This is a genomic window from Pseudarthrobacter sp. GQ63 (genome assembly GCF_059758765.1).
In genome coordinates this window covers 113,547-224,913 of sequence record NZ_JCAXEF010000001.1, presented here as the reverse complement: position 1 = coordinate 224,913, position 111,367 = coordinate 113,547, and the positions used below count along the sequence as shown (strand labels likewise).

General features: G+C 66.6%; 108 protein-coding genes, 1 tRNA gene and 1 pseudogene (2 of these 110 only partly in view). 44 read left to right on the top strand and 66 right to left on the bottom strand.

The window, feature by feature from the left end:
• Positions 1-1,352 carry the 5' portion of an AMP-binding protein gene (locus AC6CHP_RS01115; protein ID WP_498227855.1) on the bottom strand. The gene continues 325 nt to the left of window position 1, outside the view, so 1,352 of the gene's 1,677 nt are visible here — the first part of the coding sequence; its start codon is at positions 1,350-1,352; the stop codon falls past the left edge of the window.
• Positions 1,353-1,456: 104 nt separating this feature from the next.
• On the opposite strand from AC6CHP_RS01115, the gene AC6CHP_RS01110 reads away from it, so the two are divergent.
• The gene (locus tag AC6CHP_RS01110; protein WP_066278079.1) at positions 1,457-1,735 is read left to right on the top strand and encodes a putative quinol monooxygenase; all 279 of its coding nucleotides are present in this window, start codon (positions 1,457-1,459) and stop codon (positions 1,733-1,735) included.
• A 58-nt stretch (positions 1,736-1,793) separates the two neighbouring features.
• Here AC6CHP_RS01110 and AC6CHP_RS01105 read toward each other — a convergent pair whose 3' ends face one another.
• Complete coding sequence (locus tag AC6CHP_RS01105) at positions 1,794-2,219, bottom strand: thioredoxin family protein (protein WP_104184401.1); 426 nt, start codon at positions 2,217-2,219, stop codon at positions 1,794-1,796.
• Positions 2,220-2,376: 157 nt separating this feature from the next.
• On the opposite strand from AC6CHP_RS01105, the gene AC6CHP_RS01100 reads away from it, so the two are divergent.
• Together AC6CHP_RS01100 and AC6CHP_RS01095 are read left to right on the top strand one after the other, a co-directional pair.
• Positions 2,377-3,300 carry an ABC transporter ATP-binding protein gene (locus AC6CHP_RS01100; protein WP_498227852.1) on the top strand — a complete coding sequence of 308 codons (924 nt, stop codon included), beginning with the start codon at positions 2,377-2,379 and terminating at the stop codon, positions 3,298-3,300.
• On the top strand, positions 3,297-4,094 hold the full coding sequence (locus AC6CHP_RS01095; protein WP_498227850.1) for an efflux permease Rv1217c-related protein: 798 nt from the start codon (positions 3,297-3,299) through the stop codon (positions 4,092-4,094). Before AC6CHP_RS01100 ends, AC6CHP_RS01095 begins: the two co-directional genes overlap by 4 nt.
• 4 nt (positions 4,095-4,098) lie before the next feature.
• On the opposite strand, the gene AC6CHP_RS01090 is transcribed toward AC6CHP_RS01095, so the two are convergent.
• The gene (locus tag AC6CHP_RS01090; protein ID WP_498227848.1) at positions 4,099-4,647 is read right to left on the bottom strand and encodes an acyl-CoA thioesterase; all 549 of its coding nucleotides are present in this window, start codon (positions 4,645-4,647) and stop codon (positions 4,099-4,101) included.
• A gap of 69 nt (positions 4,648-4,716) precedes the next feature.
• On the opposite strand from AC6CHP_RS01090, the gene AC6CHP_RS01085 reads away from it, so the two are divergent.
• A complete protein-coding gene (locus AC6CHP_RS01085; protein WP_188727302.1) occupies positions 4,717-5,448 on the top strand; it encodes a potassium channel family protein in 732 nt (243 codons plus the stop codon).
• A 369-nt stretch (positions 5,449-5,817) separates the two neighbouring features.
• Positions 5,818-6,819 (top strand): LysM peptidoglycan-binding domain-containing protein, encoded by a 1,002-nt coding sequence (locus tag AC6CHP_RS01080; RefSeq protein ID WP_498227846.1) that lies wholly within the window; start codon positions 5,818-5,820, stop codon positions 6,817-6,819.
• A 198-nt stretch (positions 6,820-7,017) separates the two neighbouring features.
• On the opposite strand, the gene AC6CHP_RS01075 is transcribed toward AC6CHP_RS01080, so the two are convergent.
• The 3 genes and pseudogenes from AC6CHP_RS01075 to AC6CHP_RS01065 all read right to left on the bottom strand — a co-directional run bounded on the left by AC6CHP_RS01075 (position 7,018) and on the right by AC6CHP_RS01065 (position 8,242).
• Positions 7,018-7,449 (bottom strand): CBS domain-containing protein, encoded by a 432-nt coding sequence (locus tag AC6CHP_RS01075; RefSeq protein ID WP_188727298.1) that lies wholly within the window; start codon positions 7,447-7,449, stop codon positions 7,018-7,020.
• A 287-nt stretch (positions 7,450-7,736) separates the two neighbouring features.
• Positions 7,737-7,818: transfer RNA gene (locus AC6CHP_RS01070), tRNA-Tyr, on the bottom strand.
• Between the two features lie 168 nt (positions 7,819-7,986).
• Positions 7,987-8,242, bottom strand: a pseudogene (locus AC6CHP_RS01065) (hypothetical protein).
• A gap of 196 nt (positions 8,243-8,438) precedes the next feature.
• Between AC6CHP_RS01065 and AC6CHP_RS01060 the strand changes: the two are divergent.
• Positions 8,439-8,930, top strand: a complete 492-nt coding sequence (locus AC6CHP_RS01060; RefSeq protein WP_104184409.1) for a YajQ family cyclic di-GMP-binding protein — start codon at positions 8,439-8,441, stop codon at positions 8,928-8,930.
• A 48-nt stretch (positions 8,931-8,978) separates the two neighbouring features.
• Here the strand turns inward: AC6CHP_RS01060 and htpX are convergent, their stop codons facing one another.
• The gene (htpX, locus tag AC6CHP_RS01055) at positions 8,979-9,845 is read right to left on the bottom strand and encodes a zinc metalloprotease HtpX (protein WP_188727294.1); all 867 of its coding nucleotides are present in this window, start codon (positions 9,843-9,845) and stop codon (positions 8,979-8,981) included.
• 32 nt (positions 9,846-9,877) lie between these two features.
• Positions 9,878-11,149, bottom strand: coding sequence for an MFS transporter (locus AC6CHP_RS01050; RefSeq protein ID WP_188727292.1), 1,272 nt, complete (start codon positions 11,147-11,149; stop codon positions 9,878-9,880).
• 95 nt (positions 11,150-11,244) lie between these two features.
• On the opposite strand from AC6CHP_RS01050, the gene AC6CHP_RS01045 reads away from it, so the two are divergent.
• The 3 genes from AC6CHP_RS01045 (at position 11,245) to AC6CHP_RS01035 (ending at position 14,021) form a co-directional block, all read left to right on the top strand.
• On the top strand, positions 11,245-11,730 hold the full coding sequence (locus AC6CHP_RS01045; RefSeq protein ID WP_498227845.1) for a Fur family transcriptional regulator: 486 nt from the start codon (positions 11,245-11,247) through the stop codon (positions 11,728-11,730).
• Positions 11,731-11,746: 16 nt separating this feature from the next.
• A complete protein-coding gene (locus AC6CHP_RS01040) occupies positions 11,747-13,243 on the top strand; it encodes a catalase (RefSeq protein ID WP_188727288.1) in 1,497 nt (498 codons plus the stop codon).
• Positions 13,244-13,385: 142 nt separating this feature from the next.
• Positions 13,386-14,021: a DUF2461 domain-containing protein gene (locus AC6CHP_RS01035; RefSeq protein ID WP_498227842.1), complete on the top strand. Its 636-nt coding sequence runs from the start codon at positions 13,386-13,388 to the stop codon at positions 14,019-14,021.
• A gap of 26 nt (positions 14,022-14,047) precedes the next feature.
• On the opposite strand, the gene AC6CHP_RS01030 is transcribed toward AC6CHP_RS01035, so the two are convergent.
• From AC6CHP_RS01030 to AC6CHP_RS00975, 12 genes are all read right to left on the bottom strand, one after another.
• A complete protein-coding gene (locus AC6CHP_RS01030) occupies positions 14,048-14,893 on the bottom strand; it encodes an ABC transporter ATP-binding protein (protein ID WP_104184414.1) in 846 nt (281 codons plus the stop codon).
• Positions 14,883-15,656, bottom strand: a complete 774-nt coding sequence (locus AC6CHP_RS01025; protein ID WP_188727285.1) for an ABC transporter permease — start codon at positions 15,654-15,656, stop codon at positions 14,883-14,885. Before AC6CHP_RS01025 ends, AC6CHP_RS01030 begins: the two co-directional genes overlap by 11 nt.
• On the bottom strand, positions 15,653-16,495 hold the full coding sequence (locus AC6CHP_RS01020) for an ABC transporter permease (RefSeq protein ID WP_377194109.1): 843 nt from the start codon (positions 16,493-16,495) through the stop codon (positions 15,653-15,655). The genes AC6CHP_RS01025 and AC6CHP_RS01020 overlap by 4 nt, the downstream gene beginning before the upstream one ends.
• The gene (locus tag AC6CHP_RS01015; RefSeq protein WP_498227839.1) at positions 16,492-17,478 is read right to left on the bottom strand and encodes an ABC transporter substrate-binding protein; all 987 of its coding nucleotides are present in this window, start codon (positions 17,476-17,478) and stop codon (positions 16,492-16,494) included. The genes AC6CHP_RS01020 and AC6CHP_RS01015 overlap by 4 nt, the downstream gene beginning before the upstream one ends.
• 220 nt (positions 17,479-17,698) lie before the next feature.
• Positions 17,699-18,304, bottom strand: a complete 606-nt coding sequence (locus AC6CHP_RS01010) for a TetR/AcrR family transcriptional regulator (protein WP_104184418.1) — start codon at positions 18,302-18,304, stop codon at positions 17,699-17,701.
• Positions 18,305-18,393: 89 nt separating this feature from the next.
• Positions 18,394-19,938 (bottom strand): amino acid permease, encoded by a 1,545-nt coding sequence (locus tag AC6CHP_RS01005; RefSeq protein WP_188727278.1) that lies wholly within the window; start codon positions 19,936-19,938, stop codon positions 18,394-18,396.
• Positions 19,939-20,114: 176 nt separating this feature from the next.
• The gene (locus AC6CHP_RS01000) at positions 20,115-20,519 is read right to left on the bottom strand and encodes a DUF779 domain-containing protein (RefSeq protein WP_498227836.1); all 405 of its coding nucleotides are present in this window, start codon (positions 20,517-20,519) and stop codon (positions 20,115-20,117) included.
• On the bottom strand, positions 20,519-21,541 hold the full coding sequence (gene adhP / locus AC6CHP_RS00995; RefSeq protein WP_188727274.1) for an alcohol dehydrogenase AdhP: 1,023 nt from the start codon (positions 21,539-21,541) through the stop codon (positions 20,519-20,521). Before adhP ends, AC6CHP_RS01000 begins: the two co-directional genes overlap by 1 nt.
• A 56-nt stretch (positions 21,542-21,597) precedes the next feature.
• The gene (exaC, locus tag AC6CHP_RS00990; protein ID WP_498227834.1) at positions 21,598-23,121 is read right to left on the bottom strand and encodes an acetaldehyde dehydrogenase ExaC; all 1,524 of its coding nucleotides are present in this window, start codon (positions 23,119-23,121) and stop codon (positions 21,598-21,600) included.
• A gap of 149 nt (positions 23,122-23,270) precedes the next feature.
• Positions 23,271-24,626, bottom strand: a complete 1,356-nt coding sequence (locus tag AC6CHP_RS00985; RefSeq protein ID WP_188727270.1) for a helix-turn-helix domain-containing protein — start codon at positions 24,624-24,626, stop codon at positions 23,271-23,273.
• Between the two features lie 126 nt (positions 24,627-24,752).
• Complete coding sequence (locus AC6CHP_RS00980; RefSeq protein ID WP_427115868.1) at positions 24,753-26,210, bottom strand: FAD-dependent oxidoreductase; 1,458 nt, start codon at positions 26,208-26,210, stop codon at positions 24,753-24,755.
• 53 nt (positions 26,211-26,263) lie between these two features.
• On the bottom strand, positions 26,264-27,262 hold the full coding sequence (locus AC6CHP_RS00975; protein ID WP_498227831.1) for a DNA topoisomerase IB: 999 nt from the start codon (positions 27,260-27,262) through the stop codon (positions 26,264-26,266).
• Between the two features lie 105 nt (positions 27,263-27,367).
• Here AC6CHP_RS00975 and rarD point away from each other — a divergent pair, with 105 nt between their 5' ends.
• Complete coding sequence (rarD, locus tag AC6CHP_RS00970) at positions 27,368-28,399, top strand: EamA family transporter RarD (protein ID WP_498227830.1); 1,032 nt, start codon at positions 27,368-27,370, stop codon at positions 28,397-28,399.
• Positions 28,396-29,541, top strand: a complete 1,146-nt coding sequence (locus tag AC6CHP_RS00965; RefSeq protein WP_498227828.1) for a phytase — start codon at positions 28,396-28,398, stop codon at positions 29,539-29,541. The genes rarD and AC6CHP_RS00965 overlap by 4 nt, the downstream gene beginning before the upstream one ends.
• 130 nt (positions 29,542-29,671) lie before the next feature.
• On the opposite strand, the gene gabT is transcribed toward AC6CHP_RS00965, so the two are convergent.
• Both gabT and AC6CHP_RS00955 read right to left on the bottom strand, forming a co-directional pair.
• A complete protein-coding gene (gabT, locus tag AC6CHP_RS00960) occupies positions 29,672-31,042 on the bottom strand; it encodes a 4-aminobutyrate--2-oxoglutarate transaminase (protein WP_188727263.1) in 1,371 nt (456 codons plus the stop codon).
• Between the two features lie 55 nt (positions 31,043-31,097).
• The gene (locus AC6CHP_RS00955) at positions 31,098-32,528 is read right to left on the bottom strand and encodes a gamma-aminobutyraldehyde dehydrogenase (RefSeq protein ID WP_498227826.1); all 1,431 of its coding nucleotides are present in this window, start codon (positions 32,526-32,528) and stop codon (positions 31,098-31,100) included.
• 168 nt (positions 32,529-32,696) lie between these two features.
• Between AC6CHP_RS00955 and AC6CHP_RS00950 the strand changes: the two genes are divergently transcribed.
• The gene (locus tag AC6CHP_RS00950; RefSeq protein WP_498227824.1) at positions 32,697-34,133 is read left to right on the top strand and encodes a PucR family transcriptional regulator; all 1,437 of its coding nucleotides are present in this window, start codon (positions 32,697-32,699) and stop codon (positions 34,131-34,133) included.
• A gap of 12 nt (positions 34,134-34,145) precedes the next feature.
• On the opposite strand, the gene AC6CHP_RS00945 is transcribed toward AC6CHP_RS00950, so the two are convergent.
• Positions 34,146-35,738: a CYTH and CHAD domain-containing protein gene (locus tag AC6CHP_RS00945; RefSeq protein WP_498227822.1), complete on the bottom strand. Its 1,593-nt coding sequence runs from the start codon at positions 35,736-35,738 to the stop codon at positions 34,146-34,148.
• A gap of 143 nt (positions 35,739-35,881) precedes the next feature.
• On the opposite strand from AC6CHP_RS00945, the gene AC6CHP_RS00940 reads away from it, so the two are divergent.
• The 3 genes from AC6CHP_RS00940 (at position 35,882) to AC6CHP_RS00930 (ending at position 39,228) form a co-directional block, all read left to right on the top strand.
• A complete protein-coding gene (locus AC6CHP_RS00940; protein WP_498227820.1) occupies positions 35,882-37,192 on the top strand; it encodes an MFS transporter in 1,311 nt (436 codons plus the stop codon).
• Between the two features lie 5 nt (positions 37,193-37,197).
• A complete protein-coding gene (locus AC6CHP_RS00935; RefSeq protein ID WP_191034771.1) occupies positions 37,198-37,878 on the top strand; it encodes a FadR/GntR family transcriptional regulator in 681 nt (226 codons plus the stop codon).
• 117 nt (positions 37,879-37,995) lie between these two features.
• Positions 37,996-39,228: an AI-2E family transporter gene (locus tag AC6CHP_RS00930; RefSeq protein WP_498227818.1), complete on the top strand. Its 1,233-nt coding sequence runs from the start codon at positions 37,996-37,998 to the stop codon at positions 39,226-39,228.
• Positions 39,229-39,327: 99 nt separating this feature from the next.
• Here AC6CHP_RS00930 and AC6CHP_RS00925 read toward each other — a convergent pair whose 3' ends face one another.
• On the bottom strand, positions 39,328-39,864 hold the full coding sequence (locus AC6CHP_RS00925; RefSeq protein ID WP_188727251.1) for a hypothetical protein: 537 nt from the start codon (positions 39,862-39,864) through the stop codon (positions 39,328-39,330).
• A gap of 153 nt (positions 39,865-40,017) precedes the next feature.
• Between AC6CHP_RS00925 and AC6CHP_RS00920 the strand changes: the two genes are divergently transcribed.
• From AC6CHP_RS00920 to AC6CHP_RS00910, 3 genes are read left to right on the top strand one after another with little or no spacing between them, the layout of a single operon-like run.
• Positions 40,018-40,308 (top strand): hypothetical protein, encoded by a 291-nt coding sequence (locus AC6CHP_RS00920; protein WP_188727249.1) that lies wholly within the window; start codon positions 40,018-40,020, stop codon positions 40,306-40,308.
• 3 nt (positions 40,309-40,311) lie between these two features.
• Positions 40,312-41,139, top strand: coding sequence for a DUF1206 domain-containing protein (locus AC6CHP_RS00915; RefSeq protein WP_188727246.1), 828 nt, complete (start codon positions 40,312-40,314; stop codon positions 41,137-41,139).
• 30 nt (positions 41,140-41,169) lie between these two features.
• Positions 41,170-42,423 carry an SRPBCC family protein gene (locus tag AC6CHP_RS00910; protein ID WP_498227815.1) on the top strand — a complete coding sequence of 418 codons (1,254 nt, stop codon included), beginning with the start codon at positions 41,170-41,172 and terminating at the stop codon, positions 42,421-42,423.
• Positions 42,424-42,543: 120 nt separating this feature from the next.
• Here the strand turns inward: AC6CHP_RS00910 and AC6CHP_RS00905 are convergent, their stop codons facing one another.
• The 7 genes from AC6CHP_RS00905 to AC6CHP_RS00875 all read right to left on the bottom strand — a co-directional run bounded on the left by AC6CHP_RS00905 (position 42,544) and on the right by AC6CHP_RS00875 (position 50,332).
• Positions 42,544-44,010, bottom strand: a complete 1,467-nt coding sequence (locus AC6CHP_RS00905) for an FAD-dependent oxidoreductase (RefSeq protein WP_498227813.1) — start codon at positions 44,008-44,010, stop codon at positions 42,544-42,546.
• Positions 44,011-44,109: 99 nt separating this feature from the next.
• Positions 44,110-45,381: a uroporphyrinogen-III C-methyltransferase gene (gene cobA, locus AC6CHP_RS00900; protein WP_188727241.1), complete on the bottom strand. Its 1,272-nt coding sequence runs from the start codon at positions 45,379-45,381 to the stop codon at positions 44,110-44,112.
• Between the two features lie 181 nt (positions 45,382-45,562).
• Positions 45,563-46,012, bottom strand: coding sequence for an SRPBCC family protein (locus tag AC6CHP_RS00895; RefSeq protein ID WP_498227810.1), 450 nt, complete (start codon positions 46,010-46,012; stop codon positions 45,563-45,565).
• Between the two features lie 101 nt (positions 46,013-46,113).
• The gene (locus tag AC6CHP_RS00890) at positions 46,114-47,061 is read right to left on the bottom strand and encodes an ABC transporter permease (RefSeq protein WP_188727237.1); all 948 of its coding nucleotides are present in this window, start codon (positions 47,059-47,061) and stop codon (positions 46,114-46,116) included.
• Positions 47,051-47,776: an ABC transporter ATP-binding protein gene (locus AC6CHP_RS00885; RefSeq protein ID WP_104184437.1), complete on the bottom strand. Its 726-nt coding sequence runs from the start codon at positions 47,774-47,776 to the stop codon at positions 47,051-47,053. Before AC6CHP_RS00885 ends, AC6CHP_RS00890 begins: the two co-directional genes overlap by 11 nt.
• A 27-nt stretch (positions 47,777-47,803) precedes the next feature.
• Positions 47,804-48,958, bottom strand: coding sequence for an ABC transporter substrate-binding protein (locus tag AC6CHP_RS00880; RefSeq protein WP_498228291.1), 1,155 nt, complete (start codon positions 48,956-48,958; stop codon positions 47,804-47,806).
• Positions 48,959-49,165: 207 nt separating this feature from the next.
• Positions 49,166-50,332: an RtcB family protein gene (locus AC6CHP_RS00875; protein ID WP_498227808.1), complete on the bottom strand. Its 1,167-nt coding sequence runs from the start codon at positions 50,330-50,332 to the stop codon at positions 49,166-49,168.
• 97 nt (positions 50,333-50,429) lie between these two features.
• Between AC6CHP_RS00875 and AC6CHP_RS00870 the strand changes: the two genes are divergently transcribed.
• A complete protein-coding gene (locus AC6CHP_RS00870; protein ID WP_498227806.1) occupies positions 50,430-50,861 on the top strand; it encodes an SRPBCC family protein in 432 nt (143 codons plus the stop codon).
• A 12-nt stretch (positions 50,862-50,873) separates the two neighbouring features.
• Here AC6CHP_RS00870 and AC6CHP_RS00865 read toward each other — a convergent pair whose 3' ends face one another.
• The 6 genes from AC6CHP_RS00865 to AC6CHP_RS00840 form a co-directional block, all read right to left on the bottom strand.
• Positions 50,874-51,653: a hypothetical protein gene (locus AC6CHP_RS00865; RefSeq protein WP_498227805.1), complete on the bottom strand. Its 780-nt coding sequence runs from the start codon at positions 51,651-51,653 to the stop codon at positions 50,874-50,876.
• A 241-nt stretch (positions 51,654-51,894) separates the two neighbouring features.
• Positions 51,895-53,301 (bottom strand): sulfate adenylyltransferase subunit 1, encoded by a 1,407-nt coding sequence (locus tag AC6CHP_RS00860; RefSeq protein WP_498227803.1) that lies wholly within the window; start codon positions 53,299-53,301, stop codon positions 51,895-51,897.
• Positions 53,301-54,248 carry a sulfate adenylyltransferase subunit CysD gene (gene cysD, locus AC6CHP_RS00855; RefSeq protein ID WP_066278202.1) on the bottom strand — a complete coding sequence of 316 codons (948 nt, stop codon included), beginning with the start codon at positions 54,246-54,248 and terminating at the stop codon, positions 53,301-53,303. The genes AC6CHP_RS00860 and cysD overlap by 1 nt, the downstream gene beginning before the upstream one ends.
• Positions 54,245-55,036 (bottom strand): phosphoadenylyl-sulfate reductase, encoded by a 792-nt coding sequence (locus AC6CHP_RS00850; RefSeq protein ID WP_498227800.1) that lies wholly within the window; start codon positions 55,034-55,036, stop codon positions 54,245-54,247. Before AC6CHP_RS00850 ends, cysD begins: the two co-directional genes overlap by 4 nt.
• Complete coding sequence (locus AC6CHP_RS00845; protein WP_251425173.1) at positions 55,033-56,778, bottom strand: nitrite/sulfite reductase; 1,746 nt, start codon at positions 56,776-56,778, stop codon at positions 55,033-55,035. Before AC6CHP_RS00845 ends, AC6CHP_RS00850 begins: the two co-directional genes overlap by 4 nt.
• Before the next feature lie 54 nt (positions 56,779-56,832).
• Positions 56,833-57,702 carry a sirohydrochlorin chelatase gene (locus tag AC6CHP_RS00840; RefSeq protein WP_498227798.1) on the bottom strand — a complete coding sequence of 290 codons (870 nt, stop codon included), beginning with the start codon at positions 57,700-57,702 and terminating at the stop codon, positions 56,833-56,835.
• A 61-nt stretch (positions 57,703-57,763) separates the two neighbouring features.
• Here AC6CHP_RS00840 and AC6CHP_RS00835 point away from each other — a divergent pair, with 61 nt between their 5' ends.
• Positions 57,764-58,420 carry a trimeric intracellular cation channel family protein gene (locus AC6CHP_RS00835; RefSeq protein ID WP_188727224.1) on the top strand — a complete coding sequence of 219 codons (657 nt, stop codon included), beginning with the start codon at positions 57,764-57,766 and terminating at the stop codon, positions 58,418-58,420.
• A gap of 63 nt (positions 58,421-58,483) precedes the next feature.
• Entirely contained in the window at positions 58,484-58,909 is a 426-nt protein-coding gene (locus AC6CHP_RS00830; protein ID WP_066278208.1) for a hypothetical protein, read from the top strand.
• 138 nt (positions 58,910-59,047) lie between these two features.
• Here the strand turns inward: AC6CHP_RS00830 and AC6CHP_RS00825 are convergent, their stop codons facing one another.
• From AC6CHP_RS00825 to AC6CHP_RS00810, 4 genes are all read right to left on the bottom strand, one after another.
• On the bottom strand, positions 59,048-59,833 hold the full coding sequence (locus tag AC6CHP_RS00825; protein ID WP_498227796.1) for an endonuclease domain-containing protein: 786 nt from the start codon (positions 59,831-59,833) through the stop codon (positions 59,048-59,050).
• Between the two features lie 446 nt (positions 59,834-60,279).
• Positions 60,280-61,380, bottom strand: coding sequence for a polyprenyl synthetase family protein (locus tag AC6CHP_RS00820; RefSeq protein ID WP_188727221.1), 1,101 nt, complete (start codon positions 61,378-61,380; stop codon positions 60,280-60,282).
• The gene (locus tag AC6CHP_RS00815) at positions 61,377-62,708 is read right to left on the bottom strand and encodes a geranylgeranyl reductase family protein (protein WP_498227794.1); all 1,332 of its coding nucleotides are present in this window, start codon (positions 62,706-62,708) and stop codon (positions 61,377-61,379) included. The genes AC6CHP_RS00820 and AC6CHP_RS00815 overlap by 4 nt, the downstream gene beginning before the upstream one ends.
• 3 nt (positions 62,709-62,711) lie before the next feature.
• Complete coding sequence (locus AC6CHP_RS00810; protein WP_251425281.1) at positions 62,712-63,488, bottom strand: demethylmenaquinone methyltransferase; 777 nt, start codon at positions 63,486-63,488, stop codon at positions 62,712-62,714.
• 115 nt (positions 63,489-63,603) lie between these two features.
• Between AC6CHP_RS00810 and AC6CHP_RS00805 the strand changes: the two genes are divergently transcribed.
• From AC6CHP_RS00805 to AC6CHP_RS00785, 5 genes are all read left to right on the top strand, one after another.
• On the top strand, positions 63,604-65,007 hold the full coding sequence (locus AC6CHP_RS00805; RefSeq protein ID WP_188727216.1) for an isochorismate synthase: 1,404 nt from the start codon (positions 63,604-63,606) through the stop codon (positions 65,005-65,007).
• A 181-nt stretch (positions 65,008-65,188) separates the two neighbouring features.
• On the top strand, positions 65,189-65,989 hold the full coding sequence (locus tag AC6CHP_RS00800) for an ABC transporter substrate-binding protein (protein WP_188727214.1): 801 nt from the start codon (positions 65,189-65,191) through the stop codon (positions 65,987-65,989).
• Positions 65,990-66,139: 150 nt separating this feature from the next.
• Positions 66,140-66,931 carry an amino acid ABC transporter permease gene (locus AC6CHP_RS00795; RefSeq protein WP_104184452.1) on the top strand — a complete coding sequence of 264 codons (792 nt, stop codon included), beginning with the start codon at positions 66,140-66,142 and terminating at the stop codon, positions 66,929-66,931.
• 12 nt (positions 66,932-66,943) lie between these two features.
• On the top strand, positions 66,944-67,747 hold the full coding sequence (locus tag AC6CHP_RS00790; RefSeq protein ID WP_104184453.1) for an amino acid ABC transporter ATP-binding protein: 804 nt from the start codon (positions 66,944-66,946) through the stop codon (positions 67,745-67,747).
• Positions 67,748-67,996: 249 nt separating this feature from the next.
• The gene (locus AC6CHP_RS00785) at positions 67,997-69,229 is read left to right on the top strand and encodes an aminotransferase class I/II-fold pyridoxal phosphate-dependent enzyme (protein WP_188727212.1); all 1,233 of its coding nucleotides are present in this window, start codon (positions 67,997-67,999) and stop codon (positions 69,227-69,229) included.
• 35 nt (positions 69,230-69,264) lie between these two features.
• Here AC6CHP_RS00785 and AC6CHP_RS00780 read toward each other — a convergent pair whose 3' ends face one another.
• Positions 69,265-69,807 carry a YceI family protein gene (locus AC6CHP_RS00780; protein WP_188727210.1) on the bottom strand — a complete coding sequence of 181 codons (543 nt, stop codon included), beginning with the start codon at positions 69,805-69,807 and terminating at the stop codon, positions 69,265-69,267.
• 117 nt (positions 69,808-69,924) lie between these two features.
• Here AC6CHP_RS00780 and AC6CHP_RS00775 point away from each other — a divergent pair, with 117 nt between their 5' ends.
• Complete coding sequence (locus AC6CHP_RS00775) at positions 69,925-70,392, top strand: MarR family winged helix-turn-helix transcriptional regulator (protein WP_188727208.1); 468 nt, start codon at positions 69,925-69,927, stop codon at positions 70,390-70,392.
• Here AC6CHP_RS00775 and menD read toward each other — a convergent pair.
• The 3 genes from menD to AC6CHP_RS00760 form a co-directional block, all read right to left on the bottom strand.
• Positions 70,389-72,191, bottom strand: coding sequence for a 2-succinyl-5-enolpyruvyl-6-hydroxy-3-cyclohexene-1-carboxylic-acid synthase (gene menD, locus AC6CHP_RS00770; protein WP_498227790.1), 1,803 nt, complete (start codon positions 72,189-72,191; stop codon positions 70,389-70,391). The two genes, AC6CHP_RS00775 and menD, sit on opposite strands and share 4 nt — an antisense overlap.
• A 210-nt stretch (positions 72,192-72,401) precedes the next feature.
• A complete protein-coding gene (locus tag AC6CHP_RS00765) occupies positions 72,402-74,477 on the bottom strand; it encodes a PhoX family protein (protein ID WP_427115833.1) in 2,076 nt (691 codons plus the stop codon).
• 252 nt (positions 74,478-74,729) lie between these two features.
• The gene (locus tag AC6CHP_RS00760) at positions 74,730-75,731 is read right to left on the bottom strand and encodes an o-succinylbenzoate synthase (protein ID WP_498227787.1); all 1,002 of its coding nucleotides are present in this window, start codon (positions 75,729-75,731) and stop codon (positions 74,730-74,732) included.
• A gap of 149 nt (positions 75,732-75,880) precedes the next feature.
• Between AC6CHP_RS00760 and AC6CHP_RS00755 the strand changes: the two genes are divergently transcribed.
• The 3 genes from AC6CHP_RS00755 (at position 75,881) to AC6CHP_RS00745 (ending at position 77,711) form a co-directional block, all read left to right on the top strand.
• Entirely contained in the window at positions 75,881-76,234 is a 354-nt protein-coding gene (locus tag AC6CHP_RS00755) for an ArsR/SmtB family transcription factor (protein WP_377194051.1), read from the top strand.
• Entirely contained in the window at positions 76,231-76,731 is a 501-nt protein-coding gene (locus AC6CHP_RS00750; RefSeq protein ID WP_498227785.1) for an SRPBCC family protein, read from the top strand. The genes AC6CHP_RS00755 and AC6CHP_RS00750 overlap by 4 nt, the downstream gene beginning before the upstream one ends.
• Positions 76,732-76,805: 74 nt before the next feature.
• A complete protein-coding gene (locus AC6CHP_RS00745) occupies positions 76,806-77,711 on the top strand; it encodes a phosphatase PAP2 family protein (protein WP_188727196.1) in 906 nt (301 codons plus the stop codon).
• A gap of 340 nt (positions 77,712-78,051) precedes the next feature.
• On the opposite strand, the gene AC6CHP_RS00740 is transcribed toward AC6CHP_RS00745, so the two are convergent.
• From AC6CHP_RS00740 to AC6CHP_RS00695, 10 genes are all read right to left on the bottom strand, one after another.
• Entirely contained in the window at positions 78,052-78,744 is a 693-nt protein-coding gene (locus tag AC6CHP_RS00740; protein WP_427115828.1) for a class I SAM-dependent methyltransferase, read from the bottom strand.
• Positions 78,745-78,749: 5 nt separating this feature from the next.
• Positions 78,750-79,181 (bottom strand): DUF302 domain-containing protein, encoded by a 432-nt coding sequence (locus tag AC6CHP_RS00735; protein ID WP_498227782.1) that lies wholly within the window; start codon positions 79,179-79,181, stop codon positions 78,750-78,752.
• A 105-nt stretch (positions 79,182-79,286) separates the two neighbouring features.
• A complete protein-coding gene (locus tag AC6CHP_RS00730) occupies positions 79,287-79,772 on the bottom strand; it encodes a hypothetical protein (RefSeq protein WP_498227780.1) in 486 nt (161 codons plus the stop codon).
• Positions 79,772-80,416 carry a signal peptidase I gene (locus tag AC6CHP_RS00725; RefSeq protein ID WP_498227778.1) on the bottom strand — a complete coding sequence of 215 codons (645 nt, stop codon included), beginning with the start codon at positions 80,414-80,416 and terminating at the stop codon, positions 79,772-79,774. Before AC6CHP_RS00725 ends, AC6CHP_RS00730 begins: the two co-directional genes overlap by 1 nt.
• Complete coding sequence (locus AC6CHP_RS00720; protein WP_498227776.1) at positions 80,406-81,014, bottom strand: hypothetical protein; 609 nt, start codon at positions 81,012-81,014, stop codon at positions 80,406-80,408. The genes AC6CHP_RS00725 and AC6CHP_RS00720 overlap by 11 nt, the downstream gene beginning before the upstream one ends.
• Before the next feature lie 67 nt (positions 81,015-81,081).
• Positions 81,082-81,645 (bottom strand): alternate-type signal peptide domain-containing protein, encoded by a 564-nt coding sequence (locus AC6CHP_RS00715; RefSeq protein ID WP_498227774.1) that lies wholly within the window; start codon positions 81,643-81,645, stop codon positions 81,082-81,084.
• A gap of 220 nt (positions 81,646-81,865) precedes the next feature.
• The gene (locus AC6CHP_RS00710; RefSeq protein ID WP_427115824.1) at positions 81,866-82,738 is read right to left on the bottom strand and encodes an LssY C-terminal domain-containing protein; all 873 of its coding nucleotides are present in this window, start codon (positions 82,736-82,738) and stop codon (positions 81,866-81,868) included.
• A gap of 128 nt (positions 82,739-82,866) precedes the next feature.
• Positions 82,867-83,571: an esterase/lipase family protein gene (locus tag AC6CHP_RS00705; protein WP_188727183.1), complete on the bottom strand. Its 705-nt coding sequence runs from the start codon at positions 83,569-83,571 to the stop codon at positions 82,867-82,869.
• Positions 83,572-83,586: 15 nt separating this feature from the next.
• Positions 83,587-84,804, bottom strand: a complete 1,218-nt coding sequence (locus tag AC6CHP_RS00700) for an MFS transporter (RefSeq protein ID WP_188727181.1) — start codon at positions 84,802-84,804, stop codon at positions 83,587-83,589.
• 70 nt (positions 84,805-84,874) lie between these two features.
• Complete coding sequence (locus tag AC6CHP_RS00695; protein WP_498227772.1) at positions 84,875-85,309, bottom strand: hypothetical protein; 435 nt, start codon at positions 85,307-85,309, stop codon at positions 84,875-84,877.
• A gap of 197 nt (positions 85,310-85,506) precedes the next feature.
• On the opposite strand from AC6CHP_RS00695, the gene AC6CHP_RS00690 reads away from it, so the two are divergent.
• Positions 85,507-85,851: a hypothetical protein gene (locus tag AC6CHP_RS00690; RefSeq protein WP_104184467.1), complete on the top strand. Its 345-nt coding sequence runs from the start codon at positions 85,507-85,509 to the stop codon at positions 85,849-85,851.
• Here the strand turns inward: AC6CHP_RS00690 and AC6CHP_RS00685 are convergent.
• Both AC6CHP_RS00685 and AC6CHP_RS00680 read right to left on the bottom strand, forming a co-directional pair.
• On the bottom strand, positions 85,773-87,584 hold the full coding sequence (locus tag AC6CHP_RS00685; protein ID WP_498227771.1) for a hypothetical protein: 1,812 nt from the start codon (positions 87,582-87,584) through the stop codon (positions 85,773-85,775). The genes AC6CHP_RS00690 and AC6CHP_RS00685 overlap by 79 nt on opposite strands.
• Positions 87,569-87,736 carry a hypothetical protein gene (locus AC6CHP_RS00680; protein ID WP_498227770.1) on the bottom strand — a complete coding sequence of 56 codons (168 nt, stop codon included), beginning with the start codon at positions 87,734-87,736 and terminating at the stop codon, positions 87,569-87,571. The genes AC6CHP_RS00685 and AC6CHP_RS00680 overlap by 16 nt, the downstream gene beginning before the upstream one ends.
• A gap of 93 nt (positions 87,737-87,829) precedes the next feature.
• Here AC6CHP_RS00680 and AC6CHP_RS00675 point away from each other — a divergent pair, with 93 nt between their 5' ends.
• From AC6CHP_RS00675 to AC6CHP_RS00665, 3 genes are all read left to right on the top strand, one after another.
• Complete coding sequence (locus tag AC6CHP_RS00675) at positions 87,830-88,246, top strand: hypothetical protein (RefSeq protein ID WP_308421942.1); 417 nt, start codon at positions 87,830-87,832, stop codon at positions 88,244-88,246.
• 155 nt (positions 88,247-88,401) lie between these two features.
• On the top strand, positions 88,402-88,671 hold the full coding sequence (locus tag AC6CHP_RS00670; RefSeq protein WP_498227768.1) for an ArsR/SmtB family transcription factor: 270 nt from the start codon (positions 88,402-88,404) through the stop codon (positions 88,669-88,671).
• On the top strand, positions 88,668-89,420 hold the full coding sequence (locus AC6CHP_RS00665) for a cation efflux transmembrane domain-containing protein (RefSeq protein ID WP_498227766.1): 753 nt from the start codon (positions 88,668-88,670) through the stop codon (positions 89,418-89,420). The genes AC6CHP_RS00670 and AC6CHP_RS00665 overlap by 4 nt, the downstream gene beginning before the upstream one ends.
• Positions 89,421-89,770: 350 nt before the next feature.
• Here the strand turns inward: AC6CHP_RS00665 and AC6CHP_RS00660 are convergent, their stop codons facing one another.
• The 4 genes from AC6CHP_RS00660 to AC6CHP_RS00645 all read right to left on the bottom strand — a co-directional run bounded on the left by AC6CHP_RS00660 (position 89,771) and on the right by AC6CHP_RS00645 (position 91,926).
• On the bottom strand, positions 89,771-89,983 hold the full coding sequence (locus AC6CHP_RS00660; protein WP_188727175.1) for a helix-turn-helix domain-containing protein: 213 nt from the start codon (positions 89,981-89,983) through the stop codon (positions 89,771-89,773).
• Positions 89,983-90,462, bottom strand: coding sequence for a DUF2975 domain-containing protein (locus AC6CHP_RS00655; protein ID WP_104184473.1), 480 nt, complete (start codon positions 90,460-90,462; stop codon positions 89,983-89,985). Before AC6CHP_RS00655 ends, AC6CHP_RS00660 begins: the two co-directional genes overlap by 1 nt.
• Positions 90,463-90,539: 77 nt before the next feature.
• Positions 90,540-91,730, bottom strand: a complete 1,191-nt coding sequence (locus tag AC6CHP_RS00650; RefSeq protein WP_498227764.1) for a type II toxin-antitoxin system HipA family toxin — start codon at positions 91,728-91,730, stop codon at positions 90,540-90,542.
• Positions 91,723-91,926 carry a helix-turn-helix transcriptional regulator gene (locus tag AC6CHP_RS00645; protein ID WP_104184475.1) on the bottom strand — a complete coding sequence of 68 codons (204 nt, stop codon included), beginning with the start codon at positions 91,924-91,926 and terminating at the stop codon, positions 91,723-91,725. Before AC6CHP_RS00645 ends, AC6CHP_RS00650 begins: the two co-directional genes overlap by 8 nt.
• A 515-nt stretch (positions 91,927-92,441) precedes the next feature.
• On the opposite strand from AC6CHP_RS00645, the gene AC6CHP_RS00640 reads away from it, so the two are divergent.
• From AC6CHP_RS00640 to AC6CHP_RS00625, 4 genes are read left to right on the top strand one after another with little or no spacing between them, the layout of a single operon-like run.
• Entirely contained in the window at positions 92,442-93,377 is a 936-nt protein-coding gene (locus AC6CHP_RS00640) for an ABC transporter ATP-binding protein (protein WP_498227762.1), read from the top strand.
• Positions 93,378-93,382: 5 nt separating this feature from the next.
• Positions 93,383-94,636, top strand: coding sequence for an ABC transporter permease (locus AC6CHP_RS00635; protein ID WP_427115813.1), 1,254 nt, complete (start codon positions 93,383-93,385; stop codon positions 94,634-94,636).
• Between the two features lie 34 nt (positions 94,637-94,670).
• Positions 94,671-95,441 (top strand): SDR family oxidoreductase, encoded by a 771-nt coding sequence (locus AC6CHP_RS00630; RefSeq protein ID WP_498227760.1) that lies wholly within the window; start codon positions 94,671-94,673, stop codon positions 95,439-95,441.
• A gap of 43 nt (positions 95,442-95,484) precedes the next feature.
• Entirely contained in the window at positions 95,485-97,149 is a 1,665-nt protein-coding gene (locus AC6CHP_RS00625) for a sensor histidine kinase (protein WP_188727163.1), read from the top strand.
• A gap of 59 nt (positions 97,150-97,208) precedes the next feature.
• Here the strand turns inward: AC6CHP_RS00625 and AC6CHP_RS00620 are convergent, their stop codons facing one another.
• On the bottom strand, positions 97,209-97,448 hold the full coding sequence (locus tag AC6CHP_RS00620; RefSeq protein ID WP_188727161.1) for a hypothetical protein: 240 nt from the start codon (positions 97,446-97,448) through the stop codon (positions 97,209-97,211).
• Between the two features lie 234 nt (positions 97,449-97,682).
• On the opposite strand from AC6CHP_RS00620, the gene AC6CHP_RS00615 reads away from it, so the two are divergent.
• Entirely contained in the window at positions 97,683-98,096 is a 414-nt protein-coding gene (locus AC6CHP_RS00615; RefSeq protein WP_498227757.1) for a hypothetical protein, read from the top strand.
• 23 nt (positions 98,097-98,119) lie between these two features.
• Here AC6CHP_RS00615 and AC6CHP_RS00610 read toward each other — a convergent pair whose 3' ends face one another.
• Together AC6CHP_RS00610 and AC6CHP_RS00605 are read right to left on the bottom strand one after the other, a co-directional pair.
• A complete protein-coding gene (locus tag AC6CHP_RS00610; protein WP_498227755.1) occupies positions 98,120-98,911 on the bottom strand; it encodes a TIM barrel protein in 792 nt (263 codons plus the stop codon).
• On the bottom strand, positions 98,908-100,029 hold the full coding sequence (locus AC6CHP_RS00605; protein ID WP_498227753.1) for a Gfo/Idh/MocA family oxidoreductase: 1,122 nt from the start codon (positions 100,027-100,029) through the stop codon (positions 98,908-98,910). The genes AC6CHP_RS00610 and AC6CHP_RS00605 overlap by 4 nt, the downstream gene beginning before the upstream one ends.
• Before the next feature lie 106 nt (positions 100,030-100,135).
• Here AC6CHP_RS00605 and AC6CHP_RS00600 point away from each other — a divergent pair, with 106 nt between their 5' ends.
• From AC6CHP_RS00600 to AC6CHP_RS00590, 3 genes are all read left to right on the top strand, one after another.
• On the top strand, positions 100,136-101,146 hold the full coding sequence (locus AC6CHP_RS00600) for a LacI family DNA-binding transcriptional regulator (protein WP_498227751.1): 1,011 nt from the start codon (positions 100,136-100,138) through the stop codon (positions 101,144-101,146).
• A 149-nt stretch (positions 101,147-101,295) separates the two neighbouring features.
• Positions 101,296-102,558 carry a glycoside hydrolase family 26 protein gene (locus tag AC6CHP_RS00595; RefSeq protein WP_498227749.1) on the top strand — a complete coding sequence of 421 codons (1,263 nt, stop codon included), beginning with the start codon at positions 101,296-101,298 and terminating at the stop codon, positions 102,556-102,558.
• Between the two features lie 137 nt (positions 102,559-102,695).
• A complete protein-coding gene (locus tag AC6CHP_RS00590; protein ID WP_498227748.1) occupies positions 102,696-103,442 on the top strand; it encodes an ANTAR domain-containing protein in 747 nt (248 codons plus the stop codon).
• Between the two features lies 1 nt (position 103,443).
• Here the strand turns inward: AC6CHP_RS00590 and AC6CHP_RS00585 are convergent, their stop codons facing one another.
• Entirely contained in the window at positions 103,444-105,138 is a 1,695-nt protein-coding gene (locus tag AC6CHP_RS00585) for a S8 family peptidase (RefSeq protein ID WP_498227747.1), read from the bottom strand.
• Between the two features lie 630 nt (positions 105,139-105,768).
• On the opposite strand from AC6CHP_RS00585, the gene AC6CHP_RS00580 reads away from it, so the two are divergent.
• Both AC6CHP_RS00580 and AC6CHP_RS00575 read left to right on the top strand, forming a co-directional pair.
• Positions 105,769-107,730, top strand: coding sequence for an S-layer homology domain-containing protein (locus AC6CHP_RS00580; protein WP_498227746.1), 1,962 nt, complete (start codon positions 105,769-105,771; stop codon positions 107,728-107,730).
• Between the two features lie 202 nt (positions 107,731-107,932).
• Positions 107,933-110,470, top strand: a complete 2,538-nt coding sequence (locus AC6CHP_RS00575) for a polysaccharide pyruvyl transferase family protein (protein WP_498227745.1) — start codon at positions 107,933-107,935, stop codon at positions 110,468-110,470.
• Between the two features lie 17 nt (positions 110,471-110,487).
• Here the strand turns inward: AC6CHP_RS00575 and AC6CHP_RS00570 are convergent, their stop codons facing one another.
• Positions 110,488-111,367, bottom strand: partial view of a S8 family peptidase gene (locus tag AC6CHP_RS00570; protein WP_498227744.1) — the end only. Its footprint extends 1,148 nt past the window's final position; only the last 880 of its 2,028 coding nucleotides appear in the window; the start codon falls outside the window, past its right edge — the gene reads right to left on this strand; it ends in the stop codon at positions 110,488-110,490.

Sequence of the window (111,367 nt, the reverse complement as noted above, 5' to 3'; positions counted from 1 at the left end):
ATCCTGCCCTCGATGACGACGTACCCGTCGTCGTCCATCCGGGCAAGGTCGCCGGTATGCATCCAGCCCTCGGCATCGATGGCCTCGGCGGTCTTGTCCGGCTGGTTCCAGTACCCCTCCATCACGGCATATCCCCGGGTGCAGAGCTCCCCGATCCGGCCACGCTCCAGCACTTCCCCCGATCCGGGATCGATGATCCTGCTTTCCAGGTGGGGCATGGTGCGTCCCACCGTCTCGGTGCGCTGCCGCAGGCTGTCCCCCAGCCGGGTCATGGTGGACACCGGCGACGTTTCGGTCATGCCGTAGCAGATGGCCACATCCACCATGTTCATCTCCGACATCACCCGGTTCATCACCTCGACGGGGCACAGCGAGCCGGCCATGACACCCGTGCGCAGGGTGGACAGGTCGTAGGAAGCAAAGTCCGGCAGCGCCAGCTCGGCGATGAACATGGTGGGCACCCCGTACAGGGAGGTCCCGCCGAAATCCTGGACGGCCTCCAAGGCGGCGGCCGCACTGAAGCCGCGGCTCGGGATGATGGTGGCAGCGCCGTGGCTGAGGGCGTTCAGGTTACCGATCACCATCCCGAAGCAGTGGTAAAACGGCACCGGGATCACCACCCTGTCGTGCTCTGTGTACCCAAGCAGTTCGCCGATCGAGAACCCGTTGTTGAGGATGTTGTGGTGCGTGAGCGTTGCCCCTTTGGGGAAGCCCGTGGTCCCGGAGGTGTATTGCAGGTTGATGGGATCGTGCGGGTCAAGTTCATCCATCCGGGCCTGCAGTCCGGCATGGCCGACGTCGTCCGCCCGCCGAAGCAGCTCGGCGTACGTCAGCTCCGCATCACCGAGGGGGACGCCGGCGTCGAACCCGTCCTCCGCGGGCGCGGGCAGGAAGACCAGCTCGCGCAGGTCCGGGCACTCCGCGAGCGCTTTCCGGGCCATCCCCACGTAGTCGCTGTTCGTATCCGACGGGGCAGTGACCAGCATCCGCATGCCGTTCTGCCGCACCACGAATTCCAGTTCGTGGCTGCGGTAGGCAGGGTTGACGTTGACCAGGATGGCCCCGGCCTTGGCGGTGGCGTACTGGAGGAGGGTCCATTCGGCGCAGTTGGGACTCCAGATTCCCACCCGGTCACCCTTGGCGACGCCCAGGGCGAGGAGCGCACGCGCGAGCCGGTCGACGTCGTCGTTCATCTTGGTGTAACTCCAGCGGCGGGCGTCGGCGCCCGGAACAGGTGCCGCCTCGATCAGCGCGTCGTGGAAGGGAAAACGGGCCGCCACCCGCTCAAAGTTCCGGCCGATGGTTTCATGGAGCAGCGGGACGTCAGTGTCCCCGGCTGTGTAGGCGCGCATGCTGGCACGCTACCAAGTGGCTTCCGGCAATGAAAGCACCAGCGGAAGCGGTGTCCGGCGCAACAGAACGAAAGCCGTCCGCAGGTGCCGGTATTGTGAAATCCATGACTTCTCCCATTGACCTGCAGGCAACGTTCATCCCCAACGACGGCGAGTTCCACCGCGTCAAGCTGGCCCTCGAAATCGCCATCGACGAGGTGGTGAATGAGCCCGGCTGCATCCGGTACGAGCTGACGGAAGCCACCGAGGAGAAGCTGGTCCTGACGGAGCAGTGGGCGTCGGAGGAGGACCTGGCCAAGCACTCCAAGGGCATCGCCGTGCAGGACCTGAACGAATCACTGAGCGCGCTCCTGGCCGAGCCCGTCAAGGTGGAGCGGATCTAACGGCATTAACCAAAAATGCGGGACCTCCCAGTGGGAGGTCCCGCATTTTGTCTAAGTCCTAGGCGTCCGGGATCTGCGTGCCGTCCTGCGGACCGGCCGGCTTGCCGGCGGCGGCAGCAGCCTCTTCACGCTGGCGCGCCACGTGGGCGTGGACTTCCTCCATGTCCAGGGCCTTCACGGCGTCCACCACCTGTTCGAGCTGCTGGGCGTTCAGCGCGCCGGGCTGCGAGAACACCAGCACCTTTTCACGGAAGGCCATCAGGGTGGGGATGGACGAAATGCCTGCCTCGGCGGCGAGCTGCTGCTCCGCCTCGGTGTCCACCTTGGTGAAGAGGACATCCGGGTGCTTCTCCGACACGGCCGAGTACGTGGGACCGAACTGCTTGCAGGGCCCGCACCATTCCGCCCAGAAATCCACCAGGACAATGTCGTTGCCTTCAATGGTGGATGCGAACTGTTCACCTGTGATGTCAAGGGTAGCCATGTGTCAACGGTACGCGCCGCTCCCCCGGCCTGTCCCGCCCGCGGCCCCTTGTTCGCTCCCCGCGTCATCGGGAATAACACGGGCAACCGCAATGTACAGGGCGGCCGGCGGCGCCTAGTCTGGGGTCATCGCCGCGCGTGCGCACCCAGGAGGTCTGATGGCAACCGCTATCTCAGCGAAGTCCCTCACCAAGAAATTCGGGCGCCGCGAAGTGCTCCACGGCGTGGATTTCGAGGTGGAGGCCGGCTCCGTCTTTGGTGTGATCGGCCCGAACGGTGCCGGAAAGACCACCACCATGCGCTGCCTGCTGGACATCATCCGCCCCACCAGCGGGACCATCCGGGTGCTGGGGACCGACCCGCGGGCAGGTGGTCCGGAACTGCGGCGCCGCATCGGTTACCTTCCCGGGGAGCTGTTCCTGGCCGGCCGGGTAACGGGGCGCACCCTGCTGGCCCACTATGAGGCAATCAGCGGGCCGGTGCCGCCGGGCCGGGTGGACCAGCTGGCGGAGCGGCTGGGTCTGGACCTCACCCGCCATATCCGCAAGCTGTCTAGGGGCAACAAGCAGAAACTGGGCCTGGTGCAGGCGTTCATGCACCAGCCCGAGCTCCTGGTCCTCGATGAGCCCACCAGCGGCCTGGACCCCCTGGTCCAGCAGGAGTTCCACGCCATGGTGCGCGAGGCAAGGCACCGCGGCCAGACCATCTTCCTCAGCTCGCACGTCCTGAGCGAGGTCCAGCAGACAGCGGACACGGTGGCCATCCTCCGGGACGGCAGGATCATCGCCGTCGAATCAGTCAGCGGCCTCCGCGAAGGTGCCGTGCGCCGCGTCCGCTTCACCACGTCCGGCATAGCCGCGCACGACGCCGTTGCGCTGCTCAGTGGCGTGCCCGGCGTCGGACACGTGGAGGTGCTGGAGGCCGACGGCACGGCGACGCTGTCCGCCACCATTGGCGGGGACATCCAGCCGCTGGTGAGGATGCTGGCTTCCCTCCGGCTGACTGACCTCGTCCTGGAGGAACCGGACCTGGAGGAGGCAGTGCTGACGATGTATGCCGCCCCGCAGGAGGAGGCACGATGACAACTCTTCCATTGTTCCGCCGGGCCTTCTTTGACACGTGGCGCTCCACCCTGGGCTGGGCGCTGGGCCTGGCCGCCGCGATCTTCCTCTACCTGCCCTTGTACCCGTCCATCGGGGGCAGCGCGCAGATGCAGGACATGATCGATGCCCTCCCTCCGGAGATGACCAAGGCGCTGAACTATGACCAGATTGCCACCGGTCCGGGCTACACGCAGGCCACGCTGTTCGGGCTCCTCGGCTTCCTCCTGATGACCATCGCATCCGTCTCCTGGGGCGCCGCGGCCGTGGGCGGGGACGAGGAGTCGGGCCAGCTGGAACTGACCCTGGCGCACGGGGTGCGCAGGGTGCAGGTGGTGCTGGAACGGGCCCTTGCCCTGCTGCTGCGTGTGGTACTGCTCGCAGCTGTGGTCTGCGCCCTGGTGTGGCTGCTGAACGGGCCGGCGCAACTGGGCATTGAGCTTGGCAACCTGCTGGGCGCCACGGTGCTGTTCGCCGGGCTGGCACTGCTGAGCGGAACAACTGCCCTCTGTGTTGGCGCTGTCACCGGCCGCCGTACGCACGGGCTGGCAGCCGGCGCCGCCGTCGGGGTGCTCGGGTACGTGTTCAACGCGGTGGGACGGCAAAGCAAGGACGTGGAGTGGCTGCTGAACCTCAGCCCCTACCACTGGGCCTACGGAAACTCACCGGTGGCGAACGGGGCGGACTGGCCGGCAGCGGCATGGCTGTGGGCCATCTCGGCCGCGCTGGTGGTACTCGCCGGCGTCGCCCTGGAGCGGCGGGACGTGGGCGCGTAGGCCACTACGCTTTCCAGCTGTGCGGTGCTGGTGTCCGGCTCCCGGGCAGCGTGCTGGACGCCCGCCATTCGTGGATCCAGTCGGGAAGCTCCAGGTCCGCGGGCGGTTCGCCGAACTCCTTCAGGATGTCCGCCTGGCTGACGGGCCGCCCCTTGTGGACCAGCCGGGTGGCGATGTACGCGCGGGCGTACACCTCGCCGTCCGCCACCATGCGCTGTTCAAAAAAGATGGCTTTGGCATCCAGCCCGATGATGCGGGTCTCGATGGTGTAGTGCTGCCACAGCTGGAGGGACTTCCGGAAGGCGATGGTCTCCGCCGCCACCACCGGGCCCCAGCCGCGCCGTCGCATCCGCTTCCAGACTCCGCTGCGCACCATCAGGTCGAACCGGCCCAGGTCCATGAGGGACAGGTACATGCCGTTGTTCACGTGCATGGCTATGTCGATGTCCGTGGGCAGGACCCGCAGCGGCAGTGAGGAACTGTCCCAGACGGTCAGGGGCGGGCGGCGCGACGAACGGACCAGCATCAGCAGGGTTCTTAGGAGGAGGTGCATCCCCCAATGCTACCCGCCAGTAACATTGCGTTCGCAGCGCACCATGGCGCTGCCAGTAGGATTTCGTGCATGACGCAACAACGCTACCGGGACCTGGCGGACTGGCCGCTCACGGTGACGGCGCTCGTCTTCCTGGGGGCCTACGCGTGGCAGGTGATTGGCCGGATCGAAGGCAGTGCAGCCCTCCTCCTAGAGGCTGTCATGTGGGCCACCTGGGGCATCTTTGCCGTGGATTACCTGGCCAACCTGTGGCTGGCAGCCAACCGCGGTAGCTGGTTTGTCCGGAACCTGCACGAGCTGGTGATTGTGGCGCTGCCGTTCTTCCGGCCGCTGCGCCTCCTGCGGCTCGTGACACTGTTGTCCGTGCTGCACCGGACACTGGGCGACACCCTGAGGGGCCGGGTGGTGACCTATGTGGTGGGCTCGGCCACCATGCTGGTGTTTGTGGGCGCCCTGGCGGTCCTGGACGTGGAGCAGTCGGCCCCGGACGCGAAGATCGTCACCTTTGGCGATGCCTTGTGGTGGGCCATGACCACCATCACCACCGTGGGTTACGGCGACATGTACCCGGTGACGCCGATCGGGCGGATGGTTGCCGCTGCCCTGATGATGAGCGGCATTGCCGTGCTGGGTGTGGTCACGGCGTCCATCGCCTCCTGGCTGGTCCAGCGGGTGGAGGATACAGCTGAGGCAGTCTCCGAGGCCGAGGAACCGGTCCGTGCGGAAGTGGCGGACCTCGCGGCCGAAATTGCCGCGCTGCGGCGTGAGATCGCTGCCCTCCAGGAACGGCGCACACCATAGCCCATGGCTGTCCGGAAAACACTGCTGCCCGGCAAGTACCGGGGCTTCGGCGTTTGAGTAGCATGTTCCCCGCCACCAAGTACCGCACTCAAATATTCGGGTATTTCCTACTGGTGCCGCCTGCGGTGCGCCCTTCCTAGACTCGGGATTCCTAGGACCGAACACAGTGCCGGCGGTCCCCCGGAATTGCTTCCCGGGGTCCCGCCCCTCGCGGAGCCTCCGTATTTTCTGGGTATGCGGATGCCTCCATCCCGCGCCTTTCCTGCGGCCCCGCATCAACGGAGGCTGCCGGCGCGTTCCCCTCGATCCGTCCCGCCCGCCGAAGCGCACGTCTCCGGCCCGGCTGGACCGAGCCTGGACGGGCTACCCATGAACCAGCCATACCTTTCCACCCCCGAAGGTCCCAGCAGGAGCTTCGCCACGGATGAACCCCGCACCGAGATCACCACTGGACGGCCGGCCATCAGCAACAGGCTGTGGGCCGGCATGGCAACGGCCGCCGTGGTGGCGGCCGTGGGCGTCGGCGCCCTGGCGGCGCCTCCCGTGTCAGTGGACCAGGGCACGACGACGGTGGGCCAAGTTGCCGAGGCCGCGTTGCCGGAAGCGCCCAACGCCGCAGCAGCCGCCGAAGCCCCGCCCGCGGCCGTGGCCGCCGCCGAGGCTGTTTCTGAGGCTCCCGCCCCCGCGGCGGCGGCCGAACCGGCGCCACCGCCTGCGCCGGAGCCAGCACCTGCGCCTGCTCCTGCTCCTGAACCCGAACCTGCTCCGGCGGGTGACCCAAACCTGTACACCGTGGTTCCGGGCGATACGGTCGGAGCCATTGCCGCCAGGCACGGCGTGGACATGAATGCCATGCTCGCAGCGAACGGACTGGGCCACTACAGCATCATCGTTCCGGGCCAGACGCTGGTGCTGACCGGACCGCCCGTTGCGGTCGCTTCAGCTGCGCCCGCCCCTGCGCCGGCACCGGCACCGGCGCCCGCGGCCGCCGCACCCGCAGCAGCTCCCGCCCCTGCCCCGGCCTTCGTCCCGGCCGCCCCGGCCATCCGCACCATCTACGTGGCCGGCGCCGGCGGGCAGTCCATGGTGGACGCCTGCATCGGGCCCATCCACTACACGCCCAACGACGGCTACTCGCTCTTTATCACTGAGCACGACTTCTGTGGCGGCTGGGCCCGGTTCTCCGGCATAGGCGTAGGGGAAACCGTCAGCATCCCGGGCTACGGAACCTATACCGTCTCAGCACGGGGACAGGTGCCCAACCCGGGTACCACCAACGACGTCCTTGCTGTCTTCGGCGGCTTCCCCCGGGCGATCCTCCAGACCTGCATCCCCGGCACCAGCCAGATGCTTCTGATTGCGCTGAACTGATTTGCACTGAACTGACGGGAATGCCTCACTGGCACCCTGGCCCGTGCGGTTGAAGATCCCCAATTTTCCCAAGCTTGTCCGCGGTTCCTAGCCTTGACGGCGGGGAGCCGCGGGCAAGGCCATGGCCGGACACAAAGAAACGCCACGGAGGGGACCCCGTGGCGTTGGTAGCGGGAAACCCTGACGGGGAGATCCCACCTATGCGTTCATCCGTTTGCGCTCCGAGATGTGCTCCACGAGCTCACCCACGCGCTGCTCGGAGTAGTTCCGGGCAATGTCGCCCTGGCTGATGATGCCCACCAGCTTGTGGTCGGCGATCACCGGGAGCCGGCGGACCTGGTGGGTTTCCATCATCTCGATCGCCTCGTCAACGTTCGCGTCCGCGTCGACCCAGTGCGGCCTGCCCGAGGCGAGGTCGCGGGCCATCATTTCGCGGGGATCGCGTCCTGCTGCCACGCACTTGAGCACGATGTCGCGGTCGGTGATCATGCCCTTCAGCTTGCCGTCGTCACCGCAGATGGGCAGCGACCCGCAGTCAAGGTCCATCATCATCTTGGCGGCATCCACCAGGGACTGGTTTTCCTTAATACACTGCGCGTCCGTCGTCATGAACTCACGTACGGCACTCATTGGTCCTCCTTCATCGATGGGGATATCGACGCAGGGTACCGGGGCACATGCGCCGATGCTGCCAGCCTACGCCGGGCCCCTGCTGATGTCGACGGCGGTTTTCCACGGTTCCGGAAGGGGACTTCCGCCCCCGGCGCCGGCTCGTTTCCCGGCTTCCCGGCCTTCCTCGCGGCCCAGGACCTTCCATGGGCTGGACTCGCGAACAAGGCCGTGACTCAGGCGCTGGATCCGGCGGCGGGCACAAAAAAGCCTCCGGAACCATTCGGTTCCGAAGGCTTTTCCTTGGGTGGCAGATGAGGGATTCGAACCCCCGTAGGCGTTGCCAGCTGATTTACAGTCAGCCCCCTTTGGCCGCTCGGGTAATCTGCCGAACTTCAAAAGAAGTACCCGCCGATGCAGTCTGCGAACCGTCCGTTTCCGGGCCGTTCCGCTTCCAGTAACCGCGGGCAAGACAACTTTACAGAACTTCCGCCGAAGAATCGAATCGGGCCGCGGAGGCCTCCAAAACCCTTGCAATACCAGGGGAAAGGGACGGAATCAGGCCCCGCCCAGGATCCGGCCGGCGAGGCGCGCTTCGAACTTCAGGGCCTGCTCCTCCGTGATCTGGTTCAGCTGGACAGCCCTGAGCAGATCCTCATGGACGCCTTTCCATCCGGGCTGAAGCGTCCGGCACGGGACTGAAGACGATGGCCGCAGCAACTGCCGCGGCCGCAACGGAACTGGCGGCCCCTGCAACCGCTCCGGCTGCTGCTGTGGTGGTTCGCGTGGCGTACCGGACGGCCTTGCGGTGCATGGTGTTCCCTTCGTGCAACTTCCCAACTCCTTCAACTCTGCGGCGGCCTCCTTCGTTCCCTCCGGGTGTCCGCTGAGAGGGAACTGTGAACCCGGCTTCCCCACGCTCCCCCACCAACACCGGCATCCGTATTAGGCTTTTAGGCAGCGATCAAGCCCTGTCCGCGCACAGGGTTCCCACCGGCACAAGGAGAGTCATGGCAGGCGAGTCAACGTTCGACGTCGTAAGCAAAGTGGACAAGCAGGAAGTGGCCAACGCGCTGAACCAGGCACAGAAGGAACTGGCCCAGCGCTACGACTTCAAGGGCGTGGGAGCCGAGGTGGACTTCAGCGGCGACAAGATCCTGATGAAGGCCAACTCGGAGGAACGCGTACTGGCGGTGCTGGACGTCCTCCAGTCCAAGCTGATCCGCCGCGGCATCTCGCTGAAGTCCCTGGACACCGGCGAACCGTACGCCTCCGGCAAGGAGTTCCGGCTCGAGGCCTCCATCAAGGAGGGAATCGCGCAGGACCTGGCGAAGAAAATCAACAAGCTCATCCGCGACGAGGCCCCCAAGTCCGTCAAGTCCCAGATCCAGGGCGACGAACTGCGCGTGACGTCAAAGTCCCGTGACGACCTGCAGGCAACCATGGCCCTGCTGAAGGACTTCGACGAAGCCGACCTGCAGTTTGTGAACTTCCGCAGCTAGTCCTTGCCGTCGGTTTTCGACGGCAGGATCCAGGCCGCCAGCCGTACGTCAGGCTGGCGGCCGGCCCGCCATCCGCTCCAGCCGCGCAATCCGGTCCCGCATGGGCGGATGGGTAGCGAACAGTTTGTTCATCGCCCCGCCGCGGAACGGATTGGCGATCATCAGGTGCGAGGCGTTCACAAGGCGCTGGTCCTGGGGCAGCGGGGCGATACTGACGCCGCGCTCGATCTTGCCCAGGGCTGAGGCGAGGGCCAATGGATCGCCGGTCAGCTGCGAACCGTCCTCGTCGGCGTCGTACTCCCGGGTCCGGGAAATAGCGAGCTGGATCAGGGAGGCCGCGAAGGGGGCCAGCAGCGCCATGGCGATCATGGCCAGCGGATTCGCATTGCGCCGGTCGCCGCCGAAGAAGAGGAGCATCTGCCCTACCGAAGTGATCACGCCGGCCACGGCGGCCGCCACCGACGAGGTGAGGATGTCCCGGTTGTAGACGTGCATCAGCTCGTGTCCCAGGACCCCGCGAAGTTCCCGGGCGTCCAGCAGCTGCAGGATGCCCTGGGTTACGCAGACCGCGGCATTGCGCGGATTCCGGCCGGTGGCGAAGGCGTTGGGGTTCATGGTGGGCGAAAGATAGATGCGCGGCATGGGCTGGTTGGCCCGGGCCGACAGCTCGCGGACCATCTGGTAGAGCTGCGGGGCCTGCGCCTCGGCCACGGGAATGGCCTGCATGGACCGGATGGCGATCTTGTCGCTGTTCCAGTATCCGTAGGCGGTGGTAAACACCCCCACCAGGGCCATAATCCAGATGGGCGCGGAGCTGCGGGTGCTGGTGCCGATTACCGCCCCGAGTCCGAGGAGCACCGCCCACAGCACCCCGAAGAGCGCCGCCGTCTTGAGGCCGTTGTGATGTTTGTGCACGTCTCCTCCTTACTCACTAAGGAAACGGCTGTCTAGGGAACAGGGTTCCGGGCGTCGTATTCCCTGAAGCCGGGCTGCAACTTTGCGGCCGCCCACGCGCCGGCGACGCAGAGGAAGCCGCCAATCAGCAGGACCCAGCCCTCTGCCACGACTTTAGTTGCGCCGCCTGCCAGGAGGTCACCGATCCTGGGGCCACCCGCCACCACCACGATGAACACACCCTGGAGGCGCCCGCGGAGGTGGTCCGGCGTTGCTGCCTGCAGGATGGTGTGGCGGAAGACGCCGCTGATGGAATCGGCAATCCCGGCCAGCGCGCAGCACAGTGCCGCAGGCAGCAGCCACGGCGTCACCGCCCCGTCCGGCGCGCGCCCGGCCAGCAGCACCACCAGCCCGAACCCGGCAATTGAGGCGCCCCACCCCATCACCGAGAAGACCACGGCGCTCCCCTGCCGGCGGACATTCCCGAGCGGTCCGGAGAACAGCCCGGCCAGGAAGGCGCCGATGGCGGTGGAGGCGAGGAGGATGCCCACGGTGGCCTCGCCGCCGCCGATCATGACCGCGCCGATGGCCGGCATGAGCGCCCGCGGCTGGGCCAGGATCATGGCGATCAGGTCAATGACGAAGGTCATGCGCAGGTTGGGCCGGGTGCCCAGGAAGCGGAAGCCCTCGACGACGGAGCGGAGCCCTGGCCGGCGCGGAGTTCCCGACGGCGGGAGGGGCGGCAACCGGTACACCGCCCACAGCACGAATGCGAAGCTGATGAAGTCGAGCGTGTAGGTCCAGGCGAACCCGATCCAGGCGACCAGCACGCCGGCCAGCAGGGGACCTGCCGTCATGGCAAGGCCGAAGGACATCATGCTGAGCGCGTTGGCTGCGGGCAGGAGTTCCTTGCGGACCAGCATGGGGAGGATGGCGCTGCGGGCCGGCTGGTTGATGGCCTGGGCTCCGCTCTGCGCCGCCACCAACAGGTACAGGAGCCACACATTATCCAGCTGCAGCCAGGACTGCAGGGCAATCACGCCTGTCGTGAGCCACAGGACAGACGAGGCGAGCAGGGCCACCTTGCGGCGGTCGTGGGCGTCGGCGATGGAACCGCCCAGCAGCCCGCCAATGACCAGCGGCACCAGGGCGAAAACGGCCAGCAACCCCACGTAGAAGCTGTCCTGGGTCAGGCGGTAGACCTGCAGGCTGACTGCCACCAGCGTGAGCTGGCTCCCGACGGCGGACACGGCGGATCCCAGCCAGAGCCTGCGGAACGCCGGGCTCTCCCGGAGCGGCGTAATGTCAGCGAGCAGTTTCCCCACCCTGCAACCCTAGTGGTGCGGATGTGGCTGCTGGTTCCCGCGAGGTTAGTCCAGCCTTATTGTGAGATGTTCATAATAAGTGCTTCAATGGTGTCATGACGGAACACTTTGACGGCCACGAAGCATGGGCTGCCGCCCTGCGCGCCCACGGCCGCAGGGTGACCAAACAGCGGCTGGCGGTCCTGTCCGCCGTCGAACGCCATCCCCATTCCCCCGCCGAAAGCATCCTGAGCGCCGCCCGTGCCGAGCTTCCCGAGCTGACGGCCCAGTCCGTGTATGTGGTGCTGGGCGACCTGACGGACCTGCATATGCTCCGCAGGTTTGAGCCCCCGCACTCCCCCGCCCTGTACGAAACACGGGTGGGAGACAACCACCACCACGCCATCTGCATCAGCTGCGGCCGCGTGGAGGACGTCGACTGCGCAGTGGGCCACGCGCCCTGCCTCACCCCCCACTGGGACGAGGAAACCAAGCCGATGACCATCCAGATCGCCGATGTCATGTACCAGGGCATCTGCCAGGACTGCCAGCAGTCCCCACAACTTCCTTCCAATCGTCCCTCTGAAGAACCACAGAAATAAGAGAAATAGGAGAACAATGACTGCCATTTCAACAACCCAGTCAGGTGCCCCCGTTACGTCCGACGCGCACTCCAAGTCAACCGGTGCCGACGGTGCCATCATCCTGACTGACCACTACCTGGTGGAAAAGCTCGCCCAGTTCAACCGCGAGCGGGTTCCGGAGCGCGTAGTGCACGCCAAGGGCGGCGGCGCATTCGGCACGTTCAAGGCCACCGAGGACGTGTCCAGGTACACCAAGGCAGCCTTCCTGCAGCCGGGCGTCGAAACCGAGATGCTGATCCGCTTCTCCTCCGTGGCCGGCGAAAGCGGCTCCCCGGACACCTGGCGCGATCCCCGCGGCTTCGCCGTGAAGTTCTACACCTCCGAGGGCAACTACGACCTCGTGGGCAACAACACCCCCGTCTTCTTCATCCGCGACGGCATCAAGTTCCCGGACTTCATCCACTCCCAGAAGCGCCTCCCCGGCACCCACCTGCGCGACGCAGACATGCAGTGGGACTTCTGGACCTTGTCCCCCGAATCCGCCCACCAGGTCACCTGGCTGATGGGCGACCGCGGCCTGCCCGCCTCCTGGCGTGAAATGCAGGGCTACGGCTCGCACACCTACCAGTGGATCAACGCCGAGGGCGAGCGCTTCTGGGTCAAGTACCACTTCAAGTCCAACCAGGGCGTGAACTCCATGGGCAGCGAGCAGGCAGAGCAGCTGGCCGGCTCGGACGCTGACTACTACATCCGCGACCTGTCCGAGAACATCGAAGCCGGCAACTTCCCGTCCTGGGACCTGCACGTCCAGGTCATGCCGTACGAGGACGCCAAGACCTACCGCTTCAACCCGTTCGACCTGACCAAGGTGTGGCCGCACGGCGACTACCCGCTGATCAAGGTGGGCACCATGGAGCTGAACCGGAACCCGGAGAACTACTTCGCACAGATCGAGCAGGCCACTTTCGCGCCGTCGAACTTCGTGCCGGGCATCGCCGCTTCCCCGGACAAGATGCTGCAGGCCCGCATCTTCTCCTACGCGGACGCGCACCGCTACCGCGTGGGCACCAACCACGCCCAGATCCCGGTGAACCAGCCCAAGAACCAGGTCAACAACTACAGCCAGGACGGCGCCGGGCGTTACCACTTCAACGCCCCGTCCGTTCCGGTGTACGCCCCCAACTCCGTGGGCGGCCCGGCTGCCGTGGAGCCGCAGAACCCGGCCGGCGGCTGGGAGAACGACGGCGAGCTGACGCTGGCTGCGCACTCCCTCCACGCTGAGGACAGCGACTTTGTCCAGGCCGGCACTCTGTACCGCGAGGTTTTCGACGACGGCGCCAAGGCCCGCCTGCTCGAGACCATCACCGGTGCCGTGGGCGGCGTGAAGAGCCCCGGCATCAAGGAACGCGCCATCCAGTACTGGACGAACGTTGACGCCGACCTCGGCGCCAAGCTGCGCGCCAACCTCGGTGCCGCAGACGCCCCGTCAGCGCCGGCTTCGGACGCAGAATCAGCCAACAAGATCGGCTAATCCAGCCTTTCCTGAGGTTGCTCCAGGGTCCACCCCGTCACGGATTCCGTGGCGGGGTGGCCCCTTTTCCACATAGGGCAGCATGTGCACATAGCGGATCCGGGCACTGTCCTCCGGTGCGGGGCGCCCCTAGGCTCGCACCATGACAACTTTCCAGGGCATCCCGGCCGGCGCTTTTGGGTTCTACGAAGAGCTTCAGGACAACAACAACCGGGAGTGGTGGCAGGAACACCGGGCGGGGTACCAGTCGCTGGTCAAGGAACCGCTGGCATCACTGCTCGCAGAGCTGGAGCCCCGGTTCGGTCCGGCGAAGCTTTTCCGGCCCAACAGGGATATCCGGTTCTCCGAGGACAAGTCCCCGTACAAGACGGCCCAAGGTGCGGTGGCGTCCGTCCAGGAGGGTGTTGGCTACTACCTGCAGATCAGCGCTGACGGCCTGCTGGTGGGCGGGGGCTGCCACTCGCACACCCCTGCGCAGCTGGCCCGCTACCGCAACTCGGTGGACGCCTCAGGCACCGGTGAGGCTCTCCGCCACATTGTGGAGGCCGCTGCCGCAACCGGCTTCTCTGTTGAGGGCGAGAAGCTGAAAACAGTGCCGCGGGGGTACGCCCGCGAGCATCCGCGGGCGGAACTCCTGAAGCACAAATCCCTCTCAGCCAGCGTCAGCCTGGGCCGGCCGGACTGGCTTGCCACCCCCGGCGCGGTCCATGAAATCGCGGAGCTGTGGGATGACCTGCGCCCGTTGGTGGACTGGGTCAGCCGGCACGCTGCCCCTTGAGCGGTGTACCCCCTTGTGCGAATTCCCTATTCGGTGCCTGCTCCCCCGGAGGTAGCCGCCGCCGGCCGGTGTCCCTTCTTGGCCAGCTGGATCTGTTCGTAGACGTGGTGGCGCAGCTCGGTAAAGCGCGGCAGGGAACGGGTGTTCAGCTGGTCACGGTCCGCCGGGAGGTCGATCTGGATGTCCTCCTGGATCACCGTCGGAGAGCTCGACAGGATGATGACCCGCTCGCCAAGGTAGACGGATTCGTCAATGTCGTGGGTCACGAACAGCACCGTCACGCCGAGTTTTTTCCAGACAACCCGGATCAGGTCCTCAAGGTCGGCGCGGGTCTGCGCATCCACCGCAGCGAACGGCTCGTCCATGAGCAGGACCTCGGGCTGGTAGGCGATGGCCCGGGCGATTGCGACGCGCTGCTGCATACCGCCGGAGAGCTGCCAGGGATAGGACCGCGGGACGTGGGAGAGGCCCACGGCTTCGAGGGCGTCGTCCACCAGCCGGTCGCGTTCGCCCTTGGGGACACCCTGGTTCTTCAGTGGCAGTTCCACGTTGTCCCGCACCCGCATCCACGGGAACAGCGAACGCCCGTACTCCTGGAAGACCACCGCCATCTTCTTGGGCGGGCCGGTCACGCGCTTGCCGTCAAGGAGCACCTCGCCCTCGGTGGGCGCCATGAGCCCGGAGATGCACTTGAGCAGTGTGGTCTTGCCGGACCCGGAAGGCCCCACCAGGCAGGCCAACTCCCCGGCGCGCAGGTCGAAGGTGAGGTTGCGGACAGCTTCGACGTCGCCGCCGTCGGTCTGGTAGACCTTCTTCAGCCCCCGTACGGAAAGCGTGGCCTCCGTGTTTGCTTCAGTGGCGTCAGGCTGCATTTTCTACCTCTTTCTGGCCGTGGTACCAGCGCAGGATGTTCCGTTCGGCCCACTGGAAGATGAAGGACATGGCCACGCCCAGCAGGCCCAGGACCACGATGCCGGACCACATTTCGGGGATGGCGAAGGAGCGCTGGAACTGGACGATCGTAAAGCCCAGCCCGGAGGACGAGGCAAACATTTCGGAGATCACCATCAGGATCAGCCCGAGGGACAGCGACTGGCGGACGCCGGCCATGATCTGCGGGCTCGCGGAGGGCAGCACCAGGTACCGGACCCGCGCCCAGCCGCTAATGCCGTAGGTGTGGGCGGAGTCGGAAAGGACAGGGTCCACGGCCCGGACGCCTTCGATGGTGTTCAGCAGCACCGGCCAGACGCAGCCGGAGATGATCACCATGACCTTCATGGAATCGGTTATTCCCATGAGCAGCATGAGGACCGGCACCAGGACCGGAGGCGGGATGGCGCGGAAGAACTCCAGCGTTGGTTCCAGGAGGGCCCGCAGCCAGCGGACGGATCCGATCAGGACACCGCCCACCACCCCGATGAGGATGGCAGCGGCGACGCCCACCACAAGCCGGCCCAGGCTGGGCAGGACATCCGAAAAGAAACGCTCACCGAACCAGACCTCGCCAAACGTCTCCACGAGATCTGCCGGTTTGGGGACAAAAAAGTTGACTGAACCCAGGGTGGACAACCACCAGACCAGGACCAGCAGCACGGGCAGCCCCAGGATGTAGCCGATGTTCCTGGCCGTCCTCATACGATCACCTCCGACCGGATGGACGAATGCCAGCCCAGGATCCTTTTTTCAATCTGGCGCATCAGCATGTTGATGAGGACGCCGATCAGGCCCGTGGCCAGCACCAGGGCGTACATGCCGGAGATGGCGCCGCCGGACTGGGCCAAGGCGATCTCCCTGCCAAGTCCCGGGGATCCGATGACGAGTTCCGCGGTGATGGCCAGGACCAGCGCCACGGCGGCGGCGAGCCGCACTCCCGTCATCAGGTAGGGCAGGGCGGTGGGAAAGACCACGTACCGGATCCGGGCCAGCCTGCCCAGGCCGTACGTCTTGGCGGTGTTGTTGGCAACCATGTCCACATCGGCCACTCCGTACAGCACCTGGATCAGGACCTGCCAGAAGGAGGCGTACACAATCAGGAGCAGGGACGACTCGATTTTCACGCCGAAGAGCAGCACGGCCAACGGGATGAGGGCAACCGACGGGATGGGGCGAAGGAATTCGATGGTGGAGTTGGTGGCCTTCCGCAGGAAATCGCTGGAGCCGATGATGAAGCCCAGCAGAACGGCGGCCGCCACTGCCATCAGCAGGCCGAGGAACCACGCCTTCATGGTCTCGCCCACCGCAACCCAGAAGGCCGTCAGTCCGAAGTCGACAACCAGGGCGGCTATAACCTCGCTGGCGGGCGGGAGGAACCGTTCATCGATCAGGCCGAGCCGGGGAATGAGCTCCCACGTTCCCAGGAATCCGATAATGCCCAGGATCCCCAGCAGCTGCTTCGACACCCCCTTGCCCGCCTTCCGGCGCTGCCGCTCCACGGGTGGAGCGGCACCGCCGGCGGCCAGGGTTCCAGGACTCACGGGAGGAGGTCGTCCGCACTGGGGGCTGTGGAGAGCGTGCCGTACTTGGCTGCCGCGTCGCCCAGCGTCTTGAACGCGCCCTCGTCGAACTCAACGCGGTAGCGCGGGAGGATCATCTTCGCCCGCGTGGCCTCGTCGATCTTGGTGTACGTGCCCACGATCTCGCGGACTTCGTCCGGGTGCTCCTGGGCGTATTCCAGGGACTTGTTCATGGCGCGGGTGAACTTCTCCGTCAGGTCGGCTTTACCGCTGATGGTGTCGCCCTTGGTGAAGTAGCCGGCGATATCGAGTTCCGGGCTCATCTCCACGAAGTTCGACGACACCACCGTTCCGCCTTCATCTACGGCCTTGGACAGGAACGGCTCGAGGATCCATGCTGCATCCACCTGCTTGTTGGCCAGCGCCGCAGGGGCGTCCGGGAAAGCTACTTCCACGAACTTCACCCCGCTGGGATCGCCGCCGTCCTTCTCGATGACCGACTTGATGGTGGTGTCGCCGATATTGGAGAGGTTGTTCACGGAAACAGTTTTCCCGGCGAGGTCCTTGGCGGACTGGATGTCCGATCCGGCCGGGACAACGACACCGCCGATGTCCTTGCCCTCTTCACCCGTGGTGGAGGCGCCGTTTGCCACGAACTTCAGGTCCAGACCCTTGTCCTTGGCCACCATGACCGAGATCAGGTTGGAGAAGGCGAAGTCGAAGCTGCCGCTCACCACGCCGGGGACAATCGCCGCGCCGCCGGTGGCTGTCTGGATATCCAGCTCAAGGCCCTCTTCCTTGAAGAATCCCTGCTTGTCACCGAGATAGATGGGCGCGCAGTCGACAATGGGGATGACGCCCACGCTGACCTTGGTCAAACCTTCTTCCCCGCCCCCGGTGGCGGGTGCGGTTCCGCCTCCCGTGGAACTGGGCGAACCGCTTCCGCAGGCCGCCATTCCAAGGATGGAGGCTGCTGCGAGGACGGAAATAAGACGACGTTTCATGTTCACTCCTTCGTGCACATGACTGGGAACTTCTGCGTTCCCTAGCCCTGGTGTTCGCCATTCGAACAATCGTTCGATTACTCTGATTCAATCATGGTACGACGGTCAGGCCACCCATATACGGCTCATTGTTACAGCTCTGAGACGGCGGCGTAAGGGACACGCAGCGGCAGGGTGCTGCCGCCGTCGAGGGGCCAGCGAGTCCGAAGGGCAGGGCTGCTCAGCCGTCCTGTCCGCTTGCCGCCAGCCGGGTCTCAAGGTTGTTGAAGAAGACCGTGAGCATCAGTTCGAAGGCCTTCGTGGCTGCCTCCGGCTCGTTCATGACCACGAAGTCGAACTGGAGTCCGTAAAAGGTGGAGGTGAAGAGCCGCGCGTCCGTATCGGCGAATTCCTCCGGTATCCCCTGGACCATCAGCCAGTCGCGGGTCTTGTGGTGGAGCATCCGGAAGTGTTCCTGCGACGTTCCCCGTGGCTCGGCGGCCACGATGTCCTGCGCCGTCGCTTCAAATTCGAGCCGCGTGAGGTGCCGGTTGCGCTGCGCCATGGTCCACTGCCAGGAATCCAGCAGGAAGTCCCGCCAGGCGGCGCGGTCGATGTCCCGCACGTCGGTGTTGCGCATCCGGTCCAGCCGGGACTCGATGGAAACAACGATGTCGTTGATGAGCTGGTCGCGGCTTCCGAAGTGGTACACCAGCACGTAGGCGCTCATCCCCAGGCCCTCGGCCAGGCTCCGGAAGGTGAGCTCGGCCAGCGTCTTGTCCATCAAATAGTCAAGGATGGCGGCGAGGAGTTCGGCCTTGCGTTCGTGTCGTGTGGGGCGGGCCATAAGTCCAATCCTAGGTGGCGGCTCCATCCTGGAAGCCGGGCATGCGAATGCCCGCCCGGGCGGCCAGGGCGGGCATTCGGGGAAGGGGATCAGACGCGGGTGAGCTCGTCGCCGTCGCGCACCTCGCCTGAAGCCGTTCCGTTGACCGCACTGCTGGCGTCGCCGAACCGCTCGTTGAGGCGGGAGTGGCGCTGGCCGTAGGCGAAGTAGATCGCCATGCCGATGACCAGCCAGATGGCAAAGAAGATCCACGTCTCCACCGCAAGGTTGGTCATGAGGTAGAGGCACAGCACCGCGGACACGATGGGCAGGACCTTTCCGAAGGGGACGCGGAAGGCGGGCTTCAGGTCAGGGCGCTTCTTGCGGAGCACCAGGATGCCGAGGCTTACCACCACGAACGCGGACAGCGTTCCGATGTTGATCATTTCCTCCAGCAGGTCCACGTTGGTCAGGCCGGCCACCAGTGCGACGCCGGCGCCGCAGATGACCTGGAGGCGTACCGGCGTCGAACGCTTCTCGCTGGTCCTGGACAGCGCCCGGGGCAGGAGGCCGTCGCGGCTCATGGCCAGAACCACGCGGGACAGGCCCATGAGGAGCACCATGATCACGGTGGTCAGGCCCACCAGCGAGCCGAAGGCGATGACCTTGGCGGCTGACGTGTCGCCTACGGCTTCGAAGGCGGTGGTGAGGGTGGGGTTCTCAGCTTCGGCCAGCTGCGTGTAGGACACCATGCCGGTCAGGGCCAGCGAGACCAGGATGTAGAGCAGGGTCACCAGGGCCAGTCCGCCGAAGATGCCGCGCGGCAGGGTCTTCTGCGGGTTCTTCACTTCCTCGGCGGAGGTGGCCACCACGTCAAATCCGATGAACGCGAAGAACACCAGCGCGGCACCGGCAAAGATGCCCAAGGTGCCGTACTGGGCCGGCGCGGCCCCGGTCAGGAAGCCGAAGAACGACTGCTTGAGGACGTCGGCGGTGCCCGTGCCGCCGGTGGGCTCAGCGGCGGGAACGAACGGGGCGTAGTTTTCGAACTTCACGTAGGTGAAGCCCACCACGATCACGAAGAGGACGACGCCGATCTTGATCAGGGTGAAGATGTTGCCTACGCGGGCGGAAAGCTTGGTGCCAAGGACCAGCAGCACGGTGAAGACGGCGACGATCAGGAAGGCGCCCCAGTAAAGGTCAACCCCGCCCAGGGAGACCGCCGGCGGAATGTCGGCCCCCATGAGGGCGAACACCTTGCTGAGGTAAATGCCCCAGTACTTGGCGATGACTGCCGCCGCGGTGAAGAGTTCCAGGATCAGGTTCCAGCCGATGATCCAGGCGAGGAGTTCGCCCATGGTGGCGTAGGTGAAGACGTAGGCGGAGCCTGCCACCGGGATGGCGGTGGCGAACTCGGCGTAGCACATGATGGCCAGCGCGCACGTGACCGCGGCGACGGCAAAGGACAGCGTCACGGCCGGTCCCGAGAAGTTGGCTGCCGCTTTGGCGCCCACGGAGAAGATGCCGGCGCCGACAGCCACCGCGACGCCCATGATCATCAGGTCCCAGGTGCTGAGGGAGCGCTTGAGCTTGCGTCCGGGCTCATCGGCGTCGGCCATCGACTGCTCGATGGATTTGGTCCGGAGAAGGTTCATAGGGGAAATCACAATCCTGGTTTCGGCTGGAAACAGACCTCCTAACGCTAGTGTCCATCCACTGGACGGGCCGAATTGTTCCGAATGGTGAGATGCGCGATGTGCCAAACTTTGTTCCGGTGAACGCAGTTGGGACCCTCCAGTTGAAGGGTCCCAAGCGTGCTTCGGCCGAATTACTAGGCAGGCCAGTCCATGAGAGTGGAGCGGATCAGGAACCGTTTGCCCTCCGGCGCTTCCACGGAAAACCCGCTTCCCCGCCCCGACACCACGTCCACGGTCAGATGGGTATGGCTCCAGTAACTGAATTGTTCCCGGGACATCCAAAATTCCAGCGGTTGAGGTTCCAGTCCGTCGGAGAGGTCAAAGAGGCCCAGCAGGACGTCTGCTTCCGCGGTGATGAAGTCGCCCGCCGGATAGCACATGGGCGAGGACCCGTCGCAGCAGCCGCCGGACTGGTGGAACATGAGCGGCCCGTGCTGGAGCCACAGTTTCCGCAGCAGCTGCACGGCGGCCGGGGTGAGCGCCACCCGGGAGAACTCCTCTCCGGGCAGCGTCACCGCGGCCTTCAGCGTGTCCGGCATCAGAACCTCAGGACCACGCGGCCGTCGATCTTGGCGTGCTTCATCTCATCGAGCACCGCGTTGATTTCCGAGAGCTCCCGCACTGACACGGTGGGGTGGATCTTGCCCTGCGAGTAGAAGTCCAGCGCTTCCTCCATGTCCTGCCGGGTTCCCACGATCGAACCGCGGACCGTCAGGCCCTTGAGCACAATCTCGAAGATCGGTGCGGGAAAGTCGCCGGGCGGCAGCCCGTTGAACACGATCGTCCCGCCACGGCGTGCCATGCCGATGGCCTGGCCGAACGCTGACGGGTGCACGGCCGTGACCAGGACGCCATGGCAACCTCCGGTTTCGCGCTGGATGACTTCCACCGGGTCCTCGTGCAGGGCGTTGACCGTCAGTTCGGCGCCGTGGGCCTTCGCCAGGGCGAGCTTGTCGTCGGCGATGTCCACCGCCGCAACCCGGAGGCCCATGGCCACCGCGTACTGGACGGCGATGTGGCCCAGGCCGCCGATGCCGGAGATGGTGACCCACTGGCCGGGCTTGGCCTCGGTCATCTTCAGGCCCTTGTAGACGGTGACGCCGGCGCACAGCACCGGCGCCACCTCGACGGGGTCGGATCCCGCCGGTATGCGGGCGGCGAACCGCGAGTCCACCAGCATGTACTCGCCGAATGAGCCGTCCACGCTGTAGCCGGCGTTCTTCTGCACTTCGCAGAGCGTCTCCCAGCCGGTGCGGCAGTACTGGCAGTCGCCGCAGGCGGACCAGAGCCAGGCGTTGCCAACCAGGTCACCGACGGCCAGGTCCGTGACGCCCTCGCCGAGGGCCACCACTTCTCCCACGCCCTCGTGGCCGGGGATGAAGGGCGGTGAGGGCTTGACGGGCCAGTCACCTTCTGCTGCGTGGAGGTCGGTGTGGCAGACGCCGGTGGTCAGGACCTTGACCAGGGCCTGTCCCGGACCGGGGGTGGGAATCTCGAGGTCCTGGACCTGGAGGTCCTTGCCGAACTCGGTTACTACTGCTGCTTGCATTCTCGTCGTCATTGGCGAAATCCTTGCGTCGTTGTAGCTGGGTTGGAGCGGGGGTGCAGCGGCGGCTCCTAGAAGAAGCCGAGCTTGTTTTCGTTGTAGCTGACCAGCAGGTTCTTGGTCTGCTGGTAGTGGTCCAGCATCATGGAGTGGTTCTCACGCCCGATGCCTGAGGACTTGTAGCCGCCAAACGCGGCCCCGGCCGGGTAGGCGTGGTAGTTGTTCACCCAGACACGGCCGGCCTGGATTTCCCGGCCCGCCCGGTACGCGACGTTGCCGTTGCGCGACCAGACTCCGGCGCCGAGGCCGTACAGGGTGTCGTTGGCAAGGCCCATGGCGTCGTTGTAGTCACTGAACTTCGTCACGGCGACCACCGGGCCAAAGATCTCCTCCTGGAAGATCCGCATCTTGTTGTGGCCCTCGAAGACCGTGGGCTGGACGTAGAAGCCACCGGCGAGGTCGCCGGGCAGTTCGGCGCGGGCGCCGCCGGTCAGGACCTTGGCGCCTTCCTGCTTTCCGATGTCAATGTAGGACAGGATCTTCTCGAGCTGGTCGTTGGATGCCTGGGCGCCCACCTGCGTCTCGGTGTCCAGCGGGTTGCCCTGCACCATCTTCTCCACCCGGGCAACGGCGTCGGCCATGAAGGACTCGTAGATGTCTTCCTGGACCAGGGCGCGGGACGGGCAGGTGCACACCTCGCCCTGGTTGAAGGCGAACAGCGCGAAGCCTTCCTGTGCCTTGTCGTAGAAGGCGTCGTTTTCCTGGGCGACGTCGTTGAAGAAGATGTTGGGGCTCTTGCCGCCGAGTTCAAGGGTGACAGGAATCAGGTTCTGGCTGGCGTACTGGCTGATCAGCCGGCCCGTGGTGGTCTCGCCCGTGAAGGCGATCTTGCGAATGCGGGGGCTGGACGCGAGCGGCTTTCCGGCCTCGACGCCGAAACCGTTGACCACGTTCAGGACGCCGGCGGGGAGCAGGTCGCCGATGAGCTCCATCAGGACCAGGATGGACGACGGCGTCTGCTCGGCAGGCTTGAGCACCACGGCGTTGCCGGCGGCGAGCGCGGGAGCGAGCTTCCAGACGGCCATCAGGATGGGGAAGTTCCAGGGGATGATCTGGCCGACGACGCCGAGCGGCTCGTGGTAGTGGTAGGCGGTGGTGTCGTCGTCGAGCTGCGAGAGCCGGCCCTCCTGGGCGCGGACGGCGGAGGCGAAGTAGCGGAAGTGGTCCGCGGCCAGGGGCATGTCGGCGTTGAGGGTTTCGCGGATGGGCTTGCCGTTGTCCCAGGACTCGGCGACGGCCAGCATTTCCAGGTTCTCGTCGATCCGGTCAGCGATCTTGTTCAGGATCGCGGCGCGCTCGGCCACGGAGGTTGTGCCCCAGGACGGTGCAACCTTGTGCGCGGCGTCGAGTGCCAGTTCAATGTCCTCGGCTGTTCCGCGGGCCACCTCGCAGAAGACCTTGCCCGTGACGGGGGTGACGTTTTCGAAGTACTGGCCCCTGACGGGGGCCACCCACTCGCCGCCGATCCAGTTCTCGTAGCGGTCCTTGAAGGTGACCTTCGAACCCTCGGTACCGGGCTGGGCGTAAACAGTCATTGCTAGCTCCTTTGCTGTGCATGGGGCGGAGGCCGGGTCATGGCGTCCGCCGTTGCACTCAGCGTAGGAGGGCAAAGGTTGCAGTCAGGTTGCACCGGAGTGGTCCAGCTCACAGAAAGGTCGCCGGATGGAACGACGGCGGCAGGGGCCTAGGCGCTGAGTTCGGCTTCCAGCCGCTCGAGGTCGGCGACGACGGCGGCACGCTTGGGCGAGCGGGCAGGCAGCAGTTTCAGGGCGGCACGGCGGACCCCGACGTCGTCCCTCGCCTCCGGCAGCTCCGCGTACCTGAGCAGCGTTTCGGCGCTGCCGTCGGTGAGGACGGCTTCCCGCATCAGGGATGAGACCCTGTCCCGAAGGTCGATGATGCCGGGCGCCTCGGACTTGGGCAGTACGGCGCCGCGGTAGATCTCGAGCGCGATCCGGTGGGCGCCGCGCTGAAGGCAGTTCAGGACCTGGCCGCTGTCCGGCACAAGGTCCATGCTGAGCTTGTACGGCCGGGACTCCGGCACGGCGGCAGGGTTGAGCTGCTGCAGGACCTTGCGCAGCCTGACCATTTCGGCGCGCAGGGTCATGGTGGAGCCGTCGCCCGGGTACAGGAGGACGCTGAGTTCCTCGGCGCTCAGTCCTTCAGGGTGCGAGCTCAGCAGGGCGAGGATTTCGCTGTGCCGGGCGGACAGCACCACGGTTTTGCCTTCGATGCTGAGGAGGGCCTGGTCGCGGCCCAGCAGCTGGAGGCTGTTGCGGTACAGGCTGCCTTCCTTCGCCCCTGCCCCCGGTGACCGGGAAGCGCTGCCCTGGCTCCGCCGTCGTGCGGGCCTGCTGGCCAGCGACGCCGCCAGCTGCAGCCGTTCAACCCGCAGCTGCGCCTGCGCGGCGGCCACGGTCGCCTCGACGAGCGACAACGTGTGGGGTGCTACCGCCGTGGCCGTACCCGTAATGTCCACCACGCCCAGGACGGCTCCGGAATCCGGATCGTGGAAGGGAACAGCGGTGCAGCTCCACGGGTGGACCGTCCGCTGGTAGTGCTCGGCACCGGAAATCTGGATGCCCCGGCCCAGGGCCAGCGCGGTTCCGGGCGCGCTGGTGCCAACGGTGGCTTCGGACCAGTCGGCGCCCGGGACGAACATCATGCCCTCGGCCCGGCGCTGCAGCGCGGGGTCCCCGTCAACCCACAGCAGCCTGCCCACTTCGTCGCCCACCGCCACCAGCAGGCCGCTGTCATGGCTGGGCTGCACCAGGAGTTTGTTGATCACCGGCATGATGGCGGCCAGGGGGTGCTGCCTGCGGTAGTCGTCCAGTTCGTCCAGGTCCATGGCCAGCGGGGCCGCCGGATTGTCCGGGTTCGCCTTGAAACCTGCCGACCGCTGCCAGGATTCGCGGATCAGGGCACGCAGGCCCGGCAACTCAGGCGCATCGGCGAACGTACCGCCGTCGAGCTGCTCATGCGCGGCCAGGGCGTGGAGCTGCAGCGACTCGCCGGCGCCGGGCTGGGTGAGGTTCGTCATCGAACTCCTGGTTGCGCAATCCGTCTGCAAGGGGGCACGGCCGCAGGCTGCCGGCCAAGGGGTGGTGGCCATTGTAGCGCGGCCCCTCTCCCCCACCTAGCCTCGGAGCCGGGAACGCGGGGTGGGTCAGCCGCGGGAGATGCGGATCATCTCCTCGCGGGGCACCACCTTGATGCGTTCGCGGACCACGTGGTCCAGGCCCTCCGGACCGGTCCAGGCCGCACCAAGCCCTGCCTCGTGGGCGTCCAGCCTGTTCCAGCCCTCCCACGTGGTGTATTCGATGCCACGCTCTTCCAGCAGGTCGATGATGGCCTGGGGGTCGGGGTTCTGGGCCGGCGGCAGGGTAAGCCTGTCCTCGAGCAGGAAGCCGATGGTCTCCAGGGCGTCGCCCTTGGTGTGGCCGATCAGGCCCACCGGTCCGCGCTTGATCCAGCCGGTGGCGTAGATGCCCGGCACCGGGTTGCCCGCGGCGTCGAGCACGCGGCCGCCTTCGTTGGGGATGACGCCACGTTTGGCGTCGTACTCAAGTTCGTCCAGGGCGGACCCGTGGTAGCCGATGGCCCGGTAGACCGCCTGGACGGGGTATTCGATGTACTCCCCGGTGCCTTTCACGTTGCCGGTGCCGTCGAGCTGCATGCGCTCGAACTTGATGCCGCCCACTTTGCCCGTGCCGCCTTCGCCGAGTATTTCAACCGGGCTGTGCAGGAAGTGCAGGTGCAGCCGCCGGGACGAGGGGTTCTCCGACTCGGTGTGTTCCTCCACCAGCCAGTTGGTGAGGGTGTTCACCATGGTCTTGATCTGGTTGTTGCTGCGGATGGCTTCATCGGAGGCTTCGTCGAATTCGAAGTCTTCGGGGTAGAGCACAATGTCCACGTCGTTCATGTGGCTCAGTTCGCGGAGCTCCAGCGGCGTGAACTTCACCTGGGCAGGGCCGCGCCGGCCGAACACGTGCACGTCCGTGACCGGGGAAGACTTCAGGCCGGCGTACACGTTGTCCGGGATCTCGGTGCTCAGCAGCTCTTCGGGGTGCTTGACCAGCATCCGCGCCACGTCCAGGGCCACGTTGCCGTTGCCGATCACGGCGATTTCCCTGGCGTCCAGCGGCCATTCGCGGGGCACGTCCGGGTGGCCGTCGTACCAGGAGACGAAGTCCGCGCCGCCGAACGAGCCCTGAAGGTCGATGCCGGGGATGTCCAGGTCCGCGTCCTTGACGGCCCCGGTGGAGAAGATCACGGCGTCGTAGAAGGCGCGGAAGTCGTGGAGGGTGAGGTCACGGCCGTAGGTCACGTTGCCGAGGAACCGGATGTCGCCGCGGTCCAGGACCTTGTGCAGGGCATTGACGATGCCCTTGATGCGGGGGTGGTCCGGGGCCACGCCGTAACGGATCAGGCCGTACGGCGCCGGGTGGGCCTCGAAGAGGTCGATGCTGACCTCGAAGTCGCCGTCCTTGACCCCGCTGGACTTGGTCAGGATGTCCGCAGCGTAGACGCCCGCCGGTCCCGCGCCCACAATGGCAACGCGGAGGGGACGGGAAGAGGTGGTTTCGCTGTGGTTGGACACCGGAAGCCCTTCTGAACTGATCATCTGATGCATGACGTCGCGCCGAACAGGTAGCGCACAGTCCCCTATTCTAGGCCTCAGCCGCTTTTCGCCAGCGGAACCACGTCCCCTTCCCGGTACAGCAGCGCCCGGAGCTCGGCCTCGGCGGAGTCCGGGCGTTTGGGGTCCATGGTTTCGCCCTCGTGGTAATGGTCCAGCACGCGCGGGTCCACGTAGCTCTTGCGGGCGATGGACGGGGTGTTGCCCAGCACCTCGGACGCGTCAATCATGGCCCGGCTGATGGCGCGTTTGCGCGTGGCGGCCGTCCGCTGCGGGCCGGTCCGGGCCAGGCTGGCAGCGGCAGCCGCGGTTCCGCGCAGGGTCCGGAAGTCCTTGGCGGTGAAGTCCGAGCCGGTCCGCTCCTTCACGTAGGCGTTGATGTCCGCGCTGGTGACGGGACGCCAGCGCCGGCCCTCCTTGTATGCCAGGAGCCTGGCGTTCCCGCCGCGGCGCTTGAGCAGGCGCAGCAGGGCGGCGAGGTCGGCGTCGCGGATTTCCGATTCCCAGTCCTTGCCGCTCTTGGCCGGGAAACTCAGGTGGACCCGATCCTTGCGCACCTGCACATGGGCACACAGCAGGGTGGCGAGCCCGTGGCTGCCGTTCTCGTTCGTGTACCGTTCGGACCCCACCCGCAGGGACCCGCTGTCCAGCATCCTGAAAGCGCCGGCGAGGACGCGCTCGCGCGGGAACCCCTCCCCGCGCAGGTCCATGGTGACCCGGCGCCGGGCAGCGGGCAGGGACTCGGCCAACTGCAGGGCGCGGTCGAACTTGACCCGGTCCTTCCGTTCCCGCCATTCCGGATGGTAGATGTACTGGCGCCGGCCCACGGCGTCCAGCCCGGTGGCCTGGATGTGCCCGTTTTCAAACGGGGCAATCCAGACGTCGGTCCAGGCCGGCGGGATGCCAATGCTCTCCAGCCGGTCCCGGACAGGGCCGGGCGGCAGTGTTGAACCGTCGAGGTCCCGGTAGCTGAAGCCCTTGCCGGCGGCGACACGGCGGTAGCCCCGGCCTGAGGCGTTGCTGCGGCGGAGCCTCACAGGGCCGTGCCCGGCCGCTTCGCGAATGTCATGAAAGCAAGCCTACTGACTATTTCCCGGATTGCATGTCCTGCCTGCTGGAATACCTGCCAATGAGGTGGTGTTATGGGTTTCGTGCCCTCTCCCGACGGATCGTCCTCCCCCAGCGCCCCGGCTCCCGCGGCTGCCGCCGGCCCTCCTTCCCCGGCAGCGGGCCCCAAGGCAATGGGTCCCAAGGCAGTGGACAAGGAGACGACGGCGGGAGTCCTCTTTGGCATCGCCGCCTACGGGCTGTGGGGGCTGCTCCCGCTGTACTTCTTTGTGCTCATGCCGGCCGGCGCCGTCGAGATCGTGGCCAACCGGGTGGTGTGGTCGCTGCTGTTCTGCGCCCTCCTCATCACGGTGACCCGCGCCTGGTCCGCCCTGGCCCAAGCCCTTCGGAACCGCGCCGTGTTCGGTTCCCTGGCCCTGGCCGCATTGCTGATCGCCGTCAACTGGCTCACCTACACCTATGGAGTCACCACCGGGCAGGCTGTTGAGGCGTCCCTGGGCTACTTCATCAACCCGCTGGTGTCCGTGCTGCTTGGCGTGTTTGTCCTGAAGGAGAAGCTGCGGCCGCTGCAGTGGGCCGCCGTCGGCATCGGGTTTGTGGCGGTGGGCGTCCTGACCTATTCCTACGGCAAGCTCCCGTGGATCGCCCTGACCCTGGCGTTCAGCTTTGGCCTGTACGGGTTCGTCAAGAAACGGGTGGGTCCACGGGTGGACGCCGTCACGAGCCTCAGCGTGGAAACCATGGTGCTGGCCCCCTTTGCAGCGGCCACCATGATCTTCCTGGCCGCCACCGGAACCGACACGCTCACCACGCAGGGTCCCGGCCATTTCTGGCTCCTGGTGGCGTCCGGGGTGATCACCGCGGTTCCGCTGCTGTTCTTCGGCGCTTCCGCCCGCAGGCTTCCCATGACCACCATCGGCCTGCTCCAGTACTGCGCTCCCGTCCTGCAGTTCATCATTGCCCTCGTGGTGTTCAGGGAAGCGATGACCGTGGACCGCTGGATCGGGTTCGGCGTGGTATGGCTGGCCCTGGCCGTCCTCACCGCGGACATGCTGGGGACGGCACGCAGGAACTCGGTGGCCAAACGCGCAAAGCGGGGCACATGACATCTCCTGCCGCGGGAAACACCAGGCGTACCCGCATCCGGATCGCCGTCGCCGCGCTCCTCGCGCTTGCAGTCCTTGCGGCGCTGGTGCTGATCACCAACCTCCCGTCCGGGGACCAGCCGCCCGGACCTGCCAGCCCTGAACCTTCTCCGCCCACCACATCGGCACCGGCCCCGGCGGCCGGGGGACCCACCGTGGAGACGTCCAGCTTTTCGGGGTCAGGAGACGTGGCGGATGACGCGGCCATCTGGGTGGACCCCGCCAATCCGGCCAACAGCGTGGTAATCGCGGACAACAAGGCAGACACTGGCGGGGGAATCGGCGTCTTTGGGATGGACGGCAAACTGATCCACTTCCGTCCGGACGGAAAGATCGGCAACGTCGACCTGAGGACAGGGTTCCCGCTGTCCGGGGAATCGGCCGTGCTGGTGGGCGGGAACAACCGGACGGATGACACCCTGGCCCTGTGGACCCTGGACCCAAAGACCCGGGAGCTCACACCCGTTGCGGCGGGCAGCATCAGGACGTTCGCGCCCAACTACGGCTTCTGCATGTACCGCAGCAGCACCAGCGGCAAGTTCTACGCCTTTGTCACCCCGAACGAGGAAGGGCCCATCCAACAGTTCGAGTTGGTTGACGACGGCGAAAGCCGGGTGGAGGCGGAGCTCGTCAGGGAGCTCCCGGTCAGCAGCATCACGGAAAGCTGCGTGGCGGACGACGAGCTGGGGCACCTCTACATCGCGCAGGAGGACGTCGGTGTGTGGAAGTACAGCGCCGAACCCGACGCCGGCAAGGAACGGACCGCCGTGGACAAAACCGGCGCAGGGCGGCTCGTGGCAGACGTGGAGGGGCTGGGCATCAGCTACGGCCCCGGCGGATCAGGGCACCTTTTCGTGTCCAGCCAGGGCGACTCCACCATTGCCATCTATGAGCGGTCCGGCAGCAACGCTTTTGTCAGGAAGTTCAGTGTGGGCGGAAACGGGGATATCGACGGCGTGTCCGGAACCGACGGCCTGGACGTGACGGCACTGGACGCCGGGCCGCAGTTCGAAGAGGGACTTCTGGTGGTCCACGACGAAGAGAACAGCGGCGGGACAACGTCCAACCTGAAGTACATTCCGCTGGCCTCCATCCTTCGCTGATCCGGACCGCCCCGGCAGGGGTTCCCCGGGCATCCCCTGCCGAAGCAGGAAAGCCCCAGGTCCCGGGAAGCATGCGCTCCGGGGCCTGGGGCTGCGTGCGCCCTCGCGGGGTGTTGGTTATAGGTAGGTGTTACGCGTTGGCCCGGATGGCGGCGGCGAGGACGTCCAGGCCGTCGTTGAGCAGCTCATCGGTGATGACCAGCGGCGGCAGCAGACGGATCACGTTGCCGTAGGTTCCGCAGGTCAGGATGATGACGCCTTCCTTGAGGCAGGCAGCGGCAACGGCCTTGGTCAGTTCCGGGTTGGGGTCTTTGGAGCCGGCCTGGACCAGTTCAATGGCCAGCATGGCGCCGCGGCCGCGGATGTCACCGATGACGGCAGTCCCGGCGGCGGCGAGCTCGGACTGGAGCTCGCGGAGCCGGCCGGTGGCGAGTTCCTCGATGTGGCGGGCACGCCCGTTGAGGTTGTACTCCTCCATGGAGCCGATGGACGCAAGGGCAGCGGCGCAGGCAACCGGGTTGCCGCCGTAGGTGCCGCCCAGGCCGCCCGGGTGGACGGCGTCCAGCAGGTCTGCCCGGCCGGTGATGGCGGACAGCGGCATGCCGCCGGCGATGCCCTTGGCCATGGTCAGGATGTCCGGGACAACGCCTTCGTGGTTGACGGCGAACCATTCACCGGTGCGGCAGAAGCCGGACTGGACCTCGTCCGCGATGAAGACGATGCCCTTTTCCTTGGCCCACGCGGCCAGTGCCGGGAGGAAGCCCTCGGCCGGGACGATGAAGCCGCCCTCGCCCTGGATGGGTTCGATGATGATCGCGGCAACCTGGTCCCCGCCGATCTGCTTTTCGATCATGGTGATGGCGCGCTTGGCGGCCTCGGCACCGGTGATCTCCGGGTTTTCCTCGCGGTAGGGGTAGCTCATGGGCATGCGGTAGACCTCGGGCGCGAACGGGCCGAAGTTGGTCTTGTACGGCATGGCCTTGGCGGTGAGCGCCATGGTGAGGTTGGTCCGGCCGTGGTAGGCGTGGTCGAAAGCCACGACGGCGTCGCGTCCGGTGGCGAGGCGGGCCACCTTGACGGCGTTCTCCACGGCCTCGGCGCCGGAGTTGAAGAGGACGGTGCGCTTCTCGTGGCTGCCCGGGGTGAGGCGGTTCAGCTGTTCGGCCACTGCCACGTAGCCCTCGTAGGGGGTCACCATGAAGCAGGTGTGGGTGAAGTGCTCCACGGCTTCCTTGACGGCCCCGACGACGGCGGGATCGGACGCGCCGACGCTCGTCACGGCGATGCCCGAGCCGAGGTCGATGAAGGAGTTGCCGTCGACGTCGTGGATGATCCCGCCGTCGGCGTCGGCAACGTAGACGGGGACGCTGGAGGCGACGCCGGCGGCGACGACTGCCTTGCGGCGTTCCGTCAGCGCCACGGACTTGGGGCCGGGGAAGTCAGCCTGGACCCGGCGCTTCTGCTCCAGGCGGAAGGTGATGTCTGATGCTGTGGTGGTCATGGGGAGGCCTTTCTTTGAAGCCTGGGATTTGGTGCGGTCGAAATGGAAGGCGCGGTTACGCGTCGAGGGCGGACATGACGTGCTTGATGCGCGTGTAGTCCTCCACGCCGTACATGGAGAGGTCCTTGCCGTAGCCGGACTGCTTGAAACCGCCATGGGGCATCTCGGCTGTAAGGAGGATGTGGGTGTTGATCCAGACGGCACCGAAATCGAGGTCCCGGCTGAGCCGCATGGCCGTGCCGTGGTTGCTGGTCCAGACGCTCGAGGCCAGGGCGTAGTCAACGTCGTTCGCCAGCTCAACGGCCTCTTCCTCGGTGCTGAACTTCTGCACCGTGATGACGGGTCCAAAGGTTTCCTTCTGGACAATGTCGTCGGTCTGTTTGGCACCGGTGACGATGGTGGGTTCGAAGAAGTAGCCCTTCTCCCCCGCCCGGTGGCCGCCAGTGACAATCTTGCAGTTCTCCGGCAGGTTTTCCACCACGGAGCTGACGGCATTGAAGTGGTTGATGTTGTTGAGCGGGCCGAAGTAGTTGTCCTCGTCGTTCTGCGAGCCCGTGTGCAGGGTCCTGGTGTGCTCCACCATGGCCGCCACGACGTCGTCGTGCACGGAATCCTCCACCAGCACCCGCGTGATGGCCGTGCAGTCCTGCCCGGCGTTGAAGAACGCGAATTCGGCAATCGCCGCCGCGCTCTTCTTGATGTCGGCGTCCTTGAACACTATGGCGGGAGCCTTGCCGCCAAGCTCCAGGTGCGCACGCTTGAGGCCCTTGGCCGCACCCGAGGCCACCGCAATGCCGGCACGGACGGAGCCGGTGATGGACACCAGGCCGGGGACCTTGTGGTCAACCATCATGGCGCCGGTCTCGCCGGTGCCCAGCACCACGTTCAGGACGCCGGCCGGGAAGATCTCACCGGCCAGGCGGGCCAGGACCAGGGTGGATTCAGGCGTGGTGTCCGAGGGCTTCAGCACCACGGTGTTGCCGGCCGCCAGTGCGGGACCGATCTTCCAGATGGCCATCAGGAACGGGTAGTTCCAGGGTGCCACCTGCGCCACGACGCCAATGGGCTCGCGGCGGACGTAGGAGGTGTGGCCCTCGAAGTATTCACCGGCGGACTTGCCCTCGAGGATGCGCGCCGCGCCGGCAAAGAAGCGGAGCTGGTCGGCGCCGGCGGCCACTTCCTCCGAGGCGATCAGCGAACGCACCTGGCCAGTGTTGCGGTGCTGGGCTTCCACGAGTTCATCGCTGTTGGCCTCGACGGCGTCGGCGAGCTTGAGGAGCATGAGCTGGCGCTGGCCCGGGGTGGCGTGCTTCCAGGTTGTGAAGGCGTCCTTGGCCGCGGTCATGGCAGCGTCCACATCGGCCTGCACCGAGACGGGCGACTGCGCCACGACCTCGCCGTTGGTGGGGTTCACGATGTCCAGCAGGGCAGTGCCGGCAGGAGTGACGAACTTCCCGTTGATGAAGTTCTGCAAGGTTTGGACCACGGTGTGCAACCTCTTTCGTAGGGGCCGTCCGCGCCCGGGCGGAATTCAGGGCGGAGGGATGGAACTGCCTAGAGCCTATGCCAGCGCCCCTGCGCAGTGAATAGCCACCTGCACACCCTTCCTGAACCTGTTTAGTGCGGTTGCCCAGCGCCCCTTTATCCTTGATCCATGGCCATTTCCCTTGCCGCCCTCCTGGGTGTGAACTCCCTGAAGCTGACCAAAGCCGGGCTCGCGGAAACCACCTGGCACCAGGACATCAACTGGGTGGCAGTGACCGAGCTGGAGGATCCGCACCGCTTCATCAACGGCGGTGAACTCATCCTCACCACCGGCCTGCGCCTGCGGTCCGCCCCGGAACAGCGGCGCTTTGTCCGGCAGGTGCAGCGGGCCGGGGCGGTGGGCATTGGCTTCGGCGTAGGGCTCTCTCACGAGGCAGTCCCCCCGGCCCTGCTGGCGGAAGCCAACCGCTGGGGACTGCCCGTGGTGGAGGTCCCCTACGAGACGCCCTTCATCGCCATCGGCAAGCTGGTGGCCGATGCCCAGTCCGCAGACCACTACGCGAAGCTTGAACGGCTGATCGCCGGGCACCAGGTGCTGGCACGGGCACTGCTCACCGGCGGCGGGCTCTCCGAGCTGCTCAAGCACCTGGGCGGCATGCTGCGCACCGACGTTGCCCTGACCCAGTTCACGGCCCAGCTCTACAACAGCAGCAGCGAACCTCCCTCGGCGGACACCTGGTCCTCCTACCCCGTCCCCACCGGCCGGCGGGACGCCTGTACTTTGTGGGTCCGCCAGCCCTTCGAGGATTCAGGCATCATAGGCTACGCCCAAAACCTGATCAGCGTGGAGCTGAACAACATGGTCAAGCAGCGCCAGGCCCAGCGGGCATTGTGCGGCCAGGTCCTCGAGGACGTGATCCACGGGGCCCTGGAAACCAGCGAAGCCCAGCGGCGCCTGGCGGGCGTGGGCGTGAACAGCACCCGCAAGAACGTGGTGCTGCTGGCCGTGTCCGCCGCACACAACAAAGCGCTGGTGAGCACCTCCGTGCCGCGCGAACTGGAGAACGCCGTGGCCGCCGTCGTGGGCAAGGACCTGGTGCTGGTGATTAATGACGACGGCGGCGGCGCACCTGCGCTGGCCCGCAAGCTGAGTGACCACCTCGCCGAGGCGGGCCTCCATGCGACCATCGGGATCGGCGGGGCGTACACCAAGCCGAACGGCCTGCGCTGGAGCTACTTCGAGGCCCGGGATGCCGCCAGCCACGGTTTGCCCGTCAACGAACCGGAGCGGCTGAGCCTCACGTCGCTGCTGCTGGCCAGCGAGGACGTGCCGCTGGCTGACATGGCCAACGAGTCCCTGAACCCGTTGCGGACCTTCGATGCCACGCACGGTTCGGAACTGATGACCACCTTGGAGAGCTACCTCAACAACAACGGCTCCGTGGCCGCGGTGGCGGAGGAGCTCACGCTGCACCGGAACACGGTCCGCTACCGGCTGGCGCAGATCACCGAGCTGACCGGGTACGACCCCGCCGTCACCACGGACCGGGTCCAGCTCTGGCTGGCCCTGGCCGTGGCCCGGCTGGGCGCACGGCAGCTCAAGTAGCCGGCCCTGGCATCAAAGGACGCCGCGGCGCAGCAGCTCGCGGGATTTCCTGCGGGCTTTCCGGTACTTGGCTTCGGCGTCCTTCATCAGTTCGTCCTGCCGGTTCTCCAGCTCAGCGAAGACCGCGGCCGCCGCTGTCTGCTCCTGGCGCGAGCCCACGGTGATCAGCAGGTCGCGGGCTATCACGGCGTCATGGAAGTCGCCCAGGATCTTCTGCTGCCGTTGCGCCGCCTTGGCCACTTTGCGGGCGCGCTTGCCGCGCACCAGGGCTGCCGTTTCCGCCACATGCCGGAGCCGCTTGGCATTCTTGCGTACCTGGTGGAGGGCGTTTTCGTGGTCCGTCCCACGCCTGGCACGCGTTGCCGCCTTGTGCGAGCGCCGCAGCCGCCTGGCGGACTTGTCCACTGCTTTCGCGGACTCCCGGCGGCCCCGCGCCACGGCCTCCGGCCGGACCGGTGGGGCGTCCCGGAAGGCCTCGAGGTCGCCCAGGAGCCGGAAGTAGCGGTCCGAACGCAGCGCCTCCTGGAGCTGCCGGTACCCGTCGTCGAACGCGCCGCCCACCTTGCGCTCCACCCGGTCACTGGCGGCGGCAACCCCCTGGGACGGCGGCAGTTCACCCAGGTGCCCGCGGAGCCTGTCCAGCAGGACCTCGGCGTCCCGCGGGCCGCCCAGCACCTGGCCCAGCCACTTCAGTTCGTCCCGCACATGCCGCACCGGGCGGGCGGAGTAGAGCTTGCGGTAGGCCGCGAGCGCGGAACGGATCCGCCGGACCGCTGACCGCATATTGTGCACGGACTCGGGTTCCTCCAGCCGAACCCCCGGATCCTGGGCCAGGATTTCCTGGATCTGCGCGGCGACATACACGGTGACGACGGCGGCCGCTGGCGCTTTCCTGCCGGCAGCAAGGTCCGGGGTGCTTCCGTCCTGGGTGCTTCCGTCGTGAACGCTTCGGCCGCCCGCTTCGCCGCCGAGGGCGCGGGCCAGCTTCGAGGCGTGGCCCGCGGGGCGTGCGCCGGCCTGCACCAGCAGTTCCTCAGCCGGGGCAAAGAGCTCGGGCCCGCCGTGGACAAGTTCCAGTTCCCACTCGCGCCACTGCTGCTGCCCGCCGGGCCCTGCGCCTTCTCCTTGTCCCGGGTGCAGGCGCTCCGCCGTCACGCGGTCATCGGCCAGGTCCGCCAGGTGCACGCCGTCCCCGCCGTAAAGGGCGTGGGTGGTGCGCCTGGTCTCGAGCCGGACCACCGGCGCCACGGCCGCTCCGCGGAGGTACGCCTGGATGTGGACCAGCAGGCTGTCCGGCACCACGCCGGGCTGTCCCAGCGGGGCGTGCAGTTCCCGCCGCTGCTGGGGTTCTGTTGCGGTCCCGCCGGATTCCAGCGGCGGCAGCTTCAAGTGCCAGCCTGCGTCGGATCCGCCCGTGCGGCGGCGAAGGGTGATCCGGCGGGACGCGAGGATGTGCCGGGCGGTATCGAAGTAGACGGCTTCCAGGACGGCGGTGTGGGGTGCCCCCGCCCTGGCCACGCCGGGAAGGCTGTCCAGCGCGGGCACGGCGGCGTCGTCGTCGACGTCGTACTTCTTTTCGATCTCAAGTCCCTGCGAAGCCTTCACAAGCTGTCCCTTCCGCATCCGCGCACGGGTCCGGACCATGGCGTCCGGGCTCCCGCTGGCAGTCTATTGCCCTCCGCCGCGAAGCCGGGAGAGCTTGGCCACAGAACCGCAAACATCAAACGTCTAACCTTTAGACTTGTGGGATGTCCGCCCCGCACCCTCCCGCCGCCCAAGCGCCGCCGGCCCCTGCTCCGGCCGCCGCAGCCCCCGTCCCCACCCCGGCGCCGACAACGGGAACGGCGACCGGAATCGCAACGGCAACGGGCCAGGCCAAGCCCCGGTCCGCCGTCGTGTTCGGTGTCATTGCGCTGGTGCTCATCGGACTGAACCTGCGGGCGGGCATCACCGGAGCATCGGCACTGCTGCACAACCTGCAGTCGGTGCTGGGTTACGGCACGCTGGTGGCTGCCATCATCCCGTCCATTCCAACGCTGTGCTTCGCGCTTGCCGGGGCAGGCACGTCCTGGCTGACGGGCCGGCTGGGTGTGGAGAAGGCGATCCTGGTGGCCCTGGCCATGCTGGCAGGCGGACTGCTCCTGCGCGGCATTCCCGCCACCGGCATGCTGGTGGCCGGCAGCGTGCTGGGCATGTCCGGCCTGGCCGTCTGCAACGTTGCCATGCCCTCCTTCATCCGGGAACACTTTGCCCACCGGACGTCCCTGATGACCGCCGTCTACACGGTGACCATGACCACGGGCGCCACAGTCACCGCCGTCGCGGTGGTGCCGCTGGCGCAGGCACTCGGCTCGCCCTCGGCCGCCGTCGGCGCCATTGGCATCACCGCCGTGGCGGCACTCCTGGGCTTCCTTCCCGTGGCCCTGCATGCGCACCGGCACAGTCCCCGGGCAACTGGGCGCCGGATCTCCCCCTGGCCGCTGCTGCGGACCCGCAAAGGGCTGCTCCTCACCGCGATCTTCACGCTCCAGGCCCTGCTCGCCTACGCCCTGCTGAGCTGGTTCCCGTACATGCTGACCACCATGGGCCTGAGCGCTGCGGACAGCGGACTCATGTTCGGGCTGATGCAGCTTGTCTCCGTCCCGGCGGGTATGGTGCTGATCGCCATCGGTTCCCGGCCGCGGATGCTGCGGCCCGCGTTCTACCTGGTCAGCATCACCATGGTGGCCGGGCTGGCATCGCTGCTAATCCTGCCGGTGGGGCTGGCCGCTGTTCCTGCCGCCCTGCTGGGGTTCGGCCTGGGCATCTTCCCGCTGGTGATGGTGATGATCAGCCGCAGCGGGGTGAGCACCGCCGAAACCACGGCACTGTCCACGCTGGCGCAGTCCACGGGCTACCTGCTGGCCACCCTGGGGCCGTTCGGCATGGGGCTGCTGCACAGTGCCACCGGCGGCTGGACCCTTCCCCTCCTGCTCCTCCTTGCCCTGGCGCTGGCCCAGATCGTGGTGGCGCACCTGATCACGGGCAAGGCCATGACCAACGCGGTTGGAAGGAAGTAGCAGCCATGGCACTGAGTCCTTCCGCCCGCCCCCCGCTCGCTGACGAGGTCACTGCCAAACTGCGCGCCATGGTGCAGTCCGGCGAATGGCCCCTTCACCAGCGCATCCCGTCCGAGCCTGAGCTGATGGCCGGCCTGGGGGTCTCGCGCGGCACCCTCCGCGAAGGCATCAAGGCCCTCGCCCACAGCGGGATGCTGGAGGTGCGGCGCGGCGACGGCACCTATGTCCGCGCCACCAGCGAACTGTCCGGCGCTGCCCGGCGCATGTACCAGGACCACACCGAGCAGCACATCCTTGAAGTCCGGCTGGGCCTGGACACCCAGGCTGCCCGACTGGCGGCCCGCCATGCAACGGCCGACGACGTCACGGCCCTGCGTGCCCTCCTCGCCGCCCGGGACCAGGCCTGGACGCGGGGAGACTACGAGGCGTGGGCGCGGGCGGACTGGGGGTTCCACGAACGGGTGGCGCAGGCCTCCGGCAATCCCCTGCTGCACGAGCTGTACCTCAGTTTCGGCAGCGCATTCCACCAGGACCTCCTCAAGCAGCAGCGGCGCCCCGGCTTCGACGGCCGCCCGCACGAGGGCCACGACCTCCTGGCGGATGCCATCGAAGCGCGCGACGAGGACGCCGCCGTCGCCACCGTTGACCGGAACCTGAACTCCTGCGCGGAGTGGCTGGCCGGATAGTGCGGCCATGAAGTTTCTTCAGGGCTTAATCGGTCAGTAGGCTTACTATCTGAAGAAGGTAGTCCTGCGCGCCCCCCATCACGGCGCTGCAGGCACCGCTGACGATGAGGAGTTTCCATGGCGCGATCATCACGCCTGACCAACCACCAGTTGGGCAAAGAGCCCGCGCAACCGGCAGGGACGGATTCACCCGGGACGGACTTGGCAGCGACGCCGCAGGCGCAGCGCCCGGCCACCAGGGTCCCCCGGGACATCAAGTCCCCCTCCCAGCTGTGGGGTGACGGCCTGGGCAGGGTGGGCATCCGTTCGGCCCAGCTACTGCTGATCCTCACCGTGGCGGTGGTCTCCATTTACGCCTTGATGCAGATCAAGCTCCTGGTGATTCCCATCCTGATAGCGCTGATCCTGGCCGCCGCGATCGGCCCGTTCGTGAACATGCTCCGCCGCCGGGGAATGCGCGGCGGACTGGCCACGGGCATCGCGTTCATCGGGCTTTTGCTGGTGCTGGGAGGCGTTGGCACGGTGATCTACTTCTCGGTCCGCAGCCAGTGGGGCGAACTGGCGCAGCAGGCGTCGTCGGGACTGGACGAGTTCGAACGGTTCCTGCTGACAGGCCCGATTCCCATCGACCAGCAGCAGCTTGCCGAGGCGCGGCAGGGAATCATCGACTTTGCCACCAGCAGCCAGGTGCGCTCCGGTGCCATCACCGGCCTGTCCATGGTCACGGAGTTCATTGCGGGCGCCAGCCTCATGGTCATCATCCTGTTCTTCTTCCTCAAGGACGGGGCCAAGATCTGGAACTTCTTCCTGCGCCCCTTCAATGGGGCCCGCGAAGCGAAGCTGCGCCGGGTGGGCAGCCGCACCCTTGAGGTCCTGGGCGGCTACGTCCGCGGCACCGCCATCGTGGCCCTGGTGGATACCGTTGCCATTGGCACGGCACTGCTGATCATGCAGGTGCCGCTGGCCTTCCCGCTGGCCATCATCGTTTTCCTCGGCGCCTTTATTCCGCTGGTGGGTGCAACGGTGGCGGGCATCCTCGCCGCCCTCGTGGCCCTGGTAGCCAACGGGCCCGTGGTGGCCCTGATCGTGGTGGCCGTGGTCATCGCGGTCAACCAGCTGGAGGGCGACCTCCTCCAGCCGGTGGTCATGGGCAAGTCGCTCCAGCTCCACGCCCTGGTAATCCTGATGGCCCTGACGGCCGGCACCATCCTGGCGGGTATCGTCGGCGCGGTCCTGTCCGTGCCGCTGGCGGCCGTCACCTGGGCCATCATCCAGGTGTGGACGGCCGAAGACCCGCACCTTGAAGACATGAACCCAGACCTCCCGCCGGCCGGCACGAAACCGATCTAACCCCCTAGCGCGGGGCACACGCACGACGACGGTCCGGCACTCGGGTGCCGGACCGTCGTCGTGCGTGTGTTGCTTCAGCTGCGGGACAGCCCTGCTGCGTCAGGAGCGGAGGCCCGCGAACACATTCTTGGGCCGCTGCATCTCGCCGTGCTTGGCGCCAAGGACGATCACGGCGCCTGCGAAGGCCGGGATGGCCCACTGGAGCATCTTCAGCTGCTGCTGGGCAGCCTTCAGTTCGTCAGAGGCGTCCGGCCGGGGTTCGGTGGCCCCCTGGGCGCCTTCGGCAGCGAGTTTCTCCACCTTCTTGCCCAGGATGCCGGAGTACAGGGTCACCGCGGCGCCCACCACGGTGACCGCGGTCTTGATGACGGTGTCCCTCGCCACGCCGTCCTGCTTGGCGATGCGGCCCTTGTTCTCCCAGGCGATGGCGAGGTCCGCCACCAGGTGCGAGGCAAATGCTGCCGTCTGGAACGGCGCCCACTTCATCCAGCCGGCGCTGGAGAGCCGCGTCCGCTCGGACGGGTCCTTCGCCTCGGCTGCCGCACCGTTCAAGCCGATGGCGCCCATGAGGGATCCGCCGAACCAGGCCGCTGCCGTGAGATCGTGAACTGAACGGGCAATAAGATTTCCTGCCATGGTGTGCATTCCTATCGTTGAGCTGCCTAAGGTGCCGCGCCTGCGGACTTCACTTGCCGTGTCCCATCAAGGTCATGGTCCGCCCATGGTAAGCACACTTACTAATGTTACGAAAGCCCGTCTTCCGCGGGCGGAACGCGTAATATCGTGGCCATGGGAAACACAGGGACGCTGTTCGGCTGGGCATTTGGTGATCCGGCGCGGGAACAAGAGGACGCATACGTAGGAAAACTGCAGGACGAGGCCTTGGCCAATGCCCGGGAAACCGCAAAGGCCAAAGGGGTTTCCGTCGTGGCTGACTCCCAGGTGTTTACGGTCCTCAGTGCCGATGACTCCCTCGTGGAACTGGACAACGCGCCGGGCAAGCTTGTGGTCCGCTGCACCGTGCACGTGGAGGGACCGGGTGCTGACAAGCTGCGTGCCGAAGGGCCAATGAACGGCTGACGGATGTCGGACGGGGAATCCACCATCAGCCAGGCCGCCGACGCCGTCGAGCAGGCCTCCAACCACCCCGCCCTGGACGTCCTGGCCCGGGCCGGCTTCGCCGTCATGGCCCTGCTGCACGTGATCATTGGCTTCATCGCCATCGCCGTAGCGTTTGGACAGCCCGGGGAAGCGGAGCCTACGGGCGCGATCGAGCAGCTGGCCGCGAACCCGTGGGGTCCGGCAGTGATGTGGTCCTGCGTGCTGGCATGCTTCGGCCTGGGGTTGTGGCAGGCGAGCGAGGCAACGCTGCGGGCACGCCCCCTGCCGCGGAAGGAGCGGCTGTCCAAGCTGATCTCCTCGGGCTTCCTGGCCATCGCCTACACCAGCGTGGGGCTCAGCTTCGCGGGCTTCGCCGTGGGGATGCGCGGGGACTCCGGCGAAAGCACCCGGGATTTCAGCGCCTCGTTGATGACCACACCGGTGGGGCTGTGGGCACTCGTGGCCCTGGGCCTGACAATCATTGGCATCGGGATCTACTTCGTGGTCAAGGGCGTCCGGCGCGGATTCAAGGAAGAGCTCTTCCACTTTGACGGCACCCGGCGCGGCAGGCTGATCGACACCCTTGGCGTTGCCGGCCACATCGCCAAGGGGGTAGCCCTGTTCCTCACCGGGCTGCTCTTCGTCATCGCCGCCGCCAAGCACAACGCCGAGGAGTCCACCGGGCTGGACGGCAGCCTCAAGGCTTTGCGGGACCACCCGTTCGGCCCGACCCTGCTGGTGGCCATCGGCGCCGGATTCATCGCTTACGGAATTTTCGCCCTGGTCCGGTCACGGTTCGGCCGAATGTAGTTCCGGCCGGATTCGGGGTACGAAGGAACCATGACGCACTCCGCAGCGCACGACCAAACCCCCGGCGGCCACAGTGCCGCACCGGGAGACGCCACCCCCGCCGTCACGGAGGCGGCCGGCCGCGCCTTCGCCGGCATGTTCCGGATGCTGAAGCTGGCCCGGCCGGACCGGCCCATCCACCCGCAGGGCATCGGCCTGGCAGGACACCTGGCCAGGACCGGCAGCACCGGGGCTACAAGCGGGCTGGAGTGGCTCGATACGCCCGGCGTTGACCCCGTCAGGGCCCGGTTTTCGCGATCCGTTGGGCTGCCCCAGCAGCTTCCGGACATCCTGGGCCTGGCCCTGCGCGTCACACCATCCCCGGACGGCATCACGGACGTACTCTTCGCCTCCACCGGCTGGCGGCTTCCGGGCAGGTTCCTGCTCCAGCCGAAACTGGACGTTGCCAGCGCCACCTTCACAACACTCATGCCGTACCGGGGCGGCAAAGGACCTGTGCTGCTGGGGCTGCGGACAAGCGGGCTGCCGGCCGGCCCACTGACAACCGGGGAATGGGTGCTGCACCTTTATTGGGCCAAACCCACGGGGTCCTGGCACGAATGCGGCGAACTCCGCCTGCGGGCAGAACCGGAACCGGCGGATACTCCCCTGCGCTTCAATCCCCTCGAGAACCAGCCGCCAGGAGCCCAGACCTACGCCTGGACCCGCCGCCTAAGGGAACACTCCTACCGGGCAGCGCAGCGGCCGGCACCTCCCGCCGTCGCACCTTCCGCCTCCGCATCATCCCCACCCGCAGGCCCTACGCCGGGCGGGACGAGCCTCGCCGCTACAGAAAGGAACACCATGTCCACCGTGTCCCAGCTGTTCAACTCCCCCGCCGCCGATGTGTGGAGGGTCATCGCCGACGGCTGGCTCTACTCCGGCTGGGTGGTGGGCACCTCCCGGATCCGTGCCGTGGACGACCGGTGGCCGGAAGCAGGATCACGCCTCCATCACTCCGTGGGCGGATGGCCGCTGGTGATCGACGACAGCTCCCAGGTGACCGCCGTCGAGCCGGGCCGCCGGCTGGAAGTGGTCGCCCGCGGCTGGCCCATGGGCGAGGCGAAGGTCGTCATTACGTTGGAGGACCGTGGCGGGCAATGCCAGGTCACCATCTCCGAGGACGCCGTCCGCGGTCCGGGCAAGATGGTGCCCAAGTTCCTGCGCGACCCCTTGATCGCTGTGCGGAACCGGGAAACCCTGCGGCGGCTCGAGCTGATGGCCGCGGGCGGCGCCGGGAAATAGCCCGGCAGGGTTAACGAAGCCCCAGTGTCAAAGTACACCCCAGGGTTTAAAGAACTCCGGGGCCCTGCATGCCGGTCCATCAGAGGACTGGCACGCAGGGCCCCGGGGTGGTGAGTCTGCCTAGACCTGCGCGGCCACGCCGTCGCGGGAGATGTTCACCATGTCCTCGCGCGGCACTACCTTGATGCGCTCACGCTTGACCTCAACGCCGTGCGAACCGCCGGCCTCGGTGGCGGCTGCGCCGAGGGCCAGTTCGTGGGCATCCAGCGCCAGCCAGCCTTCCCAGCTGGTGAACTGCACGCCGCGGGCGTCGAGGAGTTCCACCACGGCGTCGGCGTCGGGAACGCTGGCAACCGGCAGGTCTTCGCGGTCCTCCAGCAAGTAGGTGACCGTCTCCAGGGCGTCGCCCTTGGTGTGGCCGATCAGGCCCACGGGGCCGCGCTTGATCCAGCCGGTGGCGTAGATGCCCGGCACGTGGGTGCCGGCGGCGTCCAGGACGCGGCCGCCGTCGTTCGGGATGACACCCTTGGTGTGGTCGAACTCGATCTCCGGCAGGGCCGAACCGAAGTAGCCGATGGCGCGGTACACGGCCTGGACCGGGTAGTCCACGAACTCGCCGGTGCCGCGGGCGTTGCCCGTGCCATCCAGCTCAGTGCGCTCAAACCGCATGCCGGCCACCTTGCCCGGCGTCTCGGCGTCGTCATAGATCTCCACCGGGCTGTGCAGGAAGTGCAGGTGCAGGCGGCGGGAAGCCTTCAGCTCGGAGAGGTCCTCGGGCTGCTCGGCGATCCAGTTGGTGAGCGTGCCCACCATGGTCTTGGTCTGGTTGTTGCTCTGGATCTGGCGGTCCGATTCCTCGTCGAACTCGAAGTCCTCCGGGTACAGGATGATGTCCACGTCCTTGGAGTGGGACAGCTCGCGCAGCTCCAGCGGGGTGAACTTCACCTGGGCGGGGCCGCGGCGGCCGAAGACGTGCACGTCCGTGACCGGGGAAGCCTTCAGGCCGGCGTAGACGTTGTCCGGAATTTCGGAGACCAGCAGGTCGTCGGCGTGCTTGGAGAGGACACGGGCCACGTCCAGGGCCACGTTGCCGTTGCCGATCACGGCGATTTCCTTGGCGTCCAGCGGCCATTCGCGCGGGACGTCCGGGTGGCCGTCGTACCAGGAGACGAAGTCGGCGCCGCCGAAGGAGCCTTCCAGCTCGATGCCGGGGATGTTCAGGTCCGCGTCCTTGATGGCGCCGGTGGCGAAGATGACGGCGTCGTAGTGGGTGCGGAGGTCCTCGATGGTGAGGTCTGTGCCGTAGTCCACGTTGCCGAAGAACCGGATGTCGCCGCGGTCCAGGACCTTGTGCAGGGCATTGACGATGCCCTTGATGCGGGGGTGGTCCGGGGCCACGCCGTAGCGGATCAGGCCATAGGGTGCCGGGTAGCGGTCAAAGAGGTCGATGCTCACGGTCAGCTCGCCGCTCTTGACGGCTTCGCTCTTGGTGAGGATGTCGGCGGCGTAGACGCCTGCCGGGCCGGAGCCCACGACGGCGACGCGCAGCGGACGATCGGCAGAACCTACGGTGGTGCTTGATGACACGGCTGTGTTCCTTTTTCTTCGATCCGGCCCAACTAAGTAGCAGTTGATGTCGTTTTGAGGGCTCATAACGACATCTGCTGCTACCTAGTTGGGTGGTGGCTAGGTGGTGAGGACTCGGGGCTTGCTGGTACGGGGGCTGTTCGGGGTGGTGGTGCTGTAGTCAGCGGTTTTGAAGTGCGACGGCGCGAAGGGGCTCACGCGCACAACGTCGCCGATGACAATGACTGCGGGATTTGCGACGCCGGCGGCTTCCGCCTGGTCCGCAATGGAACCAAGCGTGCCAATGGTCACGCGCTGGTCCGGCAAATAGCCGTTTTCCACGATACCAACTGGCGTCCCCGCCGGCAGGCCGGCTTTGCCCAGGGCGGACGCGGATTCGCGCAGCTGGCCCACGCCCATCAGCAGGACGATGGTGTGGTCGGCCCGGGCGGGAACCTCGGAGAGCTCCTCGTGCCCGGTCACCACGCTGAAGCCCTTGGCGAGGCCCCGGTGCGTGACGGGTATTCCCGCGGCCGCCGGAACGGAGATTGCGGACGTGACACCGGAAACCACTTCGACCTCGACGCCGTGCTGCCGGCAGTACTCCGCCTCTTCGCCGCCGCGGCCCAGGACGTAGGGATCCCCGCCCTTCAGCCGGACCACGCGGTGACCTTTGAGGGCCTCCTCGACGAGGATGCGGTTGATGTCCATCTGCGGCACGGGATGGTGGCCGGGGGTCTTGCCCACCTCGATGACGCGGACGTCCGGGGCAAGTTCGTTGAGGAGTTCGCGGGGGCCAAGGCGGTCTGCCACCACCACGTCGGCCTGGCCGAGCAGGCGTCGGCCGCGTACGGTGATCAGCCCGGTGTCGCCGGGTCCGCCGCCCACCAGCGCCACGGAACCGCGGTGGGCCCGGCGGCGGCGCAGCGGAAGGTCGCCGGTTTCGAGTGCGGTGGCAACGGCGTCGCGGACGGCCATGGCGCGGCGCGGGTCTCCCCCGGCGTTCACGGCGATCTTGACGTCGTCCACTTCGGCAACAGCGGGAGTCCAGGCTGCAGACGCTTCGTGGTCGGAGGCGTTGACGCACCAGACGCGCTGCGCCTCGGCGTCGGCCGAGACCTGCGCGTCCACGGCGGAATCGCCGGTGGCCGTCTGGACGAACCACACGCCGTCGACGTCGGAGGGAAGGTAGGTGCGCGGCTCCCAGGTGAGGAGGCCGGCGTCGGCCAGTTCCCGGAGCGCAGCGGAGGCAACAGGCGCCACGACGGTGACCCGTGCACCGGCGTCGAGCAGCCCCTTGGCGCGGCGGGCTGCAACGGGGCCGCCGCCCACCACCAGCACGGGGCGCCCAAGGAGGCGCAGCGCCGTGGGGTAGATATCCTGAATTGCCATGAATCAACGGTAGGGCGGCCTCACATGTGCCAACAACGGCGCAGCAACACCAGTTCACGTAAGGTAACGCTGCGTCACAATGGCGCGGGACCGCCGTCGTCCGCGGTCCTGGGGCACATTGGCGGGGGTCAGGACCGTGGACACCGAGATCTCCGGCGAGTCCGTGTCAATGTGCCCCGGTTCAGCTGCTGATGCCGGCCAGGAACCGCCCGCGGTCCCGGATGAGCCGCTGCAGGTAAGGCTGCAGGACCAGCTTCCCGGCAGCGCGGCCCAGGAGCCCGAACGGCGCCGTGAACTCCACCCGGTCCGTCATGATGCAGCCTCCGGGCGTGGCCTCGAATTCGTGGACGTGGCGGAAGGACCTGAACGGGCCGCGGACCTGCTCGTCAGTGAAGCTGCGGGGGAAGTCCACCTGCGTGACGCGGCTGGTCATGGTGAGCGGAAGCCCGAAGTGCCGCGCCCGCCAGGTGACCTCCTGCCCTTCGCCGATCAGCCCTGATGTCACCCCGGCCACCGCCCGCTCCCCCGAGCCCTTCTGTGACTCCACGTGGGCGTCGACGCTGCGGGCCAGGTCGAACAGCCGCTCCGGCGGAAGGGAGCTCTGGGTGCGGCACACGAAACTGGCGGTCATGGGGCCAGTCTGCCACCTTGCTCATGTGGGTCGGCGGGCGCGGCAAAGCCCGACGGCGGGAGGCGGCGTCGGGCTTTGCGGGGTGCGTAAGGCGGGGGTGCTTAGCGGGTGCTGCCGGCCAGGAGCCCGCGGCTGCGGAGGAGTCGCTTTTCGATGGGCCCGAAGACCAGCAGTTCGATCAGGATGCCGACGGCGAGGATCAGCAGGATCGCCGACATCACCACCGTCATGTCGGAAAGGATCCGGCCCTGGTCCAGCAAGGAACCCAGGCCGAAGCCGATGGTGCCGCCCACGGCGATGATTTCTGCGGCCATGAGGGACCGCCAGGAGAAGGCCCAGCCCTGCTTCAGGCCGCCCAGGTAGCCGGGCAGTGCGGCGGGGAGGATGATCTGCAGCGCCATCTCCAGCCGGGACGCACCCAGGACGGTGCCCACGCGCCGGTACTGCGGCGGGATCTGGTCCACACCGGAAATCAGGCCGTTGATGATGGACGGGATGGCGCCCATGAACACCACGAAGTACACGGTGGCATCGGTGAGGCCGAACCAGATGATGGCAGCCGGGACCCAGGCAACCGACGGCAGCACCTGAAGCCCGGAAATCAGCGGACCAAAGGCCCGGCGCAGCGGCGCGACCTGTGCCAGCAGGAGGCCCACGGGCGTGGCGATGGCCACCGAAATCAGGAAGCCCACCAGCCCGCGCTGCAGTGATGTCCACACGGCTTCCTGGAGCTTGCCTTCGTTCCAGAGGACGCCCACCTGCGCTGCGACATCCAGCGGGCCTGGCACCAGGTCGCGCCGTTTCAGGCCGAGCGAGACGTAGAACTGCCAGATCAGAACCAGCACCACCAGTGCGGCGATGGGCAGCAGGATGCGGCTCCAGTCGATGCGGTTCTTGCGGGCGGCGTCGGACTGCAGGGAGTCCAGCCCGGACTCGAGTTCCCGCAGGTCCTCGTTGCCGGTGGAGGTGCGGGTGAGTGCGGCGTGGATGTGCCGGGGTTCGGCGGGTTCGGCGGAAGCTTCAGCCAGGGGCGTTGGGTTACTTGGCATGGCGGCGGATCTCCTCCCGGAGCCGGGCGGTGATGACCCCGGTCAGCTGGCCGGCGAGCCCGGCGTCGGTGCGGTGTTCCTCGGTGACGGCCCATTCCTGGACCACGCGGCCGGGGCGGGAGGACAGCAGCAGCACGCGCTGGCCCAGCCGGACGGCTTCGCGGACGTTGTGGGTCACAAAGACGATGGTGCGGCCGGTTTCCTTCCAGATCCGCTCCAGTTCATCGTGCAGCAGGTCGCGGGTGATGGCGTCGAGGGCGGCGAAGGGCTCGTCCATGAGCAGCAGCTGCCGGTCCTGCGCGAGCGACCTCGCCAGGGACACGCGCTGCCGCATGCCGCCGGAAAGCTCGTGCGGGCGCTTGTCCCCCGCCGCGCCCAGGTGCACCAGTTCCAGCAGCTCCTGGGCCTTGGCCTTGCGGTCTGCCTTGCCAACGCCGCGGAGTTTCAGGGCCAGTTCGATGTTCTCCCGGGCGGTGAGCCAGGGGAACAGCGCGGCGTCCTGGAACATAAAGGCGGCACCGTCGCTGGGCACCTCCAGGGCGCCCGACGACGGCGGCTCCAGTCCCGCGATGATGTTCAGCAGGGTGGATTTGCCGCAGCCGGAGGCACCGAGGAGGGCAACGAACTCGCCCTTCCCGATGGTGGCGTTGACGTCGTCCAGTACCGGGGCGCCGTCGCCGAAGCGCTTGCCCAGGTGTTCCAGTACGACTGGCATGGTGCCGTCCTTAAGTTGGTGGGTGGATCAGTCCTGGCCGAGGCCGGCTGCTGAAATCTTGCTGCTGGTGTCCGCGCCGGCAAGGTCTGCGCCGGCGGCAACCTCGTTGAGCGGCCGGAGGTCGAAGAGGCCGGTGATGTCGGCCTGCTTGGTGGTGCCGGCCTCGACGCCGTCCTCCAGCAGCCGCGGGTAGCTTCCGGCCAGCGGGTCCAGGGTGAACGTGATGTTGGCCAGGGACCGGGCCAGGACGTCATCGGCCAGGGCTGCCCCGGCAGATTCCTGCAGTGCCGAGTTGATGACGCTTGCCTTTTCCTCGGCGGGGGCTTCGTTGAGCCAGGCCACCGACTCCGCGTGGCCGACCAGAAGGGCCTTGACGGTGTCCGGGTGGTCAGCGGCGAACTTCTGGTTCACGATCAGGACGGTGGTGGGGAACTCGCCGGGCTTGCCCGTGGCGGTCCCGTCCCAGAGGTCCTTTTCGTCCACCAGCACCTTCGCTCCGGCCTGGAGCACCAGCCGCGAGGCCCATGGCTCAGGCAACCACGCGCCGTCGAGCTTTCCGTCCTGGAACAGCTTGAGCGTCTGCGCATTCTCCGTGGGGTTGATGGCCACGTCGCCGCTGCCGTCCACGTTGGTCTGGTACCCCTCGGAGGCAAGCCAGGACCGGAGGGCCACATCCTGGGTGCCGCCGAGCTGCGGGGAAGCGAGGGTCCTGCCCTTAAGGTCCGCGGCGGAGTCGATCTCAGGCTTGACCACCAGCTGCGCACCGCCCGCGGCGGCGCCGGCGATGATGCGCACGGACTGGCCCTGGCTCTTGACAAAGGAGTTGATGGCCGGGTTGGGGCCGATGTAGGCGGCGTCGATGGCACCGGCGTTCAGGGCCTCGATGGCCGCGGGCCCGGCATTGAACGTCTCGGTGCTGAGCGCGGTGCTGCCCAGGGCTTCGGCCAGGAAGCCCTGCTTGATGCCCACCAGGGCCGGGGCGTGGGTGACGTTGCCGAAGTAGCCCAGTTTAAGCTCGGCGGCGGGCGTGGGTTCAGCGGCCTGCGCCTCCGTGTTGCGTGAAACGGTGGAGGCCACCACGGCGCCGACGGCGATCAGCAGGACCAGCCCGATGGCCAGGGCAGCCTCGATGGCACGCTTGCGCTTGGGTACCGCGCTTTCGCCTGCCACGATGCGGGTCATCCCGGGCTTGGAACTAGTCATTGTTTCACCATAGGGAGTGCCCCAAACCCGTTCAATGACGCGGAAACGGGGGGTCACGCAGGTTCATCTAGCGTCATATTCGGACGCCATCCGCCGGGGTCGCCGGAACGGTGCCCGCTCGCCGTTCCGCTCCGGCGCCGTGGCACCGTTCCGGCGAACGCGCGCGGCCAGGTGCCCGTGACCGGCTCAGTTTCCTTTGACGTTGACCAGCTGCCGCAGCTTGTGCCGGACGGTGACCAGGTCCGCCGCGTCCTGCATCACGACGTCGATGGGTTTGTAGGCCGCGGGTATCTCGTCGATGAACGCCTCCGAGGCCCTGAACTCGATGCCCCGCATGGCCTTTTTCAGTTCGTCGAGGGAGAAGGTTTTCCGGGCGGCGTTGCGGGAGTACTCCCGGCCTGCCCCGTGCGGCGAGGAGTTCAGCGACGCCGCGTTGCCGAGTCCTTCCACCACGTACGACGACGTCCCCATGGACCCCGGAATAAGTCCGGGATCGCCGTGGGCGGCTTTGATGGCGCCTTTGCGGGACACCCAGACGGACTTGCCGTAGTGGACCTCCTGCCGGGTGAAGTTGTGGTGGCAGTTGACCCTCTCGAGTTCCTGCACCGTCCCGCCCACCCAACGGCCGAACTGGGCACTGACGCGGTCCATCATCTCTTCGCGGTTCAGGAGGGCGAAGTGCTGGGCCCAGCTTAGCTCCGCCATGTACCTCTCGAACTGGGACGTGCCCTCCTCGAGGTAGGCGAGGTCCGGGTCCGGCAGGTGGATCTGTTGCTTGGCCACCGCGTGCTGGGCGACGCCGATGTGATGCTGGGCGATCTTGTTGCCGATGCCGCGGGAACCTGAGTGCAGGAACAGCCACACGGCGTCGGCCTCGTCCGCGCAGACCTCAATGAAGTGGTTGCCAGATCCGAGCGAGCCCAGCTGGAGGTCCCACTTCTCCACGTACTGAGCCGGGTTGAAGCCGGCTTTCGCGGCCAGCTTCTTCAGCTCGGCTATCCGCGGCTCCGCCGTGGCCTGCACAGTCCGGTTGTTGTGGCCGGCGGACAGCGGGATTGTCTGCTCGATGTCCTCGCGCAGCCTCTTCCGGTCCCTGGGCAGGTCCTTCAGTGCGTACTGGGTCCGGACGGCGATCATGCCGCAGCCGATATCCACCCCCACGGCCGCCGGAATGATCGCGTGCAGGGTGGGGATCACCGAGCCCACGGTGGCGCCCTTTCCCAGGTGGGCATCGGGCATCAGGGCGAGGTGCGGGTAAATGAATGGCAGCTGTGAGGTCTTCACCGCCTGCTCACGCGTCTTGTCATCCAGGATCGAGGCCCAGTTCAGCAGCTTGCTGTTGATGGCTTCCATGCGGGGCCTCCCATGGGACGGCTGGGGACTAACGTGGTTCCTAGGCTAACCCCGGGCAGGTTATCTGGCCGGTCCACCCTGACAAGGAGACGCACGTATGGTGAACGTCCAGACCGGCATCCTCATCCGCAGGCCGCGTGCGGAGGTGGCGGACTATGCGGCCAACCCGGACAACGCCCCCACGTGGTACGCCAACATCCACAGGTCGCAGCGCCTGAACGCCGGACCGCTGGGTACCGGATTCAAGGTGGCCTTCACGGCAAAGTTCCTGGGCCGCGAGCTCAGCTACACCTATGAGTTCGTGGACTATGTCCCCGGCGAGCGGCTCGTCATGCGGACGGCGCAGGGCCCGTTCCCCATGCAGACCACCTACACCTGGACGGACGACGACGGCGGGACGCGCATGACGCTTGGCAACACCGGGAGCCCCTCGGATTTCTCGAAGCTCGCGGGGCTTTTCATGGCACCGATGATCCGCCGGGAAACCCGCAAGGACCTGCAGAAACTCAAGACCATTCTGGAGTCGTGAGAAGTCTGGAACCTACGCAGCCTTGCGGTGCAGGCCCCGGGTCTGGTTCCGGCCAGGCCCCGCCTGCGGCTCACGCAGCAGGCGGAGGTTGTACCAACAGAACATCGCGAGCCCCAGGTAAAGGGACAGCTCCATCGCCTCGGCATACTCCGAGATGACGAACGTGGGCTCCGGCCAGATCAGCAGGCGGAACAGGCGGTAGCCGGCGGCCAGCAGGAAGGCCGGCACAAGGCACAGCGGCGGGACCAGCAGGCGCCTGTTCTTCAGGTGCTCCCACCGTTTTCCAAGGGCAGTCCATACCAGCGGGGCACAGACGCCGTAAAGGCTCGCAAGGAGCATGGCCGCGGGGACCAGTTCCTGCACGCCGCGGATATTGTGCACTGTGGTTTCGCCCTGGCGGTTGACCTCGTTCAAGGATTCCGGCGTGGCCCAGCCGAAGATGCGCTGTCCCCAGGAGATCTCCTCGCCCGTCAGGAACCAGACCCCCAACGTAACAACCCCATAGAGCACAGCCATGCCCCAGCGTTTGGCACGGATCAGGTACACGGTGATGAGGGGCAGGAAGATGCTTGCCGCCAGCAGGCACGCGAACTGCAGCCATTCGACAACGGAGTCCTCGTTAACCAGCCAGAGGTAGAAGTCCTTGAACGGAAGGGTTGCCGCCACCACCACGGCGATGATGAACGGGATCAGGATCAGCAGGCGCGCATGGCGGGGTTCGATCCTCCAGTCCTCGGAGTCTCGCCGGAGATGCTCAGCCGCCCGGGTTTTCCACTCTTTGATGGCCGGCATTGTGCCTCCTCAGGTGTTGCGTCCAGATCCAAAGGAAGCTCGTGCCCCCGCAGACCATTAAGTCGTGGTGGCGCAGCAGCCCGCACGAGTAGCGAGTACTTGCATTTGAACAGGGCAGCACTGAGGGCTGTTGCCAGTACTCACCGCCCAAGACAACAAAACCGCGGCCTGTTCGCGGATCCGAACCATCAAGGCAAGGATCTGCGAACAAGCCGCGGTATTGCCGCGGTATTAGGGGAAATCAGATGCTGTAGCGCTCGTCCTCATGGTCGCCCGGGTGGTCCTTGACCAGTCCGGCGGCGAGGGTGTTGCCGTCCAGCGGGTCGATCACCAGGAAAGCTCCGGTCCGGCGGTGGTGGAGGTAGTTCTCCAGCGGCAGCGGCGCGGCGAGCCGGAGCTGCGCGTTGCCAATGTCGTTAAGCTCCAGGGTGGACGCCGGTTCCAGCTTGAAGGACGCAAGGTCAAGCTTGCCGCCGACGTTGCGGACCAGGGCCTGGACGGTGCGGGTGCCGTGCTTGACCAGCACCTTCTGGCCCTCGCGCAGCGGCTTCGGGGACAGCCAGCAGAGCGACGCATACAGGTCGGCTGAGGCTTCGCGGACGGTACCTGCGGCGGCGATGGTGTCGCCGCGGGCCACATCGAACTCCTCGGCCAGGCGGAGGGCCACGGACTGCGGGGCGGCGGCTTCCTCCAACGAAGCGCCGGCGAAGTCGATGCCCACCACAGTGGTGGTGCGCGGGTCCTGGCCGGGCGTCAGGACGGAGACCTTGTCCCCCACCTTGACCGAGCCCTCGGTGATCTGGCCGGCGTACGCACGGTAATCACGGTAGGCCTCCACGTCCAGGCCGGCGGCGACGGCGTCCGGAGCCAGGGCGCCCTGCGGACGGATGACCAGCTGCACCGGAAAGCGGAAGCTCTCGAGGTGGCTTTCCAGCTCATCGGCGGCGGGCAGGGTCTCCAGGACCTCCAGCAGCGCGGGCCCGGTGTACCAGGGGGTGCGCTCCGAGCGCTCCACCACGTTGTCCCCATCAAGGGCGGACACCGGAACCACCAGAAGGTCGCTGAGTCCATCGGATCCCAGACCGAGTTCGCGGCCCACCTGCTGCACGTCGGCTTCGATGTCGCGGAACACGGACTCGCTGAAGTCCACCAGGTCGATCTTGTTCACGGCCACGATCACGTGCGCCACGCGCAACAGCTGCAGCACGGACAGGTGCCGGCGGGTCTGCTCCAGCACGCCCTTGCGGGCATCAATAAGTACGACGACGGCATCCGCCGTGGACGCGCCGGTCACCGTGTTCTTGGTGTACTGCACGTGCCCGGGGCAGTCGGCCAGGATGAAGCTGCGGCGGTCAGTCGCGAAGTAGCGGTACGCGACGTCAATGGTGATGCCCTGCTCGCGCTCGGCACGCAGGCCGTCGGTCAGCAGGGCCAGGTCAATCCCGCCCTTGTCGCCGCCGAAGCCGCGGTCCGCCGAAGTGCGCGCAACGGCGTCGAGGGTGTCAGCCAGGATGGCCTTGGAATCGTGAAGGAGGCGGCCCACCAAAGTGGACTTGCCGTCGTCGACCGATCCCGCGGTGGCAAAACGGAAGAGCGTTGTTGGCAGGGCTGTTTCCAGGTCCGCCGGGAGAACTGCTTCGGTGGTCATTAGAAATACCCGTCCTTCTTGCGGTCTTCCATGGCGGCCTCGGAGATGCGGTCATCTGCACGGGTGGCGCCACGTTCGGTCAGGGTGGAGGCAGCGACTTCAACCACAACGTCGGCCACCGTGTACGCGTCGGACTCGACGGCGCCGGTGCAGGACATGTCCCCCACGGTGCGGTAGCGGACGGTCTTGGTGATGACGTCCTCGTGCGGCAGCGGCTGGGACACCTCGCCCACTGCGCGCCACATCCCGTCGCGGGCGAAGACCTCGCGCTCGTGGGCGTAGTACAGGCCGGGCAGCTCGATGTTCTCGCGCTCGATGTAGCGCCAGATGTCCAGCTCGGTCCAGTTGCTGATGGGGAACGCACGGACGTGCTGGCCCACGGTGTGCCGGCCGTTGTAGAGGTTCCACAGCTCGGGGCGCTGGTTGCGCGGGTCCCACTGGCCGAACTCGTCGCGGAGGCTCAGGATGCGCTCCTTGGCGCGGGCCTTGTCCTCGTCGCGGCGGCCGCCGCCGAAGACGGCGTCGAACTTGTTCTGCTGGATGGCGTCCAGCAGCGGGACGGTCTGCAGCGGGTTGCGGGTGCCGTCGGCGCGCTCGGCGAGCTCGCCGCGGTCGATGAATTCCTGGACGGAGCCCACCACGAGCTTCAGGCCGAGCCGCTCAACGGTGCGGTCGCGGAAGTCGATGACCTCGGGGAAGTTGTGGCCGGTGTCCACGTGCAGCACGGGGAACGGAACCTTGCCGGGCCAGAAGGCCTTGGTGGCCAGGTGCAGCATCACCACGGAGTCCTTGCCGCCGGAGAACAGCAGGGCGGGCTTTTCGAACTCGGCAACAACCTCGCGGATGATGTGGATGGCCTCGGACTCCAGGGTGTCCAGGCTGCTCAGGCGCGTGGAAACGGCAGCGTCAGTCACCTGGGTGGTCTCCTCGGTTAGGTAAGTGCTCATACGTGTAGTCCGCATTCTGTCTTGTCGGTCCCTGCCCAGCGGCCGGCGCGGGGGTCGTCGCCCGGCGCCACCTTCCGGGTGCAGGGCTGGCAGCCAATGGAGGGGTACCCCTGGGAAAGCAGCGGGTTGACGGGCAGGAGGTTGTCATCCGAGTACTGGACCAGCTGGTCGAACGTCCACGCAGCCACCGGATTCACCTTGACCAGGCCGTTGACCTCATCCCAGGTGACCAGCGGGGTGTTGGTGCGTGTGGGCGCTTCGTCGCGGCGTACACCGGTGAACCACAGCTCGTAGCCGGACAGGGTGCGGCGCAGCGGGGCCACCTTGCGGAGGGCGCAGCACTGGGCGGCGTCGCGGGCAAACAGGTCCTTGCCCAGGAGCCGGTCCTGCTGTTCCACGGTGCTCTCTGGAAGCACGTCCACCACGTTGACGCGGAGGTTCGCGGCCACTTCATCGCGCGTGGCGTAGGTTTCCGGGAAGTGGTAGCCGGTCTCCAGGAACAGGACGTCGACGCCGGGCATCTGGTCTGCCACCAGGGCCGGGAGGACGGCGTCGGCCATGGAGCAGGCGACGGCGACGGCGGGCAGCTCGAAGTTGCGCTCCACCCAGGCAATTACATCGCGGGCGGGGGCGTCCCAGCCGAGCTCGGCGGCACCGGCTTCGGCGATGGCCTTGAGCTCTTCCTTGCTGCGGAGCTTGGGAGCGGCGGTCGCCACCGTCTCCTCAACCTGCGCGGAAGCCTCAGCCGGTGCCACCACGGCGTCTACCCCAAGTGCGTGCTTACTCACTGGAGTGCCTCCTCGTCTGCTGCGTGGGCCCATTCCGCGAAGGTCTGGCCTTCGGCCCGCTGGGCCACGAAAGTGCGGACAACGCGCTCCACGTAATCCGGGAGGTCGTCGACGTAGACCTTGAGGCCGCGGACGGTGCGGCCCAGGCCTGCTTCCTCGCGCTCGTTGGAAGCCAGCCCGCCGCCCAGGTGGACCTGGAAACCCGGGGAGGGGTCGCCGTCGGGCGTTGGCAGCATCATGCCCTTGAGGCCGATGTCCGCGGTCTGGATGCGGGCGCAGGAGTTGGGGCAGCCGTTGATGTGCAGGGACAGCGCGTGGGGCAGCTGGCCGCTGTCAGCGAGGTCGGCCAGGCGGCGTTCCAGCTCTGCCACTGCCGTGGCTGCGGTGTACTTGGTCTCCACGATGGCCAGCTTGCAGTACTCGATGCCGGTGCAGGCGATGGTGCCGCGGCGGAACACGGACGGGCGGGCGGACAGGCCCAGCTCGTCCAGCTCGGCCACGAGGGGCTCCACCTGGTCCTTCTCGACGTCCAGGACAACGAGCTTCTGGTGCGGGGTGGTGCGCAGCCGGAAGGAGCCGCGGGCCTCGAGGGTGTCCGCGAGCTTGACCAGCGCGGCACCGGACAGGCGGCCGGCCAGCGGGGTGGCGCCGATGAAGAACTTGCCGTCCTTCTGCTCGTGCACGCCGATGTGGTCTCCCGGGGTGGTGGGCTTGGGCGCGGCGGGGCCGTCAGCCAGCTTGTAGCCGAGGTATTCGTCTTCGAGGATCTGGCGGAACTTCTCCGGACCCCAGTCGGCCATCAGGAACTTCAGGCGGGCCTTGGTGCGCATGCGCCGGTAGCCGTAGTCGCGGAAGATGCTGGTCACGCCGAGCCAGACGTCGGCGGCCTGCTCCGGCGTCACGAACGCACCGAGGCGCTTGCCGAGCATCGGGTTGGTGGACAGCGCGCCGCCGGCCCAGAGGTCGTAGCCGACGCCGAGTTCCGGGTGGCGGACACCCACCAGGGCGAAGTCGTTGATTTCGTGGACCACGTCCTGGCTGGGGTGGCCGGTGATGGCGGTCTTGTACTTGCGCGGCAGGTTGGACAGCAGTGGGTTGCCGATGAACCGCTCCCCCAGCTCCTCGATGAGCGGGGTGGGGTCGATGATCTCGTCCTTGGCGATGCCGGCCACGGGCGAGCCCAGGATCACGCGGGGAACGTCGCCGCAGGCCTCGGTGGTGGACAGGCCAACACCCTCCAGGCGGGTCCAGATCTCGGGGATGTCCTCCACGCGGATCCAGTGCAGCTGGATGTTCTGGCGGTCGGTCAGGTCGGCGGAGTCGCGGGCGAAATCCACGGAGATCTGCCCGATGACGCGCAGCTGTTCGGTGGTGAGGGCGCCGCCGTCGATGCGGACGCGGAGCATGAAGTACTTGTCCTCGAGCTCGTGCGGCTCAAGCGTGGCCGTCTTGCCGCCGTCGATCCCGGGCTTGCGCTGGGTGTACAGGCCCCACCAGCGGAACCGGCCGTGGAGGTCCTGGCCGGGGATGGCGTCAAAGCCTTCCTTGGAGTAGATGGTCTCGATACGCTCGCGCACGTTCAGGCCGTCGTCTTCCTGTTTCCAGGTTTCGTTGGCGTTCAGCGGCGTTTTGCCGTCCACTTTCCACTGACCGTGCGGCTTCGCGGCGGGACGGGACGTGCGGGCCGGGCGCTTTGCGGCAGCGGAATCCGCCGACGCTCCGGCTAGAGCTGTATCAGTCATGCATCGACTGTAGGTCCCGCCCGAAGAGCGTCACAAAGGCCCGGAAACGCTAAGTCACCTAGGGAAATATTTCGTCACGAAACGCCGGACAGCCTTGAAGAAGCCACCCTGCTGTGCATTTGCGGCCGGTTCCGCGGGGGCCTTTTGGGGGGCCTGTGCTGTTGTTTCAGTTGGCGCGTGGGCGGCGGCTTGACGGGCTTTTTCGACGGCGGCGTCATACCTGTCCAGCGCAATCTCGGCGAGCACCGGGGAGGGCAGCAGCGGTTCGGTCACGACGTCGGCCCCGGCCTTGGCCAGCTGGTCGTGGAAGAAGCCCGGCGCCAGGAGGTAGGAGGCAATCACCACGCGGCCGCCGACGTCGACCGCCCCGGCGGACTCACCCGCCCCGGCACCGCCTTCCAGCTCCTCGCGAAGCATCGCGACGGCGTCGGGCACGGAAGGTTTCGCAGAGGCACCATAGGCGGCCACCATCCGGTTGGACCGCAGCTCCCGGAGCTGGCCCAGCAGTTCCTCGACGCTGATGGCGGCGTTGGGGTTGGAGGAGCCTGCCGCGGCGAGCACAATCACGTCGTTATCCGTCACGCCGGCTTCACGCAGCCGCTGGTCCAGCAATGCGGCCAGGCGCGGATCAGGCCCCAGCGGCGCGGCTGCGGCACTGCCCGGGCGGCTCTTCACGGCCCGCGCAATGTCCACCTTCACGTGGTAGCCCACGCTGAGCAGCAGCGGCACCACCACGGCGGCTTCCCCCTCGGGCAGGCCCGCCACCACGTCCACCAGATCAGGCTGCTGGACGTCCACATAGGCCTCCCGGACATCAAGGCCGGGGCGGAGCCCGGCGATGGCGGCGCGCAGGGCGTTGACCTCCGCGGCTCCCTGTGTGTTGGACGTCCCATGGGCGCAGGCGATCATGATGGGGCTGTTCATACGGGCTAGCGTAACGTTGGAGCCGCCCTGTCCGCCCTCTTTTGAATTGCCGGGACGCTCCATGACATTCGCCTTTGACAACGCGCCGGTGTGGCTGGACCTGCTGGGCGTCTTCTTCTTCGCGGTGTCGGGCTCCCTGCTGGCGGCCCGGAAGCACATCGACATTGTTGGGTCCCTGCTGCTGGCTTCCCTGGTGGGACTGGGCGGCGGCGTGATCCGGGACATCATCCTCAACAGCGGGCCGCCCGCGGCCTTCACCAACCCGGCCTACCTTGTACCGCCGCTGCTGGCCACGGCCCTGGTGTACTTCCTGTTCCCCAGCGTGCAGCGGTACACGTCGCTGCTGACCCTGTTCGACGCAGGCGGGCTTGCCCTGTTCTGCATGACCGGCACGCTCAAGGCACTGGCTGCCGGCATGAACCCGGTGGCGTCGGTCCTGCTGGGAGTCACCACGGCGGTGGGCGGCGGGCTGCTGCGCGACATCACCGCCAACGAGGTTCCTGAACTCTTCAACCCCAAGGACATCTACGCGCTGCCGGCCTTCGTGGGGGCCGCCATGACCGCCGGGCTGTGGGTCTTGGGCGTCTTCAACGTGCTGACGGCCACCGCCATCGCAGCCGTGGTTTTCACTTTCCGCATCCTGGCATGGCGGCGCTCCTGGCAGGCGCCGCTGGCCGTTCACGGGTGGCACCGGCGGGGCAGCAATCCCGCGGCCTGACCACCCCATCGGTGGCACTCCCGCGTCACTTTGCAGGGCCCGGGATTAGCTAGGATATGAAGCATGACTGACATGTTCCTCGAGAAATTCCGTGCGCTTGTTCCGAAGTATCTCGAAGACGAATGGCAGGCAGAGGACGGGCTGGATCCGGACGAGCTGGACAAGGCCCTGGCCGACCACCAATTCCAGATTCCCCTGGTGCTCCGCGAGTTCTACCTGGCTGTCGGTGGCTGCGAGGACCTGATGGAGGCGTACCACTACTTCTGGGATCCCGACGAGCTCGAGGTTGACGACGAAGGCTTCCTGATGTTCCTCGAGGACGAGGAAGAGGAATACACGTGGGGCTTCCGGGTGGGCGACCTCAGCGTCCCCGACCCCATTGTGTACCGGCGCAACAACGCCCGCGGGCAGTGGAAGTCCGAAGAAGGCACGTTCTCCGAGTTCGTGTTCGACATGTTCGAGTGGGCCTTCGAGGACGACGACAACTAGGCTCCCTCTCTTCCGTTACAGCGCGGCGTCGAGATCCTCCGGTGCCCGCTGGGTTTCCTCACCTTTTGGGGTGTGCGACGGTGTGTCCTCCTCCGATGACGGTGTTTCCCCCGGTTCGCCAGCAAAACCTTAGGAATCTCAGCGGATAACCCGGCCCCGGAGGACCTGCCACACCTCTGCCATGATTCTTTCCGGGTGATGCACCACGTCGGCGTACCCGTAACGCAGTACCGCATATCCGGTGAGGGTGCTGGCGTTGTTCCTGGCACGGTCCTTCTTTACCTGCCGGGGCTCAAGGTGGGTGGCGCCGTCAAGCTCGACGATCAGGAATCCTTCCAGCAGGAAGTCCACGATGCCGATGCCGGGGAGCTCCACCTGTGTCTCCGTGAAAATGCCCGCCGCGCGGAAAAGGATCCGGGCAACCACCTCGATGGGCGAATCTGCGGTACCGTCAACGAGTTCCAGCACGCGCCTGGCTGCACCGTTCCGCTTACCGGGTAGCCGCCCGCGCAGGTAGCCGAGGGTGGTTATCCCCTGCCGGGCTGCGCTCTCCACCATGACGGCAGCTTCCATGGCCGGAAGGCAGCGCAGGCTGTGGATCAACACGTCAGTAGTGCTCGCCACGGGTTTTGGTGAATCCGGAGGAATCAGGGTCCCGCGGTGCACGACGGCGTCCGCCGGCCCACGGTGCCGGCACAGGAGGTGAACCCTTGACGGTTCCCTCAACAGCCAAAGACGGCGATGTACTGCGGCGGAAGCACAGGTCAGCAGGCCATTGCCCAGGACAGCCGCAGTCATGTCCGCCGGGGCCCCGGGCAGTGCCACCACCCCGTGCCGCAGACGGCGGATGTCACCCAGCGCCACAGCATTGCGAATGCTCCGGTCGGTGAAACCAGCCTGCAGGAGTGTGGATGTGCGCGCCACAGAGCCTGCGTACGTGAGAAATCGGGTGAGGTCCATGGAGCCAGCAGACCCAATCTTCGACGGGGAATGCAGTGCCGGGGAGGCCTATGTGGACAAAGCTCCTGCTGAACTTCCCCGGCTTTCGAGCTGCCTGTCGGCGGGTCCCTGCAACTCGCCGGGCTTCCTACCCGGTGCCGGCAGAAAGGTGGGGAAACTCAGCGCCAACAAGTCCGTGACACCACCAGTAAATTAGTAGTTGCATCTTGTGACAAAGCTGTCATAGACTATTCACGGATCCGCTAAACGCCTCCGGCGGGTCTGATGCGAACGGAGAGATAGCCTCGGTTCACAGCGACGTATGACTCGTATCGTTGCTGCGGACCGGGGCTGTCCCGTTTAAGCAACGTTGCCCCGGGGCCGCACACAGCGAAGCCCGGCCCCTGCAGGGAGCCGGGCTTCACGTTGGGTCAGCTGGCGCGGTCCACCACAGCCAGCGCGAAGCTGGACAGCGAATCCTTGACGACGCCCTCGGGCAGCGGCGCGAGGGCGTCGATCGCCTCGTCAGCCCACCGGCGTGCCACCACCCAGGATTCTGCCGTGACGGGATGCTCGCGCAGGCCGGCGACGGCCTCGGCAAGGGCCTCGTCGGAGGTCAGGTCGCCGTCAATAAGCCGGAGAAGTTCGACGGCGGACTGGTCACCGTCAGCAGCGGCCTTGCGCAGGAGCAGCACCGGCAGGGTGGGAACCCCTTCGCGCAGGTCCGTGCCGGGTGACTTGCCGGACTTGACCTTGATGCCCGTGACATCGATGACGTCGTCGGCAAGCTGGAAGGCGACGCCCACCTTTTCGCCGTATTCCACCAGCACGGATTCGTACGCGGGATCGGCACCTGCGAAGATGGCGCCGAGCTGGCCGGAGGCAGCCACGAGCGAACCCGTCTTGTCCGCAATCACCGAAAGATAGTGCTCCACGGGATCCTCATCCGGACGGGGACCCACGGTTTCGTGGAGCTGGCCCAGGCACAGCCGCTCGAATGTGCGTGCCTGGATGCCGAGCGCCCGGGAACCGAGTTCGGACACCAGGATTGAGGCGCGGGCGAAAATCAGGTCGCCGGTAAGGACCGCCACGGAGTTGCCCCAGACCTCGTGGGCGGTAGGTGCACCGCGGCGGAACGGGGCCGAGTCCATGACGTCATCGTGGTAGAGCGTTGCGAGGTGCGTCAGTTCCACCACGACGGCGGCCTGCACCACGGCGGGCAGCGACGCGTCGCCAAGGTGTGCACAGAGCAGGGTCAGCAGCGGCCGGATGCGCTTGCCGCCGGCTTCCACCAGGTGGCGCGACGTGGCGTCAGCGAGCGGATCCGAGTTGGCGATGGCTTCGCGGAGTTTCTTCTCCACCCGGGCCAGGTTGTTGGTGATGGCCGGCCCCAGTTCAGCGTCTCCGGCGATGGCCGCGAAACCCGCGGGCAGCTGCAGGCCCGTTGCGATGGCGGTGGTATTGAGGCTGGGTTCGGAGTCCGGCAGGCCGTGTCCGGCGTGCGTCCAGCTGTGGTCTGCGGGGTTGGTCACGGGTTAACCCTAACTTTTTGTTGCGGATACCGCTGATTCGAGGCCGCCAGCGTATTGGATGTGGCCGGAACCAGCGATTCCAGGACGCGGATCACGCGGTCCTCAAAGCCCTTCGCGGACGGGTCCGTGAGGTTGGCCAGGAGCCGGACCACGAACCGCATCAGCACCGGGATGGGCATGCCGGTCCGGAGTGCGAGCTTCATGACCGCAGGCTTGCCGATCAGCACGGCGAACGCGCGGCCCAGGGTGAAGTGGGAGCCCCACTGTTCGCGCACATAGTCCGCGTACCGCGCCAGGTGCGCATCGGCGTCGTACGTTCCGCCGGCCGCCACTGAGCGGGAGGTGGCGTCAATGATGAACTCGGCAGCGAACCGCGCGGACTCCATGGCGTAGGAGATGCCCTCGCCGTTGAACGGGGAGACCATGCCGCCGGCGTCGCCCAGCAGCAGCAGGCCCGGAGAGTAGTGCGGCGTGCGGTTGAAGCCCATGGGCAGCGCCGCGCCGCGGATCTCGCCCACTTGGTTTTCCGGGGTGAAGCCCCATTCGGCGGGCATGCCGCCGGTCCATTCGCGCAGGACCTGCTTGTAGTCGAGCTTGCCGAACTCCTTGGACGAGTTCAGGATGCCCAGGCCCACGTTGGAGGTGCCGTCGCCCACACCGAACACCCAGCCGTAGCCGGGCAGGAGCTTGCCGTCGCGTCCGGGGAGCTCCAGCCAGCCTTCCATCCAGTCGTCGTCCGTGCGGGGCGAGGTGAAGTAGGAGCGGACGGCGACGCCGAGCGGGCGGTCGTCGCGTTTATGCATTCCGAGGGATACAGCGGTGCGCGTGGAATTGCCGTCGGCGGCGAGGACGACGTCGGCGCTGAACTCGCGCGTCTCCCCCGTCTTGCGTCCGGACTCGTCAAGGAGCGCTGCGCGGACACCGGTGACGCGGCCGTCGTCGTTGCGAATGGCATCCGTGACACTGTGCCGCTCAAGGATGGCGGCACCCGCGGATTGGGCGTGCCGGGCCAGTTCCTCGTCGAAGCCAAGCCGGGTGCGGATCAGCCCGTACTGGGGAAAGTCGGAAACCTCGGGCCAGGGCAGTTCGATGGTGCGCCCGCCGGCGATCAGGCGCAGGCCCTTGTTCCGGCGCCAGCCGTCGCCTTCGGGATGGGGCAGGCCGAGCTTCTGGATCTCGCGGACAGCGCGGGGAGTGAGCCCGTCACCGCAGACCTTTTCGCGCGGGAAGCTGGTCTTCTCCAGAACGGTCACGTCCAGCCCGGCCCTGGCAAGGTAGTACGCGGCGGTGGATCCGGCGGGACCGGCGCCGACAATCAGTACCTTCACAGGTCAGCGGACGATGTTGCGGCGCAGCTTGGCTACGGGGCCCTTGTGCGCCGCGATGGCGGCAGCGGCGCTGTCCGGCGTTGATTCTTCGGCTTTGAACGCGCGGTGCACGGCCACGATTCCACCGGTGAGGTTGCGGTAAGTGACCTTCTCCCAACCGGACTCCTGCAGCCAGGCGGCAAGGTGGTCCTGGTCCGGCCACGCGCGGATGGACTCGGCGAGGTAGACGTATGCGTCGGGGTTGGACGCAACCTTCGTGGCAATGGCCGGCAGGGCCCGCATGAGGTATTCGGTGTACATGGTGCGCCAGAGCGGAACCACGGGCTGGGAGAACTCGGCAATGACCAGCCGGCCGCCGGGCTTGGTGACGCGGAGCATCTCCTGCAGTGCCTTCTTGGGTTCGTTGACGTTCCGCAGTCCGAAGGAAATGGTGGTGGCGTCGAAGGAGTTGTCAGCAAACGGCAGGTTGGTGGCATCGCCGGCAACAAAGTTGATGTCCGGGCGGCGGCGCTTGCCCACCTTGAGCATCCCGAGGGAGAAGTCGCAGGCCACAACGTCTATGCCCGCATCGGCATACGGTTCGCTGGAGGTGCCGGTGCCCGCTGCCAGGTCCAGGACACGCTGGCCCTTGCTGGCCTCCATGGCATCCACCACAACCTTGCGCCAGCGGCGCGTCTGCCACAGGGACAGGACGTCATTGACGACGTCGTACTTCGGTGCGACGTCGTCAAACATCGTGGCTACTTCGTCCGGACGCTTATCCAAGGATGCTCGGTTCACCATGTCATTGTCTCAAATGTTCAGGAGCGTCCCGACCAGCCACGATTTGCCCCATTCCGGCTCCGCCCCGGACCGGGGAAGGCCATCGTGTACGCGGGAGTAGTGTTGTCTCATCATGACGAGCACGTTCCGCACCCTCACAGTCCCCCTGGATGGAAAAGATTTCCCCGGGGGGCTTCCTGCGTTTTTGGTACGGGACGATGTCCTCTGCTGGACCCGGAGGGAAGCCGGACTGGCCGGTTTCGGCGAGATTGCGCGTTTCACCGCCACCGGCCCCGAGCGCTTCCTCGAGGCCGACATCTGGTGGCGGCACCTTGTCCTTGAGGCCGAGGTCACCGATTCCGTTGAGCTCCCCGGGACGGGCCCCGTGGCCTTTGGCTCCTTCGCGTTCTCCAAGACTTCCGCCCACGAGTCGCGGCTGATCGTGCCGGAGATCGCGGTGGGCGTGCGGGACGGGCAGGTCTGGCTGACCCAGCTGACGTTCGACGACGGCCCCCTCACCGAGGACACCGCCCGCGCCGCGCTGGACCGCTGGCTCCGGAGCGATGCGGCTCCTGCGGCGGTGCCACCAGGAAGCACGACGGCGGCAGCGGACCCTGCCGGGGACGGCACCTTGGGTGCCGTGGCCACCAAGGGGGGCGGCGCCGTCGTACGCCCCCTCCCCCTCGCCGCAGGGGCAACCCTGCATACAGGATCGCTGAGCGAAGAAGCCTGGATGGCGGCCGTCGAGGCGGGCGTGGCCGAGATCCGGACCGGCGCGCTGGAGAAGCTGGTGCTGGCCCGGGATGTGGTGGCGACTATTCCATCTGGCGTACATGCCGCAGAGGTACTGCGCGAGCTCGCCGCCCGCTACCGCGAGTGCTGGACGTACGGGGTGGACGGGCTGGTGGGGGCCACGCCGGAGATGCTGATCCAGGTGGAAGGACGCACCGCCCAGGCGCGCGTGCTGGCTGGAACGCTGGACCGCCGGGACGCCCACGGCGCGGACGGCCTCCCAATGGATTACGCCACCCGGGTGCTGGCCGGCTCGGAAAAGCAGCGGCACGAGCACGAGATCGCCATCCAGTCCCTGACCACGCAGCTGGCGCCTTTCTCGGAAGCGATGAATGCGCACGACGAGCCGTTCATCCTGGAACTCCCGAATGTGTGGCACCTGGCTTCGGACGTCAAGGCTGAGCTGGCCGAAATCGAGGGCCACGTGCCCACCTGCCTCGCGCTCATCAACGCCCTGCACCCTACGGCCGCCGTCTGCGGAACCCCCACCCAGGTTGCCGGGGCCCTGATCCGGAAGCTGGAACACCTGGACCGGGGGCCATATGCAGGCCCCGTGGGCTGGCTGGACGCAGCGGGCAACGGCGAGTGGGGCATCGCACTTCGTGGAGCGGTCATCGAGTCCCGGGATACTGTCCGACTGTATGCCGGCTGCGGAATAGTTGACGGCTCACAACCCGAGGCCGAGCTCGCGGAAACCTGGGCCAAGTTCCGGCCGATGCTGGAGTCGCTGGGAATCAGCAGCTGACTCCCTCTCTCCCCGGCAGTCCGGGATGGGAGACATCGCCTGCCCGTGCGGGCTTGCTTTCCCCTGTGATTTAGTTATCCAATAGTGAAACTTAGTTTCCTGTGATGCACATCTCATAATCGGCGCTACACTATGAACCGATTTAGTACCGCATACTCCCCGCAACAAAAGGTAAGAAAACATGCAGCTCAAGTCCCTGGCCACGGCCAAAATGACCGCCAAGGCAGCAGCAGTCTTCGCCGCCGGCGCCCTCACCCTCACGGCCTGCGGCGGCAGTTCCACCCCCGCAGCCTCCGAAGGCGGCATCCAGCTCATCAATGCCGGCAAGCTCACGGTCTGCTCGGACATCCCTTACGAGCCGTTCGAGTTCGAGAAGGACGGCGAGACGGTCGGTTTCGACGTGGACATCGCCAAGGAACTCGCCAAGGACTTCGGCGCCGAACTGAGCATCGTTGACAGCTCCTTCGAAGCGATCGAGACCGGCACCGCCCTGACCCAGTGCGACCTGGGCATCTCCTCGATCTCCATCACGGACACCCGCAAGTCCGTTATGGACTTCTCCACCCCGTACCTCGACGACGACCTGGCCCTGGTGGCCAGCGAGGACTCCGGCATCACCGGCCTGGAGGACGCCAAGGGCAAGAAGGTTGGCGTGCAGCAGGCCACCACCGGCGCCGACTACGCCCAGGAGCAGGGCATCGACGCGCAGCAGTTCGAGGACACCGGCCTCCTGGTGCAGGCTCTTGAAGCCGGCACCATCGACGCCGCCCTGGGCAACCAGTCCGTCCTTGGCTACGCCATCAAGGACCAGCCCAAGTTCAAGAGCGTTGAGGACTTCGCAACCGGCGAGCAGCTGGGCATCTCCATCAAGAAGGGCAATACCGCAATGCTGGAGAAGGTCAACGGCACGCTTGAGCGCCTGACCGAGGACGGCTCCTTGGAGAAGTTCAAGACCACCTGGTTCGGCGAGACCGCCAAGTAGCCAACAACCGCCAAGTAGTCGCCGTGCAGGCCCGGGGCTCCCCCGCCCCGGCCCCGCCACGGCCCTGAGAACTACGCAGCCGGGGCCCCGGACGAGCTGTACCGCAGTCCGTCCGGGGCCTCTGCCACGCACAACGAATGTGAGCAACCCATGGCAATGACCGCACGTCAGCGAGCCAGAGTAAGCCTGTATGTCCAGGCCGGAATCTTTGTGGTGGCCATCGCCGCGCTGATCCTGGCCACCGACTGGGAGACCATCGGCAACAGCGTCTTCAACTTCGGCAAGATCGGGCCCATGTTCCCGGGCATCTTCGTCACCGGCCTGACGAACACCCTGATCTACACGTTCCTCGGCTTCATCGTGGGCCTCTCCGGCGGCCTGCTTTTGGCCCTGATGAAGCTCTCCAGCTTCCCCCTGTACCGCTGGATCGCCTCCGGGTACATCGAGTTCTTCCGCGGCATCCCGGCACTGCTGGTGTTCATCGCCTTCGGCTACGGCGTGCCGCTGGCCTTCGGCGTTTCCTGGAACATCACCGTGATCGTCATGGTTTCCCTGGGCATGGTGGCCTCGGCCTACATCGCCGAAACCCTCCGCGCAGGCCTGCAGGCCGTGCCCAAGGGCCAGCTGGAAGCCGCCCGTTCGCTGGGCATGCCGCAGTGGCGGGCGATGATCACCATCGTCATCCCCCAGGCCTTCAAGATCGTCCTGCCGCCCCTGACCAACGAGGTCATCCTGCTCACCAAGGACTCCTCGCTGATCTACGTCCTGGGCCTCACCGCCTCGCAGTACGAGCTCACTAAGTTCGGCCGCGACGGTATCTCGAGCCTGGGCGCAGGCCTCACGCCCCTTCTGGTGGCCGGCGCCTTCTACCTGGTGATCACCATCCCCCTGAGCTTCCTGGCCCGGAAGTTCGAAAGCCGCACTGCGCGGAACAATCGATAGGCAGGGAAGACCATGAACGACGTCGTAAACAACTCCCGCGGCGGAGCTGCCACCATCCAGGCCGCCGGCGTGGCCATCAAGGACCTGCGCAAGTCCTACGGTTCCAACGAGGTCCTCAAGGGCATCAGCCTGGACGTGGCGCCCGGCGAAGTGGTGTGCCTGATCGGACCGTCCGGTTCCGGCAAGTCCACCCTGCTGCGCTGCGTCAACCTGCTGGAGCAGCCCAACCAGGGCAGCATCCACGTGGGCGGCTTCGAGGCCACCGATCCCGATGTGGACATCGACAAGATGCGCCGCAAAGTGGGCATGGTGTTCCAGCAGTTCAACCTGTTCCCGCACCTGGACGCCAAGCGCAACTGCTCCATCGCCCAGACCAAGGTCCTCAAGCGTTCGCAGGCCGAGGCGGACAAGGTGTCCATGCACAATCTGGAACGTGTGGGGCTCGGACACCTCGCGGACCGGTTCCCGGACCAGCTCTCCGGCGGCCAGCAGCAGCGCGTGGCCATCGCCCGCGCGCTCAGCATGGACCCCGAGCTGATGCTCTTCGACGAGCCCACCTCCGCGCTTGACCCCGAGACCGTGGGCGACGTCCTCTCCGTCATGCGGAACCTCGCCAAGGAGGGCATGACCATGCTGGTGGTCACCCACGAGATGGGCTTCGCCCGCGAAGTGGCGGACCGCGTGGTGTTCATGGACGGCGGCGTTGTGGTGGAGGAAGGCGTGGCCGAGCAGGTCATCTCCTCCCCCACGCAGCCCCGCACCAAGGAGTTCCTGCGCCGCGTCCTGGATCCCACGCACATCGACATCGAGGAGTAGGTCTCTTCGCTTTCACTACGCACAATCCCCGGCGCTAGAGATTCTCCGCAGCGCCGGGGATTTTGTGCGTCACGGGGCCATCAGCGCCTCGCTTTTGAACGAGGCGGACGACGGCGGCACGCGCCTCCTGTGCGGGCATTTACTTCCGCGGTGCCTGGGCACAGAATAGGTCACATCACAGCCCTGGCTCAGCAGCGCGCTGCCCGTCCGGCCGCCGTCCCGCGCGGTGGCGCACCCAGGAGCGCAGAGATGAATTTCCAAGCCCCACCACCGCAGGCGGCAGTATCCGAACGCGCCGCGCGGCTGGCATCAGTGCCCTCGTTCCAGCGGGTTGACTCCTTCATCCGGCGGTACCTCAACCGGGGACAGGACCAGCGCACCGTGTGCGACTTCACGTTCGGCAACCCCCACCAGATGCCGCCAGACCGCTACGTCACCACTTTGCGGGATGCCCTGGTTCCCCGTGATGACCAGTGGTTTGCCTACAAGACCAACGTCGAGACGGCGCAGGATGCGGCCGCACAGTCCCTGGAACGGCTGCTGGACATACCCTTCAGGACAGAGGACATCTTCCTCACCACCGGCGGGTTCGCTGCGATCGCCCTGGCGCTGAAGACCGTGGCGGACCCCGGCGACGAGGTGGTCTACAGCCTGCCGCCGTGGTTCCTGTACGAGCCGCTGATCCTCGAAGCCGGCCTGGTCCCGGTCAAGGTGAAGGTCCACACCGCCACGTTCGATCTGGACCTCGCCGCAATCGACGCTGCCATCACGGAGCGGACGCGGGTTGTGATCGTCAATTCGCCCAACAACCCCACCGGTCGGATCTATCCCCAGGAGCTGCTGCTCCGGCTCGCCGGCCTGCTGGAAACTGCGTCTGCAAGGATTGGACGGCGCATCTACCTCATCTCGGACGAGGCCTACAACCGCATTGTGTTCGACGGCGTGCGGTTCCACAGCCCGGCGGAGTTCTACCCGTACACGCTGCTGGCTTACTCCTACGGCAAGACCCATCTTTCCCCGGGCCAGCGGGTGGGGTATCTGGCCCTGCCGCCGGCCATGCCCCGCCGGGAGGAGATGGCGCCGGCCATCAGCGGCCTGCAGGTGGCGATGGGCTGGGTGTACCCCAATGCGCTACTGCAGCACGCGCTTCCCGAGCTGGAGAAGTTCTCCATCGACGTCGGCCAGCTGGAGCGGCGCAGGGACCGCCTGGTGGACGCGCTCGGCAGCATGGGTTACCGGATGCAGCCGCCGGAGGGCACGTTCTACCTGTTCGTCAGCACGCCCGGTCCGGACGACGAAGCCTTCACCGAGTCCCTCGCCCGCCGCGACGTCTTCGTTTTCCCGGGCACGCTGTTCGAGACGCCCGGGTTCTTCCGGATTTCCCTGACAGCCAACGAGGACATGATCGAGCGGAGCCTGCCAACCTTCGAAGCAGCGATCAAGGACAAAGGAGCAGTCGCAGATGCGGTACCCGGGGGCTGATCGTCCGTGGAAGCAGGCTGGCTGCCCGGCGCCGCTTACGTTTCGCTCCGTACGGCGACGATCCGGAAGGCCAGGTCAAAGTAGCGGCCCACCAATCCCCGTGAGCCGGTAATGCCGAACGAATAGCGGTCCAGGTGGGTGGCCTGCGCCGTTACGTGAACCCAACCAGGGGCGGGGGCTTCCCAAGACAGGATCTTGACCTGCACAGCCGTTGCTACATCGTGCATGGCCACGATCCCGGCCAGAACTATTGCGTCCGTCTCCTCGCTGACGCCAGTAGAAGAGAACCGGATCCCCGGGAAGGCTGCCACGTTGAGCAGGCTCCGCCCTTTGACATCCCGGTCGCGGCGTCCACTGGCGGACGTGAAGCTTGCCGCATCGATCGTGGCACTGGCTCTGCACTTTGCCAGTGTTGAAGAGACGTACAAGAGCCCCGAGGAAACGCGGAATGCGGCGCGCACCGTGCCCAGGCCGAACATATGCCGGGAGACGTAGGTGACACCCGAGCGTTCAGGGTCGATACGGTACGCACCCGCGTCTGGTAACTCGCGGATCTGCAGGGCTGGTTCGGCGGTCATGGCGTTTTTCCTTGGGCTTGGCCGGAATCCCCCGCACCGGCAGTTGCTGATGTATCAGCAACATTGCTCCTGTTATGCTGACGTGTCAACAACAATTTGTCGTCTGGAAGGTGGTTTATGGCTCCGAAGACGCGCGGCCTGACGAAGGACGAGGAAGAAGTGTGGTTCGCCTACATCCTCTTCACCCGCCAGTTGGCAGCCGGGATGGAGAGGCAGCTGGCGGGCAGCGGCGTATCGGGCGCCGATTACCAGATGCTCGCCCCACTTGCCGAAGCCGGGCCCTCCGGAATGCGCGCCCGGGACCTGGGGCGCAGTGCCGGTTGGGACCGCAGCAGGCTTGCGCACCAGCTTCGGCGAATGGAGGAACGCGGCCTGATCAACCGGGAACCGGCGGACAATGATGCCCGCGGCGTCATGGTTCATCTCACCGAAGTGGGGCGGGCTGCATTGCGCACGGCATCCCCGGGCCACCTCGCATGGGTCCGGGCAAACTTTCTTGACTTGTTGACGCCTGCGGAACGCCAGCTGTTGATAGGGCTTTCCAGGCGCGTCATGGACAAGTTAGAGCCGGAATCCCGGTCCTAGCGCGTCAGCACTCCCCCAACGGCGGCCGCCACGGCGTCCTTGATCCGCGTATGGAGCTGCCGCAGGGAATGACGGTCGGTGCGGACTTCAATGATGCTGCGCCCCTCAACCGGCTGGGCGAGCGCCTCGGCGAGTGCCGCCGTCGTACTTACCGAGCAATGCCCGACGCCGTACGCCGCGGCGAGTGCCGCGATGTCCACGGAGTGCGGCGTGCCAAAGAGGCGTTCGACGGCGTCGCCGTACGTTCCGGCCTCACGCACCGCGCCGTGTTCCAGCAGGTCGAAGATGGCCCCGCCGGCGTCGTTGAGGACGACGATCCGCAGCGAAGGCTGCTCCTCCCCGGCGCCGAGGAGCAGGCCGCCGACGTCGTGGAGGAACGTGACGTCGCCCAGCAGGACTGTGGTGTCCTGCCGGCCGCCGATGGCGATGCCCGTGGCGGTGGAAATAGTGCCGTCGATCCCGGCGAGGCCGCGGTTGGCGTACACGGTGGCGGCGGGTTCCGGGGCGGGCAGGCCGGCGAGGTCCACGTCGCGGATGCCGTTCGATGAACCTAGGAGGAGCTGGCCGCGGGCATGCTTCCACACCAGCGAGCCCACTGCCGGCCCGCTCGCGGGAGCCTCCGCTGAAAGTATTCCATCCAGGGCATGCTGCGCTGCCGATCCTGCGAGCAGCCAGGTATCCAGCCATTCTGTGGTCCCGCGGCCGGCAAAGCCGGCCAGGTCGCCGAGGTTTTCCAGCGGCAGCTCGGTACGGCGGCCGGGCTCATACCAGGCCACCGGCACGGGCTGGTAGAGCGCAGCCTGGACATCAGCCCTGGCCAGAAGCGCGGCGACCGGGCGGGACAGCGTGGGCCGGCCGAAGAGCACAACACGTTCAATCGGCATGTCCGCGCCGGGGCCGAAGTGCTCCAGCAGCAGCCGGTATGGACCTACCGCGTTGGGCCCGAAGCGGGCGTTGGAGGACGGCTCGGCCAGCAGCGGCAGGCCATGGGCGCGCGCGAACGCCTCGGCGACGGGCCCGGCGTCATGCCCGGCGAGTACGACGGTGCGCCGCTCCGGCAGGTCGGTTGACGCCGGCGGCAGGTTCATGATGAGCGGCTCGGTGCCGATTCGGTAGCGCTGCCGTTCGGCCGCGGGCGGCAGTTCCTCCCCCTTGGACGGAACCAGCGGATCGCGGAATGCGAGGTTCAGCTGGACGGGGCCGGGCGGCAGGTCGGGGAACGCGCCGGTGGCGGCGGACAAGCCTGTCTGGATGGCGCGCCGGGGGTCGGTGCCGGCGGCTATGTCGACGGCGAAGCGCACCTGCTCGCCGAAAAGGTCAGGCTGGACGGTGGTCTGGTTGGCGCCGGTTCCGCGGAGCTCGTCTGGGCGGTCGGCGGACAGCACCACCAGGGGAACCGCAGCATGGTTGGCCTCCATCACGGCTGGCATCAGGTTCCCGACGGCGGTCCCGGACGTTGTGAGGACGGCGGCGGGCGATCCCGTGGCCAAGGCCAGGCCCAGGGCCGTGAACCCGGCTGAGCGCTCGTCGATCCGGACCAGCAGGTCCACCCGGCCCTCGGCTGACGCCTCGGCAAGGGCATACGCCATGGGGGCCGAGCGGGATCCCGGCGAGACAACCACGTGCTGCACGCCGCCGTCGACCAACACCCCGACGGCGATCCGCGCCGCCGCCAAAGCACTCAGCCCAGCCCCGCCGTCAGTCGTGGCGTCCGGAGTAGTGCCAGGTGTGGCGTCCGGAGTAGTGCCGGAATCGGTGTCAGGCGGGGTGTCCGGGGAAGGCTCGTTCAGCGAAGTCACCAATCCAGTCTGCCACCCCCGAACGCTCTCTCATTCGATGTGGGTTTTACCAGAACGCTCTCTCACCTGATGCGGCGTTAACCGGAACGCTCTATCACCTGCCGCGCAAAGCCGGACGACAAGGTGATAGAGCGTTGCCGAAAAAACGGTGTTAAGTGATAGAGCGTCGCCGAAAACCCGGTGTTAAGTGAGAGAGCGTCGCCGTCGGGCTTAGGCGTCCGTGCGGAACACCTGGATCACGGACGGGCGGGGAGCGCGCGCCTGGCCGGGTGCCGGCGTCGTGCCTTCCGCGACGTAGTCCGGGAAGAAGGAAACCTGCGCGTCGAAGGTGCCGTCCTCGCCCGGGTGCTGCACCGCAACGAACACTGTACGCTCCTCGTCGTGGATGATGGGGCCGCAGGTCTCACCGTCGCGCGGGACGGCAAGGAACTGCTCTACCTTGCCGCGTTCGGCGCCGTCCAGGGTGACTTTGAACAGGCCGTCCGCCCGGCCGATGCCGGAGGGAGCCCCGTCCGTGGAGATCCAGAGGTTGCCCACGGAGTCGAATGCGAGGTTGTCCGGGCAGGAGATGGGCGAGACCTTGTCCACCGGGAAGCCGGAGAAGTAGGTGACATCGCCCTGGGCCGGATCGCCGCAGACCATCAGCAGGTTCCAGGTGAAGGTGGTGGAGGTCTGGCCGCCGGTCTCGGTGATCTCCACGATGTGGCCGTCGCGGTTCTGGTTGCGCGGGTTGACCTCGGTTGCGCCTTCGTTGGACCCAACACCGCGGTTGGAGTTGTTGGTGCAGGCCACGTAGACCTTGCCGGTGTGCAGGCTGGGCTCCACGTCCTCACAGCGGTCCATCTTGGTGGGGCCAACCTTGTCGGCGGCCAGGCGGGTGTACACCAGGACCTCCTCGACGGTCATGCCCGGAACGGCCGAAGCCCCGTCCACCACCAGCGGCAGCCACTCGCCGATGCCGTCGAAGGCGCCGTCGGCGGGCACAGCCCCGGTTCCGGTGATTTCGGCAGCCGGCGAGTTGCCCGTGAACCTGGCGACGTAGAGGCTGCCCGCGGACAGCAGTGTCATGTTGTGCTTGCGGTCGCCCTCGCGGTACTTGTCCTTCGAGACGAACTTGTACAGGTAATCGAAGCGCTCGTCGTCGCCGGAGTAGGCCACAACGTGCCCGGACTCGGCGATGATCACGTTGGCGCCCTCGTGCTTGAAGCGGCCCAGCATGGAGTGCTTCTTGGGCCTGGAGGTGGGGTCGAAGGGGTCAACTTCCACGATCCAGCCGAAGCGGTTCGCCTCGTTCTCGTAGCCGGGGTTGCGGGTGTCCCAGCGCGGCTCGTCCAGCTCCCACTGGCGGGCAGTCGGCTTGCTGGTGATGCCGTACCGCTTGTCCCCGGCAGAGGTTCCCGGCGCCACGAAGTAGCTCTGGAAGTTCTCTTCGCCGGAGAGGATGGTGCCCCACGGGGTGGTGCCGCCGGCGCAGTTGCCCAGCGTGCCCTTGATGAAGCGGCCGGCGGGGTCCTCAACAGTCTTGAGAAGCGGCGAGCCGGCGGCCGGGCCGGTCAGTTCGTACACCGTGTTGTTGAGGAAGCGGCGGTTGAGCGGCGCACCCTTCACGTAGGTCCACGGCTTGTTCTTGTTCTTGCGTTCCAGCTCAACCACGGACAGCCCGTGCGCGGCCGCCCCCACAGCGCGCGTCTGGTCTGCAGGCATGGTAGGCGGGAACATGATGGCGTCGTTGGTGTACTCGTGGTTGGCGAAGAGCACCGCGCGGCGGCCCTTGCTGCCCGGAATCTCCAGGATGTCCGTGTAGTCGTTGTTGTAGCCGAACTGCTTTTCCTGCGCGGCGGCCGTCTGGTTGTACAGATCGAACTCCGGTGCGCCGTTGAAGATGGGGTCACCCCAGCGGATGACCGGCTGCCAGGCGAAGCCCTCCGGGACGGTCACGGCGTCCACGGCGGCATCGATCGACGGGATGGCCGTGAACTGCAGCTTGGACTTGCCGAAGCCTTCCTTCGCGGCCTTGGACAAGCCGGCGGCGTTCGCGGAGTCAGGCGAGGTTGCGGCGGATCCGAGGACGACGGCGAGCGCACCTGCGGCGCCAAAGCCCAGGGCGGCGCGGCGGGACATGGTGGCGGAGGCGATGTCACGGAAGTAGCCGTTGGAGCTGGTGTTGCAGACGTCGCCGGCGCAGGCGTTGTCGCACTTCAACGCGCAGGTGACGGCGCTGCGCTTGCCCTTGGTATGGCCGAGCATCGGCAGCAGGGTGAACTTGCGGGCAGTCGTTTCAGACATGGGGGCCTTCCAAGGAATTTCTACGAGGTCCCGCCCACCCTTTCAGCCGGTTTCTACGCGCAGTAGTATGCCGGGTGAAGTTCCGGTTAACCGCGTGTGACCTGCAGAAACGTGAGAGAGGGTGCCAGGAAAGCCCGCGTTAAGTGAGAGAGGGTGCCAGGAAAGCCCGCGTTAAGTGAGAGAGGGTGCCAGGAAAACCCGCGTTAAGTGAGAGAGGGTCGCAGGAAAGCCCGCGTTAAGTGAGAGAGGGTGTCAGGGGGCCAGGAGCGCGTGGACGCGGCGCAGGCGTGCCAGCCACCAGTCCCGGCGCTCCCCGGGTGCCGCATACCGCTCAAGCAGCCCGGCGTCGGCGGCCGCATCGCGGAGGCGGATGGCGCCGTCGTCGGCCACCAGGGGATCCGTGGTGATGTCCGATTCAAACAGGGACACCGTCCCCAGCCCGCAGGCATACGGCAACTCGGGCAGGGCGGCCGCCAGGGCAAGGCCGGCGCGGATGCCCACGGAGGTGTCCAGCGCAGAGCTGACGACGGCGGGCAGCCCCGCGTCAGCAACGATGTCCAGTGCGCGCCGGACTCCCCCGAGCGGCGCCACCTTGACCACCAGGAGGTCGGCCGCGCCGGCCCGCGCTACGCGCAGGGGGTCGTTCTCCTTGCGGACACTTTCATCCGCAGCGATCAGCACCGGGGTGCCCGCGGCCCGCAGCTGGCGGCGGACCTCGGCCAGTCCGTCGATGGTGGGGACGGGCTGCTCGGCGTATTCAAGCCCGACGCCGGCAAGCCGGGTGAGTGCCGAGACCGCCCCGGGCACGTCCCAGCCCCCGTTAGCATCCACGCGGATGGCGGCGTCCGGCAGCGCGGCCCGCACGGCGGCAACCCGGGCGGCGTCGTCGTCGAGGGTCTGGCCGCGCTCGGCAACCTTGACCTTCACGGCGTCCACCCGGCCAAACCGCGCCAGCACCTCGGGCACCCGTTCGGCAGGCACGGCAGGAACGGTGGCGTTCACCGGAATAACTGAACGCAACGGCGCGGGGAACCCCTCCCAGGCAGCCTCGATGGCGGCGGCAAGCCAGCGGGACGCCTCACCGTCGGCGTACTCGGGGAACGGGCAGAACTCGCCCCACCCGGCCGGGCCCCGCAGCAGCAGCGACTCGCGCTCCATGATGCCGCGGAACTTGACCCGCATGGGCAGGGACACCACGTGCGCGCCGGCCAGCAGCTCCTCGAGCGCGGGCACCTGGGGCGGGACGAATGGCATGGATTCAACTCTACAAGCGGGGGCCGCCGCCCCGGCGAACACAAAGCCGGCGAACACAAAGCCGGCGAACACAAAGCCGGCGAACCCCGCGGAACCTCCCAGCGCTAACAGCCTTCCAATGCATATCCATATGGATATATAATGTGGGCATGGCACGGGCAGCAACAACCACGGACGCTTTCAACGCGGTAGCTGAGCCCCGCCGCCGGGAGATCCTGGACGCCCTCAGCCTTGGCGAACGCCCCGTGAACGAGCTGGTGGACCTGCTTGGCCTGGCCCAGCCGCACGTCTCGCGCCATCTGCGGGTCCTGCGGGAGGTGGGCGTTGTGGATGTCCGGGACGAAGGCCGGCAGCGGCTGTACCGGCTCAATGCGCAGGCCCTCAAGCCCATCCACACCTGGGTTTCCACATATGAGCACCTCTGGGCGGAGCGCTTCGACCTGCTGGATGACGTGCTCGCCGGCCTCCAGGAAGACACCTCGCAAGAAGGAGCAGGGCAATGACTCAGACAAGCACCATGGACGTGACCTATCCCGGCGATCGGGAAATCCTCATCACCAGGATCGTGGAAGCGCCCCGGCACTTTGTGTACAGGGCCTGGACAACACCCGATCTCGTCCGGAAATGGTGGTCCGGGCGCCGCGGCGAGATGACGGTGGTGGACATGGACTTCCGGGAGGGCGGCGCCTGGCGGTACGTCATGGTGGCGAGCGGCGGGTTTGAGGTGGCCTTCCACGGCACGTACCGGGAGATCGTGCCGAACGAGCGCATCGTCCACACGGAGGTCATGGAAACGGCGGGTGTGGGCCGGGACAGCGAGGAAGGGGCCGTGGTCAATACGGTCACCTTCAGCGATGCCGACGGCGGCGCCACCCTGATCAGCATCCGCACCGATGCGGGCAGCAAGGAAATCCGGGACATGATTGCGCAGTCCGGCATGGAGGGCGGGGTGCGGGAGCAGTTTGAACTCATCGAGGCACTCGCCCAGGCCCCGGAATAGCCATCGCGGCCGCCTCGATGTGCCGGGCCCCAACCTGCGGCGGGATCCCAGCTTTCTGTGACACCCTTTAAGCGATGACTTTTCAACGGCAGGCAACGAGCAGGACCGCAGCCCGACCCGCAACGGGATCGGGCTTCCTGTTCGTGCTGGCCACGCTGGCGTGTGTGGCCGGGCTGGTGGCCACCTACTACTACTTCGTCCAGACCACCACGGGCCAGTTCATCGACGAGTCCGCGCTGGTGGAAGCCGTGGAACTCCATGGGCCGGCCGGCAAGGCAACCACCAAATTCCTGGACCTGCTGCCCACCGTCTCCCTGGTGATGGCCGCCGTCGTGGTCCTGTTTGTGACCGTGATCCGCAAGCACTGGGCGGAGGCAGGAATTGCCGTGGCCGCCTGCATCGGCGCGAACATCGCCACGCAGGTGCTGAAGGATCTCCTGCCCGCCCGCCCGGACAAGGGCGTGATCACGCTGGAGCTGAACTCGCTGCCCTCCGGCCACACCACATTGGCGGCGTCGGCGGCGGCCGCGGTGTTCCTGATGGCCTCGCCCCGCTGGCGTCCGATGGCCGGATTCGTCGGCGGCACGTTCGCCATCGCATCCGGGGTGTCCACGCTGATCAACCAGTGGCACCGGCCGGCGGACGTGGTGGCGGCGTTCCTGCTGGTGGGCGCGTTCATGATTCCCGCGGGCTGGCTTATCATCCGGCGGGGGTCCTGGAATGCGTGGGACGGCTTTGGCGGGCACATCGGTTCGGCCCGGATCTGGCTGACGCTTCCGGTTGGCATCGGGCTGGCGTCGGCCGCGGTGGCGCTGTACTCGCTGGCGCGCATCGCCCCGAGCCCGTGGCAGGAGACCAGCACCACCCACTATTTCTGGGCCGGAATCTCCCTGATTGTGATCGCCGGCTACCTAGCCACCGTTGCCACCACATCCCTGTTCGCGTACGCCGCACGACGACGGGTCCCGGCAAGGCGCTGAGCCCCCACATGCCAGGGAAACCTTGACCGAACCTTGACGCATTACTGGTGAGTATTTTGATGGGCCCGGTGGATAGTAGTGGCTGTCAGGAGACGGGCGGCGGCAGCAGGCAAGCAACAGGAGGCCATCCAGCCGGATTGGCCTCGCAGCCCATCACTCTCCTGGCGGCGTCTTGAAGTGGGCTCCGCCAGGTATCAACGGCCTCCCGCCCGGCTCCTGGCAGACGTGAGACGGCGAGCACGATAGTCCCCCTGCAAGCGGACGTGTGCTCCTCAAACATCCCGGCGCCGCCCTTCCCCCCAATGGCGGCGCCGGGATTTCCACGATCTATTGTCCCCGGTCAGGCCCCGGCGGTTGGCCCGGGGTTGACGGCCGTGCCCAGCACATGGGCCAAGGCCGGCGATAACGGAAGGACGGCGAAATTGAAGCGCCGGCTGCCTACCGGAGCAAAGCCAGCCTCCCCGATGGCCGCCACTGTGTCCCGGTTTGGATGGCACCCGCCGGCGAACCGCTGCCATGCAGGCGCCAGCAGGTCCTCCACTGCCGCGAACAGCCGGTTGTCCGAGCGGACGTGCTCATAGAAAGCAAGGATCCCCCCGGGACGCAGGACGCGCCGGATCTCGGCCAGCACCGGCGCCTGCTCGCTGACGCTGCACAGAACCAGGCTGGACACAACAGCATCAACGCTGGCGTCAGCCGCCGGAATGTGTTCGGCTGCTCCGGCGCGGACGGTCACGGGTACTGGAGCGGAGGCTGCTTTGGCGGCGGCGATGCTCCTGAGGTCGTCGTCCGGCTCGATGGCCAGCACGTGGGTGACGGCCGGCGGGTACAACGCGAAACCGGAACCGTCCCCGGCGCCGATTTCGACGACGGACCCGCGCAGCCCGGCCAGCAGCTCACGGCGGTGTTCGGTAGCGCCGCGGCGGTTCATCTCCTCGACCGCCCGGGCGTAGGCCCGGGCGAAGCGCGGGTGCTGCAGTTCCGCCGGTCCGCGCTCCCCCGCAGGGCCGCTTCCCTGGCCGCCGCCAGTCACGCGCCTCAGCTCGCCGGGCCGGCGCTGCCGCCCGAGCTAAGGCTGGCGAGGGCCGCGCGGAGCCGCGTGTCGGCGTCGTCCGCTACTTCCTTGACTGCCGGGTTGTCACTGAGCTGCACCATGGTTTGCGGATCGATCGCCTGGATGGTGGTTACGCTGGCGTCGGTGCCGCGGCGGACCACAACGTTGCAGGGCAGCAGGGCACCCATGTCCGGCTCGGCTGCGAGGGCACGGCTGGCCAGGTTGGGGTTGCAGGCGCCGAGGATGATGTAGTCGCCAACGGATGCGGCGGCCTCAGGCCCCAGCTTCGCCTCGAAGGTGGCGCGGACGTTGATCTCCGAAAGGATGCCAAAACCTTGCTCGGCCAAGGCGTCCTTGGTCTGCTGCAGCGCCTCGTCCCAGGCAAGGGGAACGGTGATGGTGTGCGTGTAGCTCATGGTGCCTCCTCAGGCGGTTGCTCCTGCTGTGGGTACTTCGCCATCGTATACCCCCGGGGGTGTTATGGCTACGGGGGTCCCAGTCCGCGGGATAGTTCCCAATAGCTATACGCAGTGGAGTTTGCCATTGTTGGTGCCGACATCCAGCCTCAAAGTTGCCTCAGCGGACGCCTCCGTGCGGTTTAGATAGGTCGCTGTGGCTCTCACCGTCAGCAGGCTCATCGAACGGTTCTCGGCGATGATTTGTGAGTTCTCTGTGAGGATGATGCTTCCAGAAGCTCCGGCGCCCGCCACCGTATAGGGCGGCCCGTCTGACCCGTCAGGCCTCTTGGCGGAAAGGGTCAGAGCGGCAGGCGCCTCGGGCAGGACATAGTTGAGGGCAACCGTTTTATCCGCGTTGTCTATCCTTGAGCAGGCGAACTGCTGGAACGCAGAACCGGGCCAGTTCGCTGCGGCAGTGACGGTCATGGTCGCCGTCGCGCTTTGTTGCCACAGCGCCGACGCTGCAGGCACGCCAAAGCCCAGCAGCACCGTGACTACAAAAGCTCCTACGGCGGCGGATGCGCCCGGCAGGCCGAGAAAACGCCGCATTACCCGGCCTCAGTCACGGCGGCCGGCTTGCGCGCCCCGCGCACCGATTTGAAGACCAGGATGGTGCCGTACCCGATTAGTCCCATGGCGGCGAGAGTGGTCCATAGTCCGCGGTCGGCATTGCCGAGTGCGTTGGCAAGGAACCCCACCTGGGGAACGGCGTAAAACAGCTTGCCCTTGACCTGGATTTCACGGACCGGGTCGGCATCGGTGGCGCCGTTGTTATCGCCCTTGGTGATGAGTGTCTTCTCACCGGTCTGGGTGGCCCCGAAGCCCACAATCCGGTGGGTTTCGACCTCCGGCCTTCCGGAGTAGAGCTGGAACGTGATGACGTCCCCGTGCTTGAGCTCCCCGAAAGGCGCCGGCTTCATCACCAGGAAGGTGCCGGGCGGAAATTTGGGTGCCATGGAGCTGGTGAGCACGGTATACGCGTGCGATCCCGTCGCCACCGGCACCACGATCAGGACCAATGCCGCAAACAGCGCAGTGAGCATTGCAGCCATGCTTGCCATGCGTCCCGCAAAGGAAAGCGCCTGGGCGCCGGCACTCCCTTTCTTCGAGTACGACGGCGATGCGGCCACGGGCGCGTCCGGAGCCTCCGCGGCGGCGTGGGTCAGCGGGCGTTCAGTCAGGTCAGCAGCCACCGGGGACCCCGCAGAGTTGACGAACGGTGAGGGGAAGGGTGATGGCCACTGCTTGTCCTTTCACGGTGGACGGGGCTGATGGGCTGAGGGTCACCTGGAAACACAACACGGTGGAACCGGACTTGGGAACTGCTGGTGATGCGAGTCCGGAGGCGCCCAATGGAACGTATCCACTGGTTGTGCTGCACTCTGCTGCTGAGGCTGCGGCCTTCCCGCTGACATTCAGGTACTGGGAGAGTGTCCCGCCGGACAGATTCGCCGCTGCGGGCTGCCCCACCGTGGCGACCGTGTTGAACGTTCCACCGGCATCGGTGCTGTTGGTGACAACCACCCCGCCGTAGACGGACGTTCCGGGCAGCAGGGCCGCGGCCGGCGTCAGAGCCAGGTTGGCCGGCTTGCCGTCCGGGAGGGTCATGGTGGTGGCCTGTCCGGACGGCGTGGCAGTGAGATTCACGGTGAATGAAGCGGAGGACACGGTCCCCGGCGCTGCAACTGCGGTAGCGCTCCAGAGGGCGTAGGTGCCCTGGACTGCCAGGAGGCCCAGGATCACTGCCGCGGCGATAAGGCCGGCCGCCTGCAGTGTGCGCTTGATGCGCATGAGTCCTCCTGGGCCGTAATTTCCTGCTACTTATGACAGGTGGCAGCCGGGCCACCCGGCGGTCCTACTACGGGGCCGTGGTCACGCCGTCAAGTCCGCCCTGAGTTACCTGGGACAGCGTGTAGCTCACATTCCCGAGCTCATAGGACTTCGCGACATCGTTGCGGCCCGAGGTGGAACCCTTGAACTCGAAAACCGTCGATGCCGTCACCGTCTGGGTCGGGCTTCCGTCGACAGGCTCCAAGACCGTGCTGGGCGCGACGTCGCCTGCGCTGTTCGTGAGCTTGAGTGGAGAAACGGTGACATTGTCTGTAGAAAATGTGCTCGTGGGGACGTTCGTGAGAACGACGTTGGCTGCCAGCTTGTCGCCTACGAGAGTGACCGTCAGGTCCTGGGTGTAAGTCAGCTTGTCACCAGGAACTACTTTGTAGGTGCGGATGTCGATGGGGTTAAGGTCCCTGTCAGTCCACTCTCCGGTGCTAGCAGCGACATTCAGGTCACCCGCGACGATGGTGCCGGCTTGCACGTCATCAGTAGCGTTCCAGGCGGCCAGGGTTCCGCCGCCGCCCAGGAGCAGTGCTGCGCCTACTGCGATGGCTGCGGTGCCTTTGATCAGAGTGCTGTTCTTCATGGTGTGTCCCCTCAGACTTTGCGTGTGTTTGTGGATCTGGGGACCACTCTGCAAGGCAAATCTCAGGACCTGATAAGGGATTTGATCAAGGTTCGCGCAAGAATAAAGCAGCAGGTCAGACGCCGGTAAGCGCTATCCCACAACCTGCTTCAAGCCGTAAGTCGACGTCACATAAATCTGTGACTCGAAGGCCAAACGGGTCGTCCTATTCGGACGCACACTAGGACCCCACCACTCCCGGCCGCCCCGGCTCGTACAAATCGATGATGGGCAGGTGCCCGTCCGTGCGGATGGCGTCGCCGCCGCCGTTGCGGTGGTGGTAACCGCTGGAGTAGTTGAGGATGACGTGGACGGACTGCACCGCGTCGGCCGCCTGCAGCGTGGCGATAATGAAATCGCGCTCCTCGTCCGTGCGGTCGGCGATCTTGTGCGTGATCTGGAAGGTGAACAGGGACAGGCCCACGCTGCGGTCATACGTTCCGGCCCCCACCCAGTCCACGGACAGGCCGCCGGGCAGCATCCATCCGGGCGGGCACTTCCAGAACCGCACGTGGTGCCGCTTGCGCGGATTCCCGTCGATCTCGCGCTGGAATGCCAGGTCTTGCCGGTTGCCGAACACGTAGAGCGAGCTGACGGGGGCGGCCGGATAGCTGCGGCCCAGCACAGTGGAGGTGAGGGTCTGCCAGGCCGTGGCCGGGGTAATGGGGTCGGCCTCCACCCAGCCGGCGGTGCGCATGGCCCGGCGCAACTCCTCCTGCGTCCCCACCACGGCGAGGTTCACGGGATCGCCAAGGACGCCGTCGCCTGTCCTGGCCCGGCCAATGAAGTAGTCGGGGATGTAGAGGCTGCTCAGGATTTTGTGGACGCGCGGCAGCAGCGCGTAGGCCAGGATCAGCCAGACCGGCAGGAACACCCACGCCTGGTCAGGGCCGCGCGAAAGCCGCGACAGCAGGAAAAAGTACACCGCCCAGCCGACGGCGACAGTCACCACCAGGTACAGCACCCGCTGCAGCACTGCCAGGACGGTGGCCCACCGGCTTTGCCGCCGTTCCACCGCGTTGCTGGAGGGTGAGTGGTCGGGCTCCGCCGGCACGGCCCGCTCCTGGCCAGAGTGCCCGGCACCGCCGCCGTCGGGGCCTGGACGGGAGCCGCTGGCGGGTCGGTGGCCGGGTCGGCGTTCGTGGCCGGAGCCACCCACGCCCGAGTCGCCTACACCAGGGGTCACGGCTCGTCGGGGTTCAGCTGCTCAACGATGATCCGCGCCGTCTCAGGATCACCCAAAATCATGAAGTGCCCGGCAGCGGGCAGCTCGATGTTGGTGGCGCCGGGAAGGACGCTGCCCTCCGGGATGTGCGGATCGAACGTGCCGTAAATGGAGGTGATGCGGCTGTTGATGGCCTCTTCGCGGGCGAGCTCCAGCGTCAGGGCATTGCGTGGCGAGAAGATCCTCAGGGTGGGCAGCAGCATGTACCTGGCATAGCGCGATCCCGAAAACGGCGTGCACACGGTGACCATCCGGTCGATCCGCTGCTCGGGGTCCAGCATCAGCATGGTGTATTTGCCGATCAGGCCACCCTTGCTGTGCGCCACGATCGCAGCGTCCTGCAGCCCTGCTTCCTCAATGTGCTGGGCCACCATCCGCGCCGCCACCGGCACCTCAAGTTTGTTCCGCTGCAGCACCGTGACCACATGGACGGGATGGCCGGCGTCGTGGATGCACTGGATGAGCGGCATCATGAACTGCCAGTTTTCGTAAACGCCCGGAATGATCACCACAGGCCGCCGGTGGCCCTGGTGGAAGGATCCTGGCTGGACCCGCGACAACACTCCGCGGACCTGCCATCCCGCGGCATAAAGGTAGTCCTGCAGCCACCACATGGCTTTGCGCAACGGACTTATCCGAGTGCTCACGCCCCGTTCACTCATCTGTCGAGGATATCCCTAGTAGTTGCGTCGGTGCTTCAGGCGGGGAATAACGACGGCGAACACGGCCGCCGCCGCAAAGCCCAGGACGCCCGTGGCTGAGACCCCCGCTCCCAGGGTGGCAACGGCGGTCACCCCGGAGAGGAGCACGGGACCGCCGGTGGACCCGGCATCGGCCATGAACCGCCACAGCCCCAGGAACTGCCCGCGGCCACGGTCCGGCGAAAAGTCCGCCCCGAGGGTCATCACCAGCCCGGAACTGATCCCGTTGCCAAACCCGATCAGGAGCGCAGCCAGCAGCAGCCCCGTGAAGGACCCTGTGAGAGGAATCAGCAGCAGTGCTATCCCCATGATCAGCGTGGAAGGGACGGCCACAAACTGCCGGCCTTTCCGGTCCATGAGCTTGCCCGCGGGATAGAACACCAGCATGTCGATGGCCCCGGAAAGCCCGTAAATCAAGGAAGCCGAGGTCGCGTCCATGCCCAGGTGGTCCGCCCACAGCGGGATGACCACCTGCCGGGACGAGCGCAGCGCGCTGAGCAGCAGGATGCCCATGCCCAGGCTGAGGAACACGCCCGCGTGGGACACCGCGACGCTCCGCAGCGTGGGCTCCGGCCCCTTGTGTCCGCCGTCGGGCGCGGGAGCAACGGCCAGGTCCGGAATGGTGAGTGACAGCAGCGCGGCAGCCGCCATGGCCACCACCCCCACCCAGTAGGCGCCGCTGATGCCGGCGAACTGCATCACGGCCGCGCCCAGGAACGGCCCGATGAACACGCCGATCCGGTTCACCCCGCCCAGGGTGGACAGCGCCCGCGCCCGGAACTCCACGGGCACGGCCTCGGTGAGGTACTTCTGCCGGGCCAGCCCAAACACGGCGCCGGACATTCCGACGACGGCCATCGCCGCGGCGAGCAGCCACAGCCCGTCGGGCACCAGCGACGTCAGCCCGGCGGCCGCGAGCGCGAGGCCGGCCGCGACGGCGGCCCCCACGATTGACCAGCGCTCACCGAATTTGAGCGTGACCAGGGAGGCGGGCAGGTTGAAGAACCAGGAGCCCAGCCCGATCAGGGTGACGATCAGGGCAGCCACAGCCACCGACGCTCCCAGATCCCGGGCGGTCAGGGCCACCACCGGCAGGATGGCGCCCGTGCCGATTCCGTAGAGCAGCGTGGGGCCGAACGCTGCCACCGCGATGCCGCGCAGGCTGAAGGGCTGGGGGTCATCGGGGGAAGTCATCAGATTTATTTTATGGCCGCGCCCGTAACGCCGCCGCCCGGCCTGCGCACCGAAGGCCGGCGCCGGGAGACTACTGGCGGGCCCGCTCTCCGAAGCCTGCCAGCGACCTGAACAAGGCCACGATTTCCACCACCATGCCGATGATGGAGCCTACGATGCCCAGCACCAGCAGGACCCTCACCACCACGGGCCAGCCGGACCAGCCGTCCCCGAAGTCGAAGGGGAAGACCTCCCAGAGGCGGAACGTGGCGGCGAGCCCTATTCCCAGGACCACCAGGTTTCCCAGCGCCATAATGCCTCTGTTGCGGATCACCACGAAGATGAGGTTCGCCACGATGCCAGCGGTCAGTGACGCGTTGATGATGCCGAGCACGCGGTCCATATCCGGGGTCAGGAACGGCACCACCTGCCAGCCCGGCCAGATGTTGATCCCCCACATCATCGCGGCGTTAATCAGGACAGACACAACGTTGCCGCCGCGGCTGGTCACCGTCTTGTCAGCCATGCCATCTCCCGGAGCCAGTTAACGGCCAAATCATTGGACGTGCCGCCTGCCAACATCGTCCCCGCGGGAACTCCGGTCCGGAAGGGCCGAAAGGCCCGCACATGAAGCAAATCCGGGGGTCACAAACGTCCCGCGGAAGAGTAGCGTTCGCCTTATGGGGCGCTGATCCGCGCCCGTACGAAAGGGGAGGTCATTCGATGGGTGAAGTGTGGATCCGAACGCTCGGCAACGGGCTGGTCCGGGCAGACAGAATCACCGAAATTTCATCCACCCGCGGGTCCCTCCAGGAGGACCAGGGCTATTCGCTGAAGGTCATCGTGGACGGCAAGGGCCACGTGCTTATTGACGACGACGAGCTGCGGGGCTCGCTGGCCGAGCGGCTGGAATTCGCCCGGCACGTGGAGGACGCCCTGCTGCTTGCCATGGACGAGGCCCGGGACAGCGACACCGCCGTCGTCATCTCCTATGAGCCGGAGCGCGAGCGCTGGTCAGCCGCGCCGGTCACGGTGTTAGCCGGAAGGCTTTCCGAAGCAGTGGGGTGAGCCATTGACTGTTCGCCGCGTTCGACGGCGGGCGGCAAGTTGCGTACGACGCCGGCCGCCGGCCCGGGTGCCACAGGCTGCGCGGGTGCCACAGGCTGCGCCTCCTGGAGAACGGTCCGTGCGGGCAGCCCGGTGATGCTGGTCCGCGTGAAGCACAAAGCCCACAGCGCCGCCACCAGCACAACCACCACCACCCAGGGCAGATCCGGCCACGCCAGCAGGAAGGGCACGGCCACCGCCACCACGGTCACGATCAGCAGGTACCACGCCACGTACCACCACGGGTTGGCCGGCGGATTGCGGGTGGGATCGCTCGATTGCGTGAAGGACGGACGGCGCATCCGCTGGAGCCGGTTGTGCAGCACTCCCCACACCGGCCCGTTCAGGAGCCCCACCAGCACGCCGGCAAACACCGCCGTTGCCACTGCCAGCACGCCCCAGTCCTGCCAGTGCGCCCAGTGGTAGGTGGGCCCGGAGCACAGCCAGTCGGACCACCACGGGTCCGGGCCCTCCCCGGGAGCCCCGCACGCGGCCATGTTCCGTGCCCACTCCTGCGATCCCAGCCAGGCCAGCGCAGCCGGAGCGCTGAGTCCCGAGGTGAGGACTGCCAGCAGCCGCGTCACTCCCAGGCTTTTCACCATGACGCGGTGCGGGCGGAGCCGCCGGTCGCCGTCGAGAATCCTCAAGGCCAGCCCGGCGGACCCTGGCGGCGGCGGATCCAGGATCAGCCGTGCCAGCGGGTCCAGCACCTCCACGCGGTTCTGGGAGTAGACAATATGGTCATAGATCAGGGCGGACCTGTTGTACACGGGATGTTCCTCGGGTCCCGGACCGCCGTCGCCCTCGCTGTCCCGGGCGTAGATCTTGCCGAAAACCGGAAGCGGCCCGTTGGCGTGGGTGGAGATGGGCCCGGCCGGCACGAAGTCGAACTTCCCCCAGACGTTGATCCAGCGCGGTCGCTGAGGGTTGGCCAGCCAGTCCGACACCGGGTCCTCGCCCGTTCCCCCGCCCCACTGCGCGTACCCCAGGAGGTCCAGCCCGCTGCCCACGCTGACGAAGTTGGTGGCGCGCGCCTGGTTCTGGAACAGGACCTGCCCGGTGATGGCGGCACCCTGGCTGTGCGCCACCACGGTGACCTCAGTTTCCGGGCAGCGCTTCCAGCGCTGGAGCGTGTCCACCACCCGCTGCCGCATCGCCGCCGCCTGCAGGGGCTTGCGCTTCCACACCTGCGGATCGCCAAGGAAGTCGGCAAACAGGGAAACGAGCTTGCCGATCCACCGGCCCGGACCCGGGATCCACGCCAGGCCGATGATCAGCAGCAGCACCAGCAGCACCGCCAGCAGGAGGAAGAACCCGGCAAAGGCAGCCAGCGAGGTCAGGACCAACTGCCGCAGCCAGGCCCCGAACCACCGGATGTTCCTCTGCCGGCCGGGATACAGGTTCCACTTGATCAGCTGGAGGGAGCGCAGGTACACGCGCAGGGCGGTCCGGAGTGCCCAGGAGTACGTGGACGCAGCCGACGCCGGCTCGAAGTCCCTGCCCCAGGACGCCTCCGTCATGAGCACAGTGAGACATTCAGGCGTGCCGCCCGCGGCGCCCCGGAGGACCTTGACCAGCACCTCCGGCGGGTCGCCCACCGCGTTCGCCTGGGTGATAACCAGATGCGGGTGCGTGGTGTCGGGGACCAGGTCCAGGGAGAGATCGTGCAGGCTCAGCATCAGCGGCTGGGCCATTCCTGCAGGGTGCCGCCTTTGAGGGCGCGTCCCATGCCGTGGACGAACACCACCACATGGTCCGGCTGACCTGGCGGCTCCGGCTGTTCCCGCCGGCCCGTGGCGTTGGCGTCGCCGGCGTCGCCAAGGCTTCCACCTGCGCGCTTGCCCATGGCTACATGATCCACCCGGCCGGGCGCGGGGGAAAGGAAATCCGGGAACCCCAAACGATGTAATAAACACCTTCATGTTGCGTGGATCACATTATGTCCCTACTCTGGATGAGGCTGATGCAAACGGCCATAAGCAAGAAGCTGCAGCGTCGCAGCCAATGCCGGGGAAGGCTTTACAACTTGAATTCCAAGCTGAACATTGTTGTCCGTGTAGATCTCGACCACGCCAAGGCACAGGTGATTGCAAAGGGGCATGTCACCGTCCACAGCGTCAACGCACTGTATGTAGTCGTCAAGCGCGCCAATTCCTTACGAGAAGGACTGGGCGTGGAACTGGATATATCGCATGCGCGGGTGGATCAGGAAGCGCTGGAAATGCTCCATGCCTCTTCCGAAACACACCACCTGCCCGCCATGATTGATCCGCAGCAGGCGCCGTGCACCATCAGCGTCCTGGCGCCGCGCACTGCCTCCCGCAGGGCACACGCACCGGCACTGATCGCCGCATAGGCGCCCAGGCAACGGCACCCAGAGAGCCCAATCGTCGGGCCAGGGCGCCAGCCGCACACTTTTCTTTCCTCCTGATGTCCACGGACTGCGAGCGCAGCTGTATCCGAATAGACGGGTAGCTGCACTCCCGGTTTGCTGACAGCCCGCCATGGGTCATGCCCGGGGGTACAGCTTCTCCTGAATACAGGGGAAGCGGCACGTATCCTTCGGACCTGGCCGACGCCCTTGGCGTGTCCCGGCAGAGCATGTCCAACCACCTGACATGCCTGCGCGGCTGCGGCCTGGTGGTGGCAGTACCGGACGGCAGGCGGACCAGGTACGAACTGGCGGACGACCGGCTGGGGCACGCCATCCGTGACCTGCTGGGCGTAGTGCTGGCCGTCGATCCGGCGTGCTGCGCACCGGACGGGACATGCCAGGCGTGACGGACCTCCAAATTTCGCCGGCCCCGGAACGCCGCGCGGTCCTCTCCCGCCGCATCCGCTTCTTCGCCGCAGCCACCATCGCCTACAACGTCATTGAGGCGGCGGTTGCCCTCTGGGCCGGCGGCGTGGCCGGCTCGGCTGCCCTGATCGGTTTCGGCCTGGACTCGGTGATCGAGGTTGCCTCCGCCGTCGCGCTGTCCTGGCAGTTCGCCTCGAAGGATCCGGAACGGCGCGAGCGCCTGACACTGCGAATCATCGCCCTGTCCTTCTTTGCCCTCGCCGCCTTTGTATCCGCCGAGGCCATCCGATCCCTGACCGTCGGGGAAGGGGCCGAGCATTCTGTGCCGGGCATCTTCATTGCAGCCTTAAGCCTGGCCATCATGCCGGTACTGTCCTGGCTGCAGCGCCGGGCCGGCCGCGAACTGGGGTCCAAAACTGCGGTGGCCGACTCCAAGCAGACGCTGCTTTGCACCTACCTGTCGGCCGTCCTCCTGGCCGGCCTGCTGCTGAACGCCACGGTGGGCTGGTGGTGGGCAGACGCTGCCGCCGCGCTGGCCATTGCCGCCATCGCCGTCCGGGAAGGCATCGAGGCCTGGCGCGGCGATGTATGCTGCACGGTTCCGGCCAGGGACGGCACCGATGCCGGGCTGGAGAGCAGTCCGGTTGCCGCCGGCTGCTGCTCGGGCTGCACGGACACCAGTGACGCGCCGCGGCAGGCAGCGGGCCCTGATCAGTACTTCGGCCAGTAGTCCGGATTGAAGCCGCTGGGGGTCGGAGGCCTGGGCGGGTCTTCCCATTGGCCGGCAGGAATTTCGCCCGGCTCAGGCTCCGGCTGCTCAGGCTGTGGCTCAGACTCCTGCTCTGGCCCGTGCTCCCGCTGCGTCTCCTGCTCCGGTTCGGGTTCCCGCTCGGGCGCAGGTTCAGGTCCGGTACTTTCCTGGGGTTGGTTCTTGTCGTGTGCCATGTCGCTCCCTTGGGGCCGGGATAGCCCACTGCCTGAGCACTTCCAGCGTAGGTTCCGGACCGCCCGCCATGTCAAGGTTTCCAGCTCCCCCACTTGCCCCCCTGCCCGGCACGAGCAACGCTTGGTCACTGGCGCCTAAGGTTCGTCTTCCACGAACTCGAGGAGGTCACCAGGCTGGCAGTTCAGCACCCGGCACATGGCCTCGAGGGTGCTGAAGCGTACCGCCTTGGCCCGGCCGTTTTTCAGCACGGCCACATTGGCGGGTGTCAGGCCCACACGCTCGGCGAACTCCCCCACACTCATCTTCTGCCTGGCCAGTTCGACGTCGATGCGCACCACAATGGGCATCAGATCACCGCTTCCATGTCCGCCCGGAGGTCGGCGGCCTGCCGGAGGAGGGCGCGCAGCACCACCACCACCAGGCCAAGGGCGGCGCCGGCCACCAGGATCAGGAACAGCAGGAGCGGGAGCCCGGGATCGTCGGCATTAAGGACGACGACGGCGGAGAGCGCCGCGAGCATGGTCCAGCCGGCGGCGATGGCCCAGACAATGGCGTCCACCCACACCAGGGCTCCGTTGCTGAAGATCCGGTCATGCTTGACGAGCGTCAGCAGCTTCCAGGTGCCCACGATCACCACCTGGACGCAGGCCACCTCCAGGATGAAGAAGATGGTGAGGGGCCACTGAAGGTGGGCACGGTCCGGATTCTCCTGCGCCATGTGCGCGAACTGGCCGGGGATGGACATGACCTGGAACAGGAGCAGCAGAAGGAAGGCCACCACAAGGACCATACGGAGGGCGGTGACTGCCAGGCGGGTTATCTTCATATATCGAGTTTCAGCTACTACCTATCGAAAGTCAATCGATACGGGAAGCACTCATGTGAAGAGAAGCGTCGAAGGAGTCAGGACGTCAGCTGGTCCCGGCGGAACCGCAGCTCCCGCCGGGTGCCGTTGAGGGGTGATCCCGTGAAGGGCAGGGTGTCCAGCCGGATGCCCTCGGCGGCGGTGAGGGCCAGGGCGTTGGCTGCCGCCGCTGCCCGGGGAAGCAGCCCAATGGCGGCCGCGAACTCCTCCCAGTGCCTGGCCTTGAGTCCTTTGACTTTGCCGGCGAGGGGAAGCGCCATGGTGTCATCACCGTAGAGCAGGGTGCAGGGGATGTCGTACATCGGGGCTACGGCCCAGCTTCCGTTCCTGCCGGCGAGGACGGCGGCGTTCTTGGCGTGCAGGTCCCCGTTGCCGGTGAGCCAGGCGAAGACGAACTGCAGGTAGAGGTTGCGCACGGCCACGGCCCTTGCCTTGCACAGGCCGGCCAGCGCCAGGACCAGCTGTTCGGAACTGACGGCGTATTTCGACGCCGGCGGCAGGTTCATCACCTGCGCCCCGTCCTCGAGGGCCAGGCGCACCAGGCCGTCGGAGTGGGCACGGTCGAACCGCTCCACCAGCAGCCCGGGCATGCCGCGCTTGTCGGTAACCACGCTGTGCCTGGCCACAGGAATCTTCAGGGCTTGGGCTCCGGTGAGGTGGGCTGCCTCGTTCAGGACAAGATGCGGATAGCTGGGCGGATCCAGCTTGAGCAGGTAGCGGCGGTTGGCAAGCGCCAGCGGTGTGGTCATCATTGAGGCGCTTGCCTTGTGCTGCACGCCGGGCAGTCCGTGCGGATCCACCGCGTCTGCAAGGTAGGCGAAATCCAGGTCTTCGGGGCGGGACGTGTCCGCCAGCGGCCGCTGCTCCACCAAGAGTTCGCCGGCCGGAACAACCTGCACGTCGCCCGGCATGTCTGCGCCTACGGCCAGGAGGAGGCTTAGCTCATCACCCAGGCTCGTCTTCACGGCGTCCTTGAGCACGGTGAGCCGGTGGCCCTCCGGCAAGAGCCCCGAAAAGAAGGCCGGCAGCGCACCGCTGGGTGATTCCACGGGGTCCCCGGCAAGGGGCAGTGTTGTTGCCACCGGGCGGGCGCCGGCCGCAAGGTATTCGGCAGTGTAGGAGAAGGCCACGCTGCCGTAGTCCGTGCGGAAGAGGCGCCCGGCCAGGACGCCCGCCTTGTACACGTCTGCGCTGCGGACGAACTTCAGGCGCTGCAGGTCCTCAGTCATCAGCGGCCCGGAGGTGGAGGCCAACCGCGTTGGCCGCGGCGGCCACCGTGCCCAGTGACGGGTTGCCCGTCCCGGTTTCAATGGCATGGATGGTGCGCGAGGACGTGCCGATCAGATCGGCCAGCGTGCCCTGGGTAACGCCGGCCTCTTTACGGGCGCGCCGGATGCTGGCTCCGATGGCCTGAACGTCGTCCATCATTTCCTTCCGCAAAATATTGCTGATTCATGCGCTCCTCTAGGAGAGGATGCCCCAGCATTCGTGAAATCGCAATATATTGCGGAAAGGAGGGCGAGGGTCCGTCCAGCGGCCGCCCGGTCCCGCTATCGGAAGTATTTTTCAGTTTTGTTGCGTTTCGACGGCGAAGGACCGCACCCAGGGGTAGGTTTCGCGAGGAAACAGAGCCGGTCCTTGGTTGATCTTGAGGCAATCCTCGCCGGTCCTTGATCCGTCCGCCGCACACTGGTGGGAGAGGGGCCTGAAGCGTAAGGCAGCAGCAGCTGGGGTCTGGGCCCGGCAACAGGCCAGGGCCGGCGGCGGAGGCGGCGGAACAGCGTGGTTCCGCAAATAGCCGCCGGCCCTCCTCTCTCACCGGCCGTGGGGCCAACCAGGCAGCGACATCCCTGCCCCGAGTGTCATCCTTGAGAGCGAGCCTCATTCGGTACCCCTCGATAAACTCGGAGGACACTTACCGGTACTTTTGGGGAACAGCCATGAGCGAAGCACTCGTCCATATCGATCAGTTCAGGATGGATTTCGGGGACAAGACTGTCATCCGCGATTTGTCCTTCGACGTGGAGCGGGGCGAGACGTTCGGCTTCCTGGGCAGCAACGGGTCTGGCAAAACCACCACCATCCGGGCCCTCCTGGGCATCTACCAGCCCACCGCAGGAACCCTGCATATAGACGGCAAGCCATTCCGGCCCAAGGACGGGGGCCGGCTCGGTTACCTCCCGGAGGAGCGCGGCCTGTACAAGAAGGAAAAGGTCATCGACGTCATGACCTACTTCGGCCGGCTCAAGGGCCTGGACCGGCACGCTGCCAAAACCTGGTCTCTGGAGTACCTCGAGCGGGTCGCCCTGGCGGACAAGGCAGGCGTACAGCTGGACAAACTGTCCGGCGGCCAGCAGCAGAAAGTTCAGCTGGGCGTCACCATCATGAATGATCCCGAGCTGCTGATCCTGGATGAACCCACCAAGGGCTTTGATCCCGTCAACCGGCGCCTCCTGATGGACATCATCGACGGGCAAAAGACCAAGGGCGCCACCGTCGTGATGGTCACCCACCAGATGGAGGAGGTGGAACGCCTCTGCGACCGGGTCATCCTGCTCAAGAACGGAACCGCCGAAGCGTACGGAACCATCGACGACATCCAGAACCAGTACGGCGGCCGAATCGTCCGGCTGAAACACTCCGGCCCGGTCCCTTCCTCGCCGCGGTATACGGTCACCGTGAATGAGACGAACTACTCCGAACTGTCCATCGCCGATGACGCGGACGAGGCAGACATCCTCCGGGAACTGGTTGCCGCCGGTGTGTCTGTCCGGTCCTTCACTACCACCAAGATTTCCCTGGAGGAGATCTTCATCCGCGTTTACGGCGACCAGAACAGGGCCGATGCGGCCGCGCTCCAGATGGCAGAGGCATAAGAGGCATGGCACAGCACAACCTCAGCACCGTGGTTACCTTCGAGTTCTTCCGCACCATCGGCAAGAAGCGCTTCTGGGCCGGCACCCTTGCCGTACCGTTCATCATGGCAGTGGTGTTCGGCCTTCTTTTTGCGTCCAACACCGCTACCGATACCGCGGCCAACGCCCAAAAAAGCGCCGAATTCACCATCTCCTACACAGACGCGTCAGGGCTCATCAGTCCCGGGCAGGCTGCGGTGTTTGGAGCAACGACGGCGGCTTCCGCGGACGAGGGGGTGGCCGCGGTCCAGTCCGGCAGCATTGATGCCTTCTTCGACTTTCCCGCGGACCCTGCCACGGAAACCGTCAAGGTATACGGGGCAGACCAGGGCCTGTTCGAGAACAACAAGTACTCCGCCGTCGCGCAGGCCATGCTGACGCAGGCGGTCAACACCCGCATCGGCTCCGCCGAACTCTCCGCTCTGGCCAGCACTGACGCCACCATCGATATGAAGACCTACCGCGACGGCGTGGAATCCGGCGGCTTCAACTCGGCCGTGCCGCCGCTGTTTTTCCTGGTCATTTTTTACGGGCTGATCATTCTTCTCGGCGGACAGATGTTGAGCTCCACGCTGGAGGAAAAGGAGAACCGGGTGACCGAAATGATCCTGACCACCTTGAAGCCCACCACACTCATCAGCGGCAAGGTCCTTGCGCTCTTCGCCATTGGCCTGCTGCAGATGGTCATCTTCGCCTCGCCGGTGGTCATCGGCTACCTCTTCTTCCGCGAGCAGATCAACATCCCGGACCTGGACCTTGAGGCGCTGGTCTTCGAACCGGCACCCATGATCACCGGCTTCCTGATCCTGGTGGGCGGCTTCGCCCTGTTCACCAACACACTGGTTGCGATCGGCGCCATCATGCCCACGGTCAAGGAGGCCGGTAACTACATGGCCGTAATGATCGCGCTGATCTTCATCCCCTTCTACGCAGTGTCATTGATTTTCTCCAACCCGCAGTCACTCATCGTGCAGGTCTTCACCTACTTCCCGTTCTCCGCCCCCGTCACCGCGCTCCTCCGCAATGGACTGGGATCCCTGTCAGTAGTGGAAACAACTATCGTCCTGGCCATCCTCTACATCGGAGCAGTATTGATGTTCTTCCTGGCAGTCCGGCTTTTCCAGTACGGCTCCATCTCCTACGCCTCAAAGGTCAACATCAAGACGGCGCTCAGCAGCGGCCGCCGCATACCGGCAGCCACCGGCACCACGCCGCGCTGACACTCCTGCCCCTAACGGGCATAGGATTTGCTGCATGAGGATTGCCGTCGCAGGGGGAACCGGTACTGTTGGCCGCCACGTGGTGGAGGTGGCAAAAGCACGCGGCCATGAGGTGTCCAGCATGAGCCGGGCGGAAGGCGTGGACCTGGTGAACGGCCGCGGCCTCACCCAGGCCCTCCAGGGGGTGGAGGCAGTCATCGACGTCTCCGGCATCCAGACCACGTCCACCAAAAAGGCCGTGGACTTCTTCACCAACGCCACCCAGAACCTGCTGGCAGCCGAAAAGCAGGCGGGGGTCAAGCACCACGTGGCGCTCTCCATTGTGGGGATCGACGGTTCAACGTCCGGCCTCTACGCCGGGAAGCTGGTGCAGGAAGACGAGGTCCGGCACGGCGGCATTCCATGGACCCTGCTGCGGTCCACACAGTTCCACGAGTTCGTGCCCCTGGCGGTGAAGATCGGGACTGTGGGCCCAGTGGTCAGCGTTCCCAAGATGTTCACCCAGCCCGTGGCTGCCCGCGAGGTAGCTGAGGCCCTGGTGACCGCGGCAGAGTCAGGACCCCAGGGAAGGGTCCCAGACCTGGGCGGGCCCCGGACCGAACAACTCGCGGACCTGGTCCGCGCCTATCTCGCCAAAACCGGCCAGCGCAAAAGGATCCTTGAGGCAGTGCTGCCCGGCTCGATGGGGAAGGCAATGCGCAGCGGTGCGCTGATCCCGGCGCCGGGTGCCGCCGTCGGACGCCAGACGTTCAGCGAGTGGCTGGAAGCTGCCGATGCCGATGCCGACGGCGGCCGGGGTCAATAACGGGGTTCACGCAGCAGACTGGACACTGGTTTAAGGGGGAACCATGCTTTTCGAATCCACGGACCGTTACTTCCGCAAGCTGGGGCTCCGCGGCCGGACAGTGATGTTCCAGCTTCCCCTGTCAATCACGATGCTGCTAGTGACGGTCCTGGTGGCCCTTCTGCACCCCGGGTTCGAGTGGCCCGGGCCGTTCCTCTACAGCCTGGCGGCGCACCTGGTGCTGCTCACGGCCAGCGCCGTGGTGCCCTGGGATCGCCTTCCGGCACGGGCCGTCTTCGTGATTCCGTTCCTGGACTGCCTGGCCATCGGACTGTCCCGCGAATCGGGCGGCCAACACCTCACCGCCCTAAGCTTCCTGCTCGTTTTTCCGGTCGTCTGGCTGGCGGTCGGACTACGCCCCGGCGGTGTCGCCGCCGCCGTTCTCGCAACTGTCGTCAGCGTGGCGGTGCCGCCTGTCCTCCTCGGCACCGGATTCACCAGTGCCTCCTCCATCCGGATGGTGCTCCTGCCGGTCATCCTGGGGGCGATCGCACTCACCGCGTACGGGGTTGCCAACGGCATCGCCATGCAGCGGCGCCTGCTGCAACAACAGGAAGCGGACCTCCGGGACCTACTCGCGGCCAGCGAGGACCGCGAACAGTTGCTGAACACGGTGATGGACACTGTCAGTGTGGGTGTGTGCGCCCTCGACGGCCAAGGCCAGGCAGTACTGGTGAACAGGCACCTCGGCAGCCGCCTCGCGGACGCCATCGGCAGTGAACCGACTCCCGGCAATGTGACCGACCTGCCCGTCTACGGCGTGGACAGGAAACACCGGCTTCCCCCCGAACGGCACCCCCGCTTGCGCGCCGCCCGGGGTGAACCTTTCACCGACGAACTGATCTGGGTGGGCAGCGGAACCACCCAGCGCGCATACTCCGTGACCTGCCGTCTCACAAAGACGTCCGCTGGAGGGAACTCAGGCGCGGTCCTGGCGTTCACGGACGTCACAGCCCTTGTGACGGCGCTCTCCGCAAAGGACGAATTCCTGGCCAACGTCTCCCACGAGCTGAGGACGCCGCTGACGTCCATCCTGGGTTACCTGGATCTGGCCCTTGACGACGAGGGCCTTGAACCTGGACTGGAAGAGTGCCTGACGGTTGCCCAACGCAACGCCCGGCGGCTGCTGACCCTCGTCGGTGACCTGCTGACCATCGCGTCCGGATCATTGACCATTGCTCCCCGTCCGGCGGACCTCAACGACGTTGCCGCCACCAGCATCGAGGCAGCACAGCCGCACGCCACGGCTGCCGGCATCACGCTTGAACTGGAATCAACGGGTCCGGCCACAGGACGGTTCGACCCCGACCGCCTTGGCCAGGCGATCGACAACCTGGTGTCGAACGCCATCAAGTACACGCCGGACGGCGGAACCGTCACGGTCCGGATCAGCGCCACCGGACAAAGCCTCAGGTGCGAAGTCACTGACACCGGGATCGGAATGACCGAGGATGATCTCGCCCAGGCCTTTACCCGTTTCTTCCGGGCCGCCAATGCGCACTCTTCCGTAATTCCCGGTGCGGGCCTGGGGCTGGCGATCACCAAATCCATCGTCGAGAACCATCGGGGAACCATCAGCCTGTCCAGCAGCCGCGGCAAGGGAACCACAGCGGTCCTGACCCTTCCGGATGCGGACGCTTCACTCCCGTCCCCCGCCTCCGCACGGTAACAGGACCCCGGCGCCGGGCGCCGCCGTCGAACGCCGGACCTGTGTGAGGGGGCCGGACGCTACCCGCGGGCCTTCCCGCCCCTGTGCCGTCCTGCCGGGGCACTGCCCGTGAGCGGGTGGGCGAGCCGCCAGTGCTTGCGGGAGTGGGTGCCGGCACGGCCGGCGGGAGTGGCGGCGGCCGTGGCCACCAGCGACGATCCCCTCCGGCGGCGGCGCAACCGGAGGAGGACGATCACCGTCAAACCAAGCCACACGAAAGATACACCGAAGACAAGGACCAGGGACGGAATCGCATCCATGATCAAGCTTAGGCTCTGAACCGCCGGTATCTGTTACCCGTTTACCTGGGCGCTGACTACGCGCCCCGCAGGTGAGTACCTCCCCGGGCGGCACTGGCTGCCGGCACCGCCGCCGGGCGGTTCAAACCGCTGCATCCGCTCGGGTAGGCTCAATGCACCAAAGCCTGAGGGGGCAGCGCTCTGAAACGGCAAGCCATCATCATTACCGCAATCGGCACTGCGCTGGCAGCCGGTGTGCTGCTCAGTCCGCCGGCGCCAACGCCTCCGCACATCAGCGCGCTGGACCGCGAAGCCACGCCGGCCGATGCCCTTCCCGAAGGCATTCCGCCGCTCCCTGCCGAAGGCCACACCACTCGGCTCCTCGCCACTGCTGATGGCATTCGGTACTTCGTCGGGCAAACCCGGGACGCAACCTCCTCCTGCCTAACCGTCATCCCGGAAGACCGGCCCACCCAATGGACCACCGGATGCGGCCAAGCCACAGACTCCCGCCAAGAGCTCGTCAGAACCGGGGTGTCAGGCGTGGTCACTGCCGTCCTCATCCCGGACAACTACAACCCATCCCGCCTCCTCGCCGAGGGATTCAGCCGCGTCCACGAAAACATCTACTCCGTCAGCACTAACAGGATCCCAGGCTCAGCCCGCTGATTCCTGAGAGGCACTGAGCCCGGCTAGCTTTCAAACGCAGCGCGGAAAGCCGCCAGGGCGGTATCCCCCGCTTCCAGGCCCGCTCCCCCGGCGGCAGACGCTTCGAGACCGACCACTCCTGTGTAGCCGGCTTCGCGGAGGGCGGCTGCAACTGCGCGGTAGTTGATTTCCCCGGTGCCGGGCTCACAACGGCCCGGCACGTCGGCCACCTGGATTTCCCCCACCCAGGGTAACGCGGCCCGGACGAGTTCAATCAGGTTCCCCTCGCCGATCTGGGCATGGTAGAGGTCCAGCATCATCCTGGCGTTGGGGTGGTCAACCGCCGAGACCAGCGCCAGGGTGTCTTTGGCCCGGGCCAAGGGAATGCCGGGGTGGTCCAGGACGGTGTTCAGGTTCTCCAGCGCGAAGGTCACACCGTACTTTTCGCCCAGGACCCCCAGGCGTTCGAGGGTGCTCCGGCCGGTCATCCACATCTCCCCTGTTGACCGGTGCATGGGGCGGACAGCCCGGCCGCCCTCCCCGAGCTCCGCCGGATGCACCACCATCCGCTCGATCCCGAGTTCCAGCGCGGCAGGGATCAGCTTCTCCGCAGACGCCAGCACCTCGTGGGCGCTGCGGGGGTCCGTAAGGCTGCCGCCAAAATAGCCGGTCATCGAAGAGAACCGCGCTCCCGTAGCTGCCAGGGCCGCAATGTCCTGGCCACGGGTATCCCACAGCTCCACCTCAAAGCCTTGTCCGTGGATCCTTTTGACCCGCTCGATCAACGGCAGTTCGCCGTAGACCATCTCGGCGCACACGGCCAGCCGGAAGCTCATGCCTTATTCCCCACGAGGTGGCGTGCAGGTTCTGCCGGACTTAGGACGGCAACCGACGCAACATCAACCGGCAGGCCCGTTTCAGCCGAACGGAAGGCAGCAAGGGCTACAGCCAGGGCGTTCCGTGCATCGGTTCCACCAGGGGCCTGGGCGGCAGGAACCTCAGTGCCGTCACGGCCGGCCTTGACGGCGTCCACAAAGTGGGCGAGTTCAGCCGTATAGGCGTCGTGGAAAAGATCCACGTTCCGCCGGACGGTGGCCGAACCGATGCCGGCAGCGGTGTAGCTCATGGCGGTGGTTTCCTGTGGCCCTCCCGCCGTCACCATCCCCGCGGAGCCGAAAACTTCCCCGCGCACGTCATAGCCGTAGAGCGCATTGAAGTTCGCCTCGGCCACGGCGATGGCCCCGTTGCTGTACGTCACGGTGACCACTGCGGTATCCAGCAATCCGACCTCTTTTGCCCCCGGAGCCACCAGCGCGTCAGCCACGGCATACACGCTGACCGGAACAGCGCCCGGGTTGAGCCAGTTGAGGGTGTCGAAATCGTGGATGAGGGTTTCCAGGAAGATGGTGCCGGGCGGAATCCGCCCCGGATCGGCAATCCCGTCCGCGGTGCCCGGATCGCGGGTCAAGGACCGCAACAGCTGCGGCGTTCCCACGGCGCCGTCGTCGATCAGCTTGCGGGCAGCGGCGAAGCCGTCCGCAAAGCGCCGGTTGAAGCCGAACTGGACCACCACGCCCGCGGCCTCGGCTGCCTTCAGGGCCTCATCGAGCTCCTCCACCGTGCGGCCGCCCGGTTTTTCGCAGAAGGCGTGCTTCCCTGCCCGGGCTGCTGCCGCGATGAGCCCGGAATGAAACCGGGCCGGCGCGGAAATCAGTACAGCGTCGACGTCGGGATCCTCCAGCACGTCTGCGGGGTCCGTACTGATCTTGGCAACGCCCAGGCGGCCGGCCAGTGCTTCAACAGCGGGCAGGGCCGGGTCAGCGATTGCCTCCAGCCGGGCGCCGGGGATGCGCAGCGCTACGGATTCGGCATGGAAACTTCCAATCCAGCCCGCTCCGATCAAGCCGATACGGACGGGACGGTCTTCGCTGACCGGATGCTGAAGGTAACCCATAATTTCTCCTGACGTCGTCGTCTAGATCGTTCTAGTCGAACCATGATGACATGCGGTTCACGTCAGGTCTAGATCGTTCTATAGACTGTTACTCCCAGGAGGAGATATGACGGAACTGCAGCGCCGCCCCACCCTGATGGACGTTGCCAAGGCGGCAGGTGTTTCCCGCGCCCTGGTGTCCATCGTGATGCGGGGCGCACCCGGCGCCGCAGAATCAACCCGGCAAAAAGTCCTGGAGGCGGCCCGCGAGCTGGGCTACCGCGCGGACTCCCGGGCGCGGCTCCTCCGGAGCAGCCGAACCAAGCTCCTGGGCCTCATCTTCTCCAGTTCACAGCCCTTCCATGCGGAAATTGTGGATGCCGCATACGCCGAAGCCTCGGCCAGGGGTTATGAGATAGCGCTGAGCGCCGTGGCCACCGGCAGGCCCGAGGCCCGGGCCATCGAAACACTGCTGGACGTGGGCGCCGAAGCCCTGATCATCATCGCCCCGGCCCTCAGCCGCGAGGACCTGGCACTGCACGCGCGCCGGGTGCCGGTGGTGAGCCTCCTGCGTGAGGATGTGGGCGACCTCGTGGATTCGGTCAGCAGTGACGATTACGCCGGCATCCGGATAGCCGTTGAGCACCTGGCCAGCCTGGGCCACCGCCGGATCACCCACGTGGACGGCGGCACAGCCGTTTCCTCGGACCAGCGCCGGGAGGCGTACCGCACGGAAATGCTCCGGCACGGCCTGGAGCCCGTAATTGTTCCCGGCGGGCCGGATGAGGAAACCGGCATGCGGGCCGGGCAGGTTCTCCAGGCGGACCTGCCCACGGCCGTAATCGCCTTCAACGACAGATCGGCCCTCGGAATCATGGAGAGCTTCCGGGCTGCGGGCATCAGCATTCCGGCGGACATCTCCGTGCTCGGCTACGACGACAGCCACTTCGCCAGGCTGAGCTACGTCCAGCTTTCCTCCATCAGCCAGGACGCCCCGCTCCTTGCGGCCGCAGCCGTTGACCGCGCCGTGGACCGGGTGGAAGGGACGCTGCCGCCGGGACGCGTTGTCCGGACACCCCACCTGGTCCTCCGCAAGACCACGGGACACGCTGGTGCGCAAAAAGTGGGTCAAAACTAGGCTGATCCTGAGCCGGAATCTCCACTGCGCTGCCCAGGCGGCCTTCAGACTGGAAAAGGGGGCACTCCGGTCACCTCCTTTCTTTGTGCGCCCGTCCCCGCCGTCGCCCTTTCCACCCAAGGTGCGGCGGCACACCACCTGGAGGTCCAGTGAAGCTGTTCAGATACATCCTGTGTTTCGCCGTGCTGCTGGCCTGGGCGCTGCCCGCCGGCGCGGCCCCGGCGCACGCCGCGATGGCAGCCATCACCCTCAGCCCGAACACCGGCCCTGCCGGCACCTCCGTGACGGTCACCGGAACCGGGTTCCCCAAGAAGACCTCTGGGACAGTCAGCGCGGGAACCACCAGCGCCCTTTTCAAAACCAGCGCCTCCGGCTACTTCACGGCTGAACTGGTGATGCCTGAATCAGCCGAGCCCACCATCACCGTCCGGGCCGCAACGGCGACGGCGATCGCCTCCGCACCGTTCACCGTCACCTACAGCTCCCCCTCCATCGTCGAAGAGGAACCTGCCGAGCCGGCCCCGGCTCCCGCGCCCGCCAGCCCGCCGCCGCCCGCCCCCGCAACCCTGCGCTTCGGCGTCGGCACTCCCGGCGGTCCGCTCGCGGCGGCCGAACTGAATGAGGTCACCGCCCTTGCGGGCGAGGCGCCGTCCATCATCCTGTCCTACAAGGACTTCAACCAGGCTCCCCCCATTACGGAACTGGAGGCAGTCCGCACCCGCGGCGCCCTGACTCTGCTGACCTGGGAACCCTGGGCGTGGGGCGGCGGAACAGCGCAACCCGAGTACTCCCTGGACCGGATCACCGCCGGGGACTTCGATCCCTACCTGCGCCAGTGGGGCCAGGCGCTGGCCGGCTGGGGCCACCCCGTGATGCTGCGGTTCGGGCACGAAATGAACGGCAACTGGTACCCATGGTCGGAGCAGGTCAACGGAAACGGTTCCGGCGACTACGCGGCCGCGTGGCAGCACGTGCACGGCGTGGTGACGGCGGCGGGTGCCACCAACATCACCTGGGTGTGGAACCCCAACGTGCCGTACTGGGGGTCGGTGCCGCTGGCCGGCCTGTACCCCGGCGCGGCGTACGTGGATGCCGTGGCGCTGGACGGCTACAACTGGGGCACCTCCGCCTCGTGGAGCTCTTGGGTGTCCCCGTCCCAGCTCTTCGGCGACGGCCTGTCCCAGCTCCGGTCCCTGGCCCCGGGCAAGCAGATCCTGATCGCCGAAACATCCTCGGCCGAGCAGGGCGGCTCCAAGGCAGACTGGATCACCGCCCTGGTCAGCTACCTTTCCGCCCAGCCGGACATCACCGCAGTGACCTGGTTCCACTACAACAAGGAAACCGACTGGCGGATCAACAGCAGCACGCCGTCCGCCGACGCCTTCAAACAGGCACTGGCCGCCCGCCGGTAACGCAAAAGCAAGTGGTCCCCCCGCCGCGCCGGAAAAGTAGAGTACCGGCTACTCGTGCCCTCCGCGGGCTGTACTCATAGATTCGGGGAAAGCCCGCGCGGGTGCGGGGCGGGACCGAAGCTTACGGGGGACGAAGCGTGGCACTACAACCGGCGGACGGAACCATGCGGACAGAGCGCCCGGGGTTCCTGCTGGACCTCATCACGGGTGCGGACACTGACCTGGGTTCGGTGCGGCGGCTGGCGGAGGCCGGCGCGCAGGCCCTCGCCGGGTCCGCCGACTGCGCTGCCCTGCTGATCCGGCCCGGCGGCCCACCCGTCATTGCGGGCAACAGCACTGCCGCCGAGGCCCTGGCCACCTCCGAGGACCGGAACGGCGACGGGCCCCTGACCCATACCGTCGGCACGGCCGAAGTGGTTAAGGTGGACCGCACAACGTCCACCAGGTGGCAGGCATACCGACGGCGGCTCTCGGCTTCCGGATTCGGCGCAGCGTTGGCTCTCCCGCTTGAGCTGGAGGACCGCACCTCCTGCGCGCTGCTGTTCCTTGTCCGCGGCACCACCGGGCTGACGCCGGACCTGGTGGCCGAGGCCCGGTGGTTCGCGGAGGTGGCGGCCCAGAGCATGAAGCTGGCGCTCGAGGTGCGCAGCGTCCGGTCAGCCGGGGACAACCTGAAGACCGTCCTGGAGAGCCGCACCTCCATCGATGTGGCGTGCGGCGTGATCATGGCCCAGAACAGCTGCACTTATGCCGAGGCGTTCAGCAAGCTGGCGGGCGCGTCGCGCCAGCGGAACCTGAAGGTGCGCAGCGTTGCCGAGAATGTGGTGAAGTCACTGGCCGCCGGCGCCCCCGCAGCGCGGCTCGATCCGCCGGCCCCGGCGTAGCCTACCCCGCAGGCGCGCTGTCCGGTGAGAACGTGTAAACCCACTCCGTGGTGGTCCCCGCCGCCAGCGAGTACTTGGGAAGGGCACGCGCGGAAACAGTGACGGTGCCGGAGCCGGGATACTCGCCGGCCTTGACGGCTGCTCCGTCCCGCACGTATTCAATGCCCCTGGAGGATGGGACGGTGAAGGTGTCCTTCTTGGTGCCGTCCTTGTCCGTGAACTTCACGGCTTTGGGCAGCACAACGCCGGCCGGCAAATCCTCATTGGAGAGGTCCAGGGCCTCCGCCGCGTCCACCAGTCCGTGGCCGCAGCCTTCGGGGCAGTCAACGGCCAGCGGCCGGGCCGTGGCTTCAAGACGCTTCTCCACCATTTCGGGCGTGTAGCTGCTGCCCACCTCGGACATCAGCAGGGCGGCGATCCCGGAAACGTGGGGGGCCGCCATGGACGTGCCCTGCATAAAGGCGTAGGCCTCGAGCCCGGGGGTGGTGGCACCGAAATTGGAGGTGGAGAGGATGCCTTCGGTGAACTGGCTGGTGATGTCGCCGCCCGGTGCCGTCACATCGACGTCGTCCCCGTAGTTTGAGTAGGAGGCGCGGGCGCCGGTGCGTCCGGAGGCAGCCACCGTAATGACCTTCTTGCAGTTTGCCGGGCTCATGCCGGAGGCCGGACGGTTCGAGTTTCCGGCGGCCACCACCACGGCGGCGCCTGCTTTATGGGCGAGGTTGATGGCGTTCTGCAGCGTGACGGAGCAGGGGCCGTCCCCGCCCACGCTGAGGTTGATCACGCGGGCGGGGTTGGGGTTGACCGGCAGGCCGGCCACCTGCCCGCCGGCGGCCCAGATGATGGAATCGGCCACGTCCGATTCGTAGCCGCCGCAGGCCCCGAGGGCGCGGACGGGAAGCAGCCTGGCTTCGGGCGCCACTCCAGCGACGCCGTCGTTGTTGTTGGCCACCGCGGCGATCGTCCCGGCCACGTGGGTCCCGTGCCAGGAGGAGGTACCGCTCTCCCCGCCAATGCCGCACAGTTCCCCGGCGAACCAGTCCCCCTCGTCCTGCGGGTTGGCGTCCCGCCCGTCGCCGTCCCGCGCGTTGGCGGCGTCAACGATCATGTCGTAGCCGGGCAGCACCCGGGAATTCAGTTCGGAATGGCTGGTGATTCCGGTGTCCACCACCGCCACCACTGTCCCCTCGCCGCGGTTCACGTCCCAGGCGCCGGGGAGCCGGATGCCGGCGGCGTCATCCCACAGGTTCCACTGGACCGGGTACCCGGGATCGTTGGGGGCCTCGGCTGCCGGGTACATGATGATGTCCGGCTCGGCATAGGCCACGCCCGGGGCGGATCGCAGTGCTGCCAGGAAGGCCTCGGCTTCGGCGCCAGGAAGGGGGCGGCTGGTTTTCACCACCTGCGTGCCTGCGGCGGTGCCTTTGACCTTCTGGGCAGCGATGCCCACCCGGCCCGCTGCCATCCGCGCGGCCTCGGAGGTTGCCGCGGCTTCGGAACCAATGCCTGGACCGCCCTGGATCCCCACAATGAACTGGTCCGTGGCGGGGGACGCAGCGGGCGCCGCGCGCTGCGGGGTTGGCCGGATGTTGTCCAGTCCGCCGTCGGCACGGGCAGGAAGGGCCAGGGTTGCGTTCGCCAGGGCAGCAGCCACAGCGAGGGCGACGGCGGTGCCGGGGCTGAAGTGGTGGGTCATGGGCGGGCATCCTTCAAGGACAGGCGCCAAGCGCTGGGTGCCGGCGCGCGGACAGACTCACCCCCGCCCCGATTCTAGCCACAAGCAGGAGGGGGAAGAAGGGGCAGCGGCGAATATCCCTAACCCGCGAAAATGGTCGGCAGAGCGCCTGGGTCCATCTGAGCCGCCATCCCGAATCGCTCCGGACAGGGATTGGCACATAATGCCTGCGGGCACCCACATATTTCCAGTGTTTTGCCTTTTTTGGGAAGCAGCTCTCCATAGGATTCCTGCATGTGGACCAAACAGAGCCAGAGCTTCTGCCCCGCATGCGGCAGGACTACCCATCACGTGACTCACTTTCACAAGGACGGCGCCGGCACGCTTGTTGCCAGCGCACGTTGTGCTGAGTGCCCGCAACCGGGTATTCCCGCCGAAAACCACATGCCCGCCCCGCTATGGAAATCCCACGGCGTTCCGGCGGTCTGACATGAGTACCGGAAGCATGATCTCAGTGCCTTACCTCGCAAAGGCGAGTAACGGGTACTCGGGCGGCATGTGTTGCACAAGAGGTTAATAAATCAGCGGGGGCACCAGCTTCCTCAGGGACCTGGACGCGACAGCGTTGGGGCGGAACGTTTAAGGAGTACCGTGAAGAAATCGATCAAACGAGCCCTGGGCCAAGGGCTGGCAACAGTCCTTGTCGCCGCCGGGCTAGGAGCATTTGGGGGCCCGGCCAGCGCAGCAGAGCCACCACCGCCTCCCGCCCCGGCCGCACCAATCCATGGAACCGCCGGTTTCAACTACTCCGGTGTGGGAAATCCCCCTACCGCTGACAAGCCGCAGAGCAAGCTGTGGTGGAACGATGGCTCCTGGTGGGCGGATATGTGGACCTCGGGAGGTTGGAAGATCCACAAGCTGGACAGGGCCGCCAAGCAGTGGGTGGACACCGGAGTAGCGGTGGACAACCGTGCCAACACGTCGGCCGACACCCTCTGGGACGGCAAGAATCTCTACATCGCCCACCATGTGGTCACCATCTCCAGTGAGGGCGGACCAAAGGCGTCCCGCCCGGATTCCCCGGCCAAGCTGTACCGCTACAGCTATGCCGACGGAAAATACACGCGGAGCAGCGGGTTTCCAACCACTATCACCACCAACAGCAGTGAATCGATGACCATCGACAAGGACAGCACCGGCGCAATCTGGGCCACCTGGACCCAGGTGTCCGGCGTCCCGACCGGTGGTTACACCAGCAAGGTGTTGGTGAACAACTCGGCCTCGGGCGGCACCTCGTGGGGCACACCGCAAACCCTTACCGGGGAGAACGCCACCGTGGCTCCGGATGACATCTCGTCCGTTGTTGCCTTCGGCAAGAACAAGATCGGGGTTATGTGGTCTGACCATGTAACCGGTTCGGTCTGGTGGGCCAGTCGCACCGACGGCCAATCCCCCACCTCGTGGAACGTGCAGTCCGCCGTCCGCGGGCCGAACCAGGCTGACGACCACCTCAACATCAAGTCACTGCAGGCAGACACCACCGGCCGCGTCTTTGCTGCGGTCAAGACGAGCTTCGATATGAACTCCACGGCACGCAAGTCGGACCCGCAGTTGCAGCTGCTGGTGTTCAAGCCGGCCACGGGAGCCTTCGACAAGTTCACCATCTCCACGATCGGCGACTGCCACACCCGCCCGCAGATTGTGCTGGACCCGGAAAACAACAAGATCCATGCCTTCCAGTCGGGTCCGGCAACAACGGTATCGGGCTGCCCCTACAGCGGGACGTCCGGCGCCATCTACCAAAAGACGGCTTCCATGGATGACCCCGTTTTCGCCGCCGGCCGCGGCACCCCCGTTATCCAGGACTCCACCCCCAGCGTCAACAACGTGACCACCAGCAAGCAGCCTGTTACCAGCAAGAGCGGCATGGTGGTCCTGGCCAGCGACGACGACGACAAGCGCTACTGGTTCGCTGACTTTGGCATCGAGGGTGACGGCGATGACGGTGGCGAGTATGTACCGCCGGCAGTTTCACCCTTCGCGGATGTGGTGACAACACAGCAGTTCTACAAGGAGATCTGCTGGCTCTTCCAGAATGAGATCTCCACCGGCTGGACAGAAAACGGCATCAGGACCTACCGGGCGCTTGAGCCGGTGAACCGTGATGCGATGGCAGCGTTCATGTACCGCCTTGCCGGCAAGCCTGCCTATACTCCGCCGGCAGTGTCGCCCTTCACTGACGTTCCTCCCGGGACCGCCTACTACAAGGAAATCAACTGGCTGGCTGCCCAGGAGATCTCCACAGGGTGGGATGAGGGTAACGGCATCCGGACCTTCCGGCCGCTTTCACCCGTGAACCGTGATGCGATGGCAGCATTCATGTACCGCCTTGCCGGCGAGCCATCCTTCACTCCGCCCGTCGCGTCCCCCTTCACCGATGTTCTTCCCGGCACAGCGTTCTACAAGGAGATCACGTGGCTGGCCGCCCAAGGAATCTCCGAAGGGTGGACAGAAGAGGACGGCAGCAAGACCTACCGGGCCCTGCAGCCGGTAAACCGTGACGCTATGGCAGCGTTCATGTACCGCTTCAACGAAAAGCTGGACTTCATCTAGCACCTGCTCTACCGGGCTGCTCCCCGGAATTTGGACGGATTCCGTTCGAATTCCGGGGAGCAGCCTTTTGCGTTCCCGAACAATGCAGGGCGGGGTACGGACGGCATGGGACGCCCGGTACCCCTACTATGGAGGGGTGTCTCGGCCCGCCGCCTAGCCCAGCGCCCTATTGAGTCTGCAAGTCATTCAAGGAGTCTTCACCTTGTTTTCCCGCGTCGCCGTCATCATTCGTACCAAGGACCGGGGGCGGCTGCTCGGCCGGGCTTTGGACAGCGTCCTCGCCCAGACCTACACCGACTGGCGGATCGTCCTTGTCAACGACGGCGGGAGCCGGGCACAGGTGGATGAGGCGCTGGAACCGCGCATTGCAGACATCGGGGACAGGCTTCTGCGGCTCGACAACCAGGCCAGCCTGGGCATGGAAGCGGCGTCCAACCTTGGTATCAGGGCCGTGGACTCGGAGTTCATTGTTGTCCATGATGACGACGATGAGTGGGCTCCTGAATTCCTGGCCATCACTGTCGCCCACTTGGAACAGCATCCCGGTGACGGGGGCGTAAGCGTTGAAACGGAAATTGTCTACGAGCGCCTCACCGCCGAGGGCCGGGACATTGAAGACCGCATCATCTTCGAGCCGGATCTGCGTGAGATTACGCTGGTGGATCTGCTCCACTACAACCGGTTCGTCCCCATCTCGTTCCTCTTCCGCCGCTCGGTGTACAACGAACTGGGAGGTTTCGACGAGAACCTTCCCGTGGTGGGCGACTGGGAGTTCCACCTCCGTTTCCTTGTGCACCACCACATCGGCCTGATCAAGGGGCGGCCCCTCGCCTTCTGGAACCAGCGCCGGTCTGCCCTCAGCAGCGAGGCCAACAGCTTCATAGCACGCACGGAGGAGCACCAGCTTTTTTCCCTGAAGATCCGGGACCGCCTGGTCCGCGAACATGCCCGGGAGTTTGGACTCGGCCCCCTCCTGTACCAGCGTGAACTCCTTGCAGTGGAAACGGGCCGCCTCCACCACCGGCTGGAGGAGATCAGCCGCCAGCAGTCCGAGGGGACGGAGCAACTGGCCCGGCTGGTGGGGGACGTCGAGCAGATCCAACGCAACGTCCGGGCCGCATCCCAGCCGCTGCCCCTCCGTGCTCTCCGCTCGGTCCGCCGGCGGCTGCGGGAACGGGGAGAGCGCCAGCGCTCGTTGGACCTACACGCGTCGCGGCAGCACGCCGTCGTACATTCCCCGGCGTCCCTCGGCAAGGAGCAACGCGTTGCCGTCTTCGGCGACGTAGGCCAGCACGAATACCACGTGGGTGATGAGGCGATGACGCACGCGGCCATCGCAGCCCTCCGGAAGCGCGGCTACGAAAACTTTGTGGTGCTGACGCATGACGTCGGGCAGACGTCCGGCCTGTATGGCCTGCCAGCTGCCCCAAGGCCGGAGGTCCCGTGGAACCCCTTCGAAAGGCACCAGCTCCTGCAGGAGGTCAAACACCTTCTCGACGGCGGGCCGGCCACCGAACGCGCCGCGGACGTTGTCCGCACGTTCCAGGACGCCTTCAGTGGCTGCAGCACCCTGCTCCTGGCTGGCGGAGGCAACCTCACGTCGCAGTACGGCGGGCTCCTTTTTGAGCGCCTGGCCGCCATCCGGGTGGCCCACTCCATGGGCCTCAAAGTGGTGGTGTCCGGGCAAACCGTGGGACCGGTCCTCACAGGACCGGACCGTGCCGAAGCCGCGGAAGCACTGCGCCTGTGCAATGTAGTCGGTTCCCGCGAGCGGCACACGCATGACCTGCTGACATCCATGGATGTGGAGTCGGTCCTGGTTTTGGACGATGCAGCGTTCCTCGCCCAGGGCGTTGGCTTGGACGCCTCGGCGCTGCCGCCGTCCGGCTATATTGCTGCCACGTTTGCTCCAGGCTCGGGCGCCATGCCCCGCAACGATTACCACCGGCACATGGCACGTTTGCTCGACCTCGCGTATGAGCAGCTGCAGCTTCCCATCCTGCTTCTCCCCCACGTCTCCACCTTCGGAGCACAGGACGGGGACCAGGAGTGCCATGCCGCTATTGCACGTCTCTCCACGGCACCGGATGTCAGGATGCTGGACCAAAGGCCGGCTGAGGAGACGGCGGCCCTGACGGCCAACGCTGAACTGGTCATCTCCAGCCGCTACCACCCCGTTATTTTTGGTCTTTCCGCCGGCGTCCCTGTGCTGCCCGTTGCCGTTGACTACTACGGTGAAGTGCGGATCGGTGGAGCGCTGGAAAGCTGGGGCTTGCGGCGCCTGCTGCGCTCACTGCGCCATCTGGGGGACGGAGACGACGCCAAGTGGGTCAATTCCGTCATCGGACAACGGGCAGGGATCCGGGAGCACCTCCGGCAGCAGGGGGAGACACTGAACGCGTTCCATGAGGGCTGGTGGGATGCGGTGACGGCCGTCCTGGACGCCGGATCCACACCCGGACCGCTTACCCCGCTTCCTGTGGTGGACAGCAACCCGTCGTTGATCCTGGAACAGGCTGAAAGCCCGGAAGCCGCCCGCCTGAACGCCAGCAACGAGATAGCCATCGGTAATCTCGCTCAGCACACCGAATGGCTGCAGGGTGAGCTAAGCCAGGTGGCAGCGCGGCCGGACGGCCTTAGGGGAACCATCGCCGGGATCACCAGCTCCGGTCAGAAGCTGCTCAGCGGGACGCCGTTGCAGGCGGCCGCCGAGCGCTTCCGAACACGGATCTCGCGGTAGGGATTCTGGAACCGGCGTCACTCCATAACGATGTTCAGGCGGAACAGGAAGGCTGCCATCGCATCACGGCTGATTGCCTGCAGCGGCCGGTACAGCCGGCGGCCATCCTCCACCCAGCCCGTCGAAATAGCCTTCTCCGCGAGCCACGCCATCTCCTTGTAGAACTGCTGCCCGGTCACAACATCAGCAAAAGGGGACCCAGCAGGCGCCGTATAGTCGGGCGACCCGGCCATCCGGTACAGGAACGCAGCCATCGCGTCACGGCTGATTGACTGCAGCGGCCGGTACAGCCGGCGGCCATCCTCCACCCAGCCCTTCGAAATGCCGCTCTCGGCGAGCCACGCCATCTCTTTGTAGAACTGCTGCCCGGTAACAACATCATCAAATGGCGATTCAGCGGGCGCCGTATAGTCTGGCGACCCTGCCATCCGGTACAGGAACGCGGCCATCGCGTCACGGTTGATGGACTGCAGCGGCCGGTACAGCCGGCGGCCATCCTCCACCCAGCCCGTTGAAATGCCCCGTTGGGCAAGCCACGCCATCTCCCTGTAAAACTGCTGCCCGGTGGAAATGTCATGGAACGGCGAGACCGATGGGGCTACGTAGGCGGCGGACGTCAGGGCTGTTGCTGCATCCACCAGTCCCGCACCACAGCCCTCGGCGCAGGCTACAGGCAGCGGCCGGGCCGTGGCTTTGAGCCGTTTCTCCACCATGTCGGGTGTATAGGTGCTGCCCTTCTGGGACATCAGCAGGGCGGCCACCCCAGCTATGTGGGGTGCCGCCATGGATGTGCCCTCGAGTAGCGCATAGGCTTCCTGTTCCGGGCCGGCGGAGCCAAAGTTGGAGGTGGAAAGGATGCCTTCGGCGTAGGGGTTGGGTATGTCGCCTTGGTTGCTT

Bases quoted from the DNA above. Each gene is read 5' to 3' on its own strand.
- AC6CHP_RS01110 (WP_066278079.1), top strand. From the start codon at position 1,457: ATGACTTCTCCCATTGACCTGCAGGCAACGTTCATCCCCAACGACGGC.
- AC6CHP_RS01105 (WP_104184401.1), bottom strand. From the start codon at position 2,219: ATGGCTACCCTTGACATCACAGGTGAACAGTTCGCATCCACCATTGAA.
- AC6CHP_RS01100 (WP_498227852.1), top strand. From the start codon at position 2,377: ATGGCAACCGCTATCTCAGCGAAGTCCCTCACCAAGAAATTCGGGCGC.
- AC6CHP_RS01095 (WP_498227850.1), top strand. From the start codon at position 3,297: ATGACAACTCTTCCATTGTTCCGCCGGGCCTTCTTTGACACGTGGCGC.
- AC6CHP_RS01090 (WP_498227848.1), bottom strand. From the start codon at position 4,647: ATGCACCTCCTCCTAAGAACCCTGCTGATGCTGGTCCGTTCGTCGCGC.
- AC6CHP_RS01085 (WP_188727302.1), top strand. From the start codon at position 4,717: ATGACGCAACAACGCTACCGGGACCTGGCGGACTGGCCGCTCACGGTG.
- AC6CHP_RS01080 (WP_498227846.1), top strand. From the start codon at position 5,818: ATGAACCAGCCATACCTTTCCACCCCCGAAGGTCCCAGCAGGAGCTTC.
- AC6CHP_RS01075 (WP_188727298.1), bottom strand. From the start codon at position 7,449: ATGAGTGCCGTACGTGAGTTCATGACGACGGACGCGCAGTGTATTAAG.
- AC6CHP_RS01060 (WP_104184409.1), top strand. From the start codon at position 8,439: ATGGCAGGCGAGTCAACGTTCGACGTCGTAAGCAAAGTGGACAAGCAG.
- AC6CHP_RS01045 (WP_498227845.1), top strand. From the start codon at position 11,245: ATGACGGAACACTTTGACGGCCACGAAGCATGGGCTGCCGCCCTGCGC.
- AC6CHP_RS01040 (WP_188727288.1), top strand. From the start codon at position 11,747: ATGACTGCCATTTCAACAACCCAGTCAGGTGCCCCCGTTACGTCCGAC.
- AC6CHP_RS01035 (WP_498227842.1), top strand. From the start codon at position 13,386: ATGACAACTTTCCAGGGCATCCCGGCCGGCGCTTTTGGGTTCTACGAA.
- AC6CHP_RS01030 (WP_104184414.1), bottom strand. From the start codon at position 14,893: ATGCAGCCTGACGCCACTGAAGCAAACACGGAGGCCACGCTTTCCGTA.
- AC6CHP_RS01025 (WP_188727285.1), bottom strand. From the start codon at position 15,656: ATGAGGACGGCCAGGAACATCGGCTACATCCTGGGGCTGCCCGTGCTG.
- AC6CHP_RS01015 (WP_498227839.1), bottom strand. From the start codon at position 17,478: ATGAAACGTCGTCTTATTTCCGTCCTCGCAGCAGCCTCCATCCTTGGA.
- AC6CHP_RS01010 (WP_104184418.1), bottom strand. From the start codon at position 18,304: ATGGCCCGCCCCACACGACACGAACGCAAGGCCGAACTCCTCGCCGCC.
- AC6CHP_RS01005 (WP_188727278.1), bottom strand. From the start codon at position 19,938: ATGAACCTTCTCCGGACCAAATCCATCGAGCAGTCGATGGCCGACGCC.
- AC6CHP_RS01000 (WP_498227836.1), bottom strand. From the start codon at position 20,519: ATGCCGGACACGCTGAAGGCCGCGGTGACGCTGCCCGGAGAGGAGTTC.
- adhP (WP_188727274.1), bottom strand. From the start codon at position 21,541: ATGACGACGAGAATGCAAGCAGCAGTAGTAACCGAGTTCGGCAAGGAC.
- exaC (WP_498227834.1), bottom strand. From the start codon at position 23,121: ATGACTGTTTACGCCCAGCCCGGTACCGAGGGTTCGAAGGTCACCTTC.
- AC6CHP_RS00985 (WP_188727270.1), bottom strand. From the start codon at position 24,626: ATGACGAACCTCACCCAGCCCGGCGCCGGCGAGTCGCTGCAGCTCCAC.
- AC6CHP_RS00980 (WP_427115868.1), bottom strand. From the start codon at position 26,210: ATGATCAGTTCAGAAGGGCTTCCGGTGTCCAACCACAGCGAAACCACC.
- rarD (WP_498227830.1), top strand. From the start codon at position 27,368: ATGGGTTTCGTGCCCTCTCCCGACGGATCGTCCTCCCCCAGCGCCCCG.
- AC6CHP_RS00965 (WP_498227828.1), top strand. From the start codon at position 28,396: ATGACATCTCCTGCCGCGGGAAACACCAGGCGTACCCGCATCCGGATC.
- gabT (WP_188727263.1), bottom strand. From the start codon at position 31,042: ATGACCACCACAGCATCAGACATCACCTTCCGCCTGGAGCAGAAGCGC.
- AC6CHP_RS00950 (WP_498227824.1), top strand. From the start codon at position 32,697: ATGGCCATTTCCCTTGCCGCCCTCCTGGGTGTGAACTCCCTGAAGCTG.
- AC6CHP_RS00940 (WP_498227820.1), top strand. From the start codon at position 35,882: ATGTCCGCCCCGCACCCTCCCGCCGCCCAAGCGCCGCCGGCCCCTGCT.
- AC6CHP_RS00935 (WP_191034771.1), top strand. From the start codon at position 37,198: ATGGCACTGAGTCCTTCCGCCCGCCCCCCGCTCGCTGACGAGGTCACT.
- AC6CHP_RS00930 (WP_498227818.1), top strand. From the start codon at position 37,996: ATGGCGCGATCATCACGCCTGACCAACCACCAGTTGGGCAAAGAGCCC.
- AC6CHP_RS00925 (WP_188727251.1), bottom strand. From the start codon at position 39,864: ATGGCAGGAAATCTTATTGCCCGTTCAGTTCACGATCTCACGGCAGCG.
- AC6CHP_RS00920 (WP_188727249.1), top strand. From the start codon at position 40,018: ATGGGAAACACAGGGACGCTGTTCGGCTGGGCATTTGGTGATCCGGCG.
- AC6CHP_RS00915 (WP_188727246.1), top strand. From the start codon at position 40,312: ATGTCGGACGGGGAATCCACCATCAGCCAGGCCGCCGACGCCGTCGAG.
- AC6CHP_RS00910 (WP_498227815.1), top strand. From the start codon at position 41,170: ATGACGCACTCCGCAGCGCACGACCAAACCCCCGGCGGCCACAGTGCC.
- cobA (WP_188727241.1), bottom strand. From the start codon at position 45,381: ATGGCAATTCAGGATATCTACCCCACGGCGCTGCGCCTCCTTGGGCGC.
- AC6CHP_RS00895 (WP_498227810.1), bottom strand. From the start codon at position 46,012: ATGACCGCCAGTTTCGTGTGCCGCACCCAGAGCTCCCTTCCGCCGGAG.
- AC6CHP_RS00890 (WP_188727237.1), bottom strand. From the start codon at position 47,061: ATGCCAAGTAACCCAACGCCCCTGGCTGAAGCTTCCGCCGAACCCGCC.
- AC6CHP_RS00885 (WP_104184437.1), bottom strand. From the start codon at position 47,776: ATGCCAGTCGTACTGGAACACCTGGGCAAGCGCTTCGGCGACGGCGCC.
- AC6CHP_RS00880 (WP_498228291.1), bottom strand. From the start codon at position 48,958: ATGACCCGCATCGTGGCAGGCGAAAGCGCGGTACCCAAGCGCAAGCGT.
- AC6CHP_RS00875 (WP_498227808.1), bottom strand. From the start codon at position 50,332: ATGGAAGCCATCAACAGCAAGCTGCTGAACTGGGCCTCGATCCTGGAT.
- AC6CHP_RS00870 (WP_498227806.1), top strand. From the start codon at position 50,430: ATGGTGAACGTCCAGACCGGCATCCTCATCCGCAGGCCGCGTGCGGAG.
- AC6CHP_RS00865 (WP_498227805.1), bottom strand. From the start codon at position 51,653: ATGCCGGCCATCAAAGAGTGGAAAACCCGGGCGGCTGAGCATCTCCGG.
- AC6CHP_RS00860 (WP_498227803.1), bottom strand. From the start codon at position 53,301: ATGACCACCGAAGCAGTTCTCCCGGCGGACCTGGAAACAGCCCTGCCA.
- cysD (WP_066278202.1), bottom strand. From the start codon at position 54,248: ATGAGCACTTACCTAACCGAGGAGACCACCCAGGTGACTGACGCTGCC.
- AC6CHP_RS00845 (WP_251425173.1), bottom strand. From the start codon at position 56,778: ATGACTGATACAGCTCTAGCCGGAGCGTCGGCGGATTCCGCTGCCGCA.
- AC6CHP_RS00840 (WP_498227798.1), bottom strand. From the start codon at position 57,702: ATGAACAGCCCCATCATGATCGCCTGCGCCCATGGGACGTCCAACACA.
- AC6CHP_RS00835 (WP_188727224.1), top strand. From the start codon at position 57,764: ATGACATTCGCCTTTGACAACGCGCCGGTGTGGCTGGACCTGCTGGGC.
- AC6CHP_RS00830 (WP_066278208.1), top strand. From the start codon at position 58,484: ATGACTGACATGTTCCTCGAGAAATTCCGTGCGCTTGTTCCGAAGTAT.
- AC6CHP_RS00805 (WP_188727216.1), top strand. From the start codon at position 63,604: ATGACGAGCACGTTCCGCACCCTCACAGTCCCCCTGGATGGAAAAGAT.
- AC6CHP_RS00800 (WP_188727214.1), top strand. From the start codon at position 65,189: ATGCAGCTCAAGTCCCTGGCCACGGCCAAAATGACCGCCAAGGCAGCA.
- AC6CHP_RS00795 (WP_104184452.1), top strand. From the start codon at position 66,140: ATGGCAATGACCGCACGTCAGCGAGCCAGAGTAAGCCTGTATGTCCAG.
- AC6CHP_RS00790 (WP_104184453.1), top strand. From the start codon at position 66,944: ATGAACGACGTCGTAAACAACTCCCGCGGCGGAGCTGCCACCATCCAG.
- AC6CHP_RS00785 (WP_188727212.1), top strand. From the start codon at position 67,997: ATGAATTTCCAAGCCCCACCACCGCAGGCGGCAGTATCCGAACGCGCC.
- AC6CHP_RS00780 (WP_188727210.1), bottom strand. From the start codon at position 69,807: ATGACCGCCGAACCAGCCCTGCAGATCCGCGAGTTACCAGACGCGGGT.
- AC6CHP_RS00775 (WP_188727208.1), top strand. From the start codon at position 69,925: ATGGCTCCGAAGACGCGCGGCCTGACGAAGGACGAGGAAGAAGTGTGG.
- AC6CHP_RS00765 (WP_427115833.1), bottom strand. From the start codon at position 74,477: ATGTCTGAAACGACTGCCCGCAAGTTCACCCTGCTGCCGATGCTCGGC.
- AC6CHP_RS00760 (WP_498227787.1), bottom strand. From the start codon at position 75,731: ATGCCATTCGTCCCGCCCCAGGTGCCCGCGCTCGAGGAGCTGCTGGCC.
- AC6CHP_RS00755 (WP_377194051.1), top strand. From the start codon at position 75,881: ATGGCACGGGCAGCAACAACCACGGACGCTTTCAACGCGGTAGCTGAG.
- AC6CHP_RS00750 (WP_498227785.1), top strand. From the start codon at position 76,231: ATGACTCAGACAAGCACCATGGACGTGACCTATCCCGGCGATCGGGAA.
- AC6CHP_RS00745 (WP_188727196.1), top strand. From the start codon at position 76,806: ATGACTTTTCAACGGCAGGCAACGAGCAGGACCGCAGCCCGACCCGCA.
- AC6CHP_RS00735 (WP_498227782.1), bottom strand. From the start codon at position 79,181: ATGAGCTACACGCACACCATCACCGTTCCCCTTGCCTGGGACGAGGCG.
- AC6CHP_RS00730 (WP_498227780.1), bottom strand. From the start codon at position 79,772: ATGCGGCGTTTTCTCGGCCTGCCGGGCGCATCCGCCGCCGTAGGAGCT.
- AC6CHP_RS00720 (WP_498227776.1), bottom strand. From the start codon at position 81,014: ATGCGCATCAAGCGCACACTGCAGGCGGCCGGCCTTATCGCCGCGGCA.
- AC6CHP_RS00715 (WP_498227774.1), bottom strand. From the start codon at position 81,645: ATGAAGAACAGCACTCTGATCAAAGGCACCGCAGCCATCGCAGTAGGC.
- AC6CHP_RS00705 (WP_188727183.1), bottom strand. From the start codon at position 83,571: ATGAGTGAACGGGGCGTGAGCACTCGGATAAGTCCGTTGCGCAAAGCC.
- AC6CHP_RS00700 (WP_188727181.1), bottom strand. From the start codon at position 84,804: ATGACTTCCCCCGATGACCCCCAGCCCTTCAGCCTGCGCGGCATCGCG.
- AC6CHP_RS00695 (WP_498227772.1), bottom strand. From the start codon at position 85,309: ATGGCTGACAAGACGGTGACCAGCCGCGGCGGCAACGTTGTGTCTGTC.
- AC6CHP_RS00690 (WP_104184467.1), top strand. From the start codon at position 85,507: ATGGGTGAAGTGTGGATCCGAACGCTCGGCAACGGGCTGGTCCGGGCA.
- AC6CHP_RS00685 (WP_498227771.1), bottom strand. From the start codon at position 87,584: ATGGCCCAGCCGCTGATGCTGAGCCTGCACGATCTCTCCCTGGACCTG.
- AC6CHP_RS00680 (WP_498227770.1), bottom strand. From the start codon at position 87,736: ATGGGCAAGCGCGCAGGTGGAAGCCTTGGCGACGCCGGCGACGCCAAC.
- AC6CHP_RS00675 (WP_308421942.1), top strand. From the start codon at position 87,830: ATGTCCCTACTCTGGATGAGGCTGATGCAAACGGCCATAAGCAAGAAG.
- AC6CHP_RS00670 (WP_498227768.1), top strand. From the start codon at position 88,402: ATGCCCGGGGGTACAGCTTCTCCTGAATACAGGGGAAGCGGCACGTAT.
- AC6CHP_RS00660 (WP_188727175.1), bottom strand. From the start codon at position 89,983: ATGCCCATTGTGGTGCGCATCGACGTCGAACTGGCCAGGCAGAAGATG.
- AC6CHP_RS00655 (WP_104184473.1), bottom strand. From the start codon at position 90,462: ATGAAGATAACCCGCCTGGCAGTCACCGCCCTCCGTATGGTCCTTGTG.
- AC6CHP_RS00650 (WP_498227764.1), bottom strand. From the start codon at position 91,730: ATGACTGAGGACCTGCAGCGCCTGAAGTTCGTCCGCAGCGCAGACGTG.
- AC6CHP_RS00645 (WP_104184475.1), bottom strand. From the start codon at position 91,926: ATGGACGACGTTCAGGCCATCGGAGCCAGCATCCGGCGCGCCCGTAAA.
- AC6CHP_RS00640 (WP_498227762.1), top strand. From the start codon at position 92,442: ATGAGCGAAGCACTCGTCCATATCGATCAGTTCAGGATGGATTTCGGG.
- AC6CHP_RS00635 (WP_427115813.1), top strand. From the start codon at position 93,383: ATGGCACAGCACAACCTCAGCACCGTGGTTACCTTCGAGTTCTTCCGC.
- AC6CHP_RS00630 (WP_498227760.1), top strand. From the start codon at position 94,671: ATGAGGATTGCCGTCGCAGGGGGAACCGGTACTGTTGGCCGCCACGTG.
- AC6CHP_RS00625 (WP_188727163.1), top strand. From the start codon at position 95,485: ATGCTTTTCGAATCCACGGACCGTTACTTCCGCAAGCTGGGGCTCCGC.
- AC6CHP_RS00620 (WP_188727161.1), bottom strand. From the start codon at position 97,448: ATGGATGCGATTCCGTCCCTGGTCCTTGTCTTCGGTGTATCTTTCGTG.
- AC6CHP_RS00610 (WP_498227755.1), bottom strand. From the start codon at position 98,911: ATGAGCTTCCGGCTGGCCGTGTGCGCCGAGATGGTCTACGGCGAACTG.
- AC6CHP_RS00605 (WP_498227753.1), bottom strand. From the start codon at position 100,029: ATGGGTTACCTTCAGCATCCGGTCAGCGAAGACCGTCCCGTCCGTATC.
- AC6CHP_RS00600 (WP_498227751.1), top strand. From the start codon at position 100,136: ATGACGGAACTGCAGCGCCGCCCCACCCTGATGGACGTTGCCAAGGCG.
- AC6CHP_RS00585 (WP_498227747.1), bottom strand. From the start codon at position 105,138: ATGACCCACCACTTCAGCCCCGGCACCGCCGTCGCCCTCGCTGTGGCT.